Here is a 97,146-nt window from a genome sequence, read left to right as displayed (position 1 = left end):
GATGGTTCGCAACCTATTTCCTTATCTATAACATCCTTTACTGCCCGGTGTATTTGTTAGATAAGGGGGTGATAATAAATGTAAATATTTCAAATGAGTGAAAATGTTGTCCACACTCTCTTATTCAAGGGTAAAACCTATAACTTAATTGGAGATTATGCTTCTATGGATGCTAAAAGAGCTGTAGCCGAGTTCGTAGCCCCTTTACTAGCCGATTACAAATTGATCGGAATGGGTACTGGTAGAACAGTAAAGAGGCTAATTGAAGTTATGGAAGAGAAAAACATGATAAAGGGTAAAGTTTTTGTATCAAGTTCTATCGACACGGAAATAGACTTATCTAAAAGGGGAGGTGTTGTCTTATCATTGAGTTCGGGCATGAAACCAGAGATTTATGTGGATAGTTTCGATTTCGTAACTAAGGACAAAGTTATGATCAAAGGAGGAGGTGCAGCATTACTTAGAGAGAAATTATTATACTATTTTTCTCAAAGGTCAGTATTCATTGGAGAGTATAGTAAACTTTCAAGCTCAAATCAGTTACCCGTCCCAGTAGAAGTCACTCAAGCTGCCATATCTTACGTTTTGTCGGAGCTTACTTCGCTGGGATACAAAGCAAGGATTAGGGAAACTAACGGAAAAATCGGAGGAGTAATCAGTGATAATGGTAATATAATCATAGATGTTGATGTAAATACAAGCGAATTATGTGCTTTTGAAAAGAAAGTAAAGGAGATACCTGGTGTAGTAGAGAGTGGTGTTTTTTGCGGTAAAAAGGGTGTTAAAGATTATGAGGTGATTTTAGGGAACGAAGAGGGTCGTATCGAGATTTTAAGTTAAGCTATAATTCAATAGGTGAAAAACTTAAAATTAATGAGAAATATGTAGATAGGTAGGCGGGGGTGCCCGAGCTGGTCAAAGGGGGCGGACTCAAGGCCTTAGGGATATCCGCTGGCGTAGGCCTGCGTGGGTTCGAAGCCCACCCCCCGCATACCTTAATTTTGCTTTACTAAGACTCTCGGTAGGTCTTTGACGGTTACTGAATCTCTAAAGTATTCACCGGTTAGAACATCTGTATATTCTCCATCTATTTTACGTTTTGTTCAATCAAGCTTTGTAACGTTTTCACTATAACATATATTCCATACCTTCTCTTACGTTATCTATGGCTCCCCTAAAATATTCCAAATCATCTTTTTCAAGCTCATATTTTCCTAGACTAGAAATGCTAATCTCAAGTTTTTCTATATAAGGAGCGTAGATTGAAAACGTTAACTTATTAACGTCAAGATTTGCCCCTATCATATTGAAATAATTTCGCCGAAATAGTATATCAATTGTTGTCCGTTTAAGAACAATGTTATATTATATGCCGTACCGTAATTTTGTACAGATATTATGTTTGACGGTGGGAGGTTACCGTATATCACTACTTGCTGTCCTTGAGAAATAGTTATACTTGAAGTATTGACTAAACTTCCATTTATATAGAGTTTAGCCGTGTAAGAACCACTTGAGAGTTTTATGTACTGAGTATTAAGAACGAAGGCGATTGAGTAAATTATACTTCCATTGGGATAAGCGGTTAGTGATATCGGAGCTGACTGTACGTAATAAGGATAAGCATGTGAGTTTGTGAAAATGATCGAAGCGTTAGTGTAGAATGTAAGATACTTTGAGGACACAACGGCTCTTATAGGGTAGAAATGTGCAATAGTGTTTAATTGATATATTTGTTGATTTAAAGTTATGTTGTTCTGTGGTTTCAATTGCCAATTGTAATTACCAGACCCCTCGATATAAACATTATAGACTTGTTGTGCAGCTGGAATTGATATATTAACTAATAACTTCTTAGAGCTGAAAGGAGCAACGCTAATACTTGTATCGTTGATATAGTTCTTTGTGTGGGCGAATATACCAGATTGCGTTCCCGCGGAAATTGCCACTATTACATTAGCTGACATTGGTAGAGGACCTTTATTTGAACTAACGACACAGATTGAATAAACTTGGTAACCAGATTGGGTTATTGATTCCTTAACTATATACGCATAAACGTGGAAATTATTAGCTTCTACGTAAAATACTGCACCTAGGCTTATAAATAATATGAGTATGATGCCAAGCAGGTAAATTCGTTTCATTGCGGTTAATACTATAGGGTGATATATTAGTTTATTTCGAAGACTAGATAGACCAGTTTACTTTATTATCCCCCATATAGAAGATAATGAGACGGAGGGCCCTAGGAAAAAAGATGGAACAACAAACCTATTTCCAAACCTCCTCTGAAGATAAAATAATAGGTAAGCACGTTTTTGGCAATCTATACGATCTCGATGAAGAACTTCTTACGGATAAAGACCTGCTAGAAAAGATAGTTCTTGAAGCAGTGAATATAGCTAAAATGAATTTAGTAGAAATTAAAGCGTGGAAATTCGGAGGCAAGAAAGGCGGAGTTTCAGTCATAGCTCTAGTAGAGGAAAGTCATATAGCACTTCATACATGGAATGAATACAAATATGCTACATTGGATGTGTATACTTGTGGTGAACAGAGTGATCCGCAAGCTGCTTTTAATTACATTGTGGCACAATTAAAGCCTAGACGCTACCAGATGTTTTATGCTGACAGATCATCAGCGTGAGCTGAGCCGGTCATAAAGTCCCCGTGTTTTTTACTCATCACCAATAATTTTCAATTAAATCCAAGTCATACCCTATATATTACTTTTTCGACATTTGTCGATTAGGTTATAGTCATTTGTCGAAAATCTTATAATTAAAGCTCTTACATTCCATTTATCAATGAAAAGTGGAATAGTAGGATGGGGTAGTTATATTCCTAGATATAGAATTAGGTCTGAGGAAATAGCTGAGCTATGGGGCATTGAAAAGGAGGTTGTAAAAAGCCTCGGATTGTCAGAAAAGGCCGTTCCTTCAGCAGATGAGGATTCTACTACAATGGCATGGGAAGCCTCTAGAAATGCCTTAGCTAGAGCTAGAATTGATCCCTCAGAGATTAACCTTGTATTGTTCGGCTCTGAATCTAAAGTTTATGCCGTTAAGCCTACTGCTACTATTTTATTAGATTCATTAGGTATCTCTCATAAGACTCTAAGTGCCGATTTAGAATTTGCTTGCAGAGCAGCTTCAGCCGGTTTAAGACTTGCTTCTAGTATGGTTGAAGCGGGTAAGATTAAGTACGGCTTAGTAATTGGTAGTGATACTGCACAATCAAATCCTGGCGACGTTCTAGAACTTAGTTCAGCCTCGGCTGCAGTAGCTTATGTAGTTGGAAGAGACAACGAATCCGCAGCAGTTATCGAAGCTTCTACCTCCTTCTCTACCGATACTCCGGATTTCTGGAGGAGAGATGGTATGCCGTATCCACTTCATGGCGAAGGATTTACTGGTGAACCTGCTTACTTTTATCATATAATGTCTGCGGTGAAGAACCTTCTCGATGAGAATGGGTACAAAATTTCTGACTTTGATTACTTTGTATTTCACCAGCCTAATGGTAAGTTTCCTATACAAGTTGCAAAGAAATTGAATGTTCCGTTAGAAAAAGTAAAGGCCGGATTAGTATCTCCATATATCGGTAATCCCTATAACGCTTCTGCTTTGTTAGGCTTGGCAAAAGTGCTTGATATTGCGAAACCTGGTGAAAGAATATTAACAGCTCCCTTTGGAAGCGGTGCAGGAAGTGATGCCTTCAGCATATTAGTAACGGATAAAATCTCTGAGAGGCAAAAGCTAGCCCCGAGTGTAGAATATTATATGAATAGGAAAAAGGTCATTCCTTATTCGTTATATGCAAAAACGACCAATAAGTTCAAGGTGTATGAATAATGGTCTCAATAGTAGGTAGTGGTCTCATAAAAATTGATAGGTACTATGAATTTTCTGAAACGGATCTAGTCATTGAAGCTTACAAGAATTTAATATTAAAAGTAAAGGAAATGCCTTCATCAATTGATGCTTTAATTTTAGCCAGCACGTATAGTGATACCTTGTCTAAGAATCTTATGTTAGCCTTCAAACTTTCCAACAAGTTAGGCATTAAAACCTCTATATCGTTTAGAGTTGAAAATGGGGATAACGGTGGTTCGGCAGTATTAGCAGCATATTCGTTAATCAAATCTGGTATTGCTAATAGTGTTCTGCTAATAGGTGTGGATAAGTTTTCGGATTTTCCGTCAAAGTACGTTAATGATGTCATCTCTTATAATTTGGGTAATGAATACCAATATCAAGTAGGATTAACTCCTCATGCACATGCTGCCTTACTAATGAAGAGGTATATGAAAAAGTTCAGTAAAGACTATGATTACTTTACAAAATGGCCTTTAAAGATGCACGAAAACGCTGTGGAGAACCCTTATGCGTATCTTAGATTTAAAGTAGATAAAAAGGTAATAATGGATTCGCAGATAGTTGCTGAACCCTTGCGTTTGTTTGATGTAGCTGCAAGGGCTGATGGTGCTTCAGTAGTTCTGATAACATCTGATGAATTGTCAAGGAAATTCACTGATACAACTGTAAAAATAGAAAACATCGTGAGCAGTAATTTACCTTTAGATCTTGCTAGTGTGAGAATAAACTCTGTAAGAGATGTTGCAAAGAAGCTCACGGCTAAAATGAGTAGTAATGATATTTACGAGATCCACGATTCTTATAGTATCTTAGCTACGTTAGAGCTAGAGTCCTTAGGTCTTGCTAAGGACGGTAACGGATTGGACAATCTAGATAATGTAAACGTAAATCTAGGTGGTGGTCTTAAAGCAAGAGGCTATCCGGGCTCGGCTGCTGCGATATATCAGTTAGCTGAGTTATATTTACATTTAATTGGAGAACATCCAAGAGGTAAAATAGATGCAGAAAGAGGATTTTTATTGTCTACAGACGATCTTGGTAATTCTTCTCATCTAGTTGCTCTGATGAGGTGAAATATATGAAAATAAGTCCATCTCAAAGTTGGAGACTAAAAAATACGTTATACTCTCTAACTCTAGGAATATGCAAGAAATGTGGGAACGTGTTCTATCCGTATCAAAGTATATGTGGAAATTGTGGCTCTGTAGACGTAGAAAAGGTTAAGGCTAAGGGGACAGGTACTTTACTCGAATACACAGTCCTTTATCAAACAAGGGAGGGGTTCGAAAAGCAAGTCCCTATAATAGTAGGTCTCATTAGGTTAGATGAGGGTTTAGATATAGTTGCCCCCTTGACAGACGTAGAAGCCAATGAATTAAAAGAGGGTGTTAGAGTTGAGGCTGTGTTAAGAAGGCTGAGGTCTGATTCCACTAATGGCTTAATACAGTACGGGATAAAATTTAGAGTGATAGATAATGCAGGAAACAATTAATAATATTGTTGAGAAAGTAATAAAGGGCGAGATCCAACTTCATGAAATAGATAATTTTTTAGAAGCAAATGCTGCGATGGTAGCTAGAAGACTAGCTATAGAAAGATTAACTAACTCAAACTTACCTTCGATAGGTTCTACAATTTTAGATTATGCTGAAATTAAGAATAGAAATGCAGAGAATGTAATAGGAGCTGTTCAAGTACCTATGGGTGTTATAGGTCCTTTAAGAGTTAATGGTGATTATGCTAGGGGAGAATTCTATGTACCTTTAGCTACAACAGAGGGAGCCTTGATAGCCAGCGTTAACCGTGGTGCAAAGGCCGTAACCTTAAGTGGAGGTACAAGAGTTAAGATAATTTTTGACGGAATGACAAGGGCTCCGGTTTTCAAATTGGATAGTATAATTGATGTTGTAGATTTTATAGATTGGGTAAAGAAACATTATGAAGATTTGAAACATATAGCAGAGTCTACAACTTCTCATGGAAAATTAATTTCCGTAGAGCCTTACGTTTTAGGTAATAATGTGTGGTTGAGGTTTATTTATGATACTGGTGACGCGATGGGTATGAATATGGCTACTATTGCTACAGAGAAAGTGTGTGAATATATCGAGGAGAACTTTGGAAGGGCTAGGTGTTTAGCAGTTAGCGGTAACATGTGTAGTGATAAGAAGCAATCAATAGTAAATAGTCTTCACGGTAGAGGGAAAACCGTAGTAGCTGAGGCTTTAATCCCTAACGATATTATCACAAAGGTTTTGAAATCAGATAAGAACTTAATTCATGAGGTCAATTTGAGAAAGAATTGGGCTGGTGGAGCTAGGGCAGGAACGTTCTTTCAATATAACGCTCACTTTGCAAATATAATTGCGGCCATTTTCTTGGCAACTGGTCAAGATATGGCTCAAGTAGTTGAAAGTAGCAGCGGTTACACGTGGACTGAAGTCAGAGAAAACGGAATTTACATATCTGTAACTCTAACTTCTCTTGAAGTAGGGACCGTAGGAGGAGGTACTAGATTACCTACACAGAGAGAAGCACTTTCTATAATGGGCGTTTACGGTAGTGGTAACCCGCCTGGTAGCAATGCTAAGAAATTCGCTGAAATAATAGCTTCTACAGTGTTGGCTGGTGAGCTTAACTTGTTATCAGCACTAGCCAATAAAGAATTGGGGAAGGCGCATCTTAAGCTAGGTAGGGCTGCGAAAGTTTAAAATTTTTATAACCTATTTTTACCTAATGCCTCAAGTTCCCGAAGAACTTCAAAAAATCATAGAAATAACCAGAGAACAGAATAGGTGGCGAAGACTAGAAACGTTAAACTTAATTCCATCAGAAAACGTGATGAGCCCTTTAGCTGAAACGGTTTATATGAGCGATTTTATGTCAAGATATGCTGAAGGTAAGCCATATAAGAGGTTCTACCAAGGTACTAAATACGTAGATGAAATAGAAACTCTAGCTATGAAATTAATGAATGAAATAACTAATTCTGTTCACTGTGATTTAAGGCCAATAAGCGGTACCTTAGCTAATGCGGAAGTATTCAAGGTCTTGGCTAATCCTGGAGATAAAGCTCTTATAGCTCCAGTTCAGGCTGGTGCGCATGTAAGTCATACTAGATTTGGTACACTAGGCGCTCTAGGCATAGAGCAAATAGAACTACCTTACGATCCTGAGAATATGAATGTAGATGTTGATAAGGCAATTAAAATGATCGAGCAAGTTAAACCTAAATTTGTAGTGTTGGGTGGTAGCTTATACTTATTCCCACATCCTTCTAAAGAACTAGCACCTCATGTTCATGCTGTAAATTCCAGGCTTATTTACGATGCTGCTCACGTTTACGGTTTAATCACTGGAAAAGCATGGCATAATCCGCTATTAGAAGGAGCAGACATCATGACTTCATCGACACATAAGACTTTTCCAGGTCCCCAAGGTGGCGCAATATTTATCAATGACGATGAGCTATACAAAAAAGTAAGTGATACGATATTTCCATGGTTTGTAAGTAACCATCATTTGCATAGACTACCTAGTGTAGCGGTTACCGCACTTGAAATGAAATATTTCGGAGAGGATTATGCAAAGCAAATTGTGAGAAATGCTAAAGCGTTTGCTGAGGCATTGGCAGCTGAAGGATTTAAGGTTGTTGGAGAGCATTTAGGGTATACGAAAAGTCATCAAGTTGCGATAGACGTAAGGAATCTGGGAGGAGGAGCTAAGGTTGCAAAAATGTTTGAAGATGCAAACATAATTACTAACAAAAACTTATTGCCTTACGACCCACCTAGTGCTGTAAAGGATCCAAGTGGTATTAGGCTAGGAGTACAAGAAATGACTAGGTACGGTGTTAAGGAAGAAGATATGGCTGAAATTGCCAAGTTTATGAGAGAGGTAGCAATAGACAAAAAGGATGTCTCAGAAGTAAAGAAAAAGGTGATAGAGTTCAGAAAGAGATTCCTTACCGTTAAGTACACATTTGATTTAGATTTAGGACAATTCTCAAATGGTAAAGCTATTCCTCTGTTAATCTAATTTTTTCCTTTCTTTATTTCTTTTTTTTTTTAAAATTATTTAAACTAATTTTATCTAACTAGAATAACTGTAGTGGTAGCGTTAAGGGCTACGGACATAGCTACAGAACCTATATTTAACTCGCTGTTTATTGATAACCCTCTAGCTCCCATGATTACCGCGTCGTATGTGTTTTCACTTAAATACTTTAATATTTCGTTTGCTGTGCTACTTTCTTTACTTGAATATTTAAGAATCTTTAACTCATACTCTGCCCTGTCATTAACTCTTCTCTTAATTTTCTCACTAATTTCTGTCTCATTACAAGTGTCACAAGCATGAATAACTGTTATCTGTGAACCGTATCTCATAGCAAAATCTAATGCTAATTCTAATGCCCTAAAGCTATTTTCTGATCCATCTACTAATACAGCTATTTTTCTCAACCAAAAACTTACAGTGTATGTTGGTTCTGTCATATTAGATAACCTTTCATTAATCCTAATGTATCGTTAGTTATTTTAATTGACTCGTTCTTATTAGCAAGATTCATCGCAGCTCTAATAGCGTCAATATTTTCAGGCACTACTATTGATTCTTGATGAACTCCGTACATTAGGAACAGTTCATTATTTTGAGAGTAGATTGAGTCCTCAAATACTACGACCTCGGGTATGTCGTTTCTGTATCTGCCTATATCCCTAGATACTTCTATGATTTCAGCAGTAGAACCTATACCAGTTCTAGAGGAATTTATGAGAACTATTCTTTCAGTGTCCTTCAATGCAGAAATCACGTCTTCTCTTCTAACGGGTTCCTTCATTGTTATGTTCATCAAGTGCATATGCATTAGTGTTGTAGGAGCTACTACTGCCATAGATATTATGTCTATCCCCTTCATCACGGTTAAAACATCTTTTGCATGGTGGCTAGGAACTGAGGCTGGATCTGGTACTATTGAGTTAATTGGACCTTTCTTTATCTCTTTTGGGTCAGATGCCCTTCTTACCACAGTTACTCTTACTTTTTCTATTCTACTTACCTTACTGTTAATAGTGCATAAAGTTCTTAATATTCCGGTTGTGTTACAAGATACAACTCTAATGTAGTTCTTGTTAATAGCCTCGTTATAGTTACATAAGGCTGAAAAAGAGACTTCTGCAACATCCGCTTTTTCTCCTCCTTGGAATATAGCTTTCTTCCCGAACTTCTGGTACAATGGTTTGTAACTTGCTCCAATTCCATTAGGAGTTGTATCTACTATTATGTCGGCTTCATTAATCATGTCTTCTATGTATCCATTAACTTGTATCCCTGCTTTCTCAAATTTGGCTGCATTTTCTTTTGGTACATAAAGCTTGTAACCTTTCTTCACGGCGGTAAATGCTTCATAGTTGGGTGAGGTTTTCGCTACTCCCACTAGTTCCATATCTGGTTGTAATTTTATTGCATCTGCTACTCTTTTTCCAATTGTTCCGTAACCATTAACAGCTACTTTAACTCTTGCCACCTTTAGACACCCATGAGAGGTGAAGTGCTTCTAATGCCGGTAATTTGTCTCCAGCTAGAAATAAAAGTAATGCTCCTCCACCAGTGGATATATGAACTTTATTCTCATTAATTTCTATTCCTTTTTCCACCATGCTTATCATATGACCTCCCCCTATTATTACAAAACCGGGGCTTTCAAATGCTGACTTTAAAAGGCTTTTAGTTCCGTTCCTAAATCTCTCATCCTCTATGATTCCCATTGGTCCCCTCATGGTGATTACTTTTGCCTCCTTAATAAAGGATGAATAAATTTCTATAGTAGTTGAGCCTATATCTTTAATAGTTCCGTTTATGTTATTAGCAGGTTCCTCAGAGGTCTCGCCATTTTGTTTCTCTGTAACGAAGTCAACAGGTATTTCTATTGGGGCTCCGCTGAGAAGCAGTTTTCTAGCCCTTGGAATTAGGCTCAACAATCCTTTACTTTCTAGCACTTGCATGTTAGCTTTTCCAAGGTTTATTCCTTTAGCTGCAGCGAATAATTCAGCTACCAACCCACCTGTTAGAATTCTATCAGCAACTCTGTTCTTTGCTAAATGTTCAATTATTTTTAGTGTGTCACTGACTTTTCCTCCTCCTAGGACGAATATTTTTGGTGAGTCTTCAGGGTTAAATATCTTAGCTAATGCTGAAACTTCTTTTTCCATTACTTTGCCCGCAGCTGATGGCAAAACTATTGGGAATCCTACTAGACTTGGTTGGCTTCTGTGAGCTGCAGCAAATGCGTCATTTACATAAATATCAAATAGAGGTGATAATTTTCTAACCAAGAATGTTTTGGCATGTTGTGCAGGAGGAGCTTCGATTAGTTCCTCAGAGACTAATCTTACATTTTCTAGTAAATAAATCTGTCCTTTTTCTATCTTCTTGACCTTCTCTATCGCATACGGTCCTATGATGTCTTCTATGAACTCAACGTTAGTACCAATATATTTAGATAGTAATTCCGCATGTTGTTGTAGTGATATAAAGTCATCGTCACCGGGCCTACCTTGATGGGATAATATAACTATCGCATTATCTCTTTCTAGTAAATTTTTCACAGTATAAGCATGAGCTTTTATACGCGAGTCGTCTAATAACTTACCAGTTTTTTTATCTATTGGTGAGTTTATATCAATTCGTAATAGAATTTTCTTGTTAAATGCATTTACATCATCTAGTGTGGGTATGCTTAGATCCGATACTTTAATCATAAATCTCGATTAATATTAATACTATCTAGTTAATATGATTTTAGCATACAATATTAGAAGCTATTATATTTCCCCATAATAATGGAATCAAGTATTTAGTTTTAAATTTCTGTAATGATATGGAAATTTCAACGATATTATTCGACGCTTTAAGAGAAATTTTAGGTGCTTCAATACCGAAGTAAGAGAAAGAGTCATATAGTGAGTGTAAATCAATTCCATGCACAAGCCTACAAGAAAACACTCCTTCAAAAGTACCGTTGTTTAGATTATATGAAATGGAGTTACACACAGTATTTGAATTTCGCTCAACTATTTTCAGAAATAAATCCTTCATAACATAAGGGATTTCGTCAGCGTAAACCCCTTTAGGTGGGAAAAGCAATTTTACATTATCATTCTCTTCCTCTGTTTTTCTCACTAGCATGTTTATGCTAAAGAATAGAAAAGTCAGATTACAAACTCTAAGTCTACTTAACCTCATCTCACCTAAAGTAAAGTATTCATCAGAAACATCTTTGAATGCCTTGTAAAAATCAGCGTCTCTAATTTGTTCAGTAAAATATACCATTCCTTTTATTCCTATTAGTCCCTTTATTTTCTCGTCTTCTGAAATTGAAATAAAGTTAAAATTACCGTTTTTAATCTTTAATTTTTTAAAGGTCTTATCTACGGCTTTTTTCACAGTTAATGCATAAGCGTTTTTACGTATGATTAGCCATTCTCCGAACTCATCTGTAATGTTCATCTTATTATCATCGTCTCTCTTTTTGAAAAACTTCGTTATCACATTTTCAAACCTCTTTTACCATAATTGACACACTGAGATTTAAACGTTAAATAATATTCTCTAATCGTAAATCAGGTATAATTAAGATTTTTAGCGGATATACGATATATATTTAGTACGGATTACTATATAGTTTTATAAAGATATGGGAATATATTAGGGTTATTAAGCATTATAAGAGGAAAACTAATTATACCCCATCTACTATATATTAGTTTAGGGTATCCAGGGACCTATAGATGAAGGTCAACTATACGACCCCCTGAACCCCCCATAGGTCCCTGGATACTTCACTTACAGATAATAAAGTATGCCCATTTTCCCCTTTCTATAGACATAATATTTTTCAATAAACCTTTTCATGAACGCCCTTAATCTCGACTTTTTTACACTTTCATAATTACCGCCCCATAGTTTGTCACTCCTAATATGGATTGCGTAATCGCCAGAATCAATTATGTTAATAAAGACTGGTTTGAAAGGCAAGTTTAAGTTTTTCCTAATCCTTTTTCCTACATATATACCGGTTCTCATTGCAAGTTCTCCTACCTTAGGAAAACCTTTGATTAGATCCCCTATTATATAAACACCTTTATATTGCAGAAACTCATTTACAGGAAAGAACTCAAAGGGATGTGGTGGTTTACAAGGTGGTAGTATATCTTCACAATTCTCCATGATCTTGATTTTTTTATTATTCATACTCTCTATTATTGCGTTACTTACTTTTTCTCCAAGGCTAGAAAGCATATTTCCGCAATAGCTCACGTCTTTGCCTATTTTTCTTAAATAGAAGGCTAATTGTATTGCCAAGTATTCTTCTTCATTCTCGATGCTCAAAGAGATTTTCTCCTTCTCGAGTAATTTTCTTATAAAGTTTATCTGTTCGTTTCTATCACAACCTACAGCTAATACTAAATTTTCTGCGTTTATTTCCGTTCCTTCTTTAGTCTTAATCCATTTTCCTTTAAGGTCAAAGTCCTTAATGGTAGTTTTTCTAACGAAACGGAGGTTCGAGGTATATCTGTTTTTTTCCAAATTTAGTAGATTTCTTAAATAAGCAGTGTAGAAGATAAAATAATCTCTATCGCTTATAATTTCTGCTTCTCTTCCAAGAGTATAATATGTGTTTAAACCCGCATACCCCGCACCAACAATGGTTGTTTTCATCATTAATGATAAACTCAAATAATTAAAATAAAAAGTAGTTATAGTATTGTTGTGATAGTCAAAATAGCTTACGCGAGAGAAGCGGAGTTAAAGCCCCTAATTCCTCTGTTAAAAAACGACATTGATACCAGAGGTTTTACATTTGAGTTGATTAAAGTAGATAGGGAAGACGAATTAAAATTCTATCTAGATAAGGTAGACTTAGTATATATCCCACTCCCAATTTTAAATTTCGCACAGAATTTTAGTATATTGAGTAATGGAAGTTATGTATCAACCGGATTGAGGCTTCAACTATTATCAAGCACTGCAAAAAGAGTTTTAGTACCTGGGAGTAACTCAACAGAGTTCTATCTAGTCAAAATGCTCTATAATAGTGGAATAACTCCAGTTATAAGCGGTGATTACGACGCTAAAGTAACTTACGATGCAGGAGATGTAGATTTATTAAATCTTTGGAATAATGTCTGTCAAAATTCTCCATTGATTCTGAAAGTTTTAGCAACTAAGAGACTCGATGAACAAATAATTCTACAATTAAAAGTTTTGATAAGAGAATCAGCTTCCAAAATGGTTGAGAAAAATGAAGTGAGCATCTTTTCAAAGGAATTAGGATTAAAAGGTAGAAGTGCAATCGAGTGTTTCTTTAAATTGTGTAGAGAGAAAAATTTATGCTCTAATGTTTCTTACCGTTTAGTCTAAACTTTCTGGAGATTTTAACCATTTTTAGTAAGGCATACGGTGCGAATATGCCCTCTATAGGATATGAAAATCCCCAAGCATAAAAGAATAAACTAACCACCAATAGTCCTACAAGTAAGCTTATCTCCTTCATAAGATCTCTTAGCTTTTCAATCATTAAAGTGTAAGCTAATATAATTCCTAATATTACGATAACCGTTCTTTCTCAAGTATTTTCGACTATCTCTCATCCTACTTTAACCTTACTTGTGTATTATGATACCTATAGTGGAGCAGTCAATATCGTTAACATTACCTTCGGATATCAACGTATGGATGTCCAGACATGAAGATAAAATAGTCCTACACTCAGATGCAGTCAAGTCTCCTTATATCGAGATATATCCTACCTTTATAGAAAAAGGAGACTGGATTTTATGGAAAGATAATAAGGTGATAAAATTAGACGGGAATAGAAGGGAAATTATTAAGGAATATGACTCGAAATTACCTTTAGACGTTGTTTATATGAATGAAGAGATAATGCCAGTATATAAAGGTTTAAGAGGGATAGTATTTAATGGAGAAAAATATACTTCCTATTTTTCTAAATACGGTTTTAAAGTCTTTACAAATGACATCATAAAAATTATAACTCCTGAAGGCAAGGAGGTAGAGCTGGATAAACCCATTCATTACAGAATATTTAATGATTATGTATCAGTCGTTTATAGTGATTTCTCATTGACAATAGGAAGAGATGGAAGTATAAAGAAATATAAAAAGCCAGCAGTCTTCTTAGCAAGTACTTCGATTGGAGACATTTATCAAACTTTAAACGGCAGAATAATCTCTGATTCTCTTGATTATGACTTACTAGGTGTATGTTCTTCAGACGTTCATTTTCTAGGTGAGTCCTATAGTGGTATATTTATATCATGTGAGGGAAAAGTAAAGTATTTTTACAAGGGTGGATGGTCTTACTTAGGGCAGATATACAATAACCTCCAATCTTCTGATGTTAATAGATACTTAGTAGTATTAACGAATGATATTACTAACGTGTATTCATATGATTTAAAGAAAATATATTCACTTAAGAATATAAGAGCTTTAAAATCAATAGATTATAAGATAGTAGCTTTATCAAGAACTAATAGAATATATATAGTATCTCCTAATGAAGATGAAGGCCTTATAACCGTTCAAAGGGATACAATAGGCTATAAAATTGAAATAAGGGACGTGATAAAAGGTGAGGTTATCTTAGGTCAAAAAGTTGTAGAGACAAGAAGAAATTATGAGAATAATAAACTGGTAATCCACGTAGAACCCTATCTTATGGATGGTAGTCAAGTTGAAGAGATAATCAAGGTAGTAAATGAGATCTATGAGTATGAGTATCCTATTAAGCTACGAAGCGAGAAACTAAAGCTTAGTATTAAGGATGTGAAATTAAATGTCGCACTACATAATGGGAAGTACGTTAAAGATGAATCGAGCAATGCAGTATTAAAGGGTACATTAGTGTTTGATATTCCAACTAATTTACGTAAGATGGTAAGTATAAGGGTCAGAAATAAAGAGATAAGTTACGAGCTTACTGAACTAACGGGAGAAATAAATTTTGAACTACCATTTTACAAAATAGGTGACTCTGAAGAAGTAGTGCAGGTAAGAATTCATAGGGGAATTAAAGTTGAAGAAGTTTATGAATTTACGGTGAAGCCGAAGTTTGTAGAAAAAAAGGGAATAAGAACCGTTTCTACATACATAGAAGATTCTAAAAAGATAAGAGTTGAGAAAATAGTGAATGGAGATTTTATCTGGGAGAAAAGGGAGGAACACCCAGACTTTTACAATGTGTTAGTAATTGGAAAAGCAGGAGAATTCGTAAATATTGAGGGAAATAACGTACAAGTTACAAAAGGCAGGAAGGAAATAGAAATAAAGAAATCTAATATAAAGAGAAAATACATTATATATGGGTTCGAGAACCCAGTTAAGGTTGAAAGTGCCGAGATAGTGGGAGAGAACCTTTGCATTTATCTGAGGAAAAACTTGAATAACGTCGTAGTAGTCGGTATGTATGGTACACAAATTACTGTAACAGACTCCGAAAAATTAACGTTTAAGTTAGAACCTACATATGATATGGTGTCTCTTCTAGTTAATTTGGGAGGAATACAATGGAATGAGGAGTATAAGCTGCTTGATTTATTTAAGAAAGTTTTGTTCAAAGCAGTTAAAGAATCTCTAATGTTAAAAGAAGAGATCGAAACTTTCGGAGTACTCTGAGGCCATTTTTAAGTTTTTTTTGTTATATGAGCGAACAAGTTCTCGAAGAATATTATGTAGGTCCCGTGAAGGTAAACATTGTAAAGAAGTCGAGTCAATGTTTATACATTGTAGAAGAGCCTAAATTATCATCTTTTGAAGAGAAGGCTAAGGACAAGATTCTTTCAGAATTATACTACACTAAAGTGGATAATATTGAAGAAGAGATAGTAAAAAGATTACAAAGCTTTAAGTTTCCTGACGAATCAATTGAAAAGGTTCTTTACCACATAAAGAAATCCTTGCTTTACGGAGAACTTACTATTTTAATGCTTGACCCTAAGGTAGAGGAAATCGAATACAAGGGATATTTATACCCATTAACAGTAATTCATAGAGATCATTCAGAGTGTATTCGGCTATATACTAATATACATATTCAAACTGAGGAAGAGGCAATAAAAACTATAGAAAGGTTGACAAATAAGGCTAACAAGAGCATAAATATAGCTAAACCCTTCCTAGAATTTTCCCTTCCAGAGGGACATAGAGTAGCTGCAACAATTTCAAAGGAGATTTCACTACCTGGCTCAACTTTTGATATTAGAAAGTTCCCTCTAAAACCGCTAAGCATAGTAGAGATCATAAAGTCTGGAATGATTAACGAACTAACGGCTTCGTATTTATGGTTACTCATAGAGTATAAACCCTTTATCATTATCCTTGGAGCTACTGGATCTGGTAAGACCACGCTACTAAACGCCTTATTGAATTTAATTAATCCAAATTATAAGATTCTCACTATTGAAGATACTCCGGAAATAAACATTAAGAATCAAAATTGGGTGAGATTTGTCTCAAGGGCTACACTCTCCGGTAATTTCGATATTACTATGATGGATTTAGCAAAGTTATCGCTGAGATATAGACCTGATTACTTGGTTATTGGAGAGGTTAGAGGTAAAGAAATTGAGGCGTTAGTCCATGCATCAGCGTCTGGTCACGGTTCTATCACTACATTTCACGGCTCTAGACCTACCGATGCAGTAACGAGAATCACGGACTTGTTGTCAAATGACCTAGCCAAGCTGTTTCTTCAGACAGTGTGGGCTTTTGTAGTAGTCGGAAATGTAAAAGAGGGAGGTAATAGTAGAAGATCAGTGCTCTCTATCTACGAAGTAGTTACTTCTAAGTCAAAAGTTGGATTTAAGAGGGTGATAGAATGGTCTTATATGAAAACAAGGTTTACTCCTACTACTGTAGAAGAGCTAATTAAGAAATCTTCTTTATTGAGAAAACTAAAGGAAACTTATAACGTGGATCTGCAAAGTGAATTGAATAGACGTGTAAAGTTTTTACAAGATTTACAGAACTCTAAAGTCATAGGCTTTGAAGAAGTTAGTCAAAAGGTTTTGGAATTCTATGATACGGGTGGTAAGGTTGAGATGGCTAGCATGTGAAATATTCGAGGAGAGAATTAAGAAAGACTTAGAGTATGTTGGAGGAGACTTCGAGCAAGTGTGTTTAGAATATAAGAAATTGATAAGAATTTTACCTATTCTCTTAGTGGCAATAACTATCGTGTCGTTTCTTACAGTAAGATTAGTAGTGTTTAGTGAAATCGGTGTATTTTTAGTTGTCTACTTCTATCCCTTACTGTACAGCTGGTCTAAAAAGGAGGAGTATAAAAAGGAAGTAAACCAAGAGGCTCCTCTTATATCTATAATTGCATATGTAAATTCATTAATTGATAAAAATGTCCTTCAGACTATCGAAGAATTACTAAATGTAAGGGGCCTAAAGGTTCCCTCGGTAGAGTACCAGATGATTAAAAAGAGTAAAGAAGTGTTAAATGAGTCAAGTTACAAGGCGGTTGAGAGGAGAGCTATTTTACACAAAGATGATTTACTAGGAAAAATATATTCTAAGTTTCTAATTGCAGCTGACCTCGGTATATCTATAAAGGACAGAATGAGGGAGTCTATGAGAGAAATTTTGCAGTCATATAGAGAAGAGTACAAGAATTATGTAGAGAGATCGGCGGAGCTCTCTGAAATGATATTTGCAGTTTATTTATTACTGCCAATTGTTCTAGTAGGCTTTCAATTCACTTTCAAGGTAAATATCTTACAATTACTATTCCCATTGATATTTACACCTGCGTTCATATTTCTCACATCAGCAATACAGCCTGTAGGAGACTATCAAATTAAGGCTAGCTATAAATATATTTTGCCTCTGCCAGCCCTGATTTTAATTACTTTAACGCCTTTGAATTTGATTATAAAATTCGTTGCAATTATAACTATCTTGTCGATTCCTCTGTTATACATTTATCGGCAAATCCTTGTTGCAAACTACCTACTCTCTCAACTACCAGATATTTTAAATCAAGTTTCGGATTTCATGAAAATCGGTTACAGTGTTGTTACTTCGTTGACCAAGGTAAGAGCTAAAAAAGGCCTCGGTTATAAAATTCTTGAGGATATAATTAGAAAGGTTTCTATAGATAACGAGATTCCTGAAGTGAATACGTCATCTAAGCTGTTTAATAACGTGATGAATACGTTGAAGATATTGAGTAAATCTGGTTTGACCAGTGTAGGTCTAGAAGAACTTTCGGATTTGGTTAACGATATAATTATAATGAGAAATAGTATGCTGAGACAATTAAGGCTATTTGATGTTATGTTATTCTTAACACCTATTATGTTGTGGCTGACATTCTTCATGCTAGGGAATGTATTTAGTAACAGTAAGAACGTGGAATCACAAGATCTAGTGGTATTCTCCTATAGTTTTGCTATCGGTCTAATATTCTCAAAAATCTCTAGATTTGTTACATTTTACTTACCGGCAGTTATTGCTCCGCTAGTAATAGCAACAATACTTTCGGCTTTCCCTCATGGTATTTAAAGATAGATATTTTATGAGGGATTAAAAGATGCAACATAGAAGTAAAAAAGGTATTTCATCCATATTAGGTACAGTAATAGTACTTGCTATAACTATGGCATTAGGTGCTCTACTGTATGCATATAGTCAAGGCATGTTCGGTAATTTAACCCAAAACGTTAATGTGAACGCCCAAGCACAAATAATAGTAAATCCGTCTACATCTCAAGCCTATTTACAATTAACATTGGTTAATGACGGTAATGTTAACGTAAATATAACTTCAGTATATGTTAACGGTCAACCGGTGTCTAACTTCAATCTTACCAGCATATTGCCAGGGCAGACTTACCAGCACGTCTACCTTCTTAAAGGAGTATACAATGCTGGGCAATACTACACCGTAATAATATACGGAACTACTGGTGTAGGGAAACAATTTAGTGTAGCACTAAATGTTCTGGCATCTGAAACTACGTGATATATATGAAGGCGATATCCTCTATTTTTTCTTCTCTAATAGTTACATTAATCACCATCTCTCTAGCAGTCCCTCTGTTTGTATATTTTAGTAATCTTTATAACAATACGCAGAGTCAAGTTAGCTCGTCGTATAATGCTCTACAAAACGCCATAGATACTCAGATAACTTTGATCAGAGTCTCAAATAATTTGTCTGGGATTTTCGTTTATAATTACGGTCAGTATAATATTACAATAAGCAAGATAATTATATGTAATGCAACATACAATATTAACAATTTCTTGGTGAAACCACTACAAATCGTATCAATATATAACATATTAGATGCGAGCGGTTATCATGTGAACACAGTAGTCTCTAAAGACACTACTATAGTGCTACTAGCTAACGGGAATTATTACTACTTTACTTAATTTTACCTTAACTTCTAATCTTTTTTACATAATTTATTAATGTAGAGTAAAATAAGTCCTATTAGGATGTGTACGGTTTCTCAAATTTATGAACTACTTAGAAAAGCATATAAGGAGTTGAACGAGGAAGAATTCACAGCTTACTACGTTTGTAAAAGATCTGGTGATATTTTTAAAACTCTAATAGCTACAATTCTGTCTCAGAACTCTACTGATAAGTCAGCTATGATTGCGTACAAAAACTTAGAAGAAAAAATAGGTATAGAGCCGAAATTATTGCTAAACGCAAAGACGGAAGATATAATAAGTGCTATAAGAATATGCGGTCTTTCTAACTCTAAGGCAAGATATATAAGAAACGCAGCTAAGGCATTTCTAGAGTATAAACTCGAGTTTAAGGACTGTGATACTTTTAGAAACTTTTTACTTAGTATAGAGGGAATTGGCTATAAGACTGCAGATGTTGTACTGGTTACATGTCTTAAGTGCAAAGCGTTCCCGGTTGATACTCATATAAAAAGAGTGATTACCAGGTTGGGAATTTTAGGCAAGTCACCAAGTTATAAAGATATATCGAATTACTTCTTAGGTTTCTTAGAATCAGAGGATCTTCTTAATTTACATCATTTATTAATTCACCACGGTAGAAGGACTTGCAAAGCAAGAAAACCTTTATGCAACTCATGTGTATTGAAAAATTGTTGTGAGTTTTACACTGGGATGGCTAAACCCTCTAGACCTAAAGCCACATGAGGATGTAATAGAAAGTATAGTCGTTGAGAATATAAATATGTTAAAGAGATTTTGTAAAATTGTTCCTATAGTAGTAGATAGAAGCTCTCTTACGATATTAGACGGGCATCATAGGCATCAAGCGGCTGTTATACTAGGCTTAGATAAAATACCAGTAGTTCTTGTAGATTATCGTAGCGAAGATATAAAAATAGAAAACTGGTACCTTAGAATAGAGAATAAAAACACGTTTAATCTTTTCGTTAACTCCTATCTACTCGTTTCTTACGACCAGAGAAAAAGATATTGTGCAACAATAAAAGGTATTAGGATTATATGTGATGAGAGTATATTTCGCCTTTATTGGAAAACTGAACACTTAAAGCAAAAATTTGAAAAGTTAGGACTAAAAGCCGTTAAAGTAACTGAACCTGATGGGATTGCATTACCACCTATAGATAAAGAGACCGTTATTAAGTTAGCATCTATGGGCCTTAGGTTCCCTCCTAAATCCACTAGGCATGTCTATAAATTTTTTATACCGAGAGAAGAACTATCTCTAAAATGCTAATACTAGTATTACAACTCTTATTGTTCCTCTATCCTTCGCTCTTCGTATTGTATCAACTAATACTTTATTATCGCTCTAAAAAAGTTCTCGTTTTAAGTCCAGATTTAAAAGAGACAAATTTACCCTTCCTTTCTATAATCGTCCCTACTAAAGGCGAGTCATTAGACGTGATTCAAGGGTTAATAGATAACATAAATACATTAATATGGGACAAGCAAAAGCTTGAGGTAATCATAGTTTCAGATGATGATGAACAATACTTTTCTACCCTTAAGGGCACCTTAAAAATCCCTAAATACCTTAACGTTAGGTTGTTCAGGAGGGAAAAAAGACTGGGTTTCAAGAGCGGTGCACTATCTTATGGGTTTGAAATGGCGAGAGGAAACCTAATTCTGACCATAGACGTAGACTCAAGACTTCCTCGTGACGCCTTAATTAAGGCTTATGCTAAAATGATTGAGAGTGATTGCGATGCTGTCGTTTTTGAATGGAATGGATATACAAATAATATGTATTCTAACTTAGCTAAAGGATTAGTCGCTACAACAGTATTAGCAAGCAGAGCTTTGTTCAGAGGTAAAGAGAGCATAGGTTTAAGACCATTCCCAGTAGGGAGCGGAACTATATTTAAAAGAGAAGTGTTAGAAAAACTTCACGGATGGGATTACAGTCTAATACAAGACGATCTTGAAATAGGTGCTAGAATGGCATACATAGGGAAAAGAGTATGCTCTTCTGGAGTGCCGATATATATAGAGGTTCCTGATAACTTATACGGGTTTTACGTCCAACAAACCAGATGGGCATTAGGTACAGGTGAGGTATTGAGAAACAGGGTAAAATACATCTTAAGCTCACCCTATAGTTTATCTCAAAAGATGGACATGGTATTTCACCTTTTACAATATACTCCAATAATAATTACTTTCATTTTAGCGACACTGGTCGCTGTTCTCGCTCCTTTTGAGTTCGGAGATATTTTGAGGACTCCTCTGTTCTTGCTCTGGATGGCAATTTTGGTTCTGTATGCGATAACCCTCTTTATATTGGCATTAAGGTTGGGGTTGGGGTTTAAGAATAGTTTAATGGCTATTGGAGCCCTCTCTGCACTTACAGTAGCAATATCTCCCTTCATTACTATAAGCTTCTTCAAAGGTATTCTATCTAAAGATAAAGTTTACGTAGTTACCCCTAAAGGCAATGTGAAAGTTTCTTTCGAATCTAAGGTTAGAAGAATAAACGCCGTAATTGCGGTCTTTGGGCTGATGTATTTTATAGCTTCGATAATATACTTCCTTCACTCTTATATCATTACTGGTCTTTGGTTATTGTACTACTCCTCAGGTTACTTATATACGGTGTTTGGTTACAATAAATAATACAACAATCTCTTTTAAACTGATGTTACTTAATAACATTAACATGGAAGTTCAAGCTTTTAACTTTATTTCTGATGAAGAGATATATAAACTCCTTACTCCTCAAGTAGCAAAATGGTTTAAGGAAAAGTATAAGACCTTTACACCACCACAGAGGGGAGCAATTCCCTTAATAAAAGCCGGTAAAAATGTGCTTGTCTCTAGTCCGACTGGTAGCGGAAAAACCTTGGCAGCTTTTCTCGGTATTTTAGATACCTTGATCAAAATGGGTTATGAAGGTAATCTAGAGAATATGATTTACGCCATTTACATTTCCCCGTTAAGAGCGTTAAATAATGATATGCAGAGAAACCTACTTGAACCTTTGTCGGAACTCAGCTCTCAATATCCAGACTTACCTAAGATAAAAGTGAGTATTAGAACGAGCGACACTACGTCGTACCAAAAGCAAAAGATGCTTAAGGACCCTCCCCACATACTGATAACTACCCCTGAATCTTTCGGGATATCTTTAGTTTCCCCTAAATTCAGAGATAAACTCGCTAATGTAAGGTGGGTAATAATTGACGAGATTCATGAGCTCGCTAACAGTAAAAGAGGAGCGTATTTATCTGGACTTATAGAACTATATCAGAATTTGGTAGCTAAAAACGAGATAGTTAGGATCGGATTAAGTGCTACTGTATCTCCATTGGAAGAAGTAGCAAAATTTCTGGTAGGACGTAACAGAAGCTTTGAAATAATCGATGCTAGATTTGTTAAGCCAATAGACATCAAAGTTGTTTCGCCAGTAAGGGACTTAGTTCACGCGTCGGAAGAGGAGGTTAGTAAGGGGATTTATGATTTCTTGATCTCCGAAATTAAGAAATATAAGACAACTTTAGTATTTACAAACACTAGAAGTGCTGCCGAAAGAGTCTCTTACAAGCTTAGAAAATTATTTGAGGAGGAGAAGATATTTGACTCTGACTTAGTAGCTGCTCATCATAGTAGTTTGAGTAGAGATGTGAGGCTTGATGTGGAGGAGAAGCTTAAAGAAGGAAAGTTAAAAGTCGTAGTTTCTTCCACCAGTCTAGAACTCGGTATAGATATCGGATACATTGATCTAGTCATAATCTTAAGCAGCCCTAAGAGTGTAAGCCGATTATTGCAAAGGATAGGGAGAGCGGGTCATCATATCAGAAATGTGAGCAGGGGAAGAATAGTTGTTGTAGATAGGGATGATCTAGTAGAATGCACGATTTTGGCACAACTAGCAAGGCAGAGAAAAATAGACAGTATTCACATACCATCCTCACCTTTAGACGTTTTAGCCCAATTAATAGTAGCATCGTCCTTAATTTCCCCAGTTTCAATTGATAAACTATTTGAGATCATCACTAACTCTTATAACTATTCTAACCTTTCAAAGAAGCAGTTCTTGAGCGTAGTTAATTATTTAGCTGGTGGTTACGAACTGGAAGATAAAAGAGTTTATGCGAAAATCAGGCTAAAAGATAATGTAATTTACCCTAAAAGCGGAGCTAGAATGATATTCTTCCTCAATAGCGGTACGATCCCCGATGAGGCTATGATTCCGGTCAAGACAGAGGAAGGAAAATACGTAGGAAACCTCGAAGAAGAGTTCGTAGAAATTCTTACCCCTGGAGATATATTCGTCCTTGCCGGAAAGACGTACGAATTTATTAGAAGTGAGAATAACGTAATTATCGTGAGGGATGCAGAGGGACAAAGACCTACTGTTCCTAGTTGGTTTTCGGAGATGTTACCATTGGCTTACGACTCGGCACTTGAAATTGGAAAGTTCAGAGGTATGGTTGCCGAGTATATCTCTGATGGCACTAACGCGAGAGATGTTATTGAAAAGATTGCAAAAGAATATGAGTTATCGAAATCCGGAGCTAAGTCTATTTACACGTATATATACGAGCAATATATGTTCGCTGGTGTTGTACCGACGGATAAGCTAATCGTGATAGAAATTTATGATGATGAAGAGGGAAGAAGGAACTTTATCTTTCATGCCCTCTATGGAAGGAGAACCTTAGATGCTTTATCTAGAGCTGTAGCTTACGTTATGAGTAATGACCTAAAAACTGACTTAAGAATAGCAGTTACAGATAACGGATTTATAATTACGCTACCGAACATAGTTGACTATGATATAGGTTCAGTCTTAGCTAGGCTTAACCCTGATGAAATGTATGATATACTAAGTAGAGTAATAATGAGGACTGAGATGCTGAAGCGTAGGTTTAGACATTGTGCTGAAAGATCGTTTATGATACTAAAGCGCTATAAAGGTAGGGAGACGAATATTGATCGTAGGCAATTAAACTCGGAGGTTCTGCTTGGAGTTGTAAAAGAGTTGGAAGATTTTCCTGTCCTCAAGGAGACCATAAGGGAAATTTTAGAGGATTACATGGATATAAAAAGAGCGATAGAGATAGTAAGCAAAGTAAGAAGTGGTGAAATTATGGTTAAAGTAGTAGGCCCGTTCAATATTCCGAGTCCATTCGCTCATAATATATTGCTGAAAGAGTACTCTGATGTAGTATTAGCAGAAGATAAGAGAGAATTATTGAAGAAGCTTCATGAGAAGGTTGTGGAGTTCCTTAGGAATAAGGGAATTGACGTCAATCTCCAGTATACCGAGAGCAGTGAATAAGTATGCTTTTACACATTTTTTGCTACAAATAATCCATGGCACTTCCCATAAGCTCATGTATTGTAAGTCAGACAAGGAAGGTTCACAAGAGTCTTTGTGCGTATGAACTATTGCTTTTATCTCATTTGTGTATTTATAGAACTCCTCAGGATCTACTTGAAACCTATCATCTCCTTCGGCTATATTCTTCAGCTCTATTAGCTTATTATTCCTTGTAACGATTGCAATTCTTTCATGCATTTACTAACTCTTCCAATCCAGCAATAGTCTTAAGAATATCTGTTCTAGTTACTATTCCTACTACCTTTTGATTTCTAGATAGTACTAGAAGCCTACCCACGTTATATATTAGCATTTTTCTTATGGCTGTCATTATGTCGTCCTCATCCCCTATACTAATCACGTTAGTCTTCATATAATCACTAACTTTCGCCTCATAGTTTCCTTCAAAGAACGCCTTTATTATGTCTGCTGTAGTAAGTATCCCTAAGGTTTTTTCGTTCTCATCTAAAACCGGAGCCCCTCTTATTCCTTCCTTATAGAGTATTTGTGATGCCTCCTTGAGAGTCATGCTAGGTTTTAGAGCGATTAATTTTCTAGAAATTATATTCTTGACTTGAACCTTCGGAATACTAATCATTCTTGTAACATCTAGGATCAATTCCTTCCTTGAATCATCAATATGTATTACAACACCCTCTATTACGAGCCTGCTATATGGTACCGGGCCTACTTTTACTGTATCACCTACCTTTATCTTCTTTAGTTCACCGCTAACCCTTAAAAGAACTTTATTCCCAGAAGGATTAGTAATATCAAGAATCTCTATATTACTTATCTTTATATCTGTTTCGAAACCATCTTTGTATAGACTTAACTGATCCAGAATAGGTGTTATTATAGGGTTCTTTATTGTTTCATAAGCCTTGAGTGTTGGTACATATCCACCATTAGGCCCGGGCTTCGATTCAATTAATCCGAGAACTTTTAAGCTAAGAATTATGTTTCTTACGGTCCCTTCATCCTTTCCTATAACGTCTGCTACTTCCTTACTTTTTATCATTCTCTTATTCTTATTGTATAAGTCTACTAGAGCTAGAAGTATCTCCCTTTGCGTAGATGATAAATTTTGCATCAATAATTATAATCTAATTATAAATTTAAAAATCATTTCATGAGCCGATAATTTTCTTTATAGTTTTAGGACTAACAGTAAACACTTTCTCTGCTATCATAGCTATATATTCCGGCTTTGGAAGAGGATACTTTATTCCTATGTTTATAGCTATAGCCCTCTTTTGGGCTTCTAGACTCAACTTGTCTCTAATGCTCCTAGTTGCTATTCCCTCGGCTATCTTAAATGCCGTATAAAATCTTGCAAAACTGATCGCTGTGTGCTGGATTTCGTCGACGTTAACTGAGCTTAGAATACGTAATGCATCATATAGTGCCTGCTCGGGTTTGAAGGAGAATATACCTTCTATAAAAATAAGCCTTAAGGTTTTAGCAAGGCTTGATTTATCCTTATCCAGCATCTCGTAGGCTTCTAAAGGTTTATTCTCTATAATAAGCTGTGCTGCATTATCGAACTTTATTTCTGAGGGAAAGACCCTATCGAATAATTCTCGATATTCATTAAGTAAACCCAACCCGTCCTTTCCCACTACGTAAAGGCTGATTAGCTCTTTCTCGTATAATTCATCGGCTTTGAAACCTCTGATCGGTTTTATGTGTTTTTCCTCATAAGACTTTTCAAGTATTTTGAGAACTTGTTCTCTTGTAACGTTAGTGTTCTCCAGTATTTTTCCCCAAATATCGGTCAGAACCTTGACCCTCTCTTTGTATAATTCCTTAACCATGGAATTGTATTTGGCAATTTCCCTTAAAAAGGTATCAAGTAGAGGATCTAAACATGAGCATAACAAATGAAGATACTTTAAAAAATAACGTAGTATTAATTTCTGCATCAGATCTTGAAGAGGAGATAAAGGAGTTAAGGGAAAAAATAAAGAACTTAAACGATTCTACTAGTCAAGAGTTTAGTAACGTCAAGTCACAGTTGGATAGACTCTTTACAATTACTAGCTGGTTAAATATAGCCCGGTCTCAAGGTCTATGGAAAGCGAAAACTTGCAGACATGTTTTCAATGATACTTGTAACGCATGGAGCATAAGTGAACCTGAAAAATTAGGGATTCCTCAAGATGCAATAGTAGTTCTAGAGAATGGTAGTAAAAAAGTTGTGGTGGCGAAGTTTTCCGACATTTGTATAACATGCCCTCTATACGAGCCTAAGAGAACATAGCTGAGTTTATGATCTTTTTGATCTTAAGTATTTTTCTACCCATTACATTAGTCTCCTCTACAAACTCCTCTAAACTCTCCAATAAGTCGTCGAGAATAATATCTATAATCTCTCTCTTCTCTCGTTCAGTAGCTATCTTAAAAGCCTTCTCAATGGTTTCATCGCTAGGGTGGGTCGTATTGTTCAAAAACTTCGTTATTGCTGCTGGAGATAAACCCAGTTCTTCAGCTAGCTCCCTTTTGCTTCTTTTCTGTAGTAGAAGTTCAATAATCCTAGTCCTAGCCTCTTTGCTGAGATTATGGATTATGCGCATTTAAACCCATTATCAGTCGAAAATTTAATAAGTGAAATACATTATTTGTTACGAATGAAGGCAATAGTATTCGATTTAGGTATTACGGTGAAAGACGTTGTAGAAAGACCTATAAATAAGGATTATGTAATGGTATCACCTTCTCTAGTGCTACTAACGGGCATAGAGAATGCTATATACACGGGCTTTCTTTGGGTAGAACCGAGGAGAATTCTGGGTAGTACCGGCATAGTTAAAGTAAGAAATGCAGGGATTGAGGTCGATAAAAACATTGAGGGTAAAAAAGCCATAGTTCTCCCTTACTCTAAAAAGTATGGAGGTATCGGAACAGAAATAGACGGAATCTTAGCTGAAAACGCTGTAGTACCCAGCGATAGTTTAGTAATCTTGCCGAACGATTATGACGTTAAGTACATTCTATATCCATTTGTGAGTATTGGTTTACAACTGAGAAAGATAGTGAGAGGGTTTAACGTGTTAATAATAGGTGGTGGTCTCGTTTCATATATATCCGCATTAACGTTAGTAGGTTATGCAAATAGAATATATCTATATAACGACGAGGGATATAAAGTCAGACTATACGGGGTAGAGGAGGTTAAAGATGGTGGTAACTGGGATATAGTATTCGCTGGTAGTATGAGGAGCTGGATAAGAATACTTTTACAACTTGGTTCTAAGGAAGGCGATATCTTAGCCCTTCCGAGATTCCTTAACAGTTGGCCATCGATAATACCTACAAGGCTAAATGTGAAATTTATTGAACCAATAAAAATGGACGGGGTCTTCGACTATATCGAAGATGAGATAAGTGATAAATTGTTCAATGAGTTAGTAGTTTCATCTGATTCTCTTGAGGCTTCGATACCTACACCAAAACCTGGGGTTATACTCGACGTAGAAAAAATTTTCATGTCATAAATAAGAAGAAATAGTTTGTCCTAAGATCTTTATCCCTTGTTCTAATTCTTCTGGGCTTGGATAGCTGAAGTTTAGTCTCATGGTATTTCTTCCACTATAGTCATAATAAAAGCTAGAACCAGGTACGTAAGCAACTCCTCTTTTCATAGCATCATCGAGCATTTTAACCGTGTCTACCTTCTCAGGAAGCCATGTAAATACGAACATCCCTCCTACCGGTCTACTCCATCTAGCTGTCTTAGGGAAATACTTTTCTATAGCACTCAACATTACATCCCTTTTCTTACGATAAGTCTCCTTAATCTTGGGTATTTGTCTGTCTATAACTCCTCTCCTAATAGCTTCCATCGCTATCATTTGGGTGAAAGTAGGAGTGTGAAGATCCACATTCTGCTTATATAACTCCAACTCATGAGTAAACTCTTCAGACGCCACTATCCATCCCAGCCTTAATCCCGGTGCTAAGATTTTGCTGAAAGTGCCAGTGTAAATAACTCTACCCGATTTGTCTAAAGCTTTAATAGGTGCAGGACTTTCTCCTTCAAAGACTAAGAATCCGTAGGCATCATCTTCCACTACTAGGAAGTCGTATTTCTCAGCTATTTCTAACAACCTTTTTCTGTCCTCTAAACTCATCGTAGTTCCAGCAGGATTTTGGGCTGTTGGAATTACGTACATCAACTTTGGCTTCTTTCCGTTAGATATACTCTCCTTAACCTTCCTCTCCAGTTCGTCGATGTCAGGACCTTTCTCCGTAACCTTAACTCCTATGAAATTGGGCTTCCTTGCCCTTAGAATATTTAGTGCAGCTAAATAGGTTGGCATTTCTACGATTACCGTATCCCCTGGGTCAACGAGTAAATTAAAGATCATAAATAAAGCTTCTTGACTTCCTACGGTAACAAATATATTGTTCTCATTTATCCCAGTAATCCCCCTTCTCGCAGATAGGTTTACTAATTCCTTTCTGAAATCAACTATTCCGGAAGTAGTAGAATACTGTAGTGCTCTCTCAGGACTCTTCTTAAGTATATCTGATGTAATCTTTTCTATTTCTTCAGCGGGAAAGGTAGAAGGGTCTGGTAAACCACCGGCTAAGCTGATGACTCTTTTTCCTTCAGTTAATTTAAGCAGATCTCTTATTTCGGAGCTCCTTAGCATCTCAGTGTCTTTAGACAGGTAACGTTCAAACATTTAACAGTTCACGCACAAAATAATTAATCTTCGCCCTTTTATCTATTTTTGTGTATGAGTGTTACGCTGAAATTATAACCGTAGGAAATGAAATACTGAGTGGTAGAACTGTTAACACAAATGCCTCCCATATAGCTAGAAGATTGGTTTCAATAGGTTTTACTATAAGGAGAATAACGGTAGTTATGGACGAACTCGATGAAATAAAACAAGCCTTTATAGAATCGCTAAGTAGAAAACCTAAATTAATAGTTTCTACTGGGGGTCTAGGCCCTACTTATGATGATAAGACAAGTGAAGGCTTATCTCTTGCAATTAATAGACCACTTGAGCTAAACCAAAGAGCTCTTCAAATGTTAATTGAAAAGTACTCTAGATTAGGAATACAACTCACAGAAGAAAGGAGAAAAATGGCTTTGATGCCACAAGGTAGTATACCGGTCGAGAACGAAGCTGGGATAGCTCCGGGAATTTACATAAATTATCAAGGAATAGAAATACTCGCCACTCCAGGTGTTCCGAGAGAGATGGAAAACGTCTTGGAAAACTTTCTATCCCGTTACTTGAGTAACAGACCTAATAAGAAATATTATGAGGAAAACTTCATCATTAAAGGTGTGATGGAGTCAGCGTTAGCCCCGTACGTGAAACAATTAGTTAAGAAATACGATCTTTATATAAAGACGCATCACGAAGGAAAAGAACTCGATAATCCTCTACTGGAAGTCCAAATTGCCGGTAGTTCTGAGAACGAAGAAGAAATAAAGAAAAAAGTTAAAAATTGTAAGAAGGAGCTTATGGAAATAGGCAAACAATTAGGCGGAAGTATTCAAGAAGGCTAAGATTTCATTAGCAAGTTCTTCTGAGTATTCGAAGTTAAGGAAGTGACCATATCCCTGAAATACCTTACTTTTCAATTTTCGAATTTTTTGTTGGAATACTTGCAAGTTTTGTACTAGCTTATCCTCACTCCCGTACACAACTAAAGTATCTTCATCTATCTTTTCTAGGTCATTTGAGTAATCCTTAGCGTTAAGCAAACCTTCTACAGCGTATTTATAGCCCAGAGGAGTGTTTTCGCGATATACTTCAAGGAGGTCGTTCCATGCTCTAGGGTTCATATATAAAGTAGGTGAGAAGTCATTCGCCTTTCTCCTATATTCTGCTAAAGCTTCCATACCAAGAGAGAGCGCTATAGAAATCATCTTCTCATAAGGTTCTCTAGCTGGGGCTTTATATAATGCCCCTATCAAAACCAGCTTTTTGATGCTGTACTTTAATGCGTAATCTATGGCAATTAGAGTACCCAGTGAATGACCAATAATAATTGGGTCTTTGATATTTTCTACTTCAAGAAGTTCTCTCAAGTCAGATGAATGTTCTTCGATCGAGTAGGGAGAGGAGGGTATTGATGATCTACCATGTCCTCGTAAATCGTAAATTAACACATTGAATTTCGACGCTAGGATAGGATAAACATGTTTCCAACTTTTAACACTTCCTGCCAGATGGTGTATTAGGACTACAGTACTCGTCAAACCAGGTTGGGACTTCATTTCGTGGTATATCCTTACTCCGCTACTTAGTAGTGTTATCATTCGTTATCGCCACTGAGTTTATCTACGTATATTTCACTTATAACTATTGGATATTCGATCCCCAGTTTTTCTAAAACCTCTGGATGGACTTCTCCTATTATTCCTATAACCTCAGAGTTATCTCTGATTATTTCAGCAGTCCTACCCTTAATAAGGAGATAGTGTTCACTTTTTCTGTAGCTGAAGTTTATTTTCAAATTATAAAGGATCTGGTGAATTCTAGCTTGAAGCTCCTCAAAGCTAACCTTACTGTCCATTATTGCGTAAACTGCTCTGGTTGAGTTTTTATATCCCGTATCTGTATTTCCCCTAATTATGACGTCGCCTATTTCAAACACAAGTATAGGCATTCTTGAGTGCTGGTTTTGTTTCAAGAAATATAGTGTTGTAGGAATTAAGGAGTTTCTAATAACAGTATAGTCCACAGTTACTGGATTTAAGATTTTCACGTAATCACCCTGAATTTCTCTATCGTTAGTTAGAACGAAAGTAAATATCTCCGTGAAACCAGCCCCTACACTTAAGTCTCTCAATTTTCTGCTGATTAAAGTCTTTTCAGACGCATTCCCGATTTTCGAAAGTTTATATGTCGAAGGTTCAAGGTTCTGATATCCTATCATCATAGCTATATCTTCGACCAAGTCAATCTGTGAAATTATATCTACCCTATAAGGGGGGATAATAACTTCTATCTCATTTTTACTCATACTATCAGCGTCAAATCTGGCCATTCTTAAGTACTCTACTATCTGACTGGTTGGCAAGTTTACTCCTAATTTTTTATTTACATAATCCGAGTAGATTCTCATCGTCGTGTGCTTTAGCAGTGGAGACCAGAAGTCTTGTTGTGCACTTAAAACTTTTACTTGCTCTATCTTCCCGCCTATCTCAGCGAGGTTAGTAGTTAATAGGTCTAAGGTAGAGATCACGGCATCTAAAGACGTACCGGTCACATCTATGAAAAGATTTTTGGTAGTTAGCTCTATTCTAGTTTTTTCTGAATTTATAACGGGCGGTATGCTCAGTATGCTTCCGTCATCTTCCATTATCGCTGGAGTTTTCCCGTTCTTCACTGATATATTTCCATATTGTTTTCCTTGGTCTGTAGACTCTAAAACTTCTTTGACGGTTATTTCTTTATTCCCGTTAAGTGGTATAAATTTGTAATTTAGTGGGATCTCTTTATATACAATATTTTTAGACGTAATCTTATCTAAGTCGTGGATGCCTATTGCAACCTTTTTCCTCTTTCTTCCTATAGTTATATGAAGTTTTTCTTGAAATTGTATCAATTCCTTCAGTTTGTCCTCATCAAATTTTATTCCTCTTATTATTCCTGCTATTGCATAGGGTCTTGTATCAACGTTTTCCACGCTTAATGTATATTCGCTTTTCTTTACCTCATACTTGGCTTCTCCCAGTTCTAACTTCTTTAATCCCTTAATAGCTCTTATTATTCCAGAGGAGGTTAGAAGATCTGGCCTATCGTTATTAATCTCTATTTCGACATGATCTTGATCAACTGGTTTAACTTCGGACTTTAAGTTAAAAAGTAGCTCTTCTAGTTCGCTTTCCTTTATCTTCAGTTGATTAATTATATCCCATTTATAGACTACTATAGTTACCATGAGTCTCAACCCGTAAATGTTCTGAGAAACTCTATACTATTAGCATATAATAATCTAATATCTTTCAAGCCGAAAAGAAGCATTGCAAGTCTGTCTATTCCTATTCCCCATGCTCCTGCGTCACTATTTATTCCTACTGCCTGAAGAATCTCGGGTCTTAATAGTCCCGCTCCTGACATTTCTACCCAGCCAAGACCCTCAATCTTTCCGTAGACTTCCACACTTGGTTCGGTGAACGGGAAGTAAGCTGGCTTGAATTTAATTTCCTTTATCCCTATCTGGTAAAATATCTCCTTTAAAACGCCTAGCAGATCTCTAAATGTAAAACCATCCTCTATTACAAGACCGTCTAGCTGATGGAACTCAATTAAATGGGTCGCATCAATTGAGTCTGGTCTAAAGACTTTACCGATAGTGAAAGTCCTTATCGGTGGTTTAGGTTTAGAACTTAAAACTCTTGACGTTACTGCGGTGGTCTGGCTTCTTAGAACCAGTCTCAAGGCAACGTTTTCATCCCATTCGTATTTCCAGCCCTTCTTGTGCATTTCCTTAACTCTTTCAATTAACTCCTCGTCTCTAACTTCTCCCTTACCTTCGATCATAAAGCTATCATGTATTTCTCTTGCGGGGTGATCTTGCGCTTGGAACAGTAAGTCAAAATTATAAAATTCAAGTTCAACGTAATTTCCATTAACTTCAGTAAATCCGAGATCTATCATTACGTCCCTTAGTCTTTCCAAGAACTCCTTGAAAAAGTGTTTCTTAGCTAACGGATAGAAAGGTGGTTCCGCTTCAACGTTGTACTCCTTAATCGGGGATTTTTTCCATTCACCACTCCTCAGGATTTCAGGTGTAATATAAGTTATAGCTTTGGTAGTTTCCACTACGTCTTGTACTAGGGTTAATAGAAGAAACGTCTCTTGTTTAGCAGTTATTAGCTTCCTCGAAATTAACTGTTTTGAATTCTCATTGTCTATCTTAGAAGGGTCTCTCAATAGGTCAAGTTCTGGGGAATGATAGTCGTTAACAAGAGGGGTGATCGTGTCTTTATCTATTTTTATAAGGTTTTTCCTTCTCGCCCAACCTAAAGCGATTTCCAATTCCTCGCCTAAGACCTCTCTGAGCTCGCTTATTTTTTTATTTTGCCCGTTAAGGATCTTGATCAGCCTCTCTTCGGGCATTCCATTCTGAAGCCTTAGTTTACCCTCCTCTGTTAGCTCATATTTAGTTACTTTTTTCTCTTCAGTCCTTACGTATCCCTTTTCCTTTAATAGTTGGGCGAGGCTATAGATAGAGGAAATCGGGATTGATAAAGCTTTGCTAATCTCCTCGGCTGATGCAGTTTTGTCTGGTTTCGTCTTCAAATATTCAATTATTTTAATCTCGTTCTCGCTTAACATTTAGAGTTCCACGCTCTGTCCAGGCTGAAGTATTAATGCCTTGTAACCTCTTTTATTTACTTCTCTTACGAACTCATTAGGATCTATTTTGATTAAATCCCAAGTATTATAATGAATTGGTATTGCATATTTTCTAGGCTTTAACATCTCTACCGCTATAGCCGCTTGTTGAGGATCCATAGTGAACCTACCGCCAATAGGTAATAGAGTGTAATCAGGCTTAAACAACTCACCTATTAACCTCATATCTTCAAAGATCCCCGTGTCCCCAGCATGATATAATGTTATTCCGTCTCCGTTAATTATTACACCAGTGGGATCACTATGCTCACTAGAATGAACAGCTTTTGTCAACGCAAGTTTGATACCGTCGAAATCTACGTATCCTCCTACGTTAGCCGGTATGAATTTGTCCCAATCAATCTTGTACTCATTAGCTAGATAGGCTTCTAAATCGTAAGTGGCGAAGACCTTTGCTTTAGGGTTCATCTTAATCAGTTCAACTGTATCTCCTAAGTGGTCGTAATGGTCATGAGTTACTACAATTAGGTCTAGGTTATTCTCAAAATAGTTTAACTTTACGGGGGATAAGGGGTTATCTTTTATTAATGGGTCTATAATAATATGTTTACCGTTTATAAAAAGTTCGACAGCCGCATGACCTAACCAACGTAGTTGTGGCATAATAGAATATTTCTAAGCTAAAAATTAAAACTTCCTTTCTTTATATACCCTCATGAATGAAGAGGTTATAGAAATACTAAGAAAAGCTGGAAAAATTGCGGCTAAGGCGAGAGAAGAAGGGGCGAAGTTAATTAAGCCTGGGGTAAAGGTTATAGGCATTTGTGAAACCGTTGAGAAAATAATAATCGAGAGTGGAGCCTTTCCTGCGTTTCCATGCAATCTGTCTATAAATAATGAAGCTGCTCATTACAGTCCCGTGATCAACGACACTAAAGTGATCCCTGAAAATGCGGTTGTTAAATTAGATTTAGGTGCTCACATTGATGGTTACATAACGGACACTGCCGTAACAGTAGTCTTAGATCCTAAATATGAAAAATTAGCTGAGGCATCAAAGGAAGCCCTAGATAAGGCTGTAGAGACTATAAGGGCAGGAGTAGATATCGGAGAAATCGGAAAGGCGATTGAGAAGACTATTAAGAGCTACGGATATAAACCCATAGCGAACCTCGGCGGTCACTTGATTAGGCGTTATGAACTTCATGCAGGGATATTTATTCCAAACGTTTACGAGAGAGGAATGGGAAGGATAATCGAGGATAATACTTACGCTATCGAACCCTTCGCTACGGACGGCGGAGGAAAAGTGATAGAGGGAAAGGAGATTACGATTTTTGCAGTAAGGTCTACTGATGTTAAGGGGTTAACAGATGAGGAAAAAGACTTTCTCATGAAGATCTATGAAAAAGTAAATAAGAATCCCTTCAGCGAGCGTTGGTTTGCTAATCTGGGAGAGGCGGAATACGTAAAACAGATGATACGAACCCTCATGAGGAAAGGTGCCCTTAGAGGTTATCCTATCCTGTTGGAAGTTAAGAAGGGTTTTGTGTCACAGTTCGAACATACGGTCTTAGTTACTAAGGATGGAGTGGAAGTAATAACTTAATAAAAAATTATTATCTCTTGTGTTTATAGCATATATGTGGTGGAGGAATGTTAGGCGTAGTAGATATAATAGCCTTAGCTCAATCAGGTGCGGCTAATCAATTAAATGGTGCTTACTATTTCCTTGCATATATTGTATTCTTCGCTCTCATTGCTTTGATGTCGCTACCTGGTTTTCAACAGAGGATGTATATTTACTTTGCTTCTAGGGAAATAGAAAATGGTCTGGCTAAGATAGAGAAGTCTTTAAATACTGCTAAAAGTAAAACCAAACAATTATTAGAAAAACAAGGTGCACCGAATCCAGAAGAGCTAACTAAGAGATTTGCAGATATGTTTACTATAGACCCAGTTAGTGTAGAGCCTACGGATATAATTAGTAGGATGAGGCTACTAATTAGGACAAGTGAAGACAGGATTAAAGGTATAATAATGACTACATTACCTAATGTTGACCCAGTAACTAGAAGTAAGATAGAAGTTTCCGCTGAGATTATAAATGCATTAAATACCCTTCACAAGGTCATCAGACATTATCTCTTATTGGGTAAAAAACTGAACAGTTATTTCATTCTGTTGCAATTGCAGAGTGTAGTTCCAATTCTGGTAAAAATGGCTGAAGCCTATGAGAAGGCTCAAGATACATTTATCCAAGGTATTCCAGTAGGTGACTCTCTAGGTCCATTAGTTGCCTCTAGATTTCTAATGTCGATTCCAGAAAAATGGTCTCCAAGTAGAGAAGTGATAGCTGGGGAAACATTATTCGAAGGCAGAAAGCTTATAGTAGTTAAAGCTGAAGGTCCTATGGCTACAGTTGGAACTCCTGGTGAGGCGGTAGAGAAAATTGTAGAGAAAGAAAACGGAAAAGTAGCAAGAATAATAACAGTTGACGCAGCAGCAAAGTTAGAAGGGGAAACTACAGGTGATATTGCTGAAGGAACTGGAGTTGCTATGGGAGATCCGGGTCCAGAGAAGATTGCGATCGAAAGGGTTGCTGTAAAGTATAACATACCAATAGATGCTGTGATAGTAAAGATGAGTATGGAGGAGGCAATTACATCCATGCCTCAAGAAGTGTATGAAGCTGCCGACAAAGTTGTTGAATTAGTTAAGAAGCTGATACTAGAAAGAACTAAACCTGGCGATACTGTATTAATGATAGGAGTAGGAAATACAGTAGGTGTAGCTCAATGAGCCAAAGTCAACAGCAGCAAAAACCTATTGTAACTGTACTGAAATGTCTTAAATGCGGATATACTACTGAGAGGCCTTTCAGAGAAGGCGACTTTATTCCGAAGATTGAGGGGACTTGTCCCCAAGATGGTGCACCTCTTTTTATATGGGGTATATATGCTAAATCTAATCAACAGCAAAAGAACAAATAACCGCGTATTAAATCAGATACTTTTTTAACCTTTGAGAGATTACAATAGATTGCCCACCCGGCCATAGTGGGCGGGTAACACCCGGACTCATCTCGAACCCGGAAGTTAAGCCGCCCACGTCAGAAGGGCCGTGGGGTCCGCGAGGACCCGCAGCCCTTCTGAGCTGGGATGGGCATTCATTTTTAATACTTCTAGTTTAGTCATATATCAATGAAGAAAGTATTTGATGAGATTCACGGTTACATAACCTTAAATGATCTTGAAACAAAGATAATAGATTCTCCCATTTTTCAAAGGTTAAGAAGGATAAAACAAACCAGTTTGGCCTATCTTGTTTACCCTGGCGCGATGCATACTAGGTTTAGTCATTCCCTAGGCACTTTTTATCTTTCGCAGAAAGTAGGTGAAAAGCTTCAACAGAGCGGTATTATAACCTCAGAAGAACTTAATCTTATTCGCTTATCCTCCCTGCTTCACGATATAGGTCAGTTTCCTTTTAGTCACGCAATTGAACCGCTTTACCTTCAATCGAATCTCAGTAATAAAGTATTGAGGGACGAAATTATACGTAATGACGCGGAACTTAAAGAAATATTTGACGAGCATTCAGTTGATGTGGGGAAAATTCTCCAGATATATAATGGAGATAACTCTTTCTCGAGTATTATAGATAGTGATGTTGATGTAGACAGAATGGACTACTTAATAAGGGATTCTAGACATACCGGCGTTCAATTAGGAAACTTGGATCTGGAAAGGTTAATAGATACAATTAGTTACGGAGAAGATGGTAACATAATAGTCCTAGAAAAAGGGCTATATAGTCTAGAGAATTTATATATATCAAGACTACATATGTATCAGGCGGTGTATTATCATAAAACCATTTTAGGATACGAGATATATTTACGCCACATATTTAAACAAGTGGTAGAATCATGCTGTCCGGAATTGTTTAACACAAACTATATTAAGAAGAGTGTTAATGAAGGTTCCTTGGTATATTGGGACGACGAATGGGTTTTTTCTAAATTATATGAGGCTTTATCAGATTATAATACATCAGATAGTCTTAAGCTGCAGATAAAGAATTTCTTAAATAGAAATGGTCCAAAGGTCGTATTTGAAGAGGTTACTTTTGACAAGCTTACTACTTCCTTAGAGGAGCTGGTCAGCAAGTTAGAGAGATATGGAATCCCTAGAGATGCAATCTTCCCGTTTGAAGAAAAGATAAAAATTATCGATAAAAGTAAGATTAAGGTATTATCAAAGGGAAAATATAAATCTCTAAAAGATTTGTCTAGCACTCTGCTGAAATCAATACCAGAATATATAAATATTGGGAGAATTTACGTTGACTATAAATTTGTGAATAGGGCAAGAGATATATTGAGTTGAAGCTAATACTAGTCGATGTTGACGGGACTTTAACTATTGATAGAGATACTTATATTCTTGAATTAGACGCAATCAGAACTTTAAGAGAAGTCCAAAAACTTGGCTTTAAAGTAGGTATTGTAAGCGGAAATTCTTACCCAGTTTTGAGAGCACTATATACGTACTTAGGCTTTAATGGAGGAATAGTAGCGGAGAACGGGTGCGTAGTCTATTACGAAGGGCTCTATGAAGTTTGTGAGAAGATCGATAAAGGTCTAATTGCTGAGTTTGAGAAACTGTTCAGCGTAAGGGGTAGTTGGCAAAATCCCTTCAAATGTTGTGACTTAACATTCACCCCACCAAAATTAACAGAGGAAATGGTTAAGTGGGCTAGAGAAAAAGGATTATACATTAAAACTAGTGGTTACGCTATTCACATCTCGAAGTCTAAAAAAGGGAAAGGTGACGGAGTTAGGTTTCTCCTATCGTTATTAGGAGTAAGCAAAAATGACGTGATAGGCATAGGTGATTCAGACACTGACGTAGAGTTTTTAGAGGAAGTGGGATTTAAAGTAGTAGTAGGCAACGGTGAAGAGAAGGTAAAGAAATTGGGAAACTATATAACTAAGGAGAAAAGTGGAAAAGGAGTAGCAGAATTTGTAAACATGCTAATCACAAATAGAGGTGATGTACATGGAAGAAATAGAGGAGCTGATTTATAAATACGCTTTACAAAACGCTATTAAACATAACGGGAAAGCTAACGTAAATGCGGTTGTGAGTAAAATATTCTCGGATAGACCTGACTTAAGATCAAAGGCGAAGGAGATCGTAGACCTTACTAAGAAAGTCGTAGAAAAAGTAAACTCTATGAGCATTGAAGATCAAATGAAGGAACTTAAGGATAAATATCCAGATATGTTAGAAGAGAGGAAAAAGGAAGAGAGTGGTAAAAAAACATTACCTGCTATATCCGTTAAGGGATCTCTCATTACACGTTTTGCCCCTAATCCTGATGGTCCGTTGCATTTAGGGAATGCGAGAGCAGCAATTATCTCTTACGAATATGCCTCAATGTATAAAGGAAAATTCATCCTGAGATTTGATGACACAGATCCTAAAGTTAAGAAACCGATTAAGGAAGCTTACGATTGGATAAGAGAAGACTTAAAATGGTTGGGGATAAAGTGGGACTTAGAAGTTAGGGCTTCAGCACGTTTGTGGCTCTACTATAAACACGCAAAGGTGCTCATTGAAAAAGGTTATGCATATGTAGATACTTGCAGCGAAGAGGAATTCAAGGAGAAAAGAGATAAAGGGATACCTTGCCCTAATAGGAATAAGGAACCCTCTTTTAATCTCGACCTATTCGAAAAAATGTTGAATGGGGGATTTAAAGAAGGAGAGGCTGTACTTAGATTAAAGACTGATCTGAATCTTCCAGATCCGTCACAACGGGATTGGGTTTTACTGAGAATTATAGATGTAAAGGCTAATCCGCATCCTTTAGAGGGCGACGAGTATTGGGTATGGCCTACTTACAATTTCGCGAGTGCTATCGATGATCATGACTTAACAGTCACACACATATTCAGGGGGAAAGAACATGCAGTGAATGCGGAGAAACAGAAGTGGATATATAGTTACATGGGATGGTCTTATCCAGAAGTCCATGAGTTTGGTAGGCTTAAACTGGAAGGTTTTATGATGAGCAAATCCAAGATCAGAACAGCCCTTGACAGAGGAGCCGGTATTGACGATCCGAGACTTCCTACATTAGCAGGGTTGAGAAGAAGAGGTATTCTTCCCGATACTATCAGAGAGATCATAATCACTGTTGGTCTTAAAGTGTCCGATGCGACAATTAGTTTTGACAATATTGCTTCTGTAAATAGAAAAAAACTTGACCAGATTGCTAAGAGGCTAATGTTCGTTCCGAATCCAAGGGAGTACGTAATTGATATACCAGAGGAGATAATTGCGAGAATTCCTTATCACCCTTCAAATCCATCAAATTATCGTGAGATTATGGTGAAACCAGGTTCCTCTATATTTATTGACAAAAACGATGCAAAAGAGAAAGTCCTTAGATTAATGGAGTTGTGTAATGTGACGATTGAAGGAGGAAAGTTAATCTACCATAGTAGAGGACTCGAGGAAGCAAGAAAAATTAACGCTAAAATCGTTCAGTGGGTAAAGAAAGACGAAGCCGTACCGGTAATAGTATATGTTGCAGACCCTAACGCAGGAGTTAGTGAAATCCACGGCGTAGGTGAGAAGGAGATTGGTAATTTAAAAGAGGACGATATAGTCCAGTTCGTGAGATTCGGATTTGTGAGAATTGATAAAAAGGAAGTAAAGAATAACAATGTGGTTATTCATGCTATATTTTCACATGAGTAAGTTTTTTAATCTCCCAGAAGTGATATGTTATTGCGTGACGAGCTAGGAGGAGGATGAACGCATGTCTAAGCCGTCTTATGTAAAATTTGAAGTTCCACAAGATTTAGCCGATAAGGTATTAGAAGCTGTTAAGAAGGCTAGAGAGACTGGAAAGGTAAAGAAAGGTACTAACGAGACAACTAAAGCTGTCGAAAGAGGTCAGGCAAAACTTGTGGTAATAGCTGAAGACGTACAGCCAGAAGAAATAGTAGCACACTTACCACTTTTGTGCGAGGAAAAGAAGATACCGTATGTCTACGTTCCCTCAAAGAAAGCTCTAGGTGAGGCTTGTAACCTTCAAGTAGCTGCCGCTTCAGCTGCTATAATAGACCCAGGCGAAGCAAAGGAACTAGTTGATGAGATAATAAAGAGAGTAGAAGGATTAAAAGGACAAGCAAGTTAAAATTTTTTACAATGAACATTTTTGTTATAGGGAATATATTTAATACTTCTGGAGTTTATACGCACATTAAGAACGTGACTGAAGAACTTGTTAAATTAGGTCATTCGGTAACTCTCTACACTCCCTCTTTTCTCGTAGATTCTTCAAGAAAGAAGGTCGTAGAAGAGTTAAAAGGAGTTGAGATTCACCCCTTAGTTTACTCCTATTTAGAGAACGGAGTTACTACTCAAATTCGCACTTTTCGGTATTTTATTAATTCTCATATGGTATATTTCAATTGGGGTAATTTAGGCTTTGACAAAAAAATACTAGACGAACTACCTAGTAAAGTAGATATAGTCTATGATATGCATGAAGATGCGGTTACGCTAAGACTTTCGTATCATATTGCCAAGAAGTTGGGTAAGCCGTTAGTTAAGTTATTACATGACGAACCTTTTAGGAATTCCTTCGGAAGAGGGTATAGGCACTTCCTCGGCCTCAAAGGATGGGTATATGACAGTATGATGTATTTCTTTTATAAGGCTGATAAATGGGCTTTTTTAAGGGCAATGAGAGATGGAGTTTTGAGGGGGATCGCAAGTGTGTCTCCTTCAGCATTTTACTATTCAGGCTTAGATAAGGTCTCTGGAAAATACGGAGTAAAGACAAAAGTATACAAACCTGGGAATGCATTCGATAAAGATACTCTCTTTAAATACAGAAAGACCAGAAACAAAAGCGATTTCGCAGTGTTTTTTGCAAGACTTGTTCCTCAAAAAGGTCTTTATGAATTACCTAAGATAGCTCGTGAACTAAGTACTAAACTCGTTGTGTGTGGAAAGCTATATAACGAAAGTGATAAGAAGTTTCTTGAAGTTAAAGGTATTGAGTATAAGGGCTATTTACCCTACGATGAGCTATATAGGACTGTGGCTAATGCTAAAGTGCTCATCTACCCCTCCCATCAGGACGGTTTTTCACTTGTAGTTCTTGACGCTCTGGCTTTAGGAACTACAGTAGTCGCTTATGATATTCCCGCGATAAGATTTGTTTATGGAGGATTGAAGCCAGTTAAGATTGTAAAGGAGTACGACGTTAAAGGAATGGCTGCAGTTGCTAACAAGGTTAAGGAAATGAACGAACAAGATTACGAGGATGAACACAATGACGAGAAGGTAAGGCAATTTCTCGACCTTCATTCAAAGTGGGAGAATGTTGCTAAGGAGACTGAGATTTTTCTTTCAAGTTTTGTTAAATGAGGTATAGCGGACCCGCCGGGATTTGAACCCGGGACCGCCGGCTTTCCTCATATCTCCGAAGGCCGGCGCTCTATCCTGGCTGAGCTACGGGTCCTCCAAACTTATAACGTATTCCACACAATAATAAATTTGTATATGGCTAAACAAGTAACGCTTTTTGATTTTACCGTCAACAATAAGAAGGAAGACGAGAAAAATCCTAGAGAGGAACCTAAGAAAGAAGAACAAATATCCTATACACAGCCTAGAAAAGAATCCTTAAAAAAGAGGGGGTCATGGTTATCTGAAGCGGAAGAGGGTAAAACCTATTTCTTACTTCAGGTGGATTATGACGGCAAAAAGGGGAAAGCTGTTTGTAAACTTTACGATAAGATCACGGGTAAGATTTACACTTTATATGATAACACTAATCACAAGCCTTATTTTCTGACCGATATTGAACCAGATAAGGTTAGTAAGATCCCTAAGATAGTCAGGGATCCTTCCTTTGACCACATAGAGTTAGTTCAGAAGATAGATCCTTATACGGGTAAATACATTAAGCTCACTAAGGTTGTAACCAAGGATCCTCTAGCGGTAAGGAGGATGAGGAATTCAGTGCCTAAGGCTTTTGAGGCACATATTAAGTACTTCAATAATTACGTTTATGACTTAGGTCTGATACCTGGCTTGCCTTACGTAGTGAGAAAAGGTAAATTAGAACCGCTTAAGCCCGAGCTGAAAGGAGAAGAGGTTGAGGAGATAAAGAAAGCATTTGCTGACTCAGATGAAATGACAAAGAGGACTGTAGAGGAGTGGATACCAATATTTGAAAGCGAGGTACCAGACGTAAAGCGAGTTGCATTAGATATAGAGGTTTATACACCTTCTAAAGGTAGAATACCTTCTCCAGAGAGAGCCGAGTTTCCGATTATAAGCATCGGGCTTGCTGGGAACGATGGCTTGAAGAAGGTACTCGTCTTAATGAGGCATGATGTAAATACTGAAATTACTGCTAAGGATTTTAGCGTCGAAACTTTCCAGACAGAGAAGGAGTTATTGGCAAGGTTTTTTGAGATAGTCGCTGAGTATCCGTTAATTCTAACTTTTAACGGCGACGAATTCGATATTCCCTACATATATTATAGGGCTTTAAGGCTTAATTTTAAGGAAGATGAGATACCTTTCGATATCGTTAATGACGAAGGAAAATTCCTACCAGGGTTGCATATCGATCTCTACAAGTTCTTCTTTAACAAAGCCGTAAGAAATTATGCATTTGAAGGTAAATATAGTGAGTATAACTTAGATGCAGTTGCAAGTGCTTTACTCGGTATGTCTAAGGTTAAACTTGACACATTTATCAGCTTTCTCGACCTGAGCAAGCTGGTTGAGTATAACTTCAGAGACGCGGAAATTACGTTAAAGTTGACTACATATAGCAATAATCTAGTTTGGAAATTAATAATATTGCTTGCTAGAATATCTAAACTAGGTTTAGAAGAACTGACGAGAACTGAAGTATCTACGTGGGTAAAGAACTTATACTATTGGGAACATAGGCAATTAAATTGGCTTATACCATTAAAGGAGGATATACTTGCTAGATCTAACGAAATTAAGACCGCAGCTACAATTAAAGGTAAAAGATACAAGGGTGCAGTAGTAATCGATCCACCTGCTGGCGTTTATTTCAATGTTGTAGTTCTTGATTTTGCTTCACTGTATCCTTCAATAATCAGAAACTGGAACATAAGTTATGAAACGGTAGACAACATGGATTGTAAGAAAAAAGAATGGATAGTAGATGAACAAGGGCAAAAGCTACACTTTGTTTGCATGGATCGTCCGGGTATAACTGCAGTTATAACTGGATTACTTAGGGACTTCAGAGTTAAAATTTATAAGAAGAAGGCTAAACAGAAGGACATTTCAGAGGAGCAAAGGTCACTTTATGATGTAGTTCAAAGAGCTATGAAAGTATTCATCAACGCTACTTATGGAGTCTTCGGTGCAGAAACGTTCCCTCTATACGCACCTGCAGTAGCAGAAAGCGTCACCGCCATAGGTAGATATGTTATAACTACGACCTCACAAACTACAAGGTCTATGGGTTTACAAGTGTTATATGGTGATACAGACTCTTTATTCATATATAACCCTCCTAAGGATAAACTAGAAGAGATAATTAAATTCGTAAAAGAAAAGTTTGGTCTAGACTTAGAAGTCGATAAAGTTTATAAGTTTGTAGCGTTCTCGGGACTTAAGAAGAATTATCTTGGCGTGTACCCAGATGGTAAGACCGACATTAAGGGAATGTTAGCAAAGAAACGTAACACACCGGAGTTTATTAAGAAAGAGTTCAGTGAAGTCAAGACACTAATAGCATCTATGAGTTCCCCAGATGATATACCTAAAATTAAGGTAGCACTAGAAAACAAGATAAGAGATATATACAACAAGTTGAAAAATAAAGGTTATAATCTCGACGAGCTAGCATTTAGGATTATGCTTTCAAAACCTTTAGATGCATATAAGAAGAACACCCCACAACACGTAAAAGCTGCATTGCAGTTAGCTGCCTACGGCGTAATGGTGCTTCCTAGAGATGTAATATTGTTTGTGAAGGTAAAGAACAAAGATGGAGTAAAGCCAGTACAGCTAGCGAAGCTAAGTGAAATTGATGTGGATAAATATGTTGATGCGTTAAGAAGCACGTTTGAACAAATACTAAGAGCATTCAATATTAGCTGGGATGAGATTGTATCTACTATAACCATAGATTCGTTCTTCGCCAATAATAAGTATACAAAATAACTTTTTACTCCTAGACAAAAATCACACAAACAAACAATTTACTCTTCTTCTTCCTCTTCTTCTTCAGTAGTCATTGGTTTCTGTGAAGTAGCCTGAATAGCATAGTCAGTTAATTCCTTTTCTACGTTCTCATCGATATAGGGAGACACCACGTAAACCTTCATATCACGATAATCTGAGTCCATCCATCTGTTATCAAAACTTATTATATATACTGGTATTTCTGCTATAGCTTCAGTCTTTGTCCTAGATTTTAAATAGCCCTTAATTATTTCGTAAACGTTGGGTTTTAGGGGCAGGGGTATTTTAACCTCGTACATGTCCCTCATTATTGTGAAGTCTGAGGAGGTCTCATTCCATTCCTTTAAGGCACTAGAAGCTATCTCCCTTAATACCTTGTCAAACTCTCCCTCGACTATATCCTTTTTAGTTATATTTCCGTCCTCACTTCTTAATATTAAAACCTTCATTAAGTTTCACCAATTACGTAAAGATAAACAAGGTGTGTCATATTTCCGTCCTCAACTTTTACGACTTCTTTAGGCTTCCATCCTCTCATTTCGAACTCGTGAGATACTATCCTTGTTCCAGGTTTCAGCTCTTTCTGGAGCTTAGGCATTAACATTTCGTTTACATTTGTTAGCAAGAACATAGTTACGACTGTTGCTTCTGAAATATCTACCTCAAAGAAGTTTCCTTTTACAACATGGGCTATTCCCTCTACTCCATTTCTCTTTATATTCTCGATTGCTTCTTTTATTCTTTCATCGTTTATTTCTACTCCGACAGCTTTTTTAACATGGAACTCCTTAGCAGCTGTTACTATTATTCTGCCATCACCGCATCCTAAGTCATACACTATGTCCTCTGGGCCAGCCTTTGCTATTTCCAGCATCTTTCTTACTACCTTCTCTGGTGTGGGTACATATGGCACATGTGGAACGTAACTCACGTTTCTCACTTATACTAAAACTATTCAGGTAATATTTTTAATTTTGTTAAGAGCTTCTTCCTTCCCCTTCTCGGGATCAGGCTGTAATTTCTGGTTAAATGGTATTTGGGTTAGAACTGGTACTATTTTTCCGTCTTCTGTTTGTATCAGTAATTGTGGTAGGAATGGCATTCCAAAGTCGTCCTTCTCGCCGTAATCTGTTAGGAAGCTGTAGTCCTCTATTTTTATCTCCTTTTCTATGTTTAACTCCTTACTCAAATCTTCAGTAACTTTTAAAAATGCTTTATGCGAAGGATGAGATTCGGATGTTACCAAGATCAGTTTTTTAGCTTTCATAGTCCCATTAAAAGTTCGGTAAGTAGTTAATAACGGTGTTGGTTGTGATAACCAGAGTAAGGAATCAATCTAAGAAGATTCTTCAACCTATTGCTAAAGCTTTGAGCAAAATGGGTCTCACTGCAAATACTGTAACTCTACTGGGTCTAGTCTTGTCCTTTGTGTACTTACTAATTATGTATATATTCAAAAATCCACTTCTGGGGGTTTTACTTATAGCAATATCAGCTTTTATGGATGCACTTGATGGTGAAATAGCGAGGTTGGCTAATGCTGCGGGAGTAAAAGGCAGCTTCATTGATAGTAGCTTGGACAGAATTGAGGATGTTAATTACCTCCTAGGTTTAGTGATCCTTGGTTTTTCGTCATTCCTGACATCTCTCCTTATAGGGCTGTCATTAGTTATCCCCTATCTTAGAGCTAAGGGAGAATCTTTAGGCTTAACCAAGATCGAAGGTAGGGGTATAATAGAAAGAGGGGAAAGGATTATATTTACGATAATCGTCCTATTCGTATCTTTCTTTTCGTTTAAAGTAGCTTCGTTCATTCTAGCAATTTTCTGTCTTTTATCCGCAGTAACAGTAGTGCAAAGATTCTATTACGTCTACAGAAGCTTACCATAATACAATTGTAATGGGTTTTTGACTCCGCAATCATTTACACACAAACCCAACTCTTTTAGCCTTTCACAAGAGTAAACTATAACTCTAGCCTTCTTAGTTTCCTTCACTATCTCCTCTGGGGCTAAGTCTCTGGTATCAGCTCCTATGTCGATAATATATGTCAAGAGTATCTTCTTTTCCTCTTGAGTAAGACTTTCTTTTTTCTTCATTAACTCCATAATGCAGGGTGGAGTTTTTCTTCCTTTAATTTCATCAGCTAATTTCTTTATTTCTTCTGGAATGTCAGTAAGTTGGATCTGTTTAATTATATTCATTATCCTCTCTCTGATTTTGTCAGTTATTAGGTCGACTAGTTCATTCTTGTCTAAATATACATTACCCTTTTGTAAGACGTGTTTACGTAATGAGAATTTTTCGTCTCTTTTCCTTAACTCTTTCGAATATTTTAAGTACTCAACAAAATTAATAGCAAAAGGGAGTCTTATTGACCTTATTTTTTTACTCTGATACTCACGTAATTCTATTTCATCAGTGTTAACATTAATTCCTAATATTTTTGCTATTTCAACTACTACGTCTGGTTTTTCCATCATTAATTGCGATTTAAAAACATTTACCTCATTCTCAACGAACTTCTCTGCAAGGATTTTACTTCCTAACGCGGACAAAATAAGTAAGGATAAATAAAAGGTTAAGACCGTGTCGCCATGGAGCTGTGAGTATGGTACATTAAATTTTTCTTTCATAACGTTCTCTATTCTACTCCTTGCTTCATCAAGTTTTTCTTTACTAGTAATTAATAAGTCTTTTATAGTTATTGAACTACCGTACTTTTTGAGTTCATCTTCGAGGCTTTTGAGGAAAGGGTATTTAGAGTAGTCTATTAGTGCCAATTCAAAACTCATCTGATTAAGAAATTTTATAAACTTATATTCCACGCGTGAGCAAAGTGTGATATATGAAAATATTCGTAGCTTCAGCTTGGCCCTATGTTAATTCGGTTCCACATTTAGGCAATTTAATAGGTTCGATTTTGTCAGCTGACGTCTTTGCTAGATACGCTAGAATGAAGTACGGTAAGGAAAACGTAGTGTTGGTGAGCGGAAGCGACGAACATGGGACTCCGATAGAAATTGAGGCTAAGAAAAGGGGAGTTCACCCGAAATTACTAACTGATCAAGCCCATGAATACGATAAAAAATTATTTCTGGAAACGTGGAAGATAACATTTAACAATTACACTAGGACAGAATCTGAAGTTCATAAGGAATTCGTTAGAAGTTTCCTGTTGAATCTGAGAAAGTACATAAAAGTGGAGGAAGACGAGATACCTTATTGTGAACATGATAAGCTCTTCTTACCGGATAGATTTATCAAGGGAACTTGTCCTTACTGTGGATTTGAAGATGCTAGAGGTGACCAATGTGATAATTGTGGTAGGCTATTAACTCCTAAGCTACTGATTAACCCGAAATGTGCCTTATGTGGTAGTAAACCCGTCCTTAAACTGACTAAACACTGGTTCTTTGATTTATCTGAGTTTAACGATAAGATAAGGGATTGGATATCTTCATCTCTTTACATGCCAGACAACGTTAAATCAGTAGCTTTAGGTTGGGTTAAAGAGGGGTTAAAGCCAAGGAGTATTACCAGAGATAATGCTTGGGGTATTCCCGCTCCGTATGAAGGAGCTGAGAACAAAACTGTGTATGTATGGTTTGAGGCTTTGTTAGGTTATATATCTGCTACTATTGAATATTTCAGGAAAGAAGGCAATGAAGAGAAATGGAAGGAATTCTGGTTCGGAAATGATGTCAAGAGCTACTACTTTATAGGTAAAGATAATATTCCCTTTCATGCGGTTATATTACCTGCAATGCTGATGGCTTCTGGGGAAGGTTACGTTCTTCCTACAGTAATTGCCTCTACCGAGTATTTACTTTACGAGGGACAGAAGTTCAGTAAAAGTAGGAAGATAGGAATATGGATCGATGAAGCCAAGGAGTTAATGGATATCGAATATTGGAGGTTCGTTTTAATAAGACTTAGACCAGAAGAAAGAGATACTAATTTCACTTGGAGAGAAGCGGTAAGAATTGTGAACACCGAGCTCAACGACGATATAGGAAATTATGCTAACAGAGTTTTGTCTATGGTCAAGAGGTACTTCGGAGGAGAGGTACCTACTCCCGACGAGAGCGTTTATAATGATGAGGATAGAAAGTTTGTCAGTGAAATAAAAGAAGCACCCAAAAAAATGGGAGAGATGATGGAGTTAGGTAAACTAAAGGCTGGTACTGAAGAACTGTTAAAACTCGCTAGAGACGGAAATTCTTACCTAAACTTAAGGGCTCCATGGAATTTAATTAAAACAGACAAGCAGCAAGCGGCAAACGTGTTATATATAGCTACAAATTCGCTGAGGACTATTGCCATTATGATATACCCATTGATGCCCGATCACGCATCTAAACTGTACTCACAAATAGGGTTATCAGGAATTGAGAACGAGAAGTGGGATAACGCTGGAGACTTTACCATCAAACCCGGACATAAAATAGGGAATATAGAGCCATTGTTTAAAAAATTAGACTTACCTATAGAGGACGAATTCAAGCTTCATGAAGAAATTCATAGAAAATTAGAAGAAATAAGAAAGAAAGTAGAAAAAAATAGACCTGAATTATTAAGATAAAATTTCTACGTAAGTTACTTGCGGTTCGAACTTTCTTCCTTTTCCTTCATAGAACTTGCTAAACATTTCGTAGAAGTGAAGCCTCATGTCTTGTATAAAAACTATTAAACCTTCTAATGCTATCGCCAGTAAGTTTCCGATTATTATAATCACCAACGCTATGGGGTTTGTTATTAACGCGATAACCGTCGATGGTTGTCCAGCTGCTAGATACCCCATATAAGAGAATGCATAGAGTATGTAATAGTGGGCTACGGCAAATACTAACACTCGTATGAAGGAAATAGTGTTAGACAGTAACAGAATGCCGGCTTCAAATCCTCCTTCTATGAAACCGAAGACTATAGCTCCTACAGCAGACATCTTCTCATGTTTACGTAGAATTATAACTTTTCCAGCCCAGTTATAAATTAACGCTAGTTCTACCCAGATCACCAATATATCGGCAAGAGTTTGTGTAGATCCAGCTGCTGGTGAACCGGTCTTAAACAAGAAATAACCAATTCCTCCGAGCAAAGTTTCAACTTGTCCTATATAATTCGATAAGTTCGTAAGACCGTAGGTAAATATTATAAATGGTACTGTGTAGATTAATAAGATAGGCAATCTATCTAGCACTAAGAACTCAGGATCTTTCTTCTTTATTGCATTGATTACTCCTAGTAAGGAGCTCACGAACAAGAGTATGGAACCTAACAATAAGGACAGTATTATTGAGTTAACTATACCTTGTTCAGCTCCACCAGTAGGTAATATGTATTCTATCTGTTCGTAAACGGACTGAGGAACTGGCCATATGTTATAAAGTGGACCATTTGAATACGTCGAATTATTTAATAACTCACTGAGGCCTCCTACGGCCAACGGACCGAAGAATTCTCGAGCCAAAATCCCAGTGATCATTGCGATTATGCTGCCGTAGATTAAAACTAAAGAGAGTTGTTTAATGTTATTACTCCCCTTCTTTTTACCGTAGTTGTAGAACCACAGCGAGAAAATGAAAATAACTAGAGCGTTACCGAAATCTGGGAACATGAGACCAAAGAGGAACGGGAAGGTAATTATTAAGAATACTGTAGGAGATATTTCCCAGTAGGATGGAACACCATAAAGTTCGATTACCGATTCTAAAGGTTTAATGGATTTGGGAAGTTCAACATAAGTAGGTGGAGTCTCTCCTTCATTTTCTGCATATTTCTTAGGGTATTCATATGTGATAAACGCTAAGCCTCCTAGTTCGTCCAAGAGGTTCTTAAGTTTCTTTTCGCGGAGGAAACCTTCTATTTGTACGTAGTATTCTGACACTCTAGCCTTGGAGAGAATTGTCATCGCATCTCTTACGGTTAGTAGCCTACCATAGGTCTCTGCTATCCATTCTCTGTCTTGTTCTACCTTACTAATTAGTTCCTTCCTCCTTTCTCCAAGAATAGACTGAAGGTACTTAATTTTTTCCTGAACATTATTGTAAGCCTCTTGAGGTGAAATCATGTCTGGAGTCTCGAATCTTCTGACACCTATTTCCTTTAATTTAGTCTCTAAGTTTATCCCCTTCGGTCCAGTTATAATACAGGCGTTTTTATTCTCTGCGAAAGGATTACAATATACTGCAATTCTCTCGGTTTTCTCTAAGTTGTTTCTCTGCTCGTTAGATAATATAACGAGTACTACTTCAAAATATTCAGTTTTGTATAGTAGATCTAGACTTATTCCTATGTCCTTGAAGGGCTCTATTTCACTTAACTGAGTATTAAGGGATTCTAACTCAGCCCTGAGTTTCCCTATTTCTTCCAGTAATTCCTTGTATTTCTCTTCAATTTTGGAATATTCTTTGTTCACCTCGGTCGCGGTCTCAAACCAGTCGGAGACCTTTAATTTACCCTTAGGTTCTATTTCAATTCCTCCAAGTTCCATTATTATCTTTATTTTGTTGATATTTTCACTGGTTTCTCCTAGATTCCTCCTAGCCTCCTCATATTTATATTGGGATATTGGTGCTTTAGGGTCGTCAACTTCAAATGCATTTAAATTCAGTAACTTAGTTACCACATTATTAACGTTTCGTTTGTCTGTAAGTATTTCAACCCTAACCATCGTCTCAGGCAGAATCACAGTGATTCACTATGATAAATCAGGTATGTCTTAAAAATATTTAATCTCCTTTTAAAATGATAATTAACGATGGGTAAAGTAGTAGTATTAGGGGACAGATATACTGTTAACCTTTTCAGGATGATAGGTACTGAGGGCTTAGTGCTTGATGACCCACTCAATCTTGAGGACACATTGGTTAAGTTAAAAAAGAGAGAAGACATAGACTTAATATTGGTCGCAAATGACCTATATAATCCAGTAAAGGAAAAAATTGAATCATTGGTAATAGATCAGAAAAAACCACTAATTACTGTTATTCCAACTCCCTTTAGTCAAGGTCAGCCCCTCGATGTGAAAGGCTTAATACTTAGAGCTCTAGGATTTGGGTGAGAATAGATGAAATTTGAGGAATTATTAAATTCATCATTAGAGGACGTGAAAAAGAAGAACCAAGAAGAACTAAAAAAAGCTATGGTTGAAGCTAATACGATTGTAGATGAGAGATACAACGCTATTCTTTCGGAGTATACACAAAAGATCACGGATTATATCAGGAAGAATGAAGATAGGGTAAAAGGCGAGCAAGCGAAACTAGAAGTAGAAAATAAAAGGCTTATCAGTAAGGAGAAAGACTATTGGATCTCCCAAGTGTACTATAAGGTAATGGAGAAAATACCGGGCTTAGTGTCTGATACTAGATACAAGCGAGGGCTTGAAAGTATAATATCAAGAGAGGCTAAAAACGGCTCCGTGATTTATTGTTCTTCACGTGATCTAGGGACTGTTAAAACTATTCTATCATCTAAGAAGATAAACGCTAAGGTCGAGGAGGATAAGAACATAAGGGCTGGGATTAAAATTTTCTATCCCGATCAAAGTTTAGTGAGAGACTTTACGCTTGAAACAATTTTAAATCAGATGTTCGATGATTTAAGAGACGAAATAGCTAAAGTTCTCTTCGGTGAGTAAGATGGCAGGAGAAGGTCGTGTTATTCGTGTTAATGGACCTCTAGTAGTAGCGGACGGAATGAGATCAGCGCAAATGTATGAAGTAGTAGAAGTAGGAGAACCCAGATTAATAGGAGAGATTACCAGAATTGAGGGCGATAAGGCATTCATCCAGGTTTACGAGACTACTGACGGCATTAAGCCCGGAGACAAAGTATACAGAACTAGCGCTCCCTTATCAGTAGAATTAGGTCCCGGACTACTAGGAAGGATATTTGATGGTCTACAGAGACCACTGGACTACATTGCAAATGTCACTAAAACACCCTACGTTAAAAGAGGAGTAAAGATACCGGCACTAGACAAGAACAAGAAATGGCACTTCACGCCTACCATAAAGAAAGGGGACAAGGTGTCAGGCGGGGATATAATCGGTGTAGTCCAAGAGACAGAGCTTATTCAACATAAGATATTAGCCCCCCCTAACGTTCATGGTGTTGTAAAAGAAGTTGTGACCGAAGGTGATTACACAGTAGAGGATGTTATAGCTACTTTAGATGTTAACGGCGACACGAAAGAGCTCAAAATGTATCATAAATGGCCCGTAAGAGTTCCGAGACCTTTCAAAGAAAAGTTAGAGCCTACAGAACCTCTATTGACGGGTACCAGAGTAATTGATACTATATTCCCTATGGCAAAAGGAGGAACGGCAGCTATACCAGGTCCATTTGGAAGCGGTAAGACGGTAACATTACAAAGTTTAGCCAAATGGTCGGCAGCTAAGATTGTAATTTATGTGGGATGTGGAGAAAGGGGTAACGAAATGACAGACGAGCTAAGACAGTTCCCTAAGCTAAAGGACCCATGGACTGGAAAACCATTACTTCAGAGAACAATATTAGTTGCAAACACTAGCAACATGCCTGTAGCGGCGAGAGAGTCAAGCATATACGTAGGAGTTACTATGGCTGAGTATTTCAGGGATCAAGGTTATGACGTATTATTAGTAGCTGACTCAACCACTAGGTGGGCGGAAGCATTAAGAGACTTAGGAGGTAGAATGGAGGAGATGCCAGCAGAAGAAGGGTTCCCAAGTTACTTACCTTCAAGGTTAGCAGAGTATTATGAGAGGGCTGGAAGGGTAAGGGCAATAGGGAACCCAGAGAGGACTGGCTCAGTGACGATAGCTTCAGCAGTATCTCCTCCAGGAGGTGACTTTACCGAGCCAGTTACCAGTAATACATTAAGATTTGTGAGAGTGTTCTGGCCTTTAGATGTCTCGTTGGCTCAAGCTAGGCACTTCCCAGCAATAAACTGGATCCAAGGGTTCTCCGCTTACGTAGATTTAGTAGCTTCGTGGTGGCATAAAAACGTTGATCCGAATTGGTATGATATGAGGAACACTTTGGTGAAAGTCCTTTTAAGGGAGGATGAACTCAAACAAATAGTGAGGTTAGTAGGTCCCGAGTCACTGTCAGATAAGGACAAGCTAGTTCTAGAGGCTGCAAAATTAGTGAGAATAGGATTCTTGCAACAGAATGCGTTTGATGAGATAGACGCTTTCGCTACACCGCAAAAGCAGGCTAAAATGATGCATGTGTTATATACGTTCTATACTCAAGCTAACGATTTAATCAGTAAAGGAATACCTTTGAAGAAGATATTAGAAAAAGTTGGGTCATTGGAGCCAGAAATTATAAGGATTAAATACTCAGTAAAGAATGATGAACTAGCGAAAATAGATGAGATAGAGAATAAATTAAAGGCAGCTTATGACTCATTACTAAAGGAGGTGTCAGGATAATGGAAAGCATGAACCTTAGAGAATATTCGAACATCTCGATGATTAAAGGTCCTCTAGTGGCTGTACAAGGAGTAAATGACGCTTCTTATAACGAGTTAGTAGAAATTGAATTGGCTGACGGTATCAAGAGAAGGGGGCTAGTAGTAGATTCGCAATTAGGAGTTACATTTGTCCAAGTTTTCGAAGGGACCACTGGTATCTCACCTACAAGTACAAAGGTAAGGTTCTTAGGAAGAGGGTTGGAGATAAAAGTTTCCGAAGAGATGCTAGGGCGTATATTCAACCCGTTAGGTGAACCTTTGGATAACGGTCCACCAGTCATATCAGGCGAGAAGAGGGACATTAACGGAGATCCCTTAAATCCAGCAGTTAGAGAATATCCAGAAGAGTTTATCCAAACCGGAATATCTGCAATTGACGGCATGTTGTCATTACTGAGAGGACAAAAGCTCCCTATATTTAGCGGGAGCGGTATGCCTGGTAACATGATTGCTGCTCAAATCGCTAAACAAGCTACTGTTAGAGGTGAAGAGAGTAATTTCGCTGTAGTCTTTGGTGCAATAGGAATAAGATATGACGAAGCATTATTCTTCAGGAAGTTCTTCGAAGAGACTGGTGCTATAAACAGGGTTGCGATGTTCTTCAGTCTAGCTAATGAACCACCATCGTTAAAGATTCTAACACCAAGAGCGGCTTTGACTCTAGCTGAATATTTAGCTTTCGAAAAAGATATGCATGTATTAGCAATACTCATTGATATGACAAACTATTGTGAAGCACTTAGAGAACTAAGTGCTTCTAAAGAAGAGGTCCCTGGTAGAGGAGGCTACCCTGGATACATGTACACTGATCTAGCGACAATCTATGAGAGAGCAGGTAAAGTAGTTGGTAAAAAGGGTTCAATTACTCAGATGCCAATTTTAACGATGCCTAATGATGACATTACACATCCAATTCCGGACTTGACCGGTTACATAACCGAAGGTCAGATAACCCTTGATAGATCATTATATAATAAAGGAATATATCCACCGATTAACGTCCTCATGAGCATTTCAAGGCTCATGAGAGACGGTATAGGAGAAGGAAAAACAAGAGATGACCATAAGGACTTATCTAACCAACTGTTTGCGGCATATGCAAGGGCTCAGGAAGTAAGAGGGTTAGCTGCAATTATTGGTGAGGATAGCCTTTCGGAAGTTGATAGGAAGTATTTACTGTTCGGAGAACAGTTCGAGAGAAAGTTCATAAGTCAAGGGTTCAATGAGAATAGAACTATAGAACAAACACTAGACATTGGATGGGAAGTCCTCTCTGTGTTACCAGAGTCTGAGTTAAGTCTAATCAAGCAAGAATACATAAAGAAGTATCATCCCAACTATAGGGGTAAGAAATGAGCTCAAGGAAGATTTTACCTACAAAGATTAATCTGATAAATCTTAGGCGACAAATCAGATTAACTAGAACTATTAAGAGACTTTTGGAAAATAAAAGAGAGGTTTTGTTACTGTACTTACGTCAATATGCTGATGAGTATGAAAAGACCTACGGTGAGGTCAGCAAAGTTTTATCGGATGTATACTCTACGTATTTAAAAGGTGTTTCGGCTGAGGGTATAGCTACTATAGAACAGTTTGCGAGTTCTGTACCCCCCAGCCTTGAGGTTAAGAGTAATACAAAGCTCCTCTTCGGTGTTAGAATTCCGATAGTTGAGCTAAATGAGGAATCAATTCAAAAACAGCCCTTCGGTGACGTAGAAATATCACCTTATATACTAAAATCAAGGGAAGAGATTGCAGAGGCTTTCAAAAAAATACTGCTTCTTGTTGAGATGGAATCAGCTATAAGGTCACTTACTCTTGAGCTGAGAAAGACACAAAGGCTTATAAATGCTATAGATACTTCTATACTTCCTTATTATAATTCTTCAGCTAAGTACATTAAGAGCGTATTAGATGATAGAACCAGAGAGGAATTTAGTAGGTTAAAAATGATTAGGAGAGTTCTTCAGAGGAGGAGGATGGAAAGTGGCTGAACAATACGTGAATATGTTAAAGATTAAACTCGATGAAAAGAGAAAAGAAATAATGTCGCAATTAAATGCTGAGTTTGAAAAGATAGTTAAACAAAGAATGGATGACTTTGAAAACATTAAAAGAAATATTTTAAAGGAAGTAGAAAAATAGTTTAACGGAGTGTTCTACTATGAGGAAAATCCTGCTCGCATCTCTACTAATACCAATATTAGTAACTACGCTAGCTTCAGCTCAAACTAGCTCAGGTACAGAGCTTGCCGGAATTAACATCGGTGCAGGTCTCGCAATAGGTTTAGCTGCAGTGGGTGCTGGAGTTGCTGTAGGAATGGCAGCTGCGGCAGGTATTGGTGTATTAACGGAAAGGAGAGACATGTTCGGTACAGTTCTGATCTTCGTGGCTATCGGAGAAGGAATCGCAGTATATGGTATACTGTTCGCAATATTAATGTTGTTCGCAAAAGTGTGAACGTGTTAAAAGACAAAAATGCTTTTTTAGTTCCTCGTTTTCTTTCCTCTTACTATGAAAATAACAAGAGAAAAGTGGCAGACGAACTTTTCTGAATGGTTCGATTGGGTACTAAAAGAAGGTGAATTCTACGATTATGGGAGATATCCAGTCAAAGGAGTAGGAGTTTGGTTACCCTACGGTTTCAAAATAAGAAGGGCTGTAACTGACTTAATTAGGAACTTACTTGATTCCACGGGACATGAGGAAGTACTATTCCCAATGCTTATCCCCGAAGATCTGTTGCGTAGGGAGTCGGAGCACATAAGGGGTTTTGAGGGTGAGGTATATTGGGTAACAAAGGGAGGTAAGGATGACCTAGACGTTAAATTAGCGTTGAGACCTACTAGTGAGACTTCAATTACCTTCATGGAGTCTCTGTGGATAAGTAGTTACAAGCAACTACCTAAGAAATATTATCAAATAGTTAGTGTTTTCCGATACGAGACCAAAGCTACGAGACCCATGATAAGGCTCAGGGAACTAACTACTTTCAAAGAAGCGCATACTCTTCACGAGACTTATGAAGACGCCGAAAGACAAGTCAAAGAGGCAGTGGAAATCTACAAAAAGTTTTTCGACGAACTAGGAATTCCTTATGTCATATCGAAGAGGCCAGATTGGGATAAGTTTGCAGGTGCTGTCTACACTATTGCGTTCGATACGATAATGCCAGACTCAAGGGTTATGCAAATAGGTACGGTACATCATCTAGGACAACACTTTACAAAAGTGTTTGACTTCAAGATACAAAAGAAAGATGGTTCATTAGAATATCCTCATCAAACAAGTTATGGGATTTCAGACAGAGTGGTCGCTGCGTTAATCGCCATTAACGGAGACGATCACGGCCCGGTCTTGAATCCTAAAATAGCACCTATAAAAGTAGTAATAATTCCTATACCCGCTAAAGATGATGAAACTAATAAGAAAATCACAGATTATTGTGATGGTATTGCGGAGGAATTAAATAAGAACTCAATAAACGCGGTTGTTGATAAAAACCCTGAGAAGACACCTGGCGAGAAGTTTTATATCTGGGAATTAAAGGGTGTCCCCTTAAGGATAGAGATAGGGCAAAGAGAGGTAAACAATAACACGGTATATATTAAAAGGAGAGATACATTACAAGGCATTTCGATACAGAGAAGTGAATTAGTGAAAAAAGTTTCCGAGCTCCTAATGAAGATCTCGGAAGATTTGAAGAAAAATGCTTGGGAAATGATGAAGAGTAAAACAATATATACAGACGATCTAGATGAAGCTAAAAAGACGTTAGAAAATAGGTCCGGTATAGTAGAAGTACCATGGTGCGGGGAGAACGACTGTGGTTTGAAACTTGAAGAGCTTACTAACAGTAGGGTGTTAGGTTCTCCATACGACTCATCAAGAGATGTTTCAAATAAGTCGTGTGTGGTTTGTAAAAAACCAGCTAAGGATACCCTTAGGCTAGCAAAAACTTATTAAAAGGAGTGATATGGTTAAATTAAGGGTGTTAATTTTTGCCTAAGAAAAGAGAGAATAGAGGTAGAAGGAAAGGCGATAAGGGGCATGTAGGTTATATTTCTTGCGATCAATGTGGTGCTAGAGTACCAGAGGATAAAGCAATATGTGTAACTAAACCATACAGTCCAGTAGACCCTGCTTTAGCAGCTGAACTAGAGAAGAAAGGAGCCATTATAATGAGATATCCGGTAACGAAGTGTTATTGTGTTAATTGTGCGGTTTACTTAGGTATTATAAAGATTAGAGCTGAAGAAGAAAGGAAACAAAAGGCAAAACTTTATTGAGCTCCCCAAGTACTCTTTTGACAAAGTTTTTTAAATTTACTTTGCTCATCTCTTTTTATGAGACTTTACGAGTTAAGTTTTTATGAGATTGAGAGTTTTTTCTACAAATTAGCTGAACTCAGGGATATCCTTAAAGATGAAAATCTATTGACAGTATCTCCAATCCTTGAGAAAGGTGATGTAGTTCAGGGTACATCAATGGTAAGGCACGCTTTTCCTATATTTCAGAAAGGTGGAGTAGTAATGGATGTAACTAACGCCACACAGGCTCAAATAGCTGAAGATGCTGGAGCTACTGCTGTGATGGTCTTAGACAAGCTACCTTACGACGTGAGGAAAAGTGGCGGTGTAGCGAGAATGGCTGATCCAAAAATTATTGAGGAAGTAATGAACTCTATTACGATACCCGTTATGGCAAAGGTAAGGATAGGACATTATTACGAAGCTAGGGTGCTAGAAGCGCTAGGAGTAGATATGATAGACGAGAGCGAAGTCCTTACACCTGCCGACGAGGAACATCACATAAACAAATGGGAATTCAAAGTACCCTTCGTCAACGGAGCGAGAAGTTTAGGAGAAGCCTTGAGGAGAATTAATGAAGGAGCATCAATGATCAGAACTAAAGGTGAAGCTGGAACTGGAAACGTAAGCGAAGCTGTAAAGCACATGAAAATAATAAACAATGAGATAGCCCAATTGGTGTCAATGAATGAAGAGGACAGATTAAAGAAATCTAGGGAGTTACAAGTTCCTTATCAATTAGTAGAACTAACTGTTAAGCTCAAGAGGTTACCGGTTGTTAACTTTGCGGCTGGAGGAATAGCTACACCTGCTGATGCTGCCCTGATGATGTGGTTAGGTGCTGACGGTGTTTTCGTAGGCTCTGGAATATTTAAGAGTTCAGACCCAGATATGAGGGCTAAAGCAGTAGTTTTAGCCACTGCCAACTGGGAGGACCCTGAAATTGTGTTAGAGGCACAAAAAATGATAAGCGAAAGCAAGAGTATGATGGGCATTGATATAAAGTCGCTTAAGCCAGAGGAGTTGCTGCAAGTAAGAGGGAGTTAAATATGAAAATAGGAATTCTTGCTTATCAAGGTAGTTTCGAGGAGCATGCATTACAGTTAAAGAGAGCAATGACAAAACTGAACGTTAGCGGAGATATACTTCCAGTTAAAAAAGCAGGGGATCTGAAACAAGTTGACGGATTGATTATACCAGGCGGCGAGAGTACAACTATCGGAATTATAGCTCAGAAGCTTGGTGTCTTAGACGATTTAAAAAGTAAGATCACTGAAGGTACACCGGTGTTAGGGACTTGTGCCGGTGCTATAATGTTAGCTAAGGACGTCACAGACGCAAAGGTCTCCAAAAAGTCACAGCCCCTGATAGGGGAAATGAATATTCAAGTTATAAGGAATTATTACGGAAGACAGAGGGAGAGCTTTGAGGCGACTTTAGATTTCTCAGTTATAGGTGGCGGAAAAGGTAGGGTAGTATTCATTAGGGCTCCAGCAATCGTGAAGACGTGGGGAGAGGCTAAGTCTTTAATGACATTACAAGGTGTTACGGTAATGGCTGAGGAGAGAAATATGATTGCTACTACTTTCCATCCTGAACTATCGAATACTACAATCGTTCATGAGTACTTTCTTAATCACGTCAAGAGATAATTTATTATTTTTCCATTTACTAATTTGAAGTAGGGTATTATTAGTTGCCTCCGAAAGATCTATTACCTGATAAGTCCGCACTAATTCATGGTATATCAAAATACGTAGCGGAACAGAGGCTTTATGGTAACATCCTAATTCACAAAATATTACTTAACGAGTTAGAAAGAGACGCAAGGGAAGGTTTAGTTACGGCTGAAATAGCCTTAGAAGAAGTTTCAAGGTTAAAAGAACTTAGTGAAGAGTTGTTAGTAAGTTTCGAGATAGTAGGTGATGAAGGAAGATACTCTTCTGTGAATGAAGGTTTACGTGAGTATTGCTTAAGAAGAGGTTGTACGATCGTTACGGCTGATGCGATACAACAGAGGTTGGCTGAAAGCCTAGGAATTGATGTAATCTTACTTACCCCAGATGTTACTTCGCTTACAATTGATAAGTTATTTGACGAAAACACTATGAGCGTACATTTGAAAGAGGGGACAACCCCAAAAGCCAAAAAGGGCAAACCCGGCAACTGGCAGTTCGTTGAACTGTCGCCTAATATTCTTTCTGGTCACGAGATCAAAAAGATTGCCAATGAAATTCTTTCCGCTGTTGATTACGTTAAAGACTCTTTTATTGAAATTGAGAGAAAAGGTTCGACAATAATCCAGTTAGGTAATTATAGGATAGTGATAATCAGACCTCCTCTAAGCGATGGGTGGGAGGTTGCAATTACCAGACCTGTAGCCAGAAAGAGGTTAGAAGATTACAACCTTAATGAGAAGTTATTATTGAGGTTGAGAGATAGAGCTGAAGGGATACTTATAGCCGGCTCACCAGGTATGGGTAAGACTACTTTCGCCCAGGCACTTGCGGAATTTTACATGAGGATGAATAAAGTAGTTAAAACAATAGAATCTCCCCGTGATATGCATTTACCTCCCGAGATAACACAGTATTCGAAGAACTACGCTGAAGTAGGTGAGTTACACGACATATTATTGCTTAGTAGACCCGATTATACTGTTTATGATGAGATGAGAAATGATGAGGACTTTAAACTCTACATCGATTTAAGACTAGCAGGAATAGGGATGATAGGAGTTGTCCACGCCACTTCTCCGATCGACGCAATTCACAGGTTTATTAATAGAGTCGATATAGGTACAATTCCTAATATTCTGGATACGATAGTTTTCATCCACTCGGGGAATGTAGCCAAGGTATATAGTCTGGACATGACTGTGAAAGTCCCGACTGGATTAAAGGAGGCTGACCTAGCCAGACCCGTTGTAGAGGTTAAAGATTTACTTACGGATAGAGTTGAGTACGAAATTTACGTGTTCGGTGAACAGACCATGATAGTACCCGTGGCTAATATAACAGCAAAAGCCGGAAATGCTATACAAAGAAGATTAGAGAACTTAATTAACAACATAATTCCCTCTGCCTCGGTCACCTATGAGAATGGGGAGTACGTTATAACGATACCGAAGGAAGGAATAGGACTGTTTAATAAACGTGTAGTTACTAAGTTAAAGAAATATGAAAAGAAATATGGTATAAAGACTAGGATTAGATTCCCAGAATGATCACATAAAGAAATCCAAGGTTTTGCTCAATTTGGCGTCTACATATCTCACTAAGTCGTCAAAAGTAAGACCTATGCTTAGTGTCTCTATATCAACAACGTAATTGCCAATCTCAGTCTTTCTAAGGCTGTCGAATTTAACAAAGCGTAGTTCTTTATCAATTTTAGCTCCGATGAACAGTTCGCCTCCGCTCTTCCTTGCAAATTCCTTTATTCCTTCAGCTTGTTCCCGTTCAATGTAAATTCTACTCCCGTTTTTTCTACTCTTCATTTCAATGAGAATTATGACACCGGATTTTATGGCTATTATATCAGGTACGTGGTCTTTTCTCTTAGCTCCGCTTGCAGGTGCTCTAATAACTGCAAAGCCCCTATCCCTAAGTTTGGAAACAATATACCTCTCTAAAGAAGTGCCCCTACTTTTATTTGAAGCCACAAAAGAATATAATAAAAATTTAGGATTTAGGTTTTCCTCTCAGAGATATTTCCCTTACTTCTCTTCCAACTTTCTCTTCTAAGCTGTTTTCTAGCTCTTGAACCCCTTTGACAAGGGTTGGAGCCCCCTTTCCGTATTCTTCTATCCACTGATTAGCAAACTCACCAGATCTTATCTTATCTAAAACCTCTTTCATCCTCTTCTTTACGCTTTCGTCTATGACATATTTACCAGCAGTTAGACCTCCGTATTTTGCTGTGTCAGACACTGCTTTGAACATCCCACTGAACCCTTTTTCATAGATTAAGTCAACAATCATCTTCATTTCGTTTATAGTCTCGTAATATGCGATTTCAGGCTGGTATCCCGCCTCTACTAGGACCTGAAAAGCTGACCTCATTAGTTGTGTTATTCCGCCTACTAAGTCTACTTGTTCACCGAAGAGGTCTGTTTCAGTCTCTTCTTTAAAGGTAGTCTCTATAACACCAGCTCTAGTAGCTCCTAAAGCTTTAGCTATAGCTAATGCTTTCTCTAATGCTTTACCAGAATAGTTCTGGTGAACTGCCACTAATGCAGGGACTCCTCCTCCTTTCACGAAGTATTCTCTTACTATTGGACCTGGTCCTTTAGGTGCTATCATATATACATCCACGTCCTTAGGTGGTTCGATCAGCCTATAGTGTATGTTAAATCCGTGAGCGAAAACTAAGTCATTCCCGCTTCTTAGGTGTGGCTTTACTCTTTCAAGGTATACTGTCCTTTGAACCATATCTGGCAAGAGGAATATTATTATGTCAGCGTTCTTTACAGCATCTTCAGTATGCATTGGGTTAAATCCGTCTTTCTTAGCTTGTTCCCATGATTTTCCTTCTCTTTCTAGTCCTACTAAGACTTTTAACCCAGAGTCTCTAAGGTTTAGTGCCCAAGCATGACCTTGGCTTCCGTAACCTAATACTACTATTGTTTTGTCTTTTATAGGTTCTAAGCTTGCGTCTTTATCAGTATATATTTTTACCACTTACAATCCCCCAACTTAGTGTAGTTATTTTTGAGAATGAGGGTTTAAAAACTACTATGTCATATTCTTTCGCTTCAAAAGTTTCTCCTCTAACTACAGACCCATCTCGTTTTATGACATACGTCGTAACTACAGCATCTTCTAATACCTCTACTTTCTCTACATCTACTGTTTTGCTTAAGTTTTGTATTGCTATATCAAAATTGTTAGTGTAGGGTATTCCTAGATAAATCTCGTATAGTCCGTCGTCTGAAACTTTCCTACCCTGGATCCAGTTAATATCCATTAGCAGTTTTCTGAATGCACCAGCTACTCTCTCTATATAACCTGGATCCCTATAGTAACCAATTACTCTAACTACCTTTTCTTGGGTCACGTAGGATCACCTGCTTTAGTCTTCCGCCTGGAGGTAAAGTGGGTAAGGCTAATTCGTCTTTATCTATGGGCACTCTTATTACTGCTGGCATATCTTCCCTGATAGCAGCTTTTATCGATTTCTCTATTTCTTCATAACTTGTAGCATTATAACCCAGTGCTCCGAAAGCCTCTGCTAACTTGACGAAGTCTGGTGATGGTCCGTAGTCTACTCCTACTACTCGGCGGTTAAAGAACAAGTCTTGTACTTGTCTCACCAGCCCTAATGTTCTGTTATCAAATACTACAGATATTACTGGGATATGCTCGTCAACAGCCGTTGCTAAATTGTTTCCAGTCATTAGGAATGAGCCGTCTCCGTCAAGGTCTACTACTACTTTATCAGGTTTTGCTAGTTTTGCACCCATTGCAGCAGGTAGTCCAAATCCCATTGTTCCCATTCCTGTTGAAGATAAAAACGTCCTTGGCTCTAGTACTTCCCAAAATACTTCAGCCCACATTTGATGTTGCCCCACACCGGTCGTAACAATTGCATCCCTAGGTATTGCATTCCTTATGGTCTTTAGAACTTTCCAAGGTTTTAATTTATTCGGCTCATCGTGATAGTAGAACTGGGCATAGTATTCTTTGTACTCTTTCAATCTCTTTAGCCACGCACTATGATCATTCTTCATTCCTAACTCAATTACAGCTTTTGCCAGTTCCTTCAGTAAGGTCTTAGCATTCCCCACTAGGTTTACGTCTACCTTTATAGCCCTCTCTCCATCTGAAGGGTCAATGTTTATCATAATGAACTTCTTCCTAGTTTCGATCATTTCGTCGTATGACGTTATTGTCCTATCACTAAATCTGGCTCCTACTACTAACATCGCATCTGATTCCAGTGCTGCCATTGACGCTTCAGCTCTTCCGTAGTACCCCATAGGCCCAAAGTATAATGGGTGATCGTGAGGTATCGCTGACTTACCGGGAAATGTTGAGATTATTGGCATATGAAGTAGCTCTGCGAGTTCCAAAACTTCTTGTGTGGCATTAGACCAGACTACTCCAGTTCCAGCAAGTATTATGGGTCTTTCAGCGTTTATCAGGATCTCGGCAGCTTTCTTTAGCTTCTGTCTGTCTATTATTGTCGGAAACTCTTTGTAACCCCTTACAATAGGCTTCTCTGGCCACTTAACCTCGTCCATTTTCTCATAGAATATATCTCTTGGAATATCCACTACAACAGGGCCAGGTCTTCCGGTCGTGGCTATATAAAACGCATTTTTAACCCATAACGGAATTTCTTCGATTTTCTTTACTTCCACCACGTATTTTGTAATGTGCTCAAATACACCCATTGCATCAGCTTCTTGGAATGCCATTTTTCCAATTGAGGATCTGGGTACTTGTCCGGTTATCGCTATTACTGGTGATGAGTCCCAATAGGCAGTTATTAACCCAGTTACAAGGTTTGTAGCTCCGGGACCTGAAGTCGCTGTGCATACTCCGGGTACTCCGGAGGCTCTTGCGTAACCGTCGGCAGCGTGAGCGGCAGCCTGTTCGTGTCTCATTAGAACGTGTCTAAGTTCTCCATTTTGTATGTCTTCGACAAAGGCGTCGTATATTTGCATGTTTGATAACCCTGGTATACCGAAAATTACCTTTACACCTTCTCTTTTTAGAGAATCGACTAGAATTCTAGCACCACTTGGCATAATCACACACCCCTAATAGAAGTAGGTTGCATGATAGAATATTCAAATACATTCTTTCTCCTGTTTTCCCTCTTGATCGAGAATTTAGGAGAAAATTTAGTCGACTTGGAGGGTACAGTCACCTATCATCTTTTTCACAGACAGAAGTGAATGAATTTTAAATTTTTAAATATTACTGTAATTCTTTTCACTTAACTTCTCTGAATTATAAATACTTTTTATTTTTTCTATGATTTGTTTGTGATTATTAATATCCCCCCACATCTCTAAACAGTTTACATTACCTACATATAACCAAGTGTTTCCGAAATGAACTCTGCGATCATCAACAAACAAAATCTCCTCAGGCTTGATCTCAACTTTCTTTGACTGTCTAAGCAAGGAGATTATATGGCTTATGTAAATGAATTTGAAAGGATACTCCCTTGAGACGATCAGATCGAAATAGTTCTTCAGCTTAAGTGTTGACAACACAATTTCGGTCTTTTCAGGAATGTTCCACGTTACTAATACGAGATAAAAACCCGTGTCTTTGAGTTCTTGAAGAGTTTCTCTTACGCCAGGGAATAAAGTTACCTTACTTCCACTTGAGTCTTCTAAGCTATTCTCGTTAACTAATTTTAGAGGGGGTTTAAGGTCGGATATATTAGGGTGATCCCAGAGGGTCTTGTCCGCGTCAAGCACTACTACTTTTATCATTTGTCTTTATATCTGGTGGATAGGTATAATAAATTATTTTGCCATCGTGATAATCTCTAATTAGTACCTTTGCAGCTTCATCAATATTAGGTTCTTTTGTGGTCTTGTATATCCATCCACGCTTTAGTGCTAGTCTGTTTAAGAAATCGTAATAGTCGGAATAATCAAGTTTGTAAACGTTTTTAATTACATTAGGGTCAAATTGTTGTATTCTGTCAAAGAGAAGCTTCGCAGCTCTTACCGGGTCTTCTAGCTTGTCCACGTTAATCCCCCTTATAATTCGCTCTAATTCATTCCCGTCTGGTGGAATTATACCTGGCGTATCCCATATGTATAATCTTGAGTCAACTCGGAAGAGTTGAACGGATTTAGTATAACCATAGCTCATTGGAAACTTTGAGGTTGTTGCCGAATGTCTCCCTTTTAGTGCGTTTATCATAGACGATTTACCCGTTTTAGGATATCCTACGAGTACAGCGATCCCTTCTCGTTTCCCCCCTAAAAGTTCCTTGATTTTATCCCTAAGGATTTTAGTACCTAAGTGACCGGTTGCGGATATGTAAACTGTTGGTATTTTATCCTTTCTTTCTATGTACTCTTTCCATTTCTGTAACACGTCTAACGGAATTAAGTCACCTTTGTTGAGAACTATAAGAAGTTTTTTACCTTTTCTTCTCGATACATCTTCTATTTTCCTTGATCTAGTAAGGTCAGGTTCACGTGAGTCTAACACTTCAACTACTACGTCGGACCTATTGATGAGGGCAAGAACTTTCCCTATCATTCACTTTATTTTTGGTGGTTAAGGTATTAATAATATGCCAATTGGAAATATGGTAACATTCGATAAGGGCTCCTTTGACGGGACTATTGATTATGACTTCTTTACTACACCTACGAAACTTAACACAGCCCTGAAAGAATTTACATACGTTATAAATATCGACAGCAAACCAGAGAAGGTTTATATAATCTTGAACATAGAGCGGGACAAAAACGTAGAGCCAAAGTGGAGACTCTGGTTAAACGATTTTTCATTAACTAAGGAGTTCAGACCTAACATAGAAGTAGAGAACGGAAGTAGAAAAATTTCGTCTATAATCTATGACATTTCCCCTTTAGTTAAACCAGGTAGGAACGAATTTCTCATCACGTATAAAGGTATCCACGAGATTTCGCTGGATTGCATAGGTCACGTTACGTTCTACAGAGCGGAAAAGTTTGAAACTAAATATGATCTGATGGCTGGAATTCTGGTCTTGAAGCCCGGGGAGGAAATGAAGTTTAACTGTGATGGAGAATGCCACTTAATAGCTAAGAATGTGGGTAAGAACGCTAGATTGTTTGTAGATAGCTACCTGATAACAAGCGAAAACGAAGTTGAAGAGATTACTATGAGAAAACAAGGAGAGATTTACGTTAGGTATATGTCTGAAAGTAACTCAAGATCCCTAGCTTATATTTACAATTTTTACAGTATTAACTATAAGATACCTAGAATAGTCCTTGAGGTCGACTCTAAAGTAGATAAAGATTCTCTAGATGTGATAATTACTAACTTAAGCGAGATAGAACTAGATAAAGTTATAGTGAACGTTCTCTTCAACGGGCTTTCTATTAGTTACAAAATGTTTAACGACGTAAAAATTTCAGACACGCTAGATATTAAAGTAGGTTTACCTCTAAACAAGAAAGGTAATTTGGTAATAAGGGCAGTAGGTATAAAAAGTGGTTTTAGGAAGACCTTTGACAAATCTTTAACTATTTGATTGAATCTGGCACGTTGAACTAGAGCCTAACAGGCAAACTTCCTAGTATAAAAGCTATCATTGTTCCTATTGCGTATACTTTCAACACACCCCTAGCCTTGGAAGAGTTTTCCATAGTCTCTTTAAGAAGGATAACGTAAATTAATAGGAAATTTAAGATTAAAATCAAAATAAGATATATTATATTAAAGCCTAACCAATAAGGAAGAGGAGACGTTATCATTAACCCTACTAGAATTGCCTTAGAGATTTTCCAAGCTTTGCTTATCCCTAACCTTACAGCTAGGGTCCTCACGTTATTAGCCTTATCTCCTTCATAGTCCTCAATTCCTTTTATGAATTCTCTAGACAAAGTGAAGAAAAATATGTACAAAGTGGGGATCGAGACAAAATAGAGCCAATTTCCAGTAAAGTACGCCAGACCCCCGTAAAAGGCTGATAAAGCTGATGTTGAAGCTACTATCAAATTACCTATTAGCCCGCTTTTCTTCAAGGAAACCGCATATTCGAATAGTAAGATCACCGTAATCAAGGCTACAAATGCAGGAAAGATACCAAGAATAAGGGACAAAAGTATTCCCGTTATTGATGTTGCATAAGCCAAGTTTTTCGCAGTCTGTAGGCTAACAATCCCTGAAGGTATAGGTCTGTAGGGTTTGTTTATACGATCTATTTCCACGTCATACACGTCGTTGATTACATAACCACCAGCAGCGATGAGAGCAACGACTAAAGAGGAAATTATCATCCGGACTGGGATTATATGCCATTCTGAAGCTACTAAATAGCCCATTAGTGCGGACAATGCGGAACCTATAACGTTATGTATCCTCACTAATTGTAGATAAGGTTTTATTGACATAATCGAATAAATTAGATTGAAAGGGTTCTTATAAGGTGAACTAATGTCATCACAAGACGACATAAATATTGCAATAAAGTACTTCAAGAACGTAATTTCAGTAGGGGAAATATTAGCTGTCAGAGAGTTGAAGGCACTAGGGGTTAAAGAGCCCGAGACTACGATAGCTAAATTAATTGAAATGGGAATTATCGAGAAAGGCGAAGGTTGTTACAATTTAGTGAGAAAGAGGAGTGAGGCTTCTCCTGACAAAAAGTGAGTGTAAGTCGAACTCCTCGTTTGCATATATGGTTTTTCCGTTAAAAACTGTAAAACCGAATTTCAAAGCTAAGCTCCAGACTTTCTCAGTTAGAGATAATATGTTATGTTGCTTTCTGATCTCTTTCGATAACTTTTTGAATTTTTCTCTATGCTCGTTTTCATCCCCTTCGTATACTATCTTCTTTATTGAGGGTAAAATTTCGGATATGGAGAAGATACCACCTCCGGTGAATATTTTTATTAATCCCAATACGTCTCCAATACCTCTTCTAACATAGGTCGGTTTTGGTCTAGGTATCCCCCCACCGTGTTTTTCTATTATTTTCTTATTAATTTCTGGGATAAAATTTTCGGGATTTTTATAACCCATCGCTCCTATCAGCGTTCCGTAAGGTAAGGGAACTATCCATGAAAAGCCTGCTTTATTTCTATCATCAAAGAAGACTTCAATTGCTTCCGAGTCTATGGGCTCTGTTAAATATTCGATAGCTTTCACCCATCTGGCATCGCCTTTCCACCCTGAGGCATTGATCACAAGTCCTTCTATCTTCTCTCCATTACAGATTACCGCAGACTCGTTAACGATTTTTGCATCACTTTTTAACCTTAAGCTAACGTTCTCCGACAAATACTTTTCTAAATTAACTCTGTTAAGTCTCACTACATTTGTTCTAATTTCAATTACCTTGTTCTTATAGTGAAGAAGAATTGTCTTGAATTCTCTATCTAAAAACTCTTTAGACACATTTAATCTCTCAAATGTTGACCTACTGATTATTCCAGTGCATTTCTTTCCTACTGAATACCTTCTGTCAAAAACAACAGGGCTTACGTCCTTTACATGATATGCGGTAAGTAACCCAGCTATTCCTCCTCCTACTATCAGAACTCGGATGATCTATCAGCCTCATTCATAGTATATTTTTTTGCCTTTAATTGCTCGACTATATATTGGAAGGCTCTCTTAGGATCTGTGTGTGCACCACAAGAATACACGTCAACAGTAGCGAAGTTATATTCGGGCCACGTGTGTATTGTAACGTGACTTTCAAGTACAATCGCTACAACACTTACGCCATCACCTATCTTCCACGACTTTATGTCTAAAAGTGTCATATTCCCTATTGTTACAGCGTCTTTCACAATCTTCTCCAAAGCTTCCCTGTCTTTTAAGATATTAGGGTCACACTCGTACAATGATCCGTAAACTTGCTTTCCTACTACCTTAGGTGTGCTTATTACCCCCATCATACCCTAACCCCCCACTTTTAAAGGGGTATTCGCTTATTTTTAAATTTTTAACCCTATTTTTACCTTATAAGTAGGTCAAGTTTTTAATGAGAATTTCACATATGATCAGCTGATCATAAATTGGCTATAAGAAGACTTGTCCTTGATGTCTTAAAGCCTATCAGGGGGACTTCGTTAGTAGACCTAGCCGAGAAGGTCGCTTCCTTAGAGGGAGTAGAGGGGGTAAACATAAGCGTTACCGATATGGACGTGGAGACCATGGGATTAATGATAGTGATCGAAGGGACTAACATAAACTTTGAAGAAGTTAAGCAAACCCTTGAGAACCAAGGCTGTGCTATTCATAGTATTGACGAGGTGGTAAGTGGGACTAAAATGGTTGAAGGCAGAGTGAAAGAGAAATGATATGCGATGTATGTAAAGCTAGGGAAGCAGAGGTATACCAACCACATAGTGGTAAGAGACTTTGTAGAAAGTGCTTTATTGAAGATGTGAGGGCGAGGGTGAAGGAGGAGAGTTTAAAGATAGGTCTAGATAAGGCAAACAAAATACTTCTTGCAGTGTCTGGAGGCAAAGACAGTTACGTATTAGCGGACACTTTGGCGTCGTTTATAGATACTCAAAAGTTAATTGCTTACAACATAACTGAGGGGATTCATGGTTATAACAGAAGAGAGCAAATTGAGCAGTTAAGAAAATACCTTTCCTCTCTCGGAATTGAGTTAATAGAAGACAGCTTCAAGCAGAGTGTAGGTTATACGTTAGATGAAATGATGAAATATTCCATCGGTAAGGGGTTAAACGTATCAGCTTGTACTTTTTGTGGAGGCTTTAGGAGGAAATTAATTAATAATGCAGGTAGAGCGGTCTCTGCTGATTACGTCGCTACCGGTCATAATCTGGATGACGAAGTTCAGGCTATAGTAATTAATCTGATTAGGGGCGACTTGCTCAGGTTGATAAGGTTTGCAGACAAACCCATAAAATTGAGTTCGAAATTCGTCCTGAGGGTAAAACCGTTAAGAAAGGTCTATGAGTGGGAGACTACACTTTATGCCTATTATAGCAGTTACCAGTTCCAAGAACTAGAATGTCCTTACATATCTACAAGACCGACGTTGAGAGCCAAAGTGAGGGAGCTCCTTTACATGCTAGAGGATAAAAAACCTGGTACATTATTGACTATTCTTGAGGAGTTCGACAAACTAGCTGAGAAGGTTAGAAATCAGACACAGTTAAAAGAAGAGTTACCTACGTGTAAGATTTGTGGGGAGCCGACCAGCTACGGAAGGGAAATATGTAAGAACTGTGAACTCTTGATATCAGCTGGTTTGTTGAATTATCACCAGAACTTGCCTATGTCGTAAACATTTTCCTCTACACCTTTTCTCTTGTTTGCGGCTAAAGCCATTGCGAAGAGCAGTGAGGAAAGTCTATTCAAATACGTAATTATCATCTTGTTCATTTCCGGAAGTTCCTTGGAATATTTTACAGTATTCCTTTCTATTCGCCTGCATACGCTCCTAGTTATGTGGATGAGTGAGGCTTCTTCAGAACCTCCCGGTATTACAAATAACCTAACCGGTCCGGTTTCCTTCCTATAAGCTACAGTCCTATCCTCGAGCCACTTTACGTAGTCCATAGTTATTCTCTTCTTTACACCGTTAGTTGAGAGGTCTTCTCCTATCTCAAATAACGTGTATTGGACTTTCTTGATGTCGTTTTTCATGTCCTCCCAGGGTAGTTTTGAAACTAAATAACCTAAATAAGAATTTAGTTCGTCTAAATCTCCTAATAGATTAACCAAAGGGGAATCTTTACCGACTCTTTTGTTAATTACATTAGTGGAACCATCGTCGCCTTCTCTAGTAAACACAGTATACTTTAAATATCTACAATATATAGCTCTTTTGGTGACCCTTATATCAGCACCTAAAAGGTTTTCTGATTTTCTTAACGAGATATCTCAAAAATGGCAGAAAGCTTGGGAGGATATAAAACTCTTCGAGGCTAATCCTGATTATTCTCGTAAAAAATTCTATACGACAGTTGCATTTCCTTATCCTAACTCTCCCTTTCATTTAGGTCACGGTAGGACTTACGTAACATGTGATATTTACGCCAGATTTATGAGAATGAGGGGCTATAACGTACTTTTTCCCATGGGCTTCCATTATACTGGAACACCCATTATAGCTATGGCCGATGACGTAGCAAAAGGAGACAAAGAGCTAATAGACATCTTTAAGAATATATATGAGATACCTGATGACGTAATTTCTAAACTGGTAGACCCGTTATTTATGGCCAATTACTTCAAAGAGGAAATTAAGAAAGCGATGAAAGGAATCGGTCTCAGCATAGACTGGAGAAGGGAGTTTACTACAATAGACCCCGAGTTCTCTTCGTTTATAGTCTGGCAGTTTAATAAGCTTCAGCAAAAGGGTTTCATAGTTAGGGATACACACCCGGTAGGTTGGTGTCCTGTTCATCACATCCCCGTAGGTATGCATGATACAAAAGGAGACATGGAGCCCGAAATAGGAGAGTTTACGCTTATCTACTTTGACTCCGACTTAGGTATCTTTCCTGCAGCGACTTTGAGACCTGAGACTGTATTCGGGGCAGTCGCGATCTGGGTTAATCCTGACGTCAATTACGCAATAGTCGAAATGGACGGTAAGAAGTATGTTATGAGTGAAAGGGCTGCATTTAAGATTTCCTTCCAGATCGATAATGTCAAGACCATAACTACTTTGAAAGGTTCAGAACTAACTAAACATAATGCTGTAAACCCAATCACTGGTAAAACAATCCCGATATTGGGTGCGGACTTCGTAGATCCGATGACCGGCACTGGAGTAGTAATGAGTGTCCCAGCTCATGCACCTTTTGACTACTACTACCTCAAAAAGATTAAGCAGGACATGCCCGTAATATCTATAATTACGGTTGAAGGACAAGGGGATGCGTTAGCTAAAGAAGTAGTGGATAAGACTAATCCCAAAGGCAAGGAGGACTTAGAAAAACTAACGGAACAAGTGTATAGAACGGAATATAATAAGGGTAGAATGAAAGAGAATATCGTTGAGTTGGCTAGACCTGAATTCAGAGAGAGTGTTAAGGGATTAGTGGGTTTAAGTGTACCAGACGCGAGGCTGAAGATAACTGAGTTCCTGATAGAGAAGAAACTAGGAAGGAAAATTTATGAGATAATGAATAGACCGGTCTATTGTAGGTGCGGTAACGAGGTCGTAGTAAAGATTCTAAAAGACCAGTGGTTCTTAGATTATGGTAACCTGCAGTGGAAAGCCCTAGCTAAGAAATTAATATCTAAGATGATTTTCATACCTCCTGAGGCCCGTAAAGACTTTGAGTTTGTAGCGGACTGGTTACAGAAAAGGGCTTGTGCAAGGACAAGGGGATTGGGAACTCCCTTACCTTGGGACAAGAAGTGGATCATTGAGAGCTTAAGTGATTCAACCATTTATATGGCCTATTATACAGTCGCTCACCTTATAAAGAAGTACGGGCTTAAGCCTTCACAATTGACTTTGGACTTTTGGGACTATGTAATGTTAGGGCAAGGTGATCCTTTCTCTATTTCGAATTCTACTGGAATTCCGAAAGAAGTAATAGAGGAAATGAGAAAAGAATTTACGTATTGGTACCCGCTAGACGTAAGGCACAGTGGTAAGGACTTAATACCTAATCATTTATCTTTCTTCATCTTCAACCACGCTGCAATATTCCCAGAAGAATTATGGCCTAAAGCTATCGCTGTAAACGGGTTCGTTCTTCTAGAAGGTAAAAAAATGAGTAAATCATTAAGAAACATTATTCCTCTGAGAAAAGCTATAAGAATGTACGGAGCAGATGTTGTTAGGATTACTCTAACCTCTACTGCCGATATGGGCTCCGACGTGAACTTCAGTGATAGCTATGCTAAATCAGTAGCAGACGCGTTAAGGAACTATTACGATTTAATTGAGAAAGTAGATGAGTTCAAGGGAAGTGAAGAAAGCTTTCCAGAGAAGTGGATAAAGAATAAGTTCAACCAGATGGTGATAAACGTTACTAAATATCTTGAGAACTTAGACCTGAGAAATGCCCTAAATGAACTGCTCTATAACTTCTCTTCTTATCTGAACGAGTATACGGAAATGGTAAGGGCTGAAGGGAAGGAACCTAATGGAAAATTAGTAAAGGAGATTCTGGAAGTATGGATCAAGATGATTTCGCCCTTCGCTCCTCACTTTGCTGAAGAAGTATGGCACAAGTTGGGGCATGAGACTTTCGTCAGTGTAGAGAAATGGCCTGAGATACCCGAGACTTCGGTAGATATGTTAGTCGACTTAATTCATGAATATCATAAGAAAGTCCTTGAAGATATTCAGTCGATATTAAACGTGTATAAAGGAACTCCAAAAGTTGTTCGTATATTCGTGGCAACGCCTCACGAACTTTCGTTATTAAGAAGTGCATTAGAAGTAGTATCAAGAGGAGGAAGTATGAAAGAGTTTATAGAGAAGAATAAGACTCAAGAGAAATTCGACGCTAAGTTGTACCAAAAAATATTCGAGGAAGCAAGAAGTTTAGATGATAAGATGCGTAAACTTGTTCTTGGACACGACTTTAACGAAGAAGAAATACTAAGAGAAGGCGCTAATTACCTTAAGTACAAACTTGGCGGTAAAGAGATCGAGATAAGGAGCGTTAAAGAAATGGACAAAAGCAAGTATAAGAAAGACGCATTACCGTTAAAACCAGCTATATTTATCCAATAAGTTTAACTGTACTTTTTTCTATCTCAACTTTTCCGGAAGTTTTTAGGAATGCGAGTTCGTTTCTGACGTAATCTTTACTAACCCTCAGCTTAAACGAGATAATATCTACTAATTCTTTTACGGTCATGGTTCCTCCATTTTCGTTTAAAAGGTTTAGGATTTCCTCATCGATTCTGTTCATAGCTCTCTCGGTTAACTTGCCCTCTTTAACTTGGAAAGTGAGGACTTCTCCATCTAATAATATTTTATATAAGTTATTTCCGATCCTTTCTACGGTCGCTATGTCACAATTAATGTTAAAGACCTTAGCAGACGTAACGAGTCTGAACTTCAGCGGTATTTCACTGACTTTTTCCGCCTCAAAGACCAAGTTTTCTGAGTCATTATCACAAAACATCTTGAATTTGATCTCGTATGGGTAAAACTCCCACTTAATTTTGTCAAAGTTGATTATACAAGGCTTTTTCCCCTCAGCGTACAACTTTTCAGCGGCGTTAATTACTATTACCAAATTAACCCCGTAGTAATAACTCTTAATTAACCTTGGTTTCTGAAGAATTCTTTCGATTATATCCATATAAACGGAAAAGTGGAAACGGTAAAATTAAGGTTGTCCTTTTATCATGACAGAGTAAAGCTTATTTTTACAACAGAGTGATATATGTAGGGTTTCCTATTGCACCAACCGTGAAAGAACTTATATATCCTTGGCTACTGGAGTCAGAAGAATATAATTTTGATGATATAAAGGATGGGATAAGGCTTCACTTAAACGAGTCTCCTTATTCACCCCCTCCGCAAATATTAGAAGCTATACAGAAGTATTTACCTTACGCTAATCGATACCAGCACCCAGAATTATCTGAGAGGTTTTCAGCCTTAGCAGCTGACTATAATAAAGTAGAGCCAGAAAACATCTTTCCTACTCCAGGTGGAGACGGGGCTTTGAGGTCAATATTTTACAATTTAGCCCAAGTTGGAGACAAAGTTGTAACTAATTACCCTGCATATAGCATGTACAAGGTTTACTCGTCAGTAAGAGGACTCAACCACGTGAAGATTAAACTTATTGAAGGTGAAGAATGGTGGTATGAAGATAGGGAGAGACTGTTAAGCGAGAGTAAAGCTGCAAGACTTGTAATAATTGATAATCCGAATAACCCCACGGGCTCACCGATGTTAGATGAGGAGTTGGTTAAGGAGCTCGCTACAAATGTTAGAGGGTTTATAGTTATTGATGAAGCGTATTACGAATTCTACGGGAAGACTTTTGCAAGGATGATCTACGACTATCCGAATGTGTTAATAGTTAGGACTTTAAGTAAAGCTTTTTCCATGGCATCTCTTAGAGTAGGTTATTTAATAGGAAATGAAGAAGTAGTGAAAGCACTAAAGAAGACTTCGACGCCTTTCGACGTCTCACTACCCGGTCTAATCGCTGGGATTAAGGCATTAGAGGATCCTTCTTATGTAAAGGAAGTCGTTAACAAGATAAACACCAACAAAGAGTATTTAATCAAAGAGTTAAGGGGGCTCGGGTTAAAAGTGTTTAACTCCTACACTAATTTTATTTTCGTAAAAGATAATAGGGATTTATTTACCCCACTTATGGCTAAATCCATTGCTATAAGGAATTTGATTTCTGGCTATTATAGAATATCAATTGGAACAAAAGAACAGTGTGAACTACTTGTAAAAACCTTGGGTGAGATCCTTGAAAATAGCAATACCAAACAAGGGTAGGCTACAACAACCTGTCTTACAGTTCCTAAACAGTGTGGGTATTAAGCCCCTAGCTAGTGACGAGAGAGCATTAATAGTACCGACTAACTGGGAAGGAGTACAGCTAGTTATGGTCAGGACGGAGGACATTCCCAATATAGTTGAAGCGGGAGCTGCGGAATTAGGTATAACCGGTTTTGATTACGTCTTGGAATCAGGTGTAGACGTTGAGGAGTTAGTACATCTGGACTTCGGTAAGGCTAAAATAGTTCTCGCCGTGCCAGTATCTTGGGGTATTAATTCTCCAGAGGAGATTAGAGGGGAAATCAGAATAGCGACGAAGTATTTTAATATTTCTAGAAACTACTTAGCTCAAAAGGGGATAAAAGCTAAATTAGTTAAGATAAGTGGGGCAGCTGAGGTAATGCCCTCTTTAGGGGCTGCTGATGCGATAATCGATGTAATGAGCACCGGGACTACTTTGAAACTCCATGGTCTGAAGGCAATAGACACTGTTATGGAAAGTAGGGCTGTGGTAATAGGAAATAAAGATTGGATAAAAAGTGAAGAAGCCGAAAGGATAAACCTTCTACTTACCCTAATGAAAGGTGCTTTATTTGCGAGAAACAAGAAGATGGTATTTATGAACGTACCTGACGAAAAGCTGGACAAAGTGCTCTCTGTTCTCCCCGCAATGCTTTCTCCCACTCTATCTAAATTGGCTAAGAGTGATGCATGGGAAGTAATCACGGTGATAGATGAAGACTCCCTTCCCGAGATAATCGGAAAGGTAGTGGCTAACGGTGCACGTGATATAGTAATAGTCGACATAGAAAAGGTGATAAAATGAGTTTAGAGGTCATTCCCAGTATAGATATCAGTGAAGGTAAAGCCGTAAAGAGAATTAAGGGTCAGAGGGGCTCTGGACTAATTCTGGGAGATCCTTTGCGTATAGCTGAACAAATATACAGCGAGGGATATAAGAAAGTGCACTTAGTCGATTTAGATGCGGCAGAGGGAGTCGGTAACAACGAGAAAATTATAAAGATGATTTGTAAAGAAATTGGATTCGAACACACACAAGTAGGAGGAGGAATAAGGAGCTTAGACAAAGCCCAAAAAATAGCTAATGAATGTTCTTTCATAGTTCTATCTACTTTACCCGTTACGAATAGAGAAACTTTCGAGAAAATTTGGAGTGAAGTGGGTAAAGATAAGATTTTACTCTCCATAGATTACAATGAACAAGGGGACGTTTTAATAAAAGGATGGAAAGAGAGGAGAAAGATAAAGGTCGAGGAAATACTATCTTTTGATGTTTATGGTTTTATATTTACTTACGTTCCTAAAGAGGGCACGAAGAGCGGGATAGATGAAAGCGTAAAGAAATATGTTAATATAACCAAGGGAGTTAAGGAATATGCAGGAGGAGTATCCACTATTGAGGATTTGATGAAGCTTAAGGTTTTCGGTTTCGATTATGCTATAATTGGTATGAGCTTCTATAATGGTAGTCTTAGGGGTGTAAAAGTTGTATAATAGGAGTGTTAAAAAGGTCAGAGAAACAAAGGAGACCAAGGTAGAAATCGAATTAGATATTGATCAGAAAGGCGAAGTCAGGGTACAAACTCCAGTCAAGTTCTTTACTCATATGTTATCCACTTTACTATATTACATGAACTCGACTTCCACGGTTATTGCCGAGGACAAGCTAGGTTATGATGACCATCATGTAGTAGAGGACGTTGCTATAACGTTGGGAGAAGCCTTCAAGGAGGCTTTAGGTGATAAGAGGGGAATAAGGAGGTTTGCTAACGAGATAGTTCCAATGGACGACGCGTTAGTCCTAGTGGCAGTGGATATCTCGGGAAGGGGAGTAAGTAATATAGAGTTAAATCTTCAGCGAAGCGAAATTGGAGGATTAGCAATAGAGAACGTTTTCCACTTCTTTCAAACGTTTTCTTATCACTGTGGAGTAAACCTACACGTAATTCAACTAAGGGGTACAAACACTCACCATATTATTGAGGCATCTTTCAAGGCTTTAGGTATGTCTTTATACGAGGCAAGTAGAATTATCTCTCAAGACGTATTAAGTCTGAAGGGGAGCTTATGACGGCAAAACGTATTATCGCTTGTTTAGATGTGAAAAAAGGTAGGGTTGTTAAAGGAGTTAATTTCCTAGATTTAAAGGACAAAGGGGATCCTACGGAATTAGCAGCGAGATATGAAGATGAAGGAGCTGATGAGATAGTTTTCCTAGATGTTACTGCTACAATTGAAGGTAGGAGGGCTTTGTTAGAAGTGGTTAAGAACACAGCTAGTGTTCTTTCAATCCCCTTGACTGTAGGGGGTGGTATAAGGACTATTGATGACGTATCAACTATCCTTGGAAACGGGGCTGATAAAGTGAGTATAAACACTGCAGCTGTGGAGAATAAGAAACTAATTACCGAGGCCGCACTACAGTTTGGTTCTCAGGCAGTAGTAGTTGCAATAGATGCTAAAAAAGTAGATGATGAGTACAAAGTCTTCACCAGATCTGGGAGTTATGACACGGGATTAAACACGATACGATGGGCTAAAGAAGTTGAATCTTTAGGAGCTGGTGAAATTCTTCTCACGAGTATAGATAGGGACGGGACTAGGGAGGGATATGACATTACCTTAACTAAGATGGTTTCAGAAGCGGTTAATATTCCAGTAATAGCGAGCGGAGGAGCTGGTAAAGAGGTTCATTTTTTAGAAGCCTTAAAAGTAGCCGACGCTGCTTTGGCTGCGGGAGTTTTTCATGATGGAGTAATAAGGATACAAAACCTTAAAATGTATTTAAAGTCCCAAGGGTTGGAGGTAAGATTATGATTTCGAGTGAATTACCTAAAAACAGACCTAACGATTTCACTAAAGCAATACCCACAGTGGAGGAAATAATTAAGCTAGTTAGGGAAAAAGGCGACAAAGCATTACTTGAGCTAGAGGAGAAGCTGGATCATGTGAAGTTAGATTCTGTAGTAGAGGATAAGGTAGACGAACTTGCGTTAAGGATATCCCCAGAGCTTAAAGATGCTATAGACTACATATTCGAACAGCTGGTCGAATTTCATGAAACTATTAAGCCCTATAACGCTGGAGGTAACTCAAAGGGAGTAGAGTTTGGTGTAATCTGGAAACCAATAGAGAAAGTAGGCATATACGTACCCGGCGGGAATAAGGCTTACCCGTCTACTTTGTTGATGGCAGGGATTCCTGCAAAGGTAGCTGGTGTTAATGAGATTTACGCAGCTACTCCACCGTCTAAGATAGACCCTGCGATATGCTATATCGCTAAGAAGTTAGCCGTGAAAAAGCTCTATAGATTAGGCGGTGCACAAGCGATAGCAGCTTTTGCTTACGGTACGGAATCAGTTAAGAAAGTAGATAAAGTTGTAGGTCCTGGTAACATATATGTTCAAGCTGCGAAATTTTTAGTGAGTAGGGATATAGGAATAGACGGAATTGAGGGCCCTACCGAGTTAGTAATTATTGCGGACGATACAGCAAAGGTTGAGGACTTGATTCTAGATATGAGGGCTCAAGCCGAACATGGATTATCGACTTTTATAGTCCTTCTAACCACTTCCCAGAATATAGTTGATGAAGTAAAGCGTGAACTAGAAAGGGATAGGAACGTGTACTACCTCATTAAAGTGAGTAGTGTTGAGGAAGCTATAAAGATTGCTAACGAGATATCCCCTGAACATCTCTCTTTGTATGTCACTAGCCCCAAGAGATATTTAGATATTGTTTCTAACTCAGGCGCGGTAAGTCTAGGCTCTACTCCACCGGCTATTATAGATTATGCTGCAGGTCCTAATCATATTCTACCTACTAATCAATGGGCTAGATTTAGGGGAGGGGTCACTGTTTATGATTTTTTAAAGCCCATTATGTACGCCAATCTTGAGAAGCCGGATGACAAATTAATACAGTCCGCTATAATCTTAGCTAAGTATGAAGGTTTCGAATTTCATACTAAGAGTATAGGTGCCAGATATGGCAGGTAATGAGGTATTAGACAAGTTATATGAGATAATTGAGGACAGGATTTCATCGCAGAAAGAGGGTAGTTACACAGTAAAATTGTACCAGAAAGGGAAGCCTTATATAGCTCAGAAGGTTGGTGAGGAGGCAAGCGAAGTAATTGTAGCAGCTTTAGCCGAAACGAAGGAGCGTCTTGTAGAAGAGGTTGCAGACCTTCTTTATCATTTATTAGTTTTAATGGCTGTATCTAATGTGAAACCAGAGGATGTTTATGAGGAGTTAAAAAGGAGGATGAAAGAGTAATGAAGGCCACCGTCATAAATTACGGTGTGGGTAACCTTTTCAGTATTTCAGCTGGGTTGAAAAGGGTAAGCTTTGAAGTTTCGGTAAACTCTCAACCCGAAGGTAACGAAGACCTGATAGTATTCCCTGGAGTAGGTTCTTTCAATGCAGTTGCAAGTTATCTGAGTTCACATAAAGAGCTATTAGAAGACCTCAGAAAACGAGGCACTTACTTTTTGGGTGTGTGCTTAGGAATGCAGATAATGTTCGAAGAAGGAACTGAGGGCGGTTTAACCAAAGGGTTAGGTTGGTTTAAGGGCAAAGTAGATAAGATCGAAAACAACGGAAAGGATAAGTTAAAACTACCACATATAGGATGGGATAAGTTAATTGTAACTGACCTTACTTGTCCGCTCACTGAGGGGTTAAACAACCAGTACGTTTATTACGTCCACAGTTACGTAGCATACCCCGAAGACGAAAGTATCGTTAGAGCTACAACCATTTACGGAATTGCTTACCCCGCTATTATTTGTTCAGGTAACATTGTAGGCACACAATTTCACCCAGAAAAAAGTAGTAAAATTGGAAAGATCTTTTTAGGTAACCTATATAGGTGGATGAAAAAGTGATTAAGCTAAGCCTAGAGGAGGCTACTAAAATAGCTGAAAAGTTCTGGTTCAGGCATACAGATTCTACAATAATAGCCGTCCTCCAAGATGTTGAAACGAAAGAGGTATTAATGGTAGGACATATGAATAGAGAAGCTTTGATTAGGACTCTAACCGAAGGTTACGCTCATTTTTGGTCTCTGAGCAGAAAGAAGTTGTGGCTTAAAGGGGAGACAAGCGGACATTATCAAATCGTAGAAGACTTTAAGATAGACTGTGACGGAGACGCAATAGTCTTGTTGGTGCGGTCGATAGGACCGGTCTGCCATACGGGGAATAAGACTTGTTTTTACAGATCCTATAACGATATAGTCATAGAAAAAGAGAAAGAAAAAGAGTTAAACGCAAAGAGTTAATACTTGTTTTAACATATTTTAACTGGGTTAAAGATGGTTGAAGTCAACAAAGAAGAGTGGAAAAAGAAAATCATGGAAGCATTAACTCAAGTTTATGATCCTGAAATCCCAGTAGACATAGTCAACTTAGGGCTAATATATGAGTTGAAAATTTCAGACGAAGGAGACGTTTACATAAAACTTGGTTTAACTGCACCCGGATGTCCTGTCGTAGATGACCTGATTTATACTGTGGAACAAGTGATAAAGGAGACAGTTCCTGCAAAATCTGTGGAGGTTGATATAGATTTAGAAACGGTATGGTCACCTCTGAAGATGACACCTGAAGGCAGAGAAAAGTTCAAGAAATTATATGGTTATGATATAGTAGAAATGTGGGTACAAACTTACGGCTTACCTACCGAAGATACGCAACAACAAGAACAGAAGGCATAAAATCTTTTCACCCATTTCTTACTTGTGTCTTGGAGTATATTGGAACTACTCAGGACGAATCCTGAAAAGTTGAAAGAGAGTATAAGCCGAAGATTCATAGACGTTTCGTTAGTTGATAAAGCTGTTGAATTAGATAAACAGTGGAGAGCTACACTACAAGAAGTAGAAAGGCTTAGGCATGAGCATAACGTAATAAGTTCTCAAATCCCTAGAGCACCGAAAGAACAGAAGCAAGAACTTATAAGAAAGGCTAAAGAATTGTTGAAAATACTAGAGGATAAAGAGAAAGAATTACAGAAAATTGAAGAAGAAAGAGATCAGATTCTTTCCGAGCTACCTAACGTAGTGGACGATTCAGTGCCCATTGGTCCCGATGAAAATTACAGCGTACCGATAAAAGTTTGGGGGAAGTTCAAGGTTTATGAGAAAGACGTTGATGAATTTCTCAAGCAAGTTAAGGGATTAAAGGCTGATTATGAGGTAATAAAGTGGAAACCTGTAGGACATGCGGATATGTTAGAAAACGTCCTTAAGTTGGGGGATACAAAAAAGGCTGGAGAGGTAGCAGGGTCTAGGTTTTACTATCTGTTTAGCGATATAGTCTGGTTAGATATCGCCCTCTTGAACTACGCGATAGATATAATGACCTCTAGGGGATATACTCTAGTTTTACCACCTTATATGTTGAGGGGTGAAGTCATTAAGAGTGTTATAGACTTAGATACTTTTAGAGACGCTATCTATAAGATAGAGAATGAGGATCTATATCTTATCGCCACAGCAGAGCACCCCATAGCAGCTCTATTCTTTAAAGAGGATATTCCTAAGGAGAAGCTACCCTTAAAGTTTGTAGGTATTAGCCCTGCTTTTAGAAAGGAAGCCGGAGCAGCTAATAAGGACTTGAAAGGAATATTCAGAGTTCACCAGTTTCATAAAGTGGAACAATTCATATTTTCTCTTCCTGAAGAGAGTTGGAAATATCACGAGGAATTAATCTCAAATGCTGAACAAATATTCCAAGGACTTGGGCTTCCTTATAGGATTATAAATATTGCCTCTGGTGATTTGGGAGCATGTGCAGCAAAGAAGTATGATTTAGAGGTATGGATGCCTGCACAAGCGAAGTTTAGGGAGATGGTGAGTTGTAGCAATTGTTTGGATTGGCAAGCGTTTAGAATGAAAATAAGATATGTAGATTATAAGACAAACAAGAAGGGATATGTCCACACTTTAAATAGTACAGCAATTGCTAGTACAAGGACTATTACTGCAATTCTGGAAAACAACCAAAGAGAGGATGGTGTGGTGGAGATTCCTAAAGTGCTCAGAAAGTACCTAGAGGTATTTGGTGCAGCACCAAAAGACTACATATATCCTAAAAAGGAGTGATTATTTCCTTAAGTAACCTTCCAATTGGGCTTCAACTTTTTTCATTTGCTTCTTCGCAATTCTAAGGAACAGCTTTAATGTCCATCTTACCGGCATATATACGGGTGACTTAAGGTAGAACTTATTTAAGATATCCTCAGCCCAATATACATCGTGCCAGAACACTTTCTTATATAATTCAATATGTGCCTCATTTAGTTTAACCTTAGTGAACCAGTCCTTATTCTTGAAGTAACCCATAGGTACGAAGAACATCGGAACTAATATACTACGGTAGGACCTCAGGTTATCAACCAGTTCTATAGTCTTATAGACATCATCCTCAGTTTCTTCAGGCAATCCTACTATCATGGTACCGGCAGGTATTATGTTGTGATCATGCATTATCTTAAATGCTTCTTCTACAGTCTCTGGATATTCATCTACTTTATAGGGTGCCGATTTAGCGGGCATTATTTCTTTTGCAAGTCTTGAGGATCCGGTCTCAATTCCTACTTCGACGCCGAGGTAGTTCTGGTGACCGTCTTCATATACGATTTCTGTTATCTTTGAGATAAGACCGTACTTCTCTTCTGAGTAACGAATTGCTGCCAAGCTGGCATGACTCCATGCTATGGTCTTATAGTATTTCTTAACTAGTTTATGCAGTTTTATAAGCGGTTCAGGTCTAGGATGTATTCCTACTGCACCGTAAAACAAAACGTCATCACTATGTATTACCCCGTGTCTTACGCCATTCTTAACGTTTACTTGTAGTTCTCTTTCAATCTTCTCTAGTGGGTAATACCTTGTTGGTCTTAACGTCACGGAGCAGAATCTGCAAGATCTCGCACATCCTCTCATTATTTCAATTAGTCCATTAACACTAGCACCTTTTATTTCAGGAATTTGATCTACTGAAGGGGCTTCCTCCGCGCCAATATACACGTATTTCGGTAACGGTTCGTTATTCATTATCATTTCGGCAATTTTTACAATGTAAGTATCAGCTTCTCCGTCTACTAAGGTATCTACTTCTACTTCTTCAATCATATCTGTTCTCCAAAGCCATTGCCATACTGACGGTCCCCCGGCTATAATCTTCATACCTCTTTGTTTTGCCTGCTTAATTTCCGGTTTATGAATTAGCTCTTGGAAACTCTTGTAATTGACAGGCTCCTTCTTTGTTATCCCCCACCATGTGGAAGATGGAGGGCCAAAAGCAAAATAATCGTGATGAGACAACATTAAGGCCTTAGCATGTGGTAAGTATTTTCCAATATAGTCTGGGTCAATAATGGCTGCCTTATAACCTGCGTCGATTAGTGCTGCTTCTATTTTCCTCATTCCGTAAGGTGCTTCTCTCGGTCTTCCTAATTCATCTGTCTTCATTTTAGGGCAAGCTAACCACTTCCACGCCTTCTCAGGAATTCCTATTGCAGGTCCAGTACCTAAGAAGCCTAAAAATTCCTTGCCATGATGGTTAGTCATTAGACAGCGATCAGTTGTTATTATGAAGTCAAATTTCTCTTCCAAAAAACTCACCTTTTATGTCTTTGTAAGTTTATATTTATAAAGACGTTTTTAAAAGTCATTTAAGCACGTTTCTAAGGATCTTTTTCAAATCATCAGGCAATTTGTCTCTTGAGTCTATAGTCTGTACATTATTTAAGTCTTCCTTCCACTCTTCACTTTCTCCCAATTTTATGTTCTTTAAAGTCTGGAATATATATATCTTTTCTCCTCTTTCATTTCTGGCTTGATGTATAATCAATTCATTTCCACCAATCTTTACCAGATATTTTGCCTCGATGGATGATATCTTCATGATTTCTAATTTAACACTTATAGGGATTAAAGCTTTAACTTTAATGTCGGGTGATTTAATGGATTCTTGCGTATTTTGTAAAATAATTAAAGGTGAACTTAAATCACAAAAAGTATATGAAGACGATTATGTGCTAGCTTTTCTAGATATTAATCCGATTCATAAAGGACATACACTCGTGGTAAGTAAAAAGCATTACGATAACATATACGAGATTCCAGATGATGAATTAAAAAAAGTTATTGTAGTAGTAAAAAAGGTTGCTATAGCAATAAAAAAGATGGGTGCGGATGGTGTTAATGTTATCCAAAATAATGATGAAGCAGCAGGGCAAAGAGTGTTTCACATCCACTTTCACGTGGTTCCGAGATATAAAGGCGACCGTATTAAGATACACACAATAGAGGATAAGACCAGATATAAAGATGAAAATGAAATGAGAGAATATGCGGATAAGATTAGAAGGTTTTTAAGTTAGTACTTTACTCCTCTTCAGATTCGTCACTTTCTTCAAACTCTTCCCTGAGCAGTTCAAGTCCTATTTCCTTATAATATTCTTCTCTCTCCTGCTCTAGTTGTTCTTCCTCTAGCCTTCTTTCTCCTTTATCGCTCACTAAGGAGGTAGTAAGGACTTTGTTGCTTTTATCAGCTTTTTCTTTCACACTGTATTCTTTTTTCGCTTTTTCACTGAGTTCCTTCTCGTAACCACATTTATTGCACTTCAGTATTTCTTTGCCATCCTTCTTGGTAGGTACTAGCACTCCTCCACATTTAGGACAGAACTGCATTAACTGGTCACCATATATTGTAGTAAAGCCTAGAAAATGTATAAAAGGCTTTTGCTTATCTTGGCTGATCCTAGGACAACCCTTTATTAATAGGGATAGTTTATTATATAATAAATTAATCAAAAAAGGATAGATTTAAACAATTTTAATCCTAGGATCTTCTTTAACTACGTTAAGAACTATACTTGTGTGAGTTCTCTCCACCTTAGGGTTCTTTAATAAGCTCTTCAGAAAGTTGTCGAGATCTTCTACACTGCGGAACTTCGCTATTACTGCGACATCGTATTCTCCTACAATATCGTAGACTGCGATAACATTATCTAGATTGGCTATTTCTCTTTCAAATTCAACTAAATGTTTTCCATCTACCTTAGCCATTATTATGCTTGTAAGTGTGTAGCCTAATTTTGAATAATCAATCAATGCTGTAAATCCTTTTATTACGCCCTCTTGGACAAGCCTGAATAATCTATTATGAAGAGTCGCGGGTGATACATTCATTTCTTCCGCTAGTTTTCTTAAACTTACTCTCGAGTCTTTTAGTAGCTCAATTAATAATTTCCTATCAACAGTGTCTATCTCAACCCGTTTTCTATCAGACATGAAGTTCATGATTATTAAATGACTACCCGTTAAAAAATTTTCATTTTAATAAGGATTTGTCATACAAACTTGAGCTGAGATATACCAGCTAGTATTAATTGTATTCCAAAGGCAGCTATGATTATAGCGGTGAATCTGCCCGCAGCAACTGTTCCAGTTTCACCTAATGCTCTTACTAGTATTGGTCCTATAAGGAGTGAGAAATAGACTAAAAATGTAACTACAATACTACTTAAAATTAGTGTTACTGGATTATAAGATACAGATAACGTAATTAAAGCTGTCATAGTTCCAGGGCCTACTAGAAGTGGTGTTGCTATTGGAGTGATTAGAGCTTCCTCTAACTTTCTCACGAATCTGAGTTGTTGAAAACCACCCATAGTATCGATACCCAAATAAACTAGAAGAATCCCACCGGCAATTTCCAGTGCTTGAGGTGATATTCCAAGAAAATCAAGTAAGGGTTTCCCTAGTACTGAAAACAAAACTAAAAGTACTCCGATAGCAACTGTTATTTTATTCACAACAAATTTCCATGTTATCTTCTCCTCCTTAGCAGCCTCTTCATAAACCGCTAATAAGTACGGTAGTACAGAAAAAGGGTCTATAATTGCAAACAATTTTACTGTAATTATTGGTATTGGTGAAAATATATCTGTCATTCTAGTAGGCTTAACACGTCTCTGAGAATTTTAATTCTTTCCTCTTTATTTTCGGTGAAAGAAGCTAAAACCAACTTACTGAGCACTTTGTAGATAGTAGAAATTTCCTTCTTACACTGTTCATTACCTAATTGGAGTTCATTTACTTTACTTTCTAAACTTTGCAAAGAATAAAGTAATTGTGTTATGATGTCTTCTTCTCCGTGTTCATGATGATGATGTTCTTCTTGCTCTACTTCTCTTTGTATTTCAGCTATATCATCCTCATTCTTTGGAATCTTGTCTATCCTGAACTTCATTTTCCTCTCCACCCTCAGTATCTACGTTTCTCACTTCTTTCATATCTATATCTTGAATTATTAATTTATCTACGCCCATCTTGAGATAGTGTTTAATGACAATACTTATCTTGCCTGCTGCCCTAACTGGGATGCACTCAGTCTCTACCTCCTCTCCCGTCACCAGCTTAGCTATTACCTTAGCCTCTTTTTTAGCCTCGTCACAATATTCAACGTCTACTGATTGTATCTTGCCCATATACAGTAGTGATTCTATGTCTCTTCCTTTCATAGGTATTCTGTTCACTTTCTCACACCTATACCAATCACTTCTTCAATCTTTAATCCTTTCTCCTTTAAATAAGTGTTAAAACCCTCACGTATCTCCAAAATTACTTCGTAACCTCTGTCGATAATCGCTGTTCCTAAACCCACTAACTTCGCTCCAACAGCGATTAGTTCTAACGCATCTTCCCACGTAAATACTCCTCCCATCCCGATTATTTCTGTATCGTACTCCTTATACACGTCATGGATAACCCTCACAGCTAACTGATGTATGCACTTCCCTGATATACCACCTGTACCGTAGCTTAGGATAGGCTTAAACTCCTCTCTATCTAAAGCTAACCCCTTAAGTGTATTTATCAGGGTAATTCCTTTAGCTCCCCCTTCAAGGGCTTTTCCTGCCAGTTCTACAGTATTGTCCCAAGGACCCAATTTTACGAACACGGGGAGTGAAGTTACACTGCTCACTTCTTTAGTGATGTCCAGTGTAAACTTTGAGGTGGATTCACCGTAACCTTTTCTGTTAGGGCTACTTAGGTTCAGTTCTATCATCTTCACTTTCTCTCTTAAAGCCTTGTTAGTAGTTCTCAACTCTTCGAATCTCTCTACCACTTTCTTTATTTCACCTATACTGTTTCCCCCTATACTTAGAATTAAATTACAGTCAGATTTAACCTGAAACCCCTCCAGTGAGTCTATCCCCGGGTTACCCAAACCTATTGCATTCATGTAACAACCATTACTTAATTTAATCACTGTAGGAGGTTTGTGGGGTTCTAATACGTTTAATGTTAGCGTCTTCATCGTTATTGCTGAAGGCGAATATTTTTCGCAAATTTTATTCATAAATTTATCCACGAGAGGGACTATGCCAGAGCTTATTATAAAAGGGTCTTTAAATTCAATTCCTGCTACTTTCAGCAATTATGTTCACTCCCCTAATAGGATATACAGTTTCTCCGTCATATGCTAGCTTCCCTTCTACAATAACGTTAGTTACCTTAGCTTCTAAAGGAAACTGGTCTAGAGGGGTTTGTGTTACTTTACTGAATTTAGTAGAGTATCTCCAACTCTCCCTTTTGATTATTGTAAATGTAGCTGAGTACCCCTCCTTTATCTCTCCAGCTTTAATACCCGTGATCTTAGCAGGGTTCTCGGCTAGTAATTTAACAGCCCTATCTAATTCTAAGAGTCCCTTAAACACTAACGTATAAATAAACGGAGTTGTGAAAGATACAGTTGCTATTCCAGGTGGGCATAGGTCGAATGGTAGAGACTTCTCCCTTTCGGTATGTGGCGCATGATCACTTGCCAATACATCCGTCTCATGTAATCCTAGAAGGAATAATTCCAGTCTAGTCTTATAATCCCTAATTGGGGGGTTTACCTTACTTAGGCAATCCTTTTCTCCTTCTACTAACATGTGGTGTGGTGTTATATCAGTCGAAAATCCTAAGTTTTTTGCGAGCCTCAACGTCTCTAAATTAGTTATATGTGTTATGTGTATCTTTCCATTTACCATGTAAAGTGACGCAAGTTCCATCCACTTGTCTCTGAGCCTTCTGTCAACCGTCAGAGCAAGGGGTATTTCAGGATGAAGTATTTTAAGCTTTTTACTCTTTTCAAGGATTAATTTAGTTTCCTCTTTTTCTAGATCCTCAGGAAATATTTTATACCCCGCTATAGGCAGTTTATCAACCTCCTCAAATTCCTTTGTAACACCGCTATATATTCCATAGTTTGTTCTAGCATATAAATCGAATTCCCTTAATCTCTCTATAACTCTTTCTTTTGTATTTACTGGCGGTATTGTGTTTGGCATGTCAAATACAGTACCGACTCCACCGTAAACAGCTTCACTAGTCGCAGATGTTACCGTCTCCTTATATGACAACTTAGCCCCCCTAACATGGACGTGAATATCGATAGAGCTGGGTAAAATAAGCTCGTCGGGTCTGAACTCAATATCTGGTTTACAGTTCTTTCTAATCTCTCTTATGTTTCTATCTATGTTTATACACAGCTCGGTAATTTCCCCGTAATAGTAGGTTTTACCTCTGATCCACAAGTTCCCTCACTTCCACAAAGGGTCCTTCAACACAAGGTAGTATTCCGTTATAATTACACTCACCACAGACTCCCAAATTACAGTTCATTTTTACCCATCTCACGTATACCAGAGCATTTAAAGGGAGAGTTTTTACATCAGATTCAGGAACGGATGCTAGGATTAAATCATATTCTTTACTATCTTGTAAGCTCTTTACTGTCTCGAATTCTCCGACATCACATTTTTCTAAGCAGTATATGTTGACTTTAGACCCACTTTCGCTAAGTACTTTTAACGCGTACCTTAAATCGAGATAATTCTTTTTGTTTTTGATAATTCCTAGCACACTTCCGGTCTTACCAAAGTTAATCGGCTTACCGAGAGGTCCCTTTATTAATAATTTCTTTCTACCTTGAATCATGGTGATGAGTTTCTGGCTTTCAATAAAGAGTGTCAAAACTTTATTTTCCTCGTCGTAATCACCTACGGTTAAAGGGATTTCTAATTCTTTTGGAAAAATTATGCTGATGTATTGCCCGGCTCTAGGTTTGAAAGGGTATTTAACCGAAACTCTGTTTATCTCAAACATCTTGTCATAAGAAACAGAAATTATATCGCTATATATCAACTCATTAAACGGCATTAGTTACACCGGTTTTGTTTGAGGGTTGCCCAGTATCTGTCTAATTACGTCGTTTTCATCTATTTCTGTCTCGCAATACTCGCATCTCATTTTCAACGGTTTTACTTTAACAGTCCTGAAAACAGATGTTGCCTCTATATCGTTATTGGTTATACAGTGAGGGTTAGGACACCTCAGAATTCCCTTTACCACCTCAGGCACTTTTAACTGCTTTTTCTCAACGACCTCATAATCCCTTATGATGTTAATCGTGGCAGTAGGAGCTATTAGTGTAATTAAGTTGGCCTCGTTTTCACTTACTTCCTTGTCTTCGATCTTGACTATATCCTTCTTTCCTATTCTTTTACTTTCTACGTTAAGTACAACAGCTACTCTTAATCCTTCCGAGCCCGTTATCTTTAGTACTTTCAATACTGCGAGTGCTCTTCCAGCAGGTATGTGATCTATAACTGTTCCGTTCTTAATTTTACTTACTAATAGTTCTTTTTTTGTAGGTACTTCCATTTTACTCACCTAAAATTTTTTCGAGTAAAGCCATTCTGACGGGCACTCCGTAGGAAGCTTGTTCAAAATACTTTGCATGTGCTGTCTTGTCAACTTTTCTGTCGATCTCATTAACTCTCGGCAATGGGTGAAGAATGATACTATTTTTCTTCATTTTACTTACTAAATTTAAGTCTACTATATAGCTCTCCTTGATCCTCTCGTATTCAAGTTCATCTAAGAACCTCTCTTTTTGTATTCTCGTAATGTAGAGCACGTCTATATCCTCAATGACATCGTAGACGTTTGAGGTAATTTTGTAGGGATAATTCAACTCTTCTAAGAATTCATTTCTCGGTCTAAGTTGTGGAGGGGAGATTAAATACACGCTCTTTGGCTTAAATCTTGTTAGCATTCTTAGGAAGCTATTTACTGTTCTAGCGTATTTAAGGTCGCCAAGTAGTCCGTAAATTAGACCATCGGTTGTTCCGAAGTGGTTAAACACGGTGAAAAGGTCTATTAGAGTTTGTGTAGGGTGTTCATGTTTACCGTCTCCTGCATTAATTACCGGTTTATCCGTAACCTCAGATGCAAGCTTCGCTGCACCATCAAATTTGTGTCGTATTACTATTGCGTCAGAGTAATTATCTAACATCCTGATTGTATCTGCTAAGTTTTCTCCCTTAGTTACTGAAGTTCCTTCAGCTCCAGAGAAACCGATTACATTTCCTCCCAAGTTTATAACCGCCTTATTAAAGCTCAAGTAAGTCCTTGTACTAGGCTCGAAGAAGGCTAGAGCTACGGTTTTTCCTCTTAATGAATCACCTTTTTGTTCCTTCACGAACTTAGAAGCTAACTTGAAGATCTCTTCTACATCTTCTCTTGTTAAGTCATATGAAGAGATTATACTTTTCACAAAAGCCCTTGTTTTAGCTTTGTTGGAAGATTATTTAAAGTCTTTTACGATTAAGTATAAAGCCGATAAGGGATGGAATTCGCTAAAAGTATTCTTGAAAAAAGATTATTATTAACAGGTAATTTTATACTCACCTCTGGTAAAGTCAGTCCATATTATTTAGACCTCAGGAGACTACCTAATTATCCAGAGATATTTAACGAAGTAGTGAATAAAGCTACTGAGATAATAAAAGGTCTGGACTTCGACATCATAATAGGAATAGCTACTGGAGGGATTCCATTCGCATCATTTCTAGCATGCAAGCTTCAGAAACCTTTAGGTTATATAAGGAGTGAGAAAAAGGGATACGGTACAGATCGTTTGGTTGAGGCGGAAGTACAAGGAAAAAAAGTTATCATAGTTGATGACGTGGTAACTACTGGGGGGTCTATATTAAGGGCCGTTGATGAGGTGAGGAAGAACGGCGGATTAGTTAATTATTCACTCGCTATAGTAGATAGGCAAGAAGGTGCTTCTAAAAAGCTAAAAAATATAGATGTAAATTTAATCTCAGTCTATAAAATAAGCGATATCTTAAACTACCTTCTTTCCTCGGACTTAATAAACGACACCGATAAGAAAGCTATAAAGGAGTATTTGGTGAATAACATTGAGTAAAACTATACTAGCCTTGGATAAAGTCCTACCAATTAAGACACTTAAAGGTATCAGGGACTATATTCCCAAGGTGAAATTTAGCTATATTACTTTGCTTGATGGAGGGTTGGAGTACCTAAAGGAAGTTTATAAGTTGGGTTGGGAAGAAGTGATCTTTGATTTAAAACTTGCCGATATTGACTCTACTATGGTTGGGATAGTCAGTAGGCTGACTAGTTTTTCAGATTCCTTTATCTCTCATTCCTTTATAGGGTTCGAAGGAGCTCTTGACACTCTCTCATCCTTTTTATCAAAGGAAGGTAAGGGACTATATTTGGTTCTTTCTATGTCTCATAAAGGTTGGAACGATTCTTTCTACCCGTATTTGAAGGATATTGCTAGACACGTCAATCCTAAGGGATTTGTGGTCGGAGCTACTAAACCAGAAATGATTAAGGTAGTCAGGAATGACTTCCCTGAAAAATTGATTATATCACCAGGTGTGGGAGTTCAAGGAGCTTTGTTTGGAGACGCGTTATGTAATGGTGCCGATTATGAAATCGTAGGTAGGAGTATATATTCCTCGACTGACCCTGTTAAAACTACCCGTGAATTAGTTGCTAAGCAAGAGGTAAGGGTTAATGAGTGCAAGGAAGTTTCAGAAAATAGAAAATAATGACTTAAGTTTAAAACTTGCAAAAATCGCAAAGTTGATTTACAAAGCCGAAGAAATACATGAAGATACGGGGGAAGAGCCTACAACGGACTTTCAGAAATTATACACACAAGGGGGTGTTGAAGGAACCGAAATTGGTAAAGGGAAAGTCAGTTACTTTGCTTTATATGAGGAATTTGCTAAAATCTACATAGAGTTTATCAGTAAAGTAATGAGTACTTACGCCTCAAAGACGAGAGAGACAGAAATAGAGTTTATTAATATACTTCTCGAGGACGGCAATTATCTCGTGTTAGAGGGAGAAGAGGATAGAGTAGTGATTCCCCATCCCTCAGCTATTGCCTCTACTCATACTCATCCTAACGTCTGTGTTTTCTCCTACAAGGATCTCGAAACAGCTTCTCACCTATTTATAAAGAATTACCTAGCGGTGGGAGTAATCACGGACGAATGTTTGTTACTGATTTTCAGAAAAGGTGCTTACACGTTAGAGGATAAGAACGAGCTGGAGAAACTGGCAAGGATAACTAAAAAGAGTAAAACACTGCAGGAAGTTCTAAACGGTTATAAAAACTCAAGGTTTAATCAGTTAGCTCTTCGAATGGTTCGGATTGTTTAGCAAGGAGATCTATTGTTGCTTCCGCTATATCGATGGAATATCTTATAGCCCTTCTAAGGGAGTCCATGATTATCAGTAGAGACCCTGTTTTCTTGGGATCAAGTTGAGAGGAGAGAATAGATTGGGTTATAAGAGCATTAGAATTCAACAAGTCATACTCTTTCTTAATTACGTCGTGGGCTATATTCCCGTCTTTGTTGAAGAATGCGTTTACTGAAGTCTTATAGAAGTCTGCAGTAGTTTTACCGTGATCATATACTCTTTTGTCCTCAAGTCTCTCCAAGGTCTGAAGTTGTTGTAATATCCTTACTGTGTGATCGGAAATCCTCTCTATAGATTTCACAACTGAGAATATATTTATTATCTGAGTCAAGTTATATCCTTCGTTCTCGAGAATATCTGAGTATTCAACCGACAAGGAAAGTTGTCTTACAGTGTAAAAGTAAAACCTATCTACGTCATCATCTCTATCAGAGATTTCTTTACTGAGCTTCTCATCCCCTTCCCACAAGGCATCCATTGAGTCCCTCAACATATTATAGGAGATGTTGAATGCTCTACTAATGGACTTAGTCAAAGACAGATCCTTTTCATTAACTAGAAATTGAATCATTAAACTACTAGCATTCTCGTCAATAACTTCAGCCCCAAGAAGCCTTTTTCTTACTACGTCCTTTATCATCTCTCTATCGTCTGCAGTAAATCTGTTACACGATACTGTAACTAATGAATATCCTGCCATATAATATGCAATTATCTCTCTTATAACAAAGGAGATATCAGGTTTATTACAGTTGAGACCTATAGTTTTCTCTCTTTTCTCGTCTCCCTCTCTGTTTTTTGGGGTAAGTATTAATCGTAGTTGTTTGTCCTGCCTTATCTCTATCTCATCACCAGGTTTTAAGGAATGTTCCTTCACCCAATTTTTTGGTAGGGATATTATATATGTGGAACCGCCAGTTAATTGTATTTTTCTCACTATAGGCTTTATCATAGTCTATTTTCACTATATACTTGCCTCGGAGACTTTATATTTTTTATTTACCTCTTGTTTAGCAATACTTTCCGACTCAGAGAGTATTTTGTTTGCTTCTTCCGTTATATTCTGTATAAAGGGGGTTTCAGTAGTTTCAATCGGTATTAATGAATCTAAAATCTCGTCTATTATGGGAGAAAATTCAACTGAAGAACCTATTTCCTTCTTAAGTACCTTTACGGCTTCTACTACTGGAGCTAGATAACCACGAACCTCTCCGAGAATTAACACAGTCTCCAGTCTAATCTCAAGGATTTCCAAAATGATTTTCAACTGGATAAGCCTAGATATTATATTCTTGTTTATATCTGCCTCTTTTATATATTCCCTACTTAGATAGGGGAACCTACCCACATTAGATAGGGATAGCCTTTCCAAATTTTTAACTCTACTATCGATTCTACTTACCCAGAAATCGATCTTATTAATTGCGATTTTAACGTCTGCAAGTAACTCTGATAATGTCTTTTTCCTTCTCACAAATACCACATTTGAGCCCAAACATTTAAGAGGATTTAGTCTCCTTAAGAAGCTCATTCAAAACGTTTACATACATGCGGTAGAAAGAAGTAAGCTTATATAATGCCCCATAACCGTCTCCTTCCCTATATACTATTTGATTATCCATTAAGACCTCGAGATGATGGGTTACGGTTTTATAATCTATAGAGAGTTGCTTAGCTATCTGGTTGGCATTCATTGGAGAGCTCTCAAGTAATTTCACAATTTTAAGTCTAGTATTTCCCCCTCTGGAGGACAAAAAGAGAAATTTGAAAAGCTTTTTGACTTGCCTGATCTCTTTATCACTCACTATGGTTTAGAAAAGGGTTTATAGTATTAATAAATCTCTCCGTAAATTCCGCGTTGAGAGATCTCGGTTATCACTTCTGAAATAGTAGGATGAGAGAACTGTACTTTATAAAGATCACTTAACTTCAGGGATAACTCCATAGCTAAAGCCAATGTATTTATAACTTCCGTTGCCCCCTCACCTACCATATTAGCACCCAGAATCTTTCCTTCAGAGTCCACGTAAACTTTCAGGAATCCCTCAGGTTCATTAAGTGTCCACGCTCTCGGTATCTCCCTCATAAGGACTTTTATCTCTCGAGCATCTATTCCAGCCTTCTTCAGCTCTTCAGCAGTTTGTCCAACTACTCCTATTTCGAGATCTGCGAAAATTGAAGACGGAATATATTTGGGCATTTCTGTATTTTTACCACCTATATTATCTCCAGCGATAATTCCTTGTCTCCATGCCTTTGTTG

At 37.7% G+C, this 97,146-nt stretch carries 112 protein-coding genes, 2 tRNA genes, 1 rRNA gene and 1 pseudogene (1 of these 116 cut by a window edge); 66 read left to right on the top strand and 50 right to left on the bottom strand.

Going from position 1 to position 97,146, the window contains the following annotated elements:
• From WIW52_RS10840 to WIW52_RS10830, 3 genes and pseudogenes are all read left to right on the top strand, one after another.
• Positions 1–101 (top strand): annotated as a pseudogene (locus tag WIW52_RS10840) (IS6 family transposase); the annotation flags it as partial.
• 64 nt (positions 102–165) lie between these two features.
• Complete coding sequence (rpiA, locus tag WIW52_RS10835) at positions 166–840, top strand: ribose 5-phosphate isomerase A (protein WP_337701345.1); 675 nt, start codon at positions 166–168, stop codon at positions 838–840.
• Positions 841–896: 56 nt separating this feature from the next.
• Positions 897–991 (top strand) — tRNA-Leu (locus WIW52_RS10830).
• A 4-nt stretch (positions 992–995) separates the two neighbouring features.
• On the opposite strand, the gene WIW52_RS11335 is transcribed toward WIW52_RS10830, so the two are convergent.
• The 3 genes from WIW52_RS11335 to WIW52_RS10820 are packed head-to-tail and all read right to left on the bottom strand — an operon-like array spanning position 996 to position 2,147.
• Positions 996–1,091 (bottom strand): DUF1953 domain-containing protein, encoded by a 96-nt coding sequence (locus tag WIW52_RS11335; protein ID WP_443295720.1) that lies wholly within the window; start codon positions 1,089–1,091, stop codon positions 996–998.
• 37 nt (positions 1,092–1,128) lie between these two features.
• Positions 1,129–1,305, bottom strand: a complete 177-nt coding sequence (locus tag WIW52_RS10825; RefSeq protein WP_337710422.1) for a hypothetical protein — start codon at positions 1,303–1,305, stop codon at positions 1,129–1,131.
• On the bottom strand, positions 1,302–2,147 hold the full coding sequence (locus WIW52_RS10820) for a hypothetical protein (protein WP_337710420.1): 846 nt from the start codon (positions 2,145–2,147) through the stop codon (positions 1,302–1,304). Before WIW52_RS10820 ends, WIW52_RS10825 begins: the two co-directional genes overlap by 4 nt.
• A 113-nt stretch (positions 2,148–2,260) precedes the next feature.
• Here WIW52_RS10820 and speD (WIW52_RS10815) point away from each other — a divergent pair, with 113 nt between their 5' ends.
• The 6 genes from speD (WIW52_RS10815) (at position 2,261) to glyA (ending at position 7,919) form a co-directional block, all read left to right on the top strand.
• Entirely contained in the window at positions 2,261–2,650 is a 390-nt protein-coding gene (gene speD, locus WIW52_RS10815; RefSeq protein WP_156006082.1) for an adenosylmethionine decarboxylase, read from the top strand.
• A gap of 160 nt (positions 2,651–2,810) precedes the next feature.
• Positions 2,811–3,857, top strand: coding sequence for a hydroxymethylglutaryl-CoA synthase (locus WIW52_RS10810; RefSeq protein WP_337710418.1), 1,047 nt, complete (start codon positions 2,811–2,813; stop codon positions 3,855–3,857).
• The gene (locus WIW52_RS10805) at positions 3,857–4,954 is read left to right on the top strand and encodes a thiolase family protein (protein ID WP_337701351.1); all 1,098 of its coding nucleotides are present in this window, start codon (positions 3,857–3,859) and stop codon (positions 4,952–4,954) included. Before WIW52_RS10810 ends, WIW52_RS10805 begins: the two co-directional genes overlap by 1 nt.
• 5 nt (positions 4,955–4,959) lie before the next feature.
• Positions 4,960–5,373, top strand: coding sequence for a Zn-ribbon domain-containing OB-fold protein (locus WIW52_RS10800; RefSeq protein WP_337701353.1), 414 nt, complete (start codon positions 4,960–4,962; stop codon positions 5,371–5,373).
• Positions 5,357–6,592, top strand: coding sequence for a hydroxymethylglutaryl-CoA reductase (NADPH) (gene hmgA / locus WIW52_RS10795; RefSeq protein WP_337710416.1), 1,236 nt, complete (start codon positions 5,357–5,359; stop codon positions 6,590–6,592). Before WIW52_RS10800 ends, hmgA begins: the two co-directional genes overlap by 17 nt.
• A gap of 25 nt (positions 6,593–6,617) precedes the next feature.
• Positions 6,618–7,919 carry a serine hydroxymethyltransferase gene (gene glyA, locus WIW52_RS10790; RefSeq protein ID WP_337701358.1) on the top strand — a complete coding sequence of 434 codons (1,302 nt, stop codon included), beginning with the start codon at positions 6,618–6,620 and terminating at the stop codon, positions 7,917–7,919.
• A 50-nt stretch (positions 7,920–7,969) separates the two neighbouring features.
• Here glyA and WIW52_RS10785 read toward each other — a convergent pair whose 3' ends face one another.
• The 5 genes from WIW52_RS10785 to WIW52_RS10765 all read right to left on the bottom strand — a co-directional run bounded on the left by WIW52_RS10785 (position 7,970) and on the right by WIW52_RS10765 (position 12,605).
• Positions 7,970–8,377 carry a universal stress protein gene (locus WIW52_RS10785; RefSeq protein ID WP_337701360.1) on the bottom strand — a complete coding sequence of 136 codons (408 nt, stop codon included), beginning with the start codon at positions 8,375–8,377 and terminating at the stop codon, positions 7,970–7,972.
• On the bottom strand, positions 8,374–9,408 hold the full coding sequence (locus tag WIW52_RS10780) for a phosphorylating glyceraldehyde-3-phosphate dehydrogenase (protein ID WP_337710414.1): 1,035 nt from the start codon (positions 9,406–9,408) through the stop codon (positions 8,374–8,376). Before WIW52_RS10780 ends, WIW52_RS10785 begins: the two co-directional genes overlap by 4 nt.
• A complete protein-coding gene (locus WIW52_RS10775) occupies positions 9,395–10,642 on the bottom strand; it encodes a phosphoglycerate kinase (RefSeq protein ID WP_337710412.1) in 1,248 nt (415 codons plus the stop codon). The genes WIW52_RS10780 and WIW52_RS10775 overlap by 14 nt, the downstream gene beginning before the upstream one ends.
• Positions 10,643–10,682: 40 nt before the next feature.
• Positions 10,683–11,432: a hypothetical protein gene (locus tag WIW52_RS10770; protein ID WP_337710410.1), complete on the bottom strand. Its 750-nt coding sequence runs from the start codon at positions 11,430–11,432 to the stop codon at positions 10,683–10,685.
• Positions 11,433–11,726: 294 nt separating this feature from the next.
• Positions 11,727–12,605 (bottom strand): pyridine nucleotide-disulfide oxidoreductase, encoded by an 879-nt coding sequence (locus tag WIW52_RS10765; RefSeq protein WP_337710409.1) that lies wholly within the window; start codon positions 12,603–12,605, stop codon positions 11,727–11,729.
• Positions 12,606–12,653: 48 nt separating this feature from the next.
• Here WIW52_RS10765 and WIW52_RS10760 point away from each other — a divergent pair, with 48 nt between their 5' ends.
• The 10 genes from WIW52_RS10760 (at position 12,654) to WIW52_RS10715 (ending at position 24,702) form a co-directional block, all read left to right on the top strand.
• Positions 12,654–13,304, top strand: a complete 651-nt coding sequence (locus tag WIW52_RS10760; RefSeq protein ID WP_337710408.1) for a hypothetical protein — start codon at positions 12,654–12,656, stop codon at positions 13,302–13,304.
• A 255-nt stretch (positions 13,305–13,559) separates the two neighbouring features.
• Positions 13,560–15,581: a protein UpsX gene (gene upsX, locus WIW52_RS10755; protein ID WP_337710407.1), complete on the top strand. Its 2,022-nt coding sequence runs from the start codon at positions 13,560–13,562 to the stop codon at positions 15,579–15,581.
• A 26-nt stretch (positions 15,582–15,607) separates the two neighbouring features.
• Positions 15,608–17,020: a type II/IV secretion system ATPase subunit gene (locus WIW52_RS10750; protein ID WP_337710405.1), complete on the top strand. Its 1,413-nt coding sequence runs from the start codon at positions 15,608–15,610 to the stop codon at positions 17,018–17,020.
• Complete coding sequence (upsF, locus tag WIW52_RS10745) at positions 17,001–18,476, top strand: membrane pilin protein UpsF (RefSeq protein ID WP_337710403.1); 1,476 nt, start codon at positions 17,001–17,003, stop codon at positions 18,474–18,476. Before WIW52_RS10750 ends, upsF begins: the two co-directional genes overlap by 20 nt.
• Positions 18,477–18,504: 28 nt before the next feature.
• Positions 18,505–18,936: a pilin subunit UpsA gene (gene upsA, locus WIW52_RS10740; protein WP_337710401.1), complete on the top strand. Its 432-nt coding sequence runs from the start codon at positions 18,505–18,507 to the stop codon at positions 18,934–18,936.
• A 5-nt stretch (positions 18,937–18,941) separates the two neighbouring features.
• A complete protein-coding gene (gene upsB / locus WIW52_RS10735; protein WP_337710399.1) occupies positions 18,942–19,352 on the top strand; it encodes a pilin subunit UpsB in 411 nt (136 codons plus the stop codon).
• 66 nt (positions 19,353–19,418) lie between these two features.
• A complete protein-coding gene (locus tag WIW52_RS10730; protein WP_337710398.1) occupies positions 19,419–20,105 on the top strand; it encodes an endonuclease III domain-containing protein in 687 nt (228 codons plus the stop codon).
• Positions 20,056–20,655 (top strand): ParB N-terminal domain-containing protein, encoded by a 600-nt coding sequence (locus WIW52_RS10725; RefSeq protein ID WP_337710396.1) that lies wholly within the window; start codon positions 20,056–20,058, stop codon positions 20,653–20,655. Before WIW52_RS10730 ends, WIW52_RS10725 begins: the two co-directional genes overlap by 50 nt.
• Complete coding sequence (locus WIW52_RS10720) at positions 20,649–22,034, top strand: glycosyltransferase (RefSeq protein ID WP_337710394.1); 1,386 nt, start codon at positions 20,649–20,651, stop codon at positions 22,032–22,034. Before WIW52_RS10725 ends, WIW52_RS10720 begins: the two co-directional genes overlap by 7 nt.
• Before the next feature lie 43 nt (positions 22,035–22,077).
• A complete protein-coding gene (locus tag WIW52_RS10715) occupies positions 22,078–24,702 on the top strand; it encodes an ATP-dependent helicase (protein WP_337710392.1) in 2,625 nt (874 codons plus the stop codon).
• Here the strand turns inward: WIW52_RS10715 and WIW52_RS10710 are convergent.
• From WIW52_RS10710 to WIW52_RS10700, 3 genes are read right to left on the bottom strand one after another with little or no spacing between them, the layout of a single operon-like run.
• On the bottom strand, positions 24,613–24,942 hold the full coding sequence (locus WIW52_RS10710) for a hypothetical protein (protein ID WP_337701386.1): 330 nt from the start codon (positions 24,940–24,942) through the stop codon (positions 24,613–24,615). The genes WIW52_RS10715 and WIW52_RS10710 overlap by 90 nt on opposite strands.
• Positions 24,935–25,837, bottom strand: coding sequence for a CBS domain-containing protein (locus WIW52_RS10705; RefSeq protein ID WP_337701388.1), 903 nt, complete (start codon positions 25,835–25,837; stop codon positions 24,935–24,937). Before WIW52_RS10705 ends, WIW52_RS10710 begins: the two co-directional genes overlap by 8 nt.
• A gap of 37 nt (positions 25,838–25,874) precedes the next feature.
• Positions 25,875–26,561, bottom strand: coding sequence for a DUF2192 domain-containing protein (locus WIW52_RS10700; RefSeq protein WP_337701390.1), 687 nt, complete (start codon positions 26,559–26,561; stop codon positions 25,875–25,877).
• 53 nt (positions 26,562–26,614) lie between these two features.
• Here WIW52_RS10700 and WIW52_RS10695 point away from each other — a divergent pair, with 53 nt between their 5' ends.
• Complete coding sequence (locus WIW52_RS10695) at positions 26,615–27,007, top strand: hypothetical protein (protein WP_337710390.1); 393 nt, start codon at positions 26,615–26,617, stop codon at positions 27,005–27,007.
• Here WIW52_RS10695 and WIW52_RS10690 read toward each other — a convergent pair.
• The gene (locus WIW52_RS10690) at positions 26,994–27,320 is read right to left on the bottom strand and encodes a helix-turn-helix domain-containing protein (protein WP_337710388.1); all 327 of its coding nucleotides are present in this window, start codon (positions 27,318–27,320) and stop codon (positions 26,994–26,996) included. The genes WIW52_RS10695 and WIW52_RS10690 overlap by 14 nt on opposite strands.
• 54 nt (positions 27,321–27,374) lie before the next feature.
• Here WIW52_RS10690 and WIW52_RS10685 point away from each other — a divergent pair, with 54 nt between their 5' ends.
• Positions 27,375–28,241: a zinc-binding alcohol dehydrogenase family protein gene (locus WIW52_RS10685; RefSeq protein ID WP_337710387.1), complete on the top strand. Its 867-nt coding sequence runs from the start codon at positions 27,375–27,377 to the stop codon at positions 28,239–28,241.
• Here the strand turns inward: WIW52_RS10685 and WIW52_RS10680 are convergent.
• Positions 28,236–29,435 (bottom strand): aminotransferase-like domain-containing protein, encoded by a 1,200-nt coding sequence (locus tag WIW52_RS10680; RefSeq protein WP_337710386.1) that lies wholly within the window; start codon positions 29,433–29,435, stop codon positions 28,236–28,238. The two genes, WIW52_RS10685 and WIW52_RS10680, sit on opposite strands and share 6 nt — an antisense overlap.
• Positions 29,436–29,485: 50 nt before the next feature.
• On the opposite strand from WIW52_RS10680, the gene WIW52_RS10675 reads away from it, so the two are divergent.
• The gene (locus WIW52_RS10675; protein WP_337710385.1) at positions 29,486–30,277 is read left to right on the top strand and encodes a nicotinamide mononucleotide deamidase-related protein; all 792 of its coding nucleotides are present in this window, start codon (positions 29,486–29,488) and stop codon (positions 30,275–30,277) included.
• Here WIW52_RS10675 and WIW52_RS10670 read toward each other — a convergent pair.
• Genes WIW52_RS10670 through WIW52_RS10655 form a run of 4 tightly spaced genes read right to left on the bottom strand, consistent with a single transcriptional unit; the run spans position 30,251 to position 34,745 of the window.
• Positions 30,251–31,033, bottom strand: coding sequence for an alpha/beta fold hydrolase (locus WIW52_RS10670; protein WP_337710384.1), 783 nt, complete (start codon positions 31,031–31,033; stop codon positions 30,251–30,253). The genes WIW52_RS10675 and WIW52_RS10670 overlap by 27 nt on opposite strands.
• Positions 31,030–32,661: a phenylalanine--tRNA ligase subunit beta gene (pheT, locus tag WIW52_RS10665; RefSeq protein ID WP_337710383.1), complete on the bottom strand. Its 1,632-nt coding sequence runs from the start codon at positions 32,659–32,661 to the stop codon at positions 31,030–31,032. The genes WIW52_RS10670 and pheT overlap by 4 nt, the downstream gene beginning before the upstream one ends.
• A 5-nt stretch (positions 32,662–32,666) precedes the next feature.
• Entirely contained in the window at positions 32,667–34,061 is a 1,395-nt protein-coding gene (gene pheS / locus WIW52_RS10660; RefSeq protein WP_337710382.1) for a phenylalanine--tRNA ligase subunit alpha, read from the bottom strand.
• Entirely contained in the window at positions 34,062–34,745 is a 684-nt protein-coding gene (locus WIW52_RS10655; RefSeq protein ID WP_337710381.1) for a metal-dependent hydrolase, read from the bottom strand.
• A 52-nt stretch (positions 34,746–34,797) separates the two neighbouring features.
• On the opposite strand from WIW52_RS10655, the gene map reads away from it, so the two are divergent.
• The 9 genes from map to WIW52_RS10610 all read left to right on the top strand — a co-directional run bounded on the left by map (position 34,798) and on the right by WIW52_RS10610 (position 42,538).
• A complete protein-coding gene (gene map / locus WIW52_RS10650; protein ID WP_337710380.1) occupies positions 34,798–35,691 on the top strand; it encodes a type II methionyl aminopeptidase in 894 nt (297 codons plus the stop codon).
• A gap of 47 nt (positions 35,692–35,738) precedes the next feature.
• Positions 35,739–36,884 carry a DUF1512 domain-containing protein gene (locus tag WIW52_RS10645; RefSeq protein WP_337710379.1) on the top strand — a complete coding sequence of 382 codons (1,146 nt, stop codon included), beginning with the start codon at positions 35,739–35,741 and terminating at the stop codon, positions 36,882–36,884.
• Positions 36,881–37,075 (top strand): hypothetical protein, encoded by a 195-nt coding sequence (locus WIW52_RS10640; protein WP_156006149.1) that lies wholly within the window; start codon positions 36,881–36,883, stop codon positions 37,073–37,075. The genes WIW52_RS10645 and WIW52_RS10640 overlap by 4 nt, the downstream gene beginning before the upstream one ends.
• A 53-nt stretch (positions 37,076–37,128) precedes the next feature.
• Positions 37,129–37,247 (top strand): 5S ribosomal RNA (rrf, locus tag WIW52_RS10635).
• A gap of 38 nt (positions 37,248–37,285) precedes the next feature.
• Complete coding sequence (locus tag WIW52_RS10630; RefSeq protein ID WP_337710378.1) at positions 37,286–38,473, top strand: HD domain-containing protein; 1,188 nt, start codon at positions 37,286–37,288, stop codon at positions 38,471–38,473.
• Positions 38,470–39,174 (top strand): phosphoglycolate phosphatase, encoded by a 705-nt coding sequence (locus tag WIW52_RS10625; protein ID WP_337710377.1) that lies wholly within the window; start codon positions 38,470–38,472, stop codon positions 39,172–39,174. The genes WIW52_RS10630 and WIW52_RS10625 overlap by 4 nt, the downstream gene beginning before the upstream one ends.
• Positions 39,140–40,855 (top strand): glutamate--tRNA ligase, encoded by a 1,716-nt coding sequence (locus WIW52_RS10620; RefSeq protein WP_337710376.1) that lies wholly within the window; start codon positions 39,140–39,142, stop codon positions 40,853–40,855. The genes WIW52_RS10625 and WIW52_RS10620 overlap by 35 nt, the downstream gene beginning before the upstream one ends.
• Before the next feature lie 61 nt (positions 40,856–40,916).
• The gene (gene rpl7ae / locus WIW52_RS10615) at positions 40,917–41,297 is read left to right on the top strand and encodes a 50S ribosomal protein L7Ae (protein WP_337710375.1); all 381 of its coding nucleotides are present in this window, start codon (positions 40,917–40,919) and stop codon (positions 41,295–41,297) included.
• A gap of 11 nt (positions 41,298–41,308) precedes the next feature.
• Positions 41,309–42,538, top strand: coding sequence for a glycosyltransferase family 4 protein (locus tag WIW52_RS10610; RefSeq protein ID WP_337710374.1), 1,230 nt, complete (start codon positions 41,309–41,311; stop codon positions 42,536–42,538).
• A gap of 7 nt (positions 42,539–42,545) precedes the next feature.
• On the opposite strand, the gene WIW52_RS10605 is transcribed toward WIW52_RS10610, so the two are convergent.
• Positions 42,546–42,632 (bottom strand) — tRNA-Arg (locus WIW52_RS10605).
• A 41-nt stretch (positions 42,633–42,673) separates the two neighbouring features.
• On the opposite strand from WIW52_RS10605, the gene WIW52_RS10600 reads away from it, so the two are divergent.
• Complete coding sequence (locus WIW52_RS10600; RefSeq protein ID WP_337710373.1) at positions 42,674–45,334, top strand: DNA-directed DNA polymerase I; 2,661 nt, start codon at positions 42,674–42,676, stop codon at positions 45,332–45,334.
• Positions 45,335–45,372: 38 nt separating this feature from the next.
• Here WIW52_RS10600 and WIW52_RS10595 read toward each other — a convergent pair whose 3' ends face one another.
• Genes WIW52_RS10595 through WIW52_RS10585 form a run of 3 tightly spaced genes read right to left on the bottom strand, consistent with a single transcriptional unit; the run spans position 45,373 to position 46,622 of the window.
• The gene (locus WIW52_RS10595) at positions 45,373–45,804 is read right to left on the bottom strand and encodes a DUF2286 domain-containing protein (RefSeq protein ID WP_337701423.1); all 432 of its coding nucleotides are present in this window, start codon (positions 45,802–45,804) and stop codon (positions 45,373–45,375) included.
• A complete protein-coding gene (locus tag WIW52_RS10590) occupies positions 45,804–46,286 on the bottom strand; it encodes a protein-lysine N-methyltransferase (protein WP_156006165.1) in 483 nt (160 codons plus the stop codon). The genes WIW52_RS10595 and WIW52_RS10590 overlap by 1 nt, the downstream gene beginning before the upstream one ends.
• Positions 46,287–46,310: 24 nt before the next feature.
• Positions 46,311–46,622: a hypothetical protein gene (locus tag WIW52_RS10585; protein ID WP_337710372.1), complete on the bottom strand. Its 312-nt coding sequence runs from the start codon at positions 46,620–46,622 to the stop codon at positions 46,311–46,313.
• Positions 46,623–46,657: 35 nt separating this feature from the next.
• Here WIW52_RS10585 and pgsA point away from each other — a divergent pair, with 35 nt between their 5' ends.
• On the top strand, positions 46,658–47,245 hold the full coding sequence (gene pgsA / locus WIW52_RS10580; RefSeq protein ID WP_337710371.1) for an archaetidylinositol phosphate synthase: 588 nt from the start codon (positions 46,658–46,660) through the stop codon (positions 47,243–47,245).
• Here pgsA and WIW52_RS10575 read toward each other — a convergent pair.
• A complete protein-coding gene (locus tag WIW52_RS10575) occupies positions 47,227–48,138 on the bottom strand; it encodes a DNA primase regulatory subunit PriL (RefSeq protein WP_337710370.1) in 912 nt (303 codons plus the stop codon). The two genes, pgsA and WIW52_RS10575, sit on opposite strands and share 19 nt — an antisense overlap.
• A 65-nt stretch (positions 48,139–48,203) precedes the next feature.
• Between WIW52_RS10575 and metG the strand changes: the two genes are divergently transcribed.
• Positions 48,204–49,940 carry a methionine--tRNA ligase gene (gene metG, locus WIW52_RS10570; protein WP_337710369.1) on the top strand — a complete coding sequence of 579 codons (1,737 nt, stop codon included), beginning with the start codon at positions 48,204–48,206 and terminating at the stop codon, positions 49,938–49,940.
• Here the strand turns inward: metG and WIW52_RS10565 are convergent.
• Positions 49,932–52,049, bottom strand: coding sequence for a V-type ATP synthase subunit I (locus tag WIW52_RS10565; RefSeq protein ID WP_337710368.1), 2,118 nt, complete (start codon positions 52,047–52,049; stop codon positions 49,932–49,934). The two genes, metG and WIW52_RS10565, sit on opposite strands and share 9 nt — an antisense overlap.
• 69 nt (positions 52,050–52,118) lie before the next feature.
• On the opposite strand from WIW52_RS10565, the gene WIW52_RS10560 reads away from it, so the two are divergent.
• From WIW52_RS10560 to WIW52_RS10505, 12 genes are read left to right on the top strand one after another with little or no spacing between them, the layout of a single operon-like run.
• Positions 52,119–52,421, top strand: a complete 303-nt coding sequence (locus tag WIW52_RS10560; RefSeq protein ID WP_337710367.1) for a V-type ATP synthase subunit F — start codon at positions 52,119–52,121, stop codon at positions 52,419–52,421.
• Positions 52,422–52,427: 6 nt separating this feature from the next.
• Positions 52,428–53,000 (top strand): V-type ATP synthase subunit E, encoded by a 573-nt coding sequence (locus WIW52_RS10555; protein WP_337710366.1) that lies wholly within the window; start codon positions 52,428–52,430, stop codon positions 52,998–53,000.
• Position 53,001: 1 nt separating this feature from the next.
• The gene (locus WIW52_RS10550) at positions 53,002–54,783 is read left to right on the top strand and encodes an ATP synthase subunit A (protein ID WP_337710365.1); all 1,782 of its coding nucleotides are present in this window, start codon (positions 53,002–53,004) and stop codon (positions 54,781–54,783) included.
• A complete protein-coding gene (locus WIW52_RS10545) occupies positions 54,783–56,180 on the top strand; it encodes a V-type ATP synthase subunit B (RefSeq protein WP_337701440.1) in 1,398 nt (465 codons plus the stop codon). The genes WIW52_RS10550 and WIW52_RS10545 overlap by 1 nt, the downstream gene beginning before the upstream one ends.
• Positions 56,177–56,818 (top strand): V-type ATP synthase subunit D, encoded by a 642-nt coding sequence (locus WIW52_RS10540; RefSeq protein ID WP_337710364.1) that lies wholly within the window; start codon positions 56,177–56,179, stop codon positions 56,816–56,818. The genes WIW52_RS10545 and WIW52_RS10540 overlap by 4 nt, the downstream gene beginning before the upstream one ends.
• Entirely contained in the window at positions 56,811–56,969 is a 159-nt protein-coding gene (locus WIW52_RS10535) for an ATPase (RefSeq protein ID WP_337710363.1), read from the top strand. The genes WIW52_RS10540 and WIW52_RS10535 overlap by 8 nt, the downstream gene beginning before the upstream one ends.
• 19 nt (positions 56,970–56,988) lie before the next feature.
• Positions 56,989–57,285: a V-type ATP synthase subunit K gene (locus WIW52_RS10530; protein WP_337710362.1), complete on the top strand. Its 297-nt coding sequence runs from the start codon at positions 56,989–56,991 to the stop codon at positions 57,283–57,285.
• Between the two features lie 54 nt (positions 57,286–57,339).
• Complete coding sequence (gene proS, locus WIW52_RS10525; RefSeq protein ID WP_337710361.1) at positions 57,340–58,791, top strand: proline--tRNA ligase; 1,452 nt, start codon at positions 57,340–57,342, stop codon at positions 58,789–58,791.
• A gap of 35 nt (positions 58,792–58,826) precedes the next feature.
• Positions 58,827–59,114 (top strand): 30S ribosomal protein S26e, encoded by a 288-nt coding sequence (locus WIW52_RS10520; RefSeq protein ID WP_337701447.1) that lies wholly within the window; start codon positions 58,827–58,829, stop codon positions 59,112–59,114.
• A 57-nt stretch (positions 59,115–59,171) separates the two neighbouring features.
• Positions 59,172–60,182, top strand: a complete 1,011-nt coding sequence (pdxS, locus tag WIW52_RS10515) for a pyridoxal 5'-phosphate synthase lyase subunit PdxS (protein ID WP_337710360.1) — start codon at positions 59,172–59,174, stop codon at positions 60,180–60,182.
• Between the two features lie 2 nt (positions 60,183–60,184).
• A complete protein-coding gene (pdxT, locus tag WIW52_RS10510) occupies positions 60,185–60,787 on the top strand; it encodes a pyridoxal 5'-phosphate synthase glutaminase subunit PdxT (protein WP_337710359.1) in 603 nt (200 codons plus the stop codon).
• Positions 60,788–60,831: 44 nt separating this feature from the next.
• A complete protein-coding gene (locus WIW52_RS10505) occupies positions 60,832–62,361 on the top strand; it encodes a PINc/VapC family ATPase (protein ID WP_337710358.1) in 1,530 nt (509 codons plus the stop codon).
• On the opposite strand, the gene hjc is transcribed toward WIW52_RS10505, so the two are convergent.
• The 6 genes from hjc to WIW52_RS10475 form a co-directional block, all read right to left on the bottom strand.
• Positions 62,362–62,796 (bottom strand): Holliday junction resolvase Hjc, encoded by a 435-nt coding sequence (gene hjc, locus WIW52_RS10500; RefSeq protein WP_337710357.1) that lies wholly within the window; start codon positions 62,794–62,796, stop codon positions 62,362–62,364.
• A 19-nt stretch (positions 62,797–62,815) separates the two neighbouring features.
• Positions 62,816–63,814, bottom strand: a complete 999-nt coding sequence (gene ilvC, locus WIW52_RS10495) for a ketol-acid reductoisomerase (protein WP_337710356.1) — start codon at positions 63,812–63,814, stop codon at positions 62,816–62,818.
• Positions 63,795–64,190, bottom strand: a complete 396-nt coding sequence (locus WIW52_RS10490; protein WP_337710355.1) for an ACT domain-containing protein — start codon at positions 64,188–64,190, stop codon at positions 63,795–63,797. Before WIW52_RS10490 ends, ilvC begins: the two co-directional genes overlap by 20 nt.
• A complete protein-coding gene (locus WIW52_RS10485; RefSeq protein WP_337710353.1) occupies positions 64,168–65,886 on the bottom strand; it encodes an acetolactate synthase large subunit in 1,719 nt (572 codons plus the stop codon). Before WIW52_RS10485 ends, WIW52_RS10490 begins: the two co-directional genes overlap by 23 nt.
• Before the next feature lie 165 nt (positions 65,887–66,051).
• The gene (locus WIW52_RS10480; protein ID WP_337710351.1) at positions 66,052–66,585 is read right to left on the bottom strand and encodes a magnesium-dependent phosphatase-1; all 534 of its coding nucleotides are present in this window, start codon (positions 66,583–66,585) and stop codon (positions 66,052–66,054) included.
• Positions 66,563–67,369 (bottom strand): GTPase, encoded by an 807-nt coding sequence (locus WIW52_RS10475; RefSeq protein ID WP_337710349.1) that lies wholly within the window; start codon positions 67,367–67,369, stop codon positions 66,563–66,565. The genes WIW52_RS10480 and WIW52_RS10475 overlap by 23 nt, the downstream gene beginning before the upstream one ends.
• Before the next feature lie 34 nt (positions 67,370–67,403).
• Between WIW52_RS10475 and WIW52_RS10470 the strand changes: the two genes are divergently transcribed.
• On the top strand, positions 67,404–68,354 hold the full coding sequence (locus WIW52_RS10470; protein WP_337710347.1) for a hypothetical protein: 951 nt from the start codon (positions 67,404–67,406) through the stop codon (positions 68,352–68,354).
• A gap of 19 nt (positions 68,355–68,373) precedes the next feature.
• Here WIW52_RS10470 and WIW52_RS10465 read toward each other — a convergent pair whose 3' ends face one another.
• Complete coding sequence (locus tag WIW52_RS10465) at positions 68,374–69,216, bottom strand: UbiA family prenyltransferase (protein ID WP_337710346.1); 843 nt, start codon at positions 69,214–69,216, stop codon at positions 68,374–68,376.
• A 43-nt stretch (positions 69,217–69,259) separates the two neighbouring features.
• Between WIW52_RS10465 and WIW52_RS10460 the strand changes: the two genes are divergently transcribed.
• A complete protein-coding gene (locus WIW52_RS10460; protein ID WP_337710345.1) occupies positions 69,260–69,475 on the top strand; it encodes a PolB1-binding protein PBP2 family protein in 216 nt (71 codons plus the stop codon).
• On the opposite strand, the gene WIW52_RS10455 is transcribed toward WIW52_RS10460, so the two are convergent.
• Together WIW52_RS10455 and speD (WIW52_RS10450) are read right to left on the bottom strand one after the other, a co-directional pair.
• The gene (locus WIW52_RS10455; protein WP_337710343.1) at positions 69,434–70,222 is read right to left on the bottom strand and encodes a hypothetical protein; all 789 of its coding nucleotides are present in this window, start codon (positions 70,220–70,222) and stop codon (positions 69,434–69,436) included. The two genes, WIW52_RS10460 and WIW52_RS10455, sit on opposite strands and share 42 nt — an antisense overlap.
• A 137-nt stretch (positions 70,223–70,359) precedes the next feature.
• Positions 70,360–70,728, bottom strand: a complete 369-nt coding sequence (speD, locus tag WIW52_RS10450; protein WP_337701473.1) for an adenosylmethionine decarboxylase — start codon at positions 70,726–70,728, stop codon at positions 70,360–70,362.
• Between the two features lie 120 nt (positions 70,729–70,848).
• On the opposite strand from speD (WIW52_RS10450), the gene WIW52_RS10445 reads away from it, so the two are divergent.
• Together WIW52_RS10445 and WIW52_RS10440 are read left to right on the top strand one after the other, a co-directional pair.
• Positions 70,849–71,133, top strand: a complete 285-nt coding sequence (locus WIW52_RS10445; protein ID WP_337701476.1) for a DUF211 domain-containing protein — start codon at positions 70,849–70,851, stop codon at positions 71,131–71,133.
• The gene (locus WIW52_RS10440) at positions 71,130–72,095 is read left to right on the top strand and encodes a TIGR00269 family protein (RefSeq protein WP_337710341.1); all 966 of its coding nucleotides are present in this window, start codon (positions 71,130–71,132) and stop codon (positions 72,093–72,095) included. Before WIW52_RS10445 ends, WIW52_RS10440 begins: the two co-directional genes overlap by 4 nt.
• Here the strand turns inward: WIW52_RS10440 and WIW52_RS10435 are convergent.
• The gene (locus WIW52_RS10435; RefSeq protein WP_337701480.1) at positions 72,071–72,604 is read right to left on the bottom strand and encodes a cob(I)yrinic acid a,c-diamide adenosyltransferase; all 534 of its coding nucleotides are present in this window, start codon (positions 72,602–72,604) and stop codon (positions 72,071–72,073) included. The two genes, WIW52_RS10440 and WIW52_RS10435, sit on opposite strands and share 25 nt — an antisense overlap.
• A gap of 37 nt (positions 72,605–72,641) precedes the next feature.
• On the opposite strand from WIW52_RS10435, the gene leuS reads away from it, so the two are divergent.
• Positions 72,642–75,515, top strand: a complete 2,874-nt coding sequence (leuS, locus tag WIW52_RS10430) for a leucine--tRNA ligase (RefSeq protein ID WP_337710340.1) — start codon at positions 72,642–72,644, stop codon at positions 75,513–75,515.
• Here the strand turns inward: leuS and WIW52_RS10425 are convergent.
• Entirely contained in the window at positions 75,505–76,092 is a 588-nt protein-coding gene (locus WIW52_RS10425) for a hypothetical protein (RefSeq protein WP_337710338.1), read from the bottom strand. The genes leuS and WIW52_RS10425 overlap by 11 nt on opposite strands.
• A gap of 77 nt (positions 76,093–76,169) precedes the next feature.
• Here WIW52_RS10425 and hisC point away from each other — a divergent pair, with 77 nt between their 5' ends.
• The 11 genes from hisC to serS are packed head-to-tail and all read left to right on the top strand — an operon-like array spanning position 76,170 to position 84,390.
• Positions 76,170–77,258 (top strand): histidinol-phosphate transaminase, encoded by a 1,089-nt coding sequence (gene hisC, locus WIW52_RS10420; RefSeq protein ID WP_337710336.1) that lies wholly within the window; start codon positions 76,170–76,172, stop codon positions 77,256–77,258.
• Positions 77,230–78,087, top strand: a complete 858-nt coding sequence (gene hisG / locus WIW52_RS10415) for an ATP phosphoribosyltransferase (protein ID WP_337701488.1) — start codon at positions 77,230–77,232, stop codon at positions 78,085–78,087. The genes hisC and hisG overlap by 29 nt, the downstream gene beginning before the upstream one ends.
• Positions 78,084–78,776 carry a 1-(5-phosphoribosyl)-5-((5-phosphoribosylamino)methylideneamino)imidazole-4-carboxamide isomerase gene (hisA, locus tag WIW52_RS10410; protein WP_337710335.1) on the top strand — a complete coding sequence of 231 codons (693 nt, stop codon included), beginning with the start codon at positions 78,084–78,086 and terminating at the stop codon, positions 78,774–78,776. Before hisG ends, hisA begins: the two co-directional genes overlap by 4 nt.
• Complete coding sequence (gene hisBd, locus WIW52_RS10405) at positions 78,769–79,353, top strand: imidazoleglycerol-phosphate dehydratase (protein WP_337701492.1); 585 nt, start codon at positions 78,769–78,771, stop codon at positions 79,351–79,353. Before hisA ends, hisBd begins: the two co-directional genes overlap by 8 nt.
• Positions 79,350–80,099, top strand: a complete 750-nt coding sequence (gene hisF / locus WIW52_RS10400) for an imidazole glycerol phosphate synthase subunit HisF (protein WP_337710334.1) — start codon at positions 79,350–79,352, stop codon at positions 80,097–80,099. The genes hisBd and hisF overlap by 4 nt, the downstream gene beginning before the upstream one ends.
• Complete coding sequence (gene hisD, locus WIW52_RS10395) at positions 80,096–81,280, top strand: histidinol dehydrogenase (RefSeq protein ID WP_337710333.1); 1,185 nt, start codon at positions 80,096–80,098, stop codon at positions 81,278–81,280. Before hisF ends, hisD begins: the two co-directional genes overlap by 4 nt.
• Positions 81,270–81,560 (top strand): phosphoribosyl-ATP diphosphatase, encoded by a 291-nt coding sequence (gene hisE, locus WIW52_RS10390; RefSeq protein ID WP_337701497.1) that lies wholly within the window; start codon positions 81,270–81,272, stop codon positions 81,558–81,560. Before hisD ends, hisE begins: the two co-directional genes overlap by 11 nt.
• Positions 81,560–82,171 carry an imidazole glycerol phosphate synthase subunit HisH gene (gene hisH / locus WIW52_RS10385; RefSeq protein ID WP_337710332.1) on the top strand — a complete coding sequence of 204 codons (612 nt, stop codon included), beginning with the start codon at positions 81,560–81,562 and terminating at the stop codon, positions 82,169–82,171. Before hisE ends, hisH begins: the two co-directional genes overlap by 1 nt.
• Entirely contained in the window at positions 82,171–82,566 is a 396-nt protein-coding gene (hisI, locus tag WIW52_RS10380) for a phosphoribosyl-AMP cyclohydrolase (RefSeq protein WP_337710428.1), read from the top strand. Before hisH ends, hisI begins: the two co-directional genes overlap by 1 nt.
• Before the next feature lie 33 nt (positions 82,567–82,599).
• Positions 82,600–83,001 carry a metal-sulfur cluster assembly factor gene (locus tag WIW52_RS10375; RefSeq protein ID WP_221288080.1) on the top strand — a complete coding sequence of 134 codons (402 nt, stop codon included), beginning with the start codon at positions 82,600–82,602 and terminating at the stop codon, positions 82,999–83,001.
• Positions 83,002–83,025: 24 nt separating this feature from the next.
• A complete protein-coding gene (gene serS / locus WIW52_RS10370; protein WP_337710327.1) occupies positions 83,026–84,390 on the top strand; it encodes a serine--tRNA ligase in 1,365 nt (454 codons plus the stop codon).
• Here the strand turns inward: serS and WIW52_RS10365 are convergent, their stop codons facing one another.
• Both WIW52_RS10365 and WIW52_RS10360 read right to left on the bottom strand, forming a co-directional pair.
• Positions 84,391–85,914, bottom strand: coding sequence for a B12-binding domain-containing radical SAM protein (locus WIW52_RS10365; protein ID WP_337710326.1), 1,524 nt, complete (start codon positions 85,912–85,914; stop codon positions 84,391–84,393).
• A gap of 46 nt (positions 85,915–85,960) precedes the next feature.
• Positions 85,961–86,197 carry a hypothetical protein gene (locus WIW52_RS10360; protein ID WP_337701507.1) on the bottom strand — a complete coding sequence of 79 codons (237 nt, stop codon included), beginning with the start codon at positions 86,195–86,197 and terminating at the stop codon, positions 85,961–85,963.
• A gap of 58 nt (positions 86,198–86,255) precedes the next feature.
• Between WIW52_RS10360 and WIW52_RS10355 the strand changes: the two genes are divergently transcribed.
• Positions 86,256–86,675, top strand: a complete 420-nt coding sequence (locus tag WIW52_RS10355) for an HIT family protein (protein WP_337701508.1) — start codon at positions 86,256–86,258, stop codon at positions 86,673–86,675.
• A gap of 4 nt (positions 86,676–86,679) precedes the next feature.
• Here the strand turns inward: WIW52_RS10355 and WIW52_RS10350 are convergent, their stop codons facing one another.
• The 10 genes from WIW52_RS10350 to pyrB form a co-directional block, all read right to left on the bottom strand.
• Entirely contained in the window at positions 86,680–86,985 is a 306-nt protein-coding gene (locus WIW52_RS10350; RefSeq protein WP_337701706.1) for a zf-TFIIB domain-containing protein, read from the bottom strand.
• 135 nt (positions 86,986–87,120) lie between these two features.
• Entirely contained in the window at positions 87,121–87,588 is a 468-nt protein-coding gene (locus tag WIW52_RS10345; RefSeq protein WP_337701510.1) for an Lrp/AsnC family transcriptional regulator, read from the bottom strand.
• Between the two features lie 59 nt (positions 87,589–87,647).
• Positions 87,648–88,250, bottom strand: coding sequence for a MarC family protein (locus tag WIW52_RS10340; protein ID WP_337710325.1), 603 nt, complete (start codon positions 88,248–88,250; stop codon positions 87,648–87,650).
• Entirely contained in the window at positions 88,247–88,549 is a 303-nt protein-coding gene (locus WIW52_RS10335) for a hypothetical protein (protein ID WP_337710324.1), read from the bottom strand. Before WIW52_RS10335 ends, WIW52_RS10340 begins: the two co-directional genes overlap by 4 nt.
• The gene (locus WIW52_RS10330) at positions 88,515–88,820 is read right to left on the bottom strand and encodes a hypothetical protein (RefSeq protein WP_443295719.1); all 306 of its coding nucleotides are present in this window, start codon (positions 88,818–88,820) and stop codon (positions 88,515–88,517) included. The genes WIW52_RS10335 and WIW52_RS10330 overlap by 35 nt, the downstream gene beginning before the upstream one ends.
• 11 nt (positions 88,821–88,831) lie before the next feature.
• The gene (pyrD, locus tag WIW52_RS10325) at positions 88,832–89,740 is read right to left on the bottom strand and encodes a dihydroorotate dehydrogenase PyrD (RefSeq protein ID WP_337710321.1); all 909 of its coding nucleotides are present in this window, start codon (positions 89,738–89,740) and stop codon (positions 88,832–88,834) included.
• A complete protein-coding gene (gene pyrC / locus WIW52_RS10320; RefSeq protein WP_337710320.1) occupies positions 89,718–90,884 on the bottom strand; it encodes a dihydroorotase in 1,167 nt (388 codons plus the stop codon). Before pyrC ends, pyrD begins: the two co-directional genes overlap by 23 nt.
• Positions 90,868–91,509 (bottom strand): hypothetical protein, encoded by a 642-nt coding sequence (locus WIW52_RS10315; RefSeq protein ID WP_337710319.1) that lies wholly within the window; start codon positions 91,507–91,509, stop codon positions 90,868–90,870. Before WIW52_RS10315 ends, pyrC begins: the two co-directional genes overlap by 17 nt.
• A 3-nt stretch (positions 91,510–91,512) precedes the next feature.
• Positions 91,513–92,013, bottom strand: a complete 501-nt coding sequence (gene pyrI / locus WIW52_RS10310) for an aspartate carbamoyltransferase regulatory subunit (protein WP_337710317.1) — start codon at positions 92,011–92,013, stop codon at positions 91,513–91,515.
• A gap of 1 nt (position 92,014) precedes the next feature.
• Positions 92,015–92,908, bottom strand: coding sequence for an aspartate carbamoyltransferase (gene pyrB, locus WIW52_RS10305; RefSeq protein ID WP_337710316.1), 894 nt, complete (start codon positions 92,906–92,908; stop codon positions 92,015–92,017).
• A 72-nt stretch (positions 92,909–92,980) separates the two neighbouring features.
• Here pyrB and pyrE point away from each other — a divergent pair, with 72 nt between their 5' ends.
• The 3 genes from pyrE to WIW52_RS10290 are packed head-to-tail and all read left to right on the top strand — an operon-like array spanning position 92,981 to position 94,842.
• Positions 92,981–93,568 (top strand): orotate phosphoribosyltransferase, encoded by a 588-nt coding sequence (gene pyrE / locus WIW52_RS10300; protein ID WP_337710314.1) that lies wholly within the window; start codon positions 92,981–92,983, stop codon positions 93,566–93,568.
• Positions 93,561–94,223, top strand: a complete 663-nt coding sequence (locus WIW52_RS10295; protein ID WP_337710313.1) for an orotidine 5'-phosphate decarboxylase — start codon at positions 93,561–93,563, stop codon at positions 94,221–94,223. Before pyrE ends, WIW52_RS10295 begins: the two co-directional genes overlap by 8 nt.
• Positions 94,189–94,842, top strand: a complete 654-nt coding sequence (locus WIW52_RS10290; protein WP_337710312.1) for a hypothetical protein — start codon at positions 94,189–94,191, stop codon at positions 94,840–94,842. Before WIW52_RS10295 ends, WIW52_RS10290 begins: the two co-directional genes overlap by 35 nt.
• Here WIW52_RS10290 and WIW52_RS10285 read toward each other — a convergent pair.
• The 4 genes in view from WIW52_RS10285 to WIW52_RS10270 are tightly spaced (at most 26 nt apart) and all read right to left on the bottom strand, a layout consistent with a single transcriptional unit that may run on beyond the window.
• A complete protein-coding gene (locus WIW52_RS10285; RefSeq protein ID WP_337710311.1) occupies positions 94,805–95,836 on the bottom strand; it encodes a phosphate uptake regulator PhoU in 1,032 nt (343 codons plus the stop codon). The genes WIW52_RS10290 and WIW52_RS10285 overlap by 38 nt on opposite strands.
• Before the next feature lie 12 nt (positions 95,837–95,848).
• Positions 95,849–96,358 (bottom strand): cell division protein CdvB3, encoded by a 510-nt coding sequence (cdvB3, locus tag WIW52_RS10280; protein WP_337710310.1) that lies wholly within the window; start codon positions 96,356–96,358, stop codon positions 95,849–95,851.
• A 25-nt stretch (positions 96,359–96,383) separates the two neighbouring features.
• Positions 96,384–96,689: a winged helix-turn-helix domain-containing protein gene (locus WIW52_RS10275; RefSeq protein WP_337710309.1), complete on the bottom strand. Its 306-nt coding sequence runs from the start codon at positions 96,687–96,689 to the stop codon at positions 96,384–96,386.
• Between the two features lie 26 nt (positions 96,690–96,715).
• On the bottom strand, positions 96,716–97,146 hold the 3' portion of the coding sequence (locus tag WIW52_RS10270) for a dihydrolipoyl dehydrogenase family protein (RefSeq protein WP_337710308.1). It continues 928 nt past the right edge of the window; the window shows 431 of its 1,359 coding nt (coding positions 929–1,359); the start codon falls outside the window, past its right edge; it ends in the stop codon at positions 96,716–96,718.

The organism is Stygiolobus sp. RP850M (assembly GCF_037389295.1).
GTDB lineage: Archaea > Thermoproteota > Thermoprotei_A > Sulfolobales > Sulfolobaceae > Stygiolobus.
The sequence above is the reverse complement of the archived record's forward strand: the minus strand, read 5'-3'. Positions and strand labels throughout refer to the sequence as shown.

Coding starts and splice junctions, on each gene's coding strand:
- WIW52_RS10610 (WP_337710374.1), top strand. CDS start 41,309: ATGAACATTTTTGTTATAGGGAATATATTTAATACTTCTGGAGTTTAT.
- WIW52_RS10600 (WP_337710373.1), top strand. CDS start 42,674: ATGGCTAAACAAGTAACGCTTTTTGATTTTACCGTCAACAATAAGAAG.
- pyrE (WP_337710314.1), top strand. CDS start 92,981: ATGGAATTCGCTAAAAGTATTCTTGAAAAAAGATTATTATTAACAGGT.
- WIW52_RS10555 (WP_337710366.1), top strand. CDS start 52,428: ATGAAATTTGAGGAATTATTAAATTCATCATTAGAGGACGTGAAAAAG.
- upsA (WP_337710401.1), top strand. CDS start 18,505: ATGCAACATAGAAGTAAAAAAGGTATTTCATCCATATTAGGTACAGTA.
- WIW52_RS10775 (WP_337710412.1), bottom strand. CDS start 10,642: ATGATTAAAGTATCGGATCTAAGCATACCCACACTAGATGATGTAAAT.
- hisA (WP_337710335.1), top strand. CDS start 78,084: ATGAGTTTAGAGGTCATTCCCAGTATAGATATCAGTGAAGGTAAAGCC.
- WIW52_RS10785 (WP_337701360.1), bottom strand. CDS start 8,377: ATGACAGAACCAACATACACTGTAAGTTTTTGGTTGAGAAAAATAGCT.
- hisF (WP_337710334.1), top strand. CDS start 79,350: ATGACGGCAAAACGTATTATCGCTTGTTTAGATGTGAAAAAAGGTAGG.
- WIW52_RS10480 (WP_337710351.1), bottom strand. CDS start 66,585: ATGATAAAAGTAGTAGTGCTTGACGCGGACAAGACCCTCTGGGATCAC.
- WIW52_RS10645 (WP_337710379.1), top strand. CDS start 35,739: ATGTTAGGCGTAGTAGATATAATAGCCTTAGCTCAATCAGGTGCGGCT.
- WIW52_RS10485 (WP_337710353.1), bottom strand. CDS start 65,886: ATGCCAAGTGGTGCTAGAATTCTAGTCGATTCTCTAAAAAGAGAAGGT.
- WIW52_RS10315 (WP_337710319.1), bottom strand. CDS start 91,509: ATGCCGTTTAATGAGTTGATATATAGCGATATAATTTCTGTTTCTTAT.
- WIW52_RS10820 (WP_337710420.1), bottom strand. CDS start 2,147: ATGAAACGAATTTACCTGCTTGGCATCATACTCATATTATTTATAAGC.
- WIW52_RS10355 (WP_337701508.1), top strand. CDS start 86,256: ATGGATTCTTGCGTATTTTGTAAAATAATTAAAGGTGAACTTAAATCA.
- speD (WP_337701473.1), bottom strand. CDS start 70,728: ATGATGGGGGTAATAAGCACACCTAAGGTAGTAGGAAAGCAAGTTTAC.
- WIW52_RS10460 (WP_337710345.1), top strand. CDS start 69,260: ATGTCATCACAAGACGACATAAATATTGCAATAAAGTACTTCAAGAAC.
- WIW52_RS10640 (WP_156006149.1), top strand. CDS start 36,881: ATGAGCCAAAGTCAACAGCAGCAAAAACCTATTGTAACTGTACTGAAA.
- speD (WP_156006082.1), top strand. CDS start 2,261: ATGGAACAACAAACCTATTTCCAAACCTCCTCTGAAGATAAAATAATA.
- hisE (WP_337701497.1), top strand. CDS start 81,270: ATGGCAGGTAATGAGGTATTAGACAAGTTATATGAGATAATTGAGGAC.
- pyrI (WP_337710317.1), bottom strand. CDS start 92,013: ATGGAAGTACCTACAAAAAAAGAACTATTAGTAAGTAAAATTAAGAAC.
- WIW52_RS10360 (WP_337701507.1), bottom strand. CDS start 86,197: ATGAAGATATCATCCATCGAGGCAAAATATCTGGTAAAGATTGGTGGA.
- WIW52_RS10655 (WP_337710381.1), bottom strand. CDS start 34,745: ATGCCACAACTACGTTGGTTAGGTCATGCGGCTGTCGAACTTTTTATA.
- WIW52_RS10540 (WP_337710364.1), top strand. CDS start 56,177: ATGAGCTCAAGGAAGATTTTACCTACAAAGATTAATCTGATAAATCTT.
- WIW52_RS10285 (WP_337710311.1), bottom strand. CDS start 95,836: ATGATAAAGCCTATAGTGAGAAAAATACAATTAACTGGCGGTTCCACA.
- map (WP_337710380.1), top strand. CDS start 34,798: ATGAATGAAGAGGTTATAGAAATACTAAGAAAAGCTGGAAAAATTGCG.
- WIW52_RS10825 (WP_337710422.1), bottom strand. CDS start 1,305: ATGATAGGGGCAAATCTTGACGTTAATAAGTTAACGTTTTCAATCTAC.
- WIW52_RS10690 (WP_337710388.1), bottom strand. CDS start 27,320: ATGCGCATAATCCATAATCTCAGCAAAGAGGCTAGGACTAGGATTATT.
- WIW52_RS10620 (WP_337710376.1), top strand. CDS start 39,140: ATGTACATGGAAGAAATAGAGGAGCTGATTTATAAATACGCTTTACAA.
- WIW52_RS10465 (WP_337710346.1), bottom strand. CDS start 69,216: ATGTCAATAAAACCTTATCTACAATTAGTGAGGATACATAACGTTATA.
- WIW52_RS10560 (WP_337710367.1), top strand. CDS start 52,119: ATGGGTAAAGTAGTAGTATTAGGGGACAGATATACTGTTAACCTTTTC.
- WIW52_RS10545 (WP_337701440.1), top strand. CDS start 54,783: ATGGAAAGCATGAACCTTAGAGAATATTCGAACATCTCGATGATTAAA.
- WIW52_RS10350 (WP_337701706.1), bottom strand. CDS start 86,985: ATGCAGTTCTGTCCTAAATGTGGAGGAGTGCTAGTACCTACCAAGAAG.
- WIW52_RS10440 (WP_337710341.1), top strand. CDS start 71,130: ATGATATGCGATGTATGTAAAGCTAGGGAAGCAGAGGTATACCAACCA.
- glyA (WP_337701358.1), top strand. CDS start 6,618: ATGCCTCAAGTTCCCGAAGAACTTCAAAAAATCATAGAAATAACCAGA.
- WIW52_RS10335 (WP_337710324.1), bottom strand. CDS start 88,549: ATGAAGTTCAGGATAGACAAGATTCCAAAGAATGAGGATGATATAGCT.
- WIW52_RS10805 (WP_337701351.1), top strand. CDS start 3,857: ATGGTCTCAATAGTAGGTAGTGGTCTCATAAAAATTGATAGGTACTAT.
- hisD (WP_337710333.1), top strand. CDS start 80,096: ATGATTTCGAGTGAATTACCTAAAAACAGACCTAACGATTTCACTAAA.
- WIW52_RS10340 (WP_337710325.1), bottom strand. CDS start 88,250: ATGACAGATATATTTTCACCAATACCAATAATTACAGTAAAATTGTTT.
- rpiA (WP_337701345.1), top strand. CDS start 166: ATGGATGCTAAAAGAGCTGTAGCCGAGTTCGTAGCCCCTTTACTAGCC.
- WIW52_RS10585 (WP_337710372.1), bottom strand. CDS start 46,622: ATGAAAGCTAAAAAACTGATCTTGGTAACATCCGAATCTCATCCTTCG.
- WIW52_RS10630 (WP_337710378.1), top strand. CDS start 37,286: ATGAAGAAAGTATTTGATGAGATTCACGGTTACATAACCTTAAATGAT.
- WIW52_RS10705 (WP_337701388.1), bottom strand. CDS start 25,837: ATGCAAAATTTATCATCTACGCAAAGGGAGATACTTCTAGCTCTAGTA.
- WIW52_RS10425 (WP_337710338.1), bottom strand. CDS start 76,092: ATGGATATAATCGAAAGAATTCTTCAGAAACCAAGGTTAATTAAGAGT.
- WIW52_RS10330 (WP_443295719.1), bottom strand. CDS start 88,820: ATGAAAGGAAGAGACATAGAATCACTACTGTATATGGGCAAGATACAA.
- WIW52_RS10290 (WP_337710312.1), top strand. CDS start 94,189: ATGAGTGCAAGGAAGTTTCAGAAAATAGAAAATAATGACTTAAGTTTA.
- metG (WP_337710369.1), top strand. CDS start 48,204: ATGAAAATATTCGTAGCTTCAGCTTGGCCCTATGTTAATTCGGTTCCA.
- WIW52_RS10530 (WP_337710362.1), top strand. CDS start 56,989: ATGAGGAAAATCCTGCTCGCATCTCTACTAATACCAATATTAGTAACT.
- WIW52_RS10680 (WP_337710386.1), bottom strand. CDS start 29,435: ATGTTTGAACGTTACCTGTCTAAAGACACTGAGATGCTAAGGAGCTCC.
- WIW52_RS10595 (WP_337701423.1), bottom strand. CDS start 45,804: ATGAAGGTTTTAATATTAAGAAGTGAGGACGGAAATATAACTAAAAAG.
- WIW52_RS10670 (WP_337710384.1), bottom strand. CDS start 31,033: ATGATAACACTACTAAGTAGCGGAGTAAGGATATACCACGAAATGAAG.
- WIW52_RS10475 (WP_337710349.1), bottom strand. CDS start 67,369: ATGATAGGGAAAGTTCTTGCCCTCATCAATAGGTCCGACGTAGTAGTT.
- WIW52_RS10700 (WP_337701390.1), bottom strand. CDS start 26,561: ATGGTTAAGGAATTATACAAAGAGAGGGTCAAGGTTCTGACCGATATT.
- WIW52_RS10800 (WP_337701353.1), top strand. CDS start 4,960: ATGAAAATAAGTCCATCTCAAAGTTGGAGACTAAAAAATACGTTATAC.
- hmgA (WP_337710416.1), top strand. CDS start 5,357: ATGCAGGAAACAATTAATAATATTGTTGAGAAAGTAATAAAGGGCGAG.
- pheS (WP_337710382.1), bottom strand. CDS start 34,061: ATGTTAAGCGAGAACGAGATTAAAATAATTGAATATTTGAAGACGAAA.
- WIW52_RS10345 (WP_337701510.1), bottom strand. CDS start 87,588: ATGTCTGATAGAAAACGGGTTGAGATAGACACTGTTGATAGGAAATTA.
- WIW52_RS10720 (WP_337710394.1), top strand. CDS start 20,649: ATGCTAATACTAGTATTACAACTCTTATTGTTCCTCTATCCTTCGCTC.
- WIW52_RS10730 (WP_337710398.1), top strand. CDS start 19,419: ATGTGTACGGTTTCTCAAATTTATGAACTACTTAGAAAAGCATATAAG.
- WIW52_RS10550 (WP_337710365.1), top strand. CDS start 53,002: ATGGCAGGAGAAGGTCGTGTTATTCGTGTTAATGGACCTCTAGTAGTA.
- WIW52_RS10375 (WP_221288080.1), top strand. CDS start 82,600: ATGGTTGAAGTCAACAAAGAAGAGTGGAAAAAGAAAATCATGGAAGCA.
- pdxS (WP_337710360.1), top strand. CDS start 59,172: ATGAGACTTTACGAGTTAAGTTTTTATGAGATTGAGAGTTTTTTCTAC.
- WIW52_RS10765 (WP_337710409.1), bottom strand. CDS start 12,605: ATGATGAAAACAACCATTGTTGGTGCGGGGTATGCGGGTTTAAACACA.
- WIW52_RS10710 (WP_337701386.1), bottom strand. CDS start 24,942: ATGCATGAAAGAATTGCAATCGTTACAAGGAATAATAAGCTAATAGAG.
- pheT (WP_337710383.1), bottom strand. CDS start 32,661: ATGGTAACTATAGTAGTCTATAAATGGGATATAATTAATCAACTGAAG.
- rpl7ae (WP_337710375.1), top strand. CDS start 40,917: ATGTCTAAGCCGTCTTATGTAAAATTTGAAGTTCCACAAGATTTAGCC.
- WIW52_RS10685 (WP_337710387.1), top strand. CDS start 27,375: ATGAAGGCAATAGTATTCGATTTAGGTATTACGGTGAAAGACGTTGTA.
- pdxT (WP_337710359.1), top strand. CDS start 60,185: ATGAAAATAGGAATTCTTGCTTATCAAGGTAGTTTCGAGGAGCATGCA.
- WIW52_RS10695 (WP_337710390.1), top strand. CDS start 26,615: ATGAGCATAACAAATGAAGATACTTTAAAAAATAACGTAGTATTAATT.
- upsX (WP_337710407.1), top strand. CDS start 13,560: ATGATACCTATAGTGGAGCAGTCAATATCGTTAACATTACCTTCGGAT.
- WIW52_RS10715 (WP_337710392.1), top strand. CDS start 22,078: ATGGAAGTTCAAGCTTTTAACTTTATTTCTGATGAAGAGATATATAAA.
- proS (WP_337710361.1), top strand. CDS start 57,340: ATGAAAATAACAAGAGAAAAGTGGCAGACGAACTTTTCTGAATGGTTC.
- WIW52_RS10470 (WP_337710347.1), top strand. CDS start 67,404: ATGCCAATTGGAAATATGGTAACATTCGATAAGGGCTCCTTTGACGGG.
- WIW52_RS10810 (WP_337710418.1), top strand. CDS start 2,811: ATGAAAAGTGGAATAGTAGGATGGGGTAGTTATATTCCTAGATATAGA.
- WIW52_RS10750 (WP_337710405.1), top strand. CDS start 15,608: ATGAGCGAACAAGTTCTCGAAGAATATTATGTAGGTCCCGTGAAGGTA.
- hisH (WP_337710332.1), top strand. CDS start 81,560: ATGAAGGCCACCGTCATAAATTACGGTGTGGGTAACCTTTTCAGTATT.
- upsB (WP_337710399.1), top strand. CDS start 18,942: ATGAAGGCGATATCCTCTATTTTTTCTTCTCTAATAGTTACATTAATC.